At 39.7% G+C, this 94,283-nt stretch carries 86 protein-coding genes, 1 tRNA gene, 1 pseudogene and 1 riboswitch (1 of these 89 only partly in view); of the genes and pseudogenes, 44 read left to right on the plus strand and 44 right to left on the minus strand.

Annotated features, from left to right (window positions below; translation table 11 throughout):
• The 3 genes in view from HR060_RS04185 to purM are tightly spaced (at most 3 nt apart) and all read right to left on the minus strand, a layout consistent with a single transcriptional unit that may run on beyond the window.
• Window positions 1-453 carry the 5' portion of a DUF3108 domain-containing protein gene (locus tag HR060_RS04185; RefSeq protein WP_174199022.1) on the minus strand. 339 nt of this gene lie to the left of the window's left edge, so 453 of the gene's 792 nt are visible here — the first part of the coding sequence; the start codon lies at window positions 451-453; its stop codon lies off the left edge, out of view.
• On the minus strand, window positions 413-1,057 hold the full coding sequence (gene purN / locus HR060_RS04190; protein WP_174199023.1) for a phosphoribosylglycinamide formyltransferase: 645 nt from the start codon (window positions 1,055-1,057) through the stop codon (window positions 413-415). The genes HR060_RS04185 and purN overlap by 41 nt, the downstream gene beginning before the upstream one ends.
• Window positions 1,058-1,060: 3 nt before the next feature.
• On the minus strand, window positions 1,061-2,101 hold the full coding sequence (purM, locus tag HR060_RS04195) for a phosphoribosylformylglycinamidine cyclo-ligase (RefSeq protein ID WP_174199024.1): 1,041 nt from the start codon (window positions 2,099-2,101) through the stop codon (window positions 1,061-1,063).
• Window positions 2,102-2,250: 149 nt separating this feature from the next.
• Between purM and HR060_RS04200 the strand changes: the two genes are divergently transcribed.
• From HR060_RS04200 to rluF, 11 genes are all read left to right on the plus strand, one after another.
• Window positions 2,251-3,462, plus strand: a complete 1,212-nt coding sequence (locus tag HR060_RS04200) for a DUF2066 domain-containing protein (protein ID WP_174199025.1) — start codon at window positions 2,251-2,253, stop codon at window positions 3,460-3,462.
• Window positions 3,463-3,493: 31 nt separating this feature from the next.
• On the plus strand, window positions 3,494-4,201 hold the full coding sequence (hda, locus tag HR060_RS04205; RefSeq protein ID WP_174199026.1) for a DnaA regulatory inactivator Hda: 708 nt from the start codon (window positions 3,494-3,496) through the stop codon (window positions 4,199-4,201).
• Between the two features lie 123 nt (window positions 4,202-4,324).
• A complete protein-coding gene (locus HR060_RS04210; RefSeq protein WP_174199027.1) occupies window positions 4,325-4,792 on the plus strand; it encodes a GAF domain-containing protein in 468 nt (155 codons plus the stop codon).
• A 12-nt stretch (window positions 4,793-4,804) separates the two neighbouring features.
• Window positions 4,805-5,074 (plus strand): hypothetical protein, encoded by a 270-nt coding sequence (locus HR060_RS04215; RefSeq protein WP_174199028.1) that lies wholly within the window; start codon window positions 4,805-4,807, stop codon window positions 5,072-5,074.
• A gap of 18 nt (window positions 5,075-5,092) precedes the next feature.
• A complete protein-coding gene (gene proQ / locus HR060_RS04220) occupies window positions 5,093-5,773 on the plus strand; it encodes an RNA chaperone ProQ (protein ID WP_174199029.1) in 681 nt (226 codons plus the stop codon).
• Between the two features lie 17 nt (window positions 5,774-5,790).
• Window positions 5,791-7,815: a carboxy terminal-processing peptidase gene (gene prc, locus HR060_RS04225; protein WP_174199030.1), complete on the plus strand. Its 2,025-nt coding sequence runs from the start codon at window positions 5,791-5,793 to the stop codon at window positions 7,813-7,815.
• Window positions 7,816-7,835: 20 nt separating this feature from the next.
• Window positions 7,836-9,206 carry a sodium-dependent transporter gene (locus tag HR060_RS04230; RefSeq protein ID WP_174199031.1) on the plus strand — a complete coding sequence of 457 codons (1,371 nt, stop codon included), beginning with the start codon at window positions 7,836-7,838 and terminating at the stop codon, window positions 9,204-9,206.
• A 105-nt stretch (window positions 9,207-9,311) separates the two neighbouring features.
• Window positions 9,312-10,772, plus strand: a complete 1,461-nt coding sequence (gene nhaC, locus HR060_RS04235; RefSeq protein WP_174199032.1) for a Na+/H+ antiporter NhaC — start codon at window positions 9,312-9,314, stop codon at window positions 10,770-10,772.
• Between the two features lie 77 nt (window positions 10,773-10,849).
• Window positions 10,850-13,471: an aminopeptidase N gene (gene pepN, locus HR060_RS04240; RefSeq protein WP_217434864.1), complete on the plus strand. Its 2,622-nt coding sequence runs from the start codon at window positions 10,850-10,852 to the stop codon at window positions 13,469-13,471.
• A 12-nt stretch (window positions 13,472-13,483) separates the two neighbouring features.
• Window positions 13,484-13,705, plus strand: a complete 222-nt coding sequence (locus HR060_RS04245) for a DUF2835 family protein (protein WP_174199034.1) — start codon at window positions 13,484-13,486, stop codon at window positions 13,703-13,705.
• Window positions 13,705-14,550, plus strand: coding sequence for a 23S rRNA pseudouridine(2604) synthase RluF (rluF, locus tag HR060_RS04250; RefSeq protein ID WP_174199035.1), 846 nt, complete (start codon window positions 13,705-13,707; stop codon window positions 14,548-14,550). The genes HR060_RS04245 and rluF overlap by 1 nt, the downstream gene beginning before the upstream one ends.
• Before the next feature lie 52 nt (window positions 14,551-14,602).
• Here rluF and HR060_RS04255 read toward each other — a convergent pair whose 3' ends face one another.
• The 5 genes from HR060_RS04255 to HR060_RS04275 all read right to left on the minus strand — a co-directional run bounded on the left by HR060_RS04255 (window position 14,603) and on the right by HR060_RS04275 (window position 18,601).
• Window positions 14,603-15,235: a nucleoside-binding protein gene (locus HR060_RS04255; protein WP_246283076.1), complete on the minus strand. Its 633-nt coding sequence runs from the start codon at window positions 15,233-15,235 to the stop codon at window positions 14,603-14,605.
• 106 nt (window positions 15,236-15,341) lie between these two features.
• Window positions 15,342-16,631 carry an ATP-binding protein gene (locus HR060_RS04260; RefSeq protein WP_174199036.1) on the minus strand — a complete coding sequence of 430 codons (1,290 nt, stop codon included), beginning with the start codon at window positions 16,629-16,631 and terminating at the stop codon, window positions 15,342-15,344.
• A 9-nt stretch (window positions 16,632-16,640) separates the two neighbouring features.
• Window positions 16,641-17,336 carry a response regulator gene (locus HR060_RS04265; protein WP_174199037.1) on the minus strand — a complete coding sequence of 232 codons (696 nt, stop codon included), beginning with the start codon at window positions 17,334-17,336 and terminating at the stop codon, window positions 16,641-16,643.
• On the minus strand, window positions 17,336-17,731 hold the full coding sequence (locus HR060_RS04270; protein ID WP_174199038.1) for a DUF3019 domain-containing protein: 396 nt from the start codon (window positions 17,729-17,731) through the stop codon (window positions 17,336-17,338). Before HR060_RS04270 ends, HR060_RS04265 begins: the two co-directional genes overlap by 1 nt.
• 9 nt (window positions 17,732-17,740) lie before the next feature.
• Window positions 17,741-18,601: a MipA/OmpV family protein gene (locus tag HR060_RS04275; RefSeq protein ID WP_174199039.1), complete on the minus strand. Its 861-nt coding sequence runs from the start codon at window positions 18,599-18,601 to the stop codon at window positions 17,741-17,743.
• Between the two features lie 357 nt (window positions 18,602-18,958).
• Here HR060_RS04275 and hemH point away from each other — a divergent pair, with 357 nt between their 5' ends.
• Window positions 18,959-19,978 carry a ferrochelatase gene (hemH, locus tag HR060_RS04280; RefSeq protein ID WP_174199040.1) on the plus strand — a complete coding sequence of 340 codons (1,020 nt, stop codon included), beginning with the start codon at window positions 18,959-18,961 and terminating at the stop codon, window positions 19,976-19,978.
• On the opposite strand, the gene HR060_RS04285 is transcribed toward hemH, so the two are convergent.
• Entirely contained in the window at window positions 19,975-20,994 is a 1,020-nt protein-coding gene (locus tag HR060_RS04285; protein ID WP_174199041.1) for a sterol desaturase family protein, read from the minus strand. The two genes, hemH and HR060_RS04285, sit on opposite strands and share 4 nt — an antisense overlap.
• A gap of 6 nt (window positions 20,995-21,000) precedes the next feature.
• The gene (queC, locus tag HR060_RS04290; protein WP_174199042.1) at window positions 21,001-21,672 is read right to left on the minus strand and encodes a 7-cyano-7-deazaguanine synthase QueC; all 672 of its coding nucleotides are present in this window, start codon (window positions 21,670-21,672) and stop codon (window positions 21,001-21,003) included.
• Window positions 21,673-21,745: 73 nt separating this feature from the next.
• Here queC and queE point away from each other — a divergent pair, with 73 nt between their 5' ends.
• Window positions 21,746-22,426 carry a 7-carboxy-7-deazaguanine synthase QueE gene (gene queE, locus HR060_RS04295; protein WP_174199043.1) on the plus strand — a complete coding sequence of 227 codons (681 nt, stop codon included), beginning with the start codon at window positions 21,746-21,748 and terminating at the stop codon, window positions 22,424-22,426.
• Here the strand turns inward: queE and HR060_RS04300 are convergent.
• The 3 genes from HR060_RS04300 to HR060_RS04310 are packed head-to-tail and all read right to left on the minus strand — an operon-like array spanning window position 22,423 to window position 26,579.
• On the minus strand, window positions 22,423-22,818 hold the full coding sequence (locus HR060_RS04300) for a response regulator (protein WP_174199044.1): 396 nt from the start codon (window positions 22,816-22,818) through the stop codon (window positions 22,423-22,425). The genes queE and HR060_RS04300 overlap by 4 nt on opposite strands.
• A gap of 11 nt (window positions 22,819-22,829) precedes the next feature.
• Window positions 22,830-25,496 carry a hybrid sensor histidine kinase/response regulator gene (locus tag HR060_RS04305; protein WP_174199045.1) on the minus strand — a complete coding sequence of 889 codons (2,667 nt, stop codon included), beginning with the start codon at window positions 25,494-25,496 and terminating at the stop codon, window positions 22,830-22,832.
• Window positions 25,497-25,505: 9 nt separating this feature from the next.
• Window positions 25,506-26,579 carry a polyamine ABC transporter substrate-binding protein gene (locus HR060_RS04310; RefSeq protein WP_174199046.1) on the minus strand — a complete coding sequence of 358 codons (1,074 nt, stop codon included), beginning with the start codon at window positions 26,577-26,579 and terminating at the stop codon, window positions 25,506-25,508.
• Window positions 26,580-26,770: 191 nt separating this feature from the next.
• Here HR060_RS04310 and HR060_RS04315 point away from each other — a divergent pair, with 191 nt between their 5' ends.
• From HR060_RS04315 to nagZ, 4 genes are all read left to right on the plus strand, one after another.
• Complete coding sequence (locus HR060_RS04315; protein WP_174199047.1) at window positions 26,771-27,400, plus strand: TetR family transcriptional regulator; 630 nt, start codon at window positions 26,771-26,773, stop codon at window positions 27,398-27,400.
• Between the two features lie 4 nt (window positions 27,401-27,404).
• Window positions 27,405-29,702 (plus strand): acyl-CoA dehydrogenase, encoded by a 2,298-nt coding sequence (locus HR060_RS04320; RefSeq protein WP_174199048.1) that lies wholly within the window; start codon window positions 27,405-27,407, stop codon window positions 29,700-29,702.
• Window positions 29,703-29,830: 128 nt separating this feature from the next.
• Window positions 29,831-31,432: a response regulator gene (locus HR060_RS04325; protein ID WP_174199049.1), complete on the plus strand. Its 1,602-nt coding sequence runs from the start codon at window positions 29,831-29,833 to the stop codon at window positions 31,430-31,432.
• Between the two features lie 19 nt (window positions 31,433-31,451).
• Entirely contained in the window at window positions 31,452-32,453 is a 1,002-nt protein-coding gene (gene nagZ, locus HR060_RS04330) for a beta-N-acetylhexosaminidase (RefSeq protein ID WP_174199050.1), read from the plus strand.
• Window positions 32,454-32,462: 9 nt separating this feature from the next.
• On the opposite strand, the gene HR060_RS04335 is transcribed toward nagZ, so the two are convergent.
• The gene (locus HR060_RS04335) at window positions 32,463-33,134 is read right to left on the minus strand and encodes a TIGR01621 family pseudouridine synthase (protein WP_174199051.1); all 672 of its coding nucleotides are present in this window, start codon (window positions 33,132-33,134) and stop codon (window positions 32,463-32,465) included.
• A 99-nt stretch (window positions 33,135-33,233) separates the two neighbouring features.
• Here HR060_RS04335 and HR060_RS04340 point away from each other — a divergent pair, with 99 nt between their 5' ends.
• The 4 genes from HR060_RS04340 to HR060_RS04355 all read left to right on the plus strand — a co-directional run bounded on the left by HR060_RS04340 (window position 33,234) and on the right by HR060_RS04355 (window position 37,516).
• Window positions 33,234-33,617 carry a hypothetical protein gene (locus tag HR060_RS04340; RefSeq protein WP_174199052.1) on the plus strand — a complete coding sequence of 128 codons (384 nt, stop codon included), beginning with the start codon at window positions 33,234-33,236 and terminating at the stop codon, window positions 33,615-33,617.
• Window positions 33,618-33,677: 60 nt separating this feature from the next.
• Window positions 33,678-34,661: a succinylglutamate desuccinylase gene (locus HR060_RS04345; RefSeq protein WP_174199053.1), complete on the plus strand. Its 984-nt coding sequence runs from the start codon at window positions 33,678-33,680 to the stop codon at window positions 34,659-34,661.
• Between the two features lie 151 nt (window positions 34,662-34,812).
• A complete protein-coding gene (locus HR060_RS04350; RefSeq protein ID WP_174199054.1) occupies window positions 34,813-36,582 on the plus strand; it encodes a TonB family protein in 1,770 nt (589 codons plus the stop codon).
• A 190-nt stretch (window positions 36,583-36,772) separates the two neighbouring features.
• Window positions 36,773-37,516: a DUF6279 family lipoprotein gene (locus HR060_RS04355; protein WP_174199055.1), complete on the plus strand. Its 744-nt coding sequence runs from the start codon at window positions 36,773-36,775 to the stop codon at window positions 37,514-37,516.
• 47 nt (window positions 37,517-37,563) lie between these two features.
• On the opposite strand, the gene HR060_RS04360 is transcribed toward HR060_RS04355, so the two are convergent.
• A complete protein-coding gene (locus tag HR060_RS04360) occupies window positions 37,564-38,457 on the minus strand; it encodes a GGDEF domain-containing protein (RefSeq protein ID WP_174199056.1) in 894 nt (297 codons plus the stop codon).
• Between the two features lie 177 nt (window positions 38,458-38,634).
• Between HR060_RS04360 and HR060_RS04365 the strand changes: the two genes are divergently transcribed.
• From HR060_RS04365 to HR060_RS04390, 6 genes are all read left to right on the plus strand, one after another.
• A complete protein-coding gene (locus HR060_RS04365; RefSeq protein ID WP_174199057.1) occupies window positions 38,635-40,602 on the plus strand; it encodes a monovalent cation:proton antiporter family protein in 1,968 nt (655 codons plus the stop codon).
• 136 nt (window positions 40,603-40,738) lie between these two features.
• Window positions 40,739-42,961, plus strand: coding sequence for a S9 family peptidase (locus tag HR060_RS04370; RefSeq protein WP_174199058.1), 2,223 nt, complete (start codon window positions 40,739-40,741; stop codon window positions 42,959-42,961).
• A gap of 314 nt (window positions 42,962-43,275) precedes the next feature.
• On the plus strand, window positions 43,276-45,723 hold the full coding sequence (locus HR060_RS04375) for a TonB-dependent receptor (protein ID WP_174199059.1): 2,448 nt from the start codon (window positions 43,276-43,278) through the stop codon (window positions 45,721-45,723).
• Between the two features lie 167 nt (window positions 45,724-45,890).
• Window positions 45,891-46,595 (plus strand): aquaporin Z, encoded by a 705-nt coding sequence (aqpZ, locus tag HR060_RS04380; protein WP_174199060.1) that lies wholly within the window; start codon window positions 45,891-45,893, stop codon window positions 46,593-46,595.
• 73 nt (window positions 46,596-46,668) lie between these two features.
• On the plus strand, window positions 46,669-47,619 hold the full coding sequence (gene rlmF, locus HR060_RS04385; protein WP_174199061.1) for a 23S rRNA (adenine(1618)-N(6))-methyltransferase RlmF: 951 nt from the start codon (window positions 46,669-46,671) through the stop codon (window positions 47,617-47,619).
• An 8-nt stretch (window positions 47,620-47,627) separates the two neighbouring features.
• On the plus strand, window positions 47,628-48,368 hold the full coding sequence (locus HR060_RS04390; RefSeq protein WP_174199062.1) for a lipoprotein intramolecular transacylase Lit: 741 nt from the start codon (window positions 47,628-47,630) through the stop codon (window positions 48,366-48,368).
• Between the two features lie 54 nt (window positions 48,369-48,422).
• On the opposite strand, the gene HR060_RS04395 is transcribed toward HR060_RS04390, so the two are convergent.
• From HR060_RS04395 to HR060_RS04415, 5 genes are all read right to left on the minus strand, one after another.
• Complete coding sequence (locus HR060_RS04395; RefSeq protein ID WP_174199063.1) at window positions 48,423-50,240, minus strand: CsiV family protein; 1,818 nt, start codon at window positions 50,238-50,240, stop codon at window positions 48,423-48,425.
• A 16-nt stretch (window positions 50,241-50,256) separates the two neighbouring features.
• Window positions 50,257-53,721, minus strand: coding sequence for a transcription-repair coupling factor (mfd, locus tag HR060_RS04400; RefSeq protein WP_174199064.1), 3,465 nt, complete (start codon window positions 53,719-53,721; stop codon window positions 50,257-50,259).
• Window positions 53,722-53,804: 83 nt separating this feature from the next.
• The gene (locus tag HR060_RS04405; protein ID WP_174199065.1) at window positions 53,805-54,767 is read right to left on the minus strand and encodes an ABC transporter substrate-binding protein; all 963 of its coding nucleotides are present in this window, start codon (window positions 54,765-54,767) and stop codon (window positions 53,805-53,807) included.
• 159 nt (window positions 54,768-54,926) lie between these two features.
• Entirely contained in the window at window positions 54,927-55,961 is a 1,035-nt protein-coding gene (locus HR060_RS04410) for a Glu/Leu/Phe/Val dehydrogenase (protein WP_174199066.1), read from the minus strand.
• A gap of 139 nt (window positions 55,962-56,100) precedes the next feature.
• Window positions 56,101-57,027 (minus strand): LysR family transcriptional regulator, encoded by a 927-nt coding sequence (locus HR060_RS04415; protein WP_174199067.1) that lies wholly within the window; start codon window positions 57,025-57,027, stop codon window positions 56,101-56,103.
• Between the two features lie 128 nt (window positions 57,028-57,155).
• Between HR060_RS04415 and HR060_RS04420 the strand changes: the two genes are divergently transcribed.
• From HR060_RS04420 to ppc, 3 genes are read left to right on the plus strand one after another with little or no spacing between them, the layout of a single operon-like run.
• On the plus strand, window positions 57,156-57,332 hold the full coding sequence (locus HR060_RS04420; RefSeq protein ID WP_174199068.1) for a hypothetical protein: 177 nt from the start codon (window positions 57,156-57,158) through the stop codon (window positions 57,330-57,332).
• Window positions 57,333-57,334: 2 nt separating this feature from the next.
• Window positions 57,335-58,273 (plus strand): sodium-dependent bicarbonate transport family permease, encoded by a 939-nt coding sequence (locus HR060_RS04425; protein WP_174199069.1) that lies wholly within the window; start codon window positions 57,335-57,337, stop codon window positions 58,271-58,273.
• Between the two features lie 26 nt (window positions 58,274-58,299).
• On the plus strand, window positions 58,300-60,861 hold the full coding sequence (gene ppc, locus HR060_RS04430) for a phosphoenolpyruvate carboxylase (RefSeq protein ID WP_174199070.1): 2,562 nt from the start codon (window positions 58,300-58,302) through the stop codon (window positions 60,859-60,861).
• 117 nt (window positions 60,862-60,978) lie between these two features.
• Here the strand turns inward: ppc and HR060_RS04435 are convergent, their stop codons facing one another.
• On the minus strand, window positions 60,979-61,659 hold the full coding sequence (locus tag HR060_RS04435; RefSeq protein WP_174199071.1) for an SDR family oxidoreductase: 681 nt from the start codon (window positions 61,657-61,659) through the stop codon (window positions 60,979-60,981).
• A 105-nt stretch (window positions 61,660-61,764) separates the two neighbouring features.
• Between HR060_RS04435 and HR060_RS04440 the strand changes: the two genes are divergently transcribed.
• Complete coding sequence (locus tag HR060_RS04440) at window positions 61,765-62,382, plus strand: TetR/AcrR family transcriptional regulator (protein WP_174199072.1); 618 nt, start codon at window positions 61,765-61,767, stop codon at window positions 62,380-62,382.
• Between the two features lie 8 nt (window positions 62,383-62,390).
• Here HR060_RS04440 and HR060_RS04445 read toward each other — a convergent pair whose 3' ends face one another.
• From HR060_RS04445 to HR060_RS04455, 3 genes are all read right to left on the minus strand, one after another.
• Complete coding sequence (locus tag HR060_RS04445) at window positions 62,391-62,684, minus strand: hypothetical protein (RefSeq protein WP_174199073.1); 294 nt, start codon at window positions 62,682-62,684, stop codon at window positions 62,391-62,393.
• Window positions 62,685-62,830: 146 nt separating this feature from the next.
• The gene (locus HR060_RS04450; RefSeq protein ID WP_174199074.1) at window positions 62,831-63,637 is read right to left on the minus strand and encodes a Cof-type HAD-IIB family hydrolase; all 807 of its coding nucleotides are present in this window, start codon (window positions 63,635-63,637) and stop codon (window positions 62,831-62,833) included.
• A 22-nt stretch (window positions 63,638-63,659) separates the two neighbouring features.
• The gene (locus HR060_RS04455; RefSeq protein ID WP_217434867.1) at window positions 63,660-64,109 is read right to left on the minus strand and encodes a GNAT family N-acetyltransferase; all 450 of its coding nucleotides are present in this window, start codon (window positions 64,107-64,109) and stop codon (window positions 63,660-63,662) included.
• Window positions 64,110-64,305: 196 nt separating this feature from the next.
• Between HR060_RS04455 and HR060_RS04460 the strand changes: the two genes are divergently transcribed.
• Window positions 64,306-64,905, plus strand: coding sequence for a hypothetical protein (locus HR060_RS04460; RefSeq protein ID WP_174199075.1), 600 nt, complete (start codon window positions 64,306-64,308; stop codon window positions 64,903-64,905).
• A 116-nt stretch (window positions 64,906-65,021) separates the two neighbouring features.
• On the opposite strand, the gene HR060_RS04465 is transcribed toward HR060_RS04460, so the two are convergent.
• The 5 genes from HR060_RS04465 to HR060_RS04485 form a co-directional block, all read right to left on the minus strand.
• Entirely contained in the window at window positions 65,022-65,537 is a 516-nt protein-coding gene (locus HR060_RS04465; protein WP_174199076.1) for a P-loop NTPase family protein, read from the minus strand.
• A 248-nt stretch (window positions 65,538-65,785) separates the two neighbouring features.
• Window positions 65,786-66,328, minus strand: a complete 543-nt coding sequence (locus HR060_RS04470) for a GlyGly-CTERM sorting domain-containing protein (RefSeq protein WP_174199077.1) — start codon at window positions 66,326-66,328, stop codon at window positions 65,786-65,788.
• The gene (locus HR060_RS04475) at window positions 66,261-67,823 is read right to left on the minus strand and encodes a thrombospondin type 3 repeat-containing protein (RefSeq protein WP_174199078.1); all 1,563 of its coding nucleotides are present in this window, start codon (window positions 67,821-67,823) and stop codon (window positions 66,261-66,263) included. The genes HR060_RS04470 and HR060_RS04475 overlap by 68 nt, the downstream gene beginning before the upstream one ends.
• 207 nt (window positions 67,824-68,030) lie before the next feature.
• Window positions 68,031-69,011 (minus strand): serine hydrolase domain-containing protein, encoded by a 981-nt coding sequence (locus tag HR060_RS04480; RefSeq protein ID WP_174199079.1) that lies wholly within the window; start codon window positions 69,009-69,011, stop codon window positions 68,031-68,033.
• Between the two features lie 93 nt (window positions 69,012-69,104).
• Window positions 69,105-69,635 carry a hypothetical protein gene (locus HR060_RS04485; RefSeq protein WP_174199080.1) on the minus strand — a complete coding sequence of 177 codons (531 nt, stop codon included), beginning with the start codon at window positions 69,633-69,635 and terminating at the stop codon, window positions 69,105-69,107.
• Window positions 69,636-69,844: 209 nt separating this feature from the next.
• Between HR060_RS04485 and HR060_RS04490 the strand changes: the two genes are divergently transcribed.
• Window positions 69,845-70,285 (plus strand): hypothetical protein, encoded by a 441-nt coding sequence (locus tag HR060_RS04490; RefSeq protein ID WP_174199081.1) that lies wholly within the window; start codon window positions 69,845-69,847, stop codon window positions 70,283-70,285.
• A gap of 69 nt (window positions 70,286-70,354) precedes the next feature.
• Here HR060_RS04490 and HR060_RS04495 read toward each other — a convergent pair whose 3' ends face one another.
• The 7 genes from HR060_RS04495 to HR060_RS04525 are packed head-to-tail and all read right to left on the minus strand — an operon-like array spanning window position 70,355 to window position 77,394.
• Window positions 70,355-70,654 carry a YciI family protein gene (locus HR060_RS04495; protein ID WP_174199082.1) on the minus strand — a complete coding sequence of 100 codons (300 nt, stop codon included), beginning with the start codon at window positions 70,652-70,654 and terminating at the stop codon, window positions 70,355-70,357.
• Window positions 70,655-70,690: 36 nt separating this feature from the next.
• Entirely contained in the window at window positions 70,691-71,500 is an 810-nt protein-coding gene (gene trpA, locus HR060_RS04500) for a tryptophan synthase subunit alpha (RefSeq protein ID WP_174199083.1), read from the minus strand.
• A complete protein-coding gene (gene trpB / locus HR060_RS04505; protein ID WP_174199084.1) occupies window positions 71,500-72,711 on the minus strand; it encodes a tryptophan synthase subunit beta in 1,212 nt (403 codons plus the stop codon). The genes trpA and trpB overlap by 1 nt, the downstream gene beginning before the upstream one ends.
• Before the next feature lie 35 nt (window positions 72,712-72,746).
• Window positions 72,747-74,117: a bifunctional indole-3-glycerol-phosphate synthase TrpC/phosphoribosylanthranilate isomerase TrpF gene (trpCF, locus tag HR060_RS04510; RefSeq protein ID WP_174199085.1), complete on the minus strand. Its 1,371-nt coding sequence runs from the start codon at window positions 74,115-74,117 to the stop codon at window positions 72,747-72,749.
• On the minus strand, window positions 74,110-75,117 hold the full coding sequence (gene trpD, locus HR060_RS04515; protein WP_174199086.1) for an anthranilate phosphoribosyltransferase: 1,008 nt from the start codon (window positions 75,115-75,117) through the stop codon (window positions 74,110-74,112). The genes trpCF and trpD overlap by 8 nt, the downstream gene beginning before the upstream one ends.
• Window positions 75,118-75,154: 37 nt before the next feature.
• Complete coding sequence (locus HR060_RS04520; RefSeq protein WP_217434868.1) at window positions 75,155-75,790, minus strand: aminodeoxychorismate/anthranilate synthase component II; 636 nt, start codon at window positions 75,788-75,790, stop codon at window positions 75,155-75,157.
• On the minus strand, window positions 75,790-77,394 hold the full coding sequence (locus HR060_RS04525) for an anthranilate synthase component 1 (protein ID WP_174199087.1): 1,605 nt from the start codon (window positions 77,392-77,394) through the stop codon (window positions 75,790-75,792). The genes HR060_RS04520 and HR060_RS04525 overlap by 1 nt, the downstream gene beginning before the upstream one ends.
• A 592-nt stretch (window positions 77,395-77,986) precedes the next feature.
• Here HR060_RS04525 and rnm point away from each other — a divergent pair.
• The 7 genes from rnm to msrA are packed head-to-tail and all read left to right on the plus strand — an operon-like array spanning window position 77,987 to window position 82,790.
• Window positions 77,987-78,835 carry an RNase RNM gene (rnm, locus tag HR060_RS04530; RefSeq protein WP_174199088.1) on the plus strand — a complete coding sequence of 283 codons (849 nt, stop codon included), beginning with the start codon at window positions 77,987-77,989 and terminating at the stop codon, window positions 78,833-78,835.
• Window positions 78,832-79,452: an L-threonylcarbamoyladenylate synthase gene (locus HR060_RS04535; protein ID WP_174199089.1), complete on the plus strand. Its 621-nt coding sequence runs from the start codon at window positions 78,832-78,834 to the stop codon at window positions 79,450-79,452. The genes rnm and HR060_RS04535 overlap by 4 nt, the downstream gene beginning before the upstream one ends.
• Window positions 79,452-80,303, plus strand: a complete 852-nt coding sequence (locus HR060_RS04540) for a segregation and condensation protein A (protein WP_174199090.1) — start codon at window positions 79,452-79,454, stop codon at window positions 80,301-80,303. Before HR060_RS04535 ends, HR060_RS04540 begins: the two co-directional genes overlap by 1 nt.
• Before the next feature lie 9 nt (window positions 80,304-80,312).
• A complete protein-coding gene (gene scpB, locus HR060_RS04545) occupies window positions 80,313-80,972 on the plus strand; it encodes an SMC-Scp complex subunit ScpB (protein WP_425487449.1) in 660 nt (219 codons plus the stop codon).
• The gene (gene rluB, locus HR060_RS04550) at window positions 80,932-81,807 is read left to right on the plus strand and encodes a 23S rRNA pseudouridine(2605) synthase RluB (RefSeq protein ID WP_174199092.1); all 876 of its coding nucleotides are present in this window, start codon (window positions 80,932-80,934) and stop codon (window positions 81,805-81,807) included. Before scpB ends, rluB begins: the two co-directional genes overlap by 41 nt.
• Before the next feature lie 23 nt (window positions 81,808-81,830).
• A complete protein-coding gene (locus HR060_RS04555; protein WP_174199093.1) occupies window positions 81,831-82,238 on the plus strand; it encodes a VOC family protein in 408 nt (135 codons plus the stop codon).
• Window positions 82,239-82,253: 15 nt separating this feature from the next.
• Window positions 82,254-82,790 carry a peptide-methionine (S)-S-oxide reductase MsrA gene (gene msrA, locus HR060_RS04560; RefSeq protein WP_174199094.1) on the plus strand — a complete coding sequence of 179 codons (537 nt, stop codon included), beginning with the start codon at window positions 82,254-82,256 and terminating at the stop codon, window positions 82,788-82,790.
• Here msrA and HR060_RS04565 read toward each other — a convergent pair.
• The 4 genes from HR060_RS04565 to HR060_RS04580 form a co-directional block, all read right to left on the minus strand.
• Window positions 82,787-83,101, minus strand: a complete 315-nt coding sequence (locus HR060_RS04565) for a hypothetical protein (protein WP_174199095.1) — start codon at window positions 83,099-83,101, stop codon at window positions 82,787-82,789. The genes msrA and HR060_RS04565 overlap by 4 nt on opposite strands.
• Window positions 83,102-83,136: 35 nt before the next feature.
• A complete protein-coding gene (locus HR060_RS04570; protein WP_246283077.1) occupies window positions 83,137-84,126 on the minus strand; it encodes an ion channel in 990 nt (329 codons plus the stop codon).
• A 75-nt stretch (window positions 84,127-84,201) separates the two neighbouring features.
• Window positions 84,202-85,833, minus strand: a complete 1,632-nt coding sequence (locus tag HR060_RS04575) for a tetratricopeptide repeat-containing response regulator (protein WP_174199096.1) — start codon at window positions 85,831-85,833, stop codon at window positions 84,202-84,204.
• Between the two features lie 124 nt (window positions 85,834-85,957).
• A tRNA-Tyr gene (locus HR060_RS04580) sits at window positions 85,958-86,042 on the minus strand.
• Between the two features lie 122 nt (window positions 86,043-86,164).
• On the opposite strand from HR060_RS04580, the gene HR060_RS04585 reads away from it, so the two are divergent.
• Window positions 86,165-86,656 (plus strand): VC2046/SO_2500 family protein, encoded by a 492-nt coding sequence (locus HR060_RS04585; RefSeq protein ID WP_174199097.1) that lies wholly within the window; start codon window positions 86,165-86,167, stop codon window positions 86,654-86,656.
• Between the two features lie 9 nt (window positions 86,657-86,665).
• On the opposite strand, the gene HR060_RS04590 is transcribed toward HR060_RS04585, so the two are convergent.
• The 3 genes from HR060_RS04590 to HR060_RS04600 all read right to left on the minus strand — a co-directional run bounded on the left by HR060_RS04590 (window position 86,666) and on the right by HR060_RS04600 (window position 89,295).
• A complete protein-coding gene (locus tag HR060_RS04590) occupies window positions 86,666-87,157 on the minus strand; it encodes a YchJ family protein (protein WP_174199098.1) in 492 nt (163 codons plus the stop codon).
• 120 nt (window positions 87,158-87,277) lie between these two features.
• Entirely contained in the window at window positions 87,278-87,685 is a 408-nt protein-coding gene (locus tag HR060_RS04595; protein ID WP_174199099.1) for a SulA-like leucine-rich domain-containing protein, read from the minus strand.
• 167 nt (window positions 87,686-87,852) lie between these two features.
• Window positions 87,853-89,295 carry a tetratricopeptide repeat protein gene (locus tag HR060_RS04600; RefSeq protein WP_174199100.1) on the minus strand — a complete coding sequence of 481 codons (1,443 nt, stop codon included), beginning with the start codon at window positions 89,293-89,295 and terminating at the stop codon, window positions 87,853-87,855.
• Window positions 89,296-89,571: 276 nt separating this feature from the next.
• A riboswitch (Lysine riboswitch) is annotated at window positions 89,572-89,745 on the plus strand.
• 92 nt (window positions 89,746-89,837) lie between these two features.
• On the opposite strand from HR060_RS04600, the gene lysC reads away from it, so the two are divergent.
• Window positions 89,838-91,187 carry a lysine-sensitive aspartokinase 3 gene (gene lysC / locus HR060_RS04605; protein WP_174199101.1) on the plus strand — a complete coding sequence of 450 codons (1,350 nt, stop codon included), beginning with the start codon at window positions 89,838-89,840 and terminating at the stop codon, window positions 91,185-91,187.
• A gap of 378 nt (window positions 91,188-91,565) precedes the next feature.
• Here the strand turns inward: lysC and HR060_RS04610 are convergent, their stop codons facing one another.
• On the minus strand, window positions 91,566-92,753 hold the full coding sequence (locus tag HR060_RS04610) for a class I SAM-dependent rRNA methyltransferase (RefSeq protein ID WP_174199102.1): 1,188 nt from the start codon (window positions 92,751-92,753) through the stop codon (window positions 91,566-91,568).
• Between the two features lie 127 nt (window positions 92,754-92,880).
• Here HR060_RS04610 and HR060_RS04615 point away from each other — a divergent pair, with 127 nt between their 5' ends.
• Both HR060_RS04615 and HR060_RS04620 read left to right on the plus strand, forming a co-directional pair.
• Entirely contained in the window at window positions 92,881-93,771 is an 891-nt protein-coding gene (locus tag HR060_RS04615) for a hypothetical protein (protein WP_174199103.1), read from the plus strand.
• 96 nt (window positions 93,772-93,867) lie between these two features.
• A pseudogene (locus HR060_RS04620) lies at window positions 93,868-94,254 on the plus strand (IS3 family transposase); the annotation flags it as partial.
• Between the last annotated feature and the right edge of the window lie 29 nt (window positions 94,255-94,283).

The raw sequence follows: 94,283 nt of genomic DNA on the forward strand, positions 1-94,283 counted from the left end.
CTCTCTATTTAAATTAACGTCTTTAACTTTTCCTGTTTGTGGGTCAAATTCTAAGATCGTTTGTGTATTACTACCTGTACCTTCGCGTTTAAAGCGATATTTTAGCGGTTGTACTAATTTATCGTCAGATATTTTTAATTGTGAGGTTTCAGCTCTTTCATCACTTAATATTAAAAAAGAAAGGTCCGATGCATAGGAGAAGACATATTCGTCGTCTTTTATTTGGCTAAGTTGTCTTTTGGCCGTTCCAAGACTTAAGCTGCCTCTGCTAACTTTGTATTTAGCAATGAAAGGAGTCGTACTTGTTGGTGCGTTATTGCTGAGTTGAATTTTATTATTATTAGTTGTCGGAGCAGCTGTTGCGTTATTGCAAGCAAATACAATAACGCAAGCAGATAAGTAGCTTTTGAACTTAAAGCGTTTTTGCGCCGTTTTCAGGTAATTGTTTTTCATCGAGTACAGCATAACCTTCATTCATCTGTAAACGACCCTGACAAAACCATTGAACAACTTGAGGATAAATGATGTGCTCCTGCACATGAACCTTTTGCGCTAAGGTTTCAGCAGTGTCGTCTGCTTCAATTTGAACCTTAGCCTGCAATATAACAGGACCACCGTCAAGTTCTTCTGTAACAAAGTGTACGCTGACGCCATGTTCACAATCACCTGCATCAATGGCTCTTTGATGTGTATAAAGACCTTGATACTTAGGTAATAGAGAAGGGTGGATGTTTAGCATCTTACCCTTGTAATGACGCACAAAGTCGGCTGTCAAAATGCGCATGAAACCAGCTAAAACAACAAGGTCTGGTTGGTATTCATCTATAGTCTGAGCAAGTGCTTCGTCATAAGCTTCACGTGTTTCAAACGCTTTATGATTAACAACTTGCGTAGCAATGTTTGCTTTTGCAGCACGCTCTAACCCAAATGCCGATTCAACATTTGAGATAACGGCTTTAATTTCACCCTGTATATTTTCTGCATTGCAGGCATCAATGATTGCCTGCAAATTAGAGCCACTACCGGATATTAAAACTACAATAGACGGCGTAGACATGGTTTACACCATTTCTACTTGTTCTTCACCGTCTTGTGCTTGAGTTATTTCACCCACTACCCAAGCGTTTTCACCGCAGTTATTTAAAATTTCAACGGCTTTATCTGCGTTATCTGCATCTAGTGCAATCACTAAACCTACACCACAGTTGAAGGTGCGTAACATTTCGTGCTCAGTGACGTTACCTTTTTCTTGCAACCAGTTGAAAATTTCAGGCCATTGCCAACTTGATTTATTGATAACTGCTTTTGCATCACTTGGAAGTACACGAGGGATATTTTCCCAGAAACCACCTCCGGTGATATGAGAGATAGCGTGAACATCAATCGTCTCTAACAGTTTTAAAACTGATTTAACATAGATGCGAGTCGGTTCTAATAAGTGATCAGAAAGTGCTTTTCCGTTTAATTCTACAGAAAGATCTGCTTGGCTAACTTCAATGATTTTTCTAATTAAAGAATAACCGTTTGAGTGTGGACCTGATGATGCAAGTGCGATTAACTTATCACCAGATTTTACTTTGGTGCCGTCAATAACATCATCTTCTTCAACTACACCTACACAGAAACCAGCGATATCATAATCATCGCCTTCGTACATGCCTGGCATTTCAGCTGTCTCACCACCAATAAGTGAGCAGTTAGATAATTTACAGCCTTCGCCAATACCTGTTACTACAGATGCAGCGATATCTACAGATAATTTACCCGTTGCATAATAGTCTAAGAAGAATAGTGGCTCTGCACCTTGAACGATAAGGTCGTTTACACACATAGCAACAAGGTCGATACCGACAGTGTCGTGTTTGGCTAAATCAATGGCTAAACGTAATTTTGTACCTACACCATCAGTACCAGAAACTAAAAGTGGTTTTTTATAGTTAGTAGGAAGACGGCATAATGCACCAAAACCACCAAGGCCACCCATTACTTCTGGACGACGAGTTGATTTTGAGACATGTTTGATGCGTTCTACTAATGCATTACCTGCATCAATGTCTACGCCAGCGTCTTTATAACTGAGAGAGGTATTTTGTTCGGCCACGACGGCTCCTTGAGTCAATTAGATTTAAGAAACGCCGCTATTGTACCAAGGCATTGATGGGAAGAAAAATGCTTTATTCAACGATAAGGGCTTTATGTTAGATTTTGCCTTCGTTAATATGGTGCAATAAATGGATTAAATGAGTTGATATGTTTACAAAATACTCAATTATCGTTTGGCTTTGTTGTTTGTTATCTCCTTTTATGGCCAACGCGATAGAAATTAAAGGTCTATACCAAGATTCAGTCACAGTAAGTGATCAGTCTTTGGCATCAAGAAAAGTTGCCTATAAAGAAGCGCTATCTAATGTACTAATTCGCGTGTCGGGTTCGCTGGATATAATAAAAAGCCCTGCAATCAAGAAGGTTTTAAGCAAATCGACTAAGTACCTGTCGCGTTATCAATACGTCACTAGAGATGGAATCGAGTTGATTGAAGTCTACTTCAATGCCAATGCCATCAATCAAGTACTGAGAGACAATGGTTATGCGATATGGGGCGCAAGAAGGCCATTAATTTCGACGTGGATTGCTGTCCAAAGGGGTGGGGATAGACAAATCTTATCAGAACAACACAGTCTTAATTATACCGATATCCAGCCATTAGCAAAAAAACGCGGCCTGCCAGTATTACTGCCTTTGATGGACTTTGAAGATGCCAATAATTTAAGTGTTTCTGATATTTGGGGGGGATTTGATGATGTTATGTGGCAAGCCAGTCAACGATATCAGCCTGACCTTGTCGCTTACATTAAATTGCAACAAGTCGATCCTGCTGAAGTGAGTCTTAGAATGAATGAAGACGTTTCAGATGTCACTCGTTACACTAATGATGAGTTCTTTTTTCAAGATGAAACTCTGCTAGATGAAAATTCAGAACAAGTTGAAGAGACTCATTTTAACGATGCGTTAGGTGAAGAGCCAGTTGTGGAGAAAAAGTGGTACATTCAAATGAGCGTCATCGGTGGTGATAAAGTACATTCTTTTGAACAAGCGGATGCCAGTGATATGCCAACCGCGATAGCACAAGGCATCAACTGGTTAGGTGACTTACTAGCAAAACAGTATGCCGTTGCAGCGAATAGTATCAGTATTGATGATCAGCAACTTGAAGTCACATTTGCAAACACGCATGCAATTTCGACAATAATCCAGATTGAATCGTTTTTACAATCGTTATCTGCAGTCTCTAGCGTACAAATAAAGCAAAAAGACCAAGACGGTGTTAGCTATCAGATCAAGTTAATTGGTGAAGCAATCGATTTATTAAATGCTTTAGAGTTGGATGAGCGAGTAGAAAAAATTAAATTTGAATTTGCTGAAGACTCACCTAAGCCTTACTATTTTTCTTGGAAAGGCTAAGTGTTAGAATTGCTTTTAATGAAGAATATAGGTGAATAGTTTGCAGTTAACGATGGATTTTGCGCTCGACAAAGAAACGAGCCTTGCAAATTACTATACCTTCGGTAATGAGGACTTGCTCAATCAGCTAAAGGCTTTTGTTAAGGAGCCTGCTGAAAAGCCTGCTGACGCATTACTTTTTTTACACAGCCCGACTGGCTGCGGTAAAAGCCACCTGCTGCAAGCCCTATGTCAGTACGCTTATGAGATCGGCATCAGTAATCAATATTTGCCACTACACGTTTTCAGTCATTATGAAGTTGAAGCAACGATGGGAATGGAACAATTCCCCTTGCTACTCATTGATGATATCGATGCATTGAAGCACAACCCTGCCTGGCAAGAAGCCATTTTTGATTTAATTAACCGCGTACTAGAAAAGCAAGGCAAGATTATTTTTGCCGCTGATAACACGGTTGAAAACTTGGGGCTTTCTCTACCTGATCTGATATCAAGACTGCAATGGGGCCAAACTTGGGCGCTGACTCCTCTTGATGATGAATACCAAATTGAAATGATGATATTTAGAGCAAAATGTAAAGGCATGACATTAAGTGATGAAGTTGCTCAGTACATACATACTCGTTTAAGTCGTGACCCTAAGAGTATTATTCGCTGCTTAGAAAAGTTAGACAAAGCATCATTAGAAGAGCAAAGACGTTTAACAATACCTTTTATCAAGCAACTTATGCGATGGTAATTGACTAAAAAATAACTGATTAACACGATAAATGCCGTTTTACAGGCTCAAAAAGCTAAAACTTGTTTCAATTGAAAGCAATAAAGTCTAAATTAGGCGCTTTATTTTCGAAAAGGTTTACTGATGACGGCCGTTTTGTCACAGCAATATCAAGCTTGGGATGCAGAGTTAAACGCTATTTTGGAGAGCGAAGAAGATTTCATCGCCAATTTAGCCAATATTTCTGCATGGCTAAATATGAAGTTATCACAAATAAACTGGGTAGGCTTTTACTTACTCAAAGGTGAAAATTTGGTGTTGGGCCCTTTCCAAGGGAACCTTGCTTGTACACGTATCCCTTTGGGGAGAGGTGTGTGTGGAACAGCTGCTGTGACAGATAGCATTATGCGTATCAAAGATGTTCATCAATTTGACGGACATATTGCGTGTGATACAGCAAGCAACGCCGAGATCGTTTTACCCATTCATCGCAATGGGGAAGTGGTTGCGGTTTTGGACATTGATAGTCCTGTCTTTGAGCGCTTCAGCGAAGAAGATGAAAAAGGCTTAGCCCAATTAGTGAGCACAATTGAAAAACATGTATTTATCTGAAGGCAGATACAAATGAAAGAGTTTGTTGAGATCCATGACTTTTTAGCATCACCGTCTTCACTGAGTGATTGGCACGAAGATGCAGAGTTAGCAGCAGACAATTTAAATATCGCTTTGCACTTTATCTACGAGCGCAGCGATGAAAATATAGACGCTAATCGATTAGCCGAGTTATTAGAGAATGCATTTGTTTTGCTTTCTCAAAATGAATATTTATCCGAATTTGAAAACACAGACGAAATTTCTGATTGGGTTGAACAGTATTTAAATGATCAACTCTAATTAGATATTGGTGAAATTATGCAACAAAATGATCAAGAACAAGCTGCTGAAGTAGCAGCTGAAGACAACAAAATTAAAGACTTAAATTTAGTAATTAACTATCTAGCAGAGCAATTCCCAGAGTGTTTCACTGAAAAAGGTGATGCTAAGCCTCTGAAAATTGGTATTTTTAAAGATTTAGTTGAGCGTTTGAATGACGATGAGAAGGTTTCTCGTACGGTATTGCGTTCTGCTTTACGTCGTTATACCTCAAGCTGGCGTTATCTTGAATCGATCAAAGAAGGCGCTTCGCGCGTAGACTTAGATGGTAATGCGGTTGCTGAGCTTGAAAAAGAGCACATTGAACATGCTCAAGAAGAGTTAGCAAAAAGCAAACAAGCTGCTGCTGAGCGTCGCAAGCAACAAAATGCTAAAAAGCGTCCTGCGGCTAAAAAGCCAGTTGGTGATAAGGGCGATAAAAAAGCTAAATCAAACTTTAAAAAACCGGCTAAAAAATCTGCGTCATCTGCTTCTGTTAAAGTCAAGAAGCGCAGAAACATTGATGTAGGTTTATATGAAGGCAAGCTTGTAAAAGTACAAGCAGATGATGCTACTGCACCTGTTGCTGCTACTGTTAAAGAAATCAATGATGATCAGGTTGTTTTGCAAACGTTTGGTGGCGTTGTAATGACGACGGAGAAGAAGAACATTATCGAATAATTAAGGATTAAATGCAGATGATCAAACTCAAACGCATTGTATGGGGATTAAGCTTAGGTTTAGTATCCGCAACATGTTTAGCGCTTGATGCTAAAATTGCTGTTGATGAAATACCTCAGCTATCACAGGAGCCACAACACGATACGGCTACTAAGCGAATTGTGAGTTACTTCACTCGCTCCCATTACAAGAAAATTAAGTTAGATGATGCATTATCCGAAAAAATATTCGATCGCTACATTCGTCAACTTGACTACAATAAACAATTTTTTACTCAAGCTGATGTTGATAAATTAGCCAAAAATAAACGTCTATATGATGATGCTTTGTACCAAAGCGAGCTAACGCCTTTTTACAAAGCTTTTTATCTTAATCAAGTAAGACGATACGAGCGTTACCAATACGCGTTAACTTTACTTGATAAAGAGATGAAGTTTGATGTAGCAGGCGAAAAGTATTTTTATGATCGCCAAGATTTACCCTGGGCAAAAGATAGCAAAGAACTCGATGAGCTCTGGTATCAAAGGGTAAAATACGACATATTGAATTTGAAGGTAGCTGGTAAAGAGTGGCCTAAAATTCAAGAGCTGTTGTCAAAACGCTACAACGCTGCCATTAGACGTTTAACGCAAAGCCAAAGCGAAGATGTCTTCCAGCTAGCTATGAATGGTTTTGCTCGTTCAATTGAAGCACACACTAGCTATCTTTCACCTAGAAATGCTGAACGTTTCCAAATGGATATGAAATTATCCTTGGAAGGCATTGGTGCCGTGCTTTTTATCGAAGATGATTACACCATTATTCGCTCACTTGTCCCGGGTGGTCCAGCCGATAAAACAGGTAAAATTAAACCAGAAGACAAAATTATTGCAGTTGCACAAGAAGATGAAGATTTTGTTGATGTAATTGGCTGGCGTTTAGATGATGTAGTCGATTTAATTAAAGGACCAAAAGGTACTGAAGTTCGATTACAAATCGTTAAAGGTGATAGTGCCAGTAATCAACCCAAAGAAGTGACGATTATCCGCGATAAAATTAAGCTGGAAGATCGCGCTGCTACCTCTGAAATTTATACACCTAAGGCCGGCGAGTATGCTAACCGAAAGCTAGGCGTTATCAGTATTCCTAGTTTCTACCACAATCTTTCTGCTGATGTTAAAAAAGAGTTAGAAACGCTAAAAGACGAAGATATTGAAGGCTTAATCATTGACTTGCGAGGCAATGGTGGTGGCTCGTTAACCGAATCAATCTACTTAACAGGCTTATTCATCGAACGCGGCCCTGTTGTTCAGGTGCGCAATCAAACGAACAAAATTGATGTTCATAAAGATACAGATCGCAAAGTCCAGTATAAAGGCCCGATTGTTGTAATGGTTGATCGCTACAGTGCTTCAGCTTCAGAAATTTTCTCTGCTGCGCTTCAAGATTATGGACGCGCTGTAATAGTCGGTGAAAACACTTTCGGTAAAGGAACGGTTCAACAGCACAAGTCTCTCAGTAAATACCATGATTTACACCCCAAACCGCTTGGGCATATCCAATATACTTTTGCGAAGTTCTACCGCATTAACGGTGGTAGTACTCAAAATAAAGGGGTGACACCTGACATATTATTCCCAACGCCGATTGATGCCGCAGATTGGGGTGAGTCGAAAGAAGAAAATGCACTTCCTTGGGATAGCATTGCAAAAGCTAAATACAAAACAATTGGAAGTGTGACAGCTGAAGTTGAAAAGTTAACGCTAGCACATCATAAGCGTATTAAGACCGACCCAGAGTTTGCTTATATTTTTGAAGATATCCAAGAGTATCAAAAATACAAAGATAAGAATTATGAAACGCTTGTTGAAGCAGAGCGTCAAGCTCGCCGCGATGAATTACAAGCGTTGAGATTGAAACGAGCAAACGAGCGACTTGCCCGAATGGGTAAAGAAGCGGTGAAAGATTTAGAGGACTTGCCAGAAGAATTGAGCGAGTTAGACCCTATCTTAGATGAAACGGCTCTCATTACATTTGATTATATTCAGTTGTTAAAAAAATAATAAAAATCCAGGTTAGTTAAATGTCTAGTAACAAAGCCTCAGTGCATGGCCAATGGTCAAGCCGTTTAGCTTATATTTTAGCGGCAACCGGTGCTGCTGTTGGTTTAGGTAATATTTGGAAGTTTCCATATATAGTAGGTGAGAACGGCGGCGGTGCGTTTGTTCTCGTATACTTAGTTTGTATATTACTTATCGGTATTCCTGTCATGATGGCTGAAGTCATGATAGGTAAGCGCGGTCGAAAAAGTCCTAGTAATGCCGTCAGAGCATTAATTGCAGAAGCAAAAGCTAAACCATTTTGGCGGCTTACAGCATGGATGGGTGTAACTGCTGGTTTCTTGATCCTTTCATTTTATGCTGTTATCGCAGGCTGGGCATTTGCTTATATCTTCAAAGCTGGCAGCGGAGAGTTTGTCGGTAAAGATGCCGCACAAATCGGTGAAATGTTTGGAAATTTCATCAGTAACCCACATGAGTTAATGTTTTGGTCATTTTTGATATTAGCGATGACTGGTGTGGTAGTTGCCAAAGGTGTTCAAAAAGGTATTGAAAAAGCGGTTGGTTATGCCATGCCCGCTATGTTTATTTTACTTATCGTTATTGCTATATATGCGGCAAAATATGGTGACTTTGCTCAAGCGTTTAACTTCATGTTTGCGCCTGACTTTTCAAAGCTAACCATCAACGGTGTTTTAGAAGCACTAGGTCATGCTTTTTTCACTTTGAGCTTAGCTTCTGGTGTAATGATGATGTACGGCGCTTATTTACCAAAAGAGACGTCTATTTTTAAAAGCTCTATCTGGATTGCAATTGCAGATACTGTTGTTGCACTGATCGCTGGTTTAGCTATCTTCCCGATTGTTTTCGGTAATAATATGGAAGCTGGTGCGGGTCCTGGTTTAATTTTCCAAACCTTGCCGATCGCTTTTGGTCAAATGCCGATGGGGATCCTATTTGGTACCGTCTTCTTTGTTATGCTGGTATTTGCTGCGTTTACTTCTGCTATAGCGTTAATTGAATCATCGGTTGCTTGGTTAGTTGAGCGTTATTCATTCAGACGTTGGCAAGCTGCTATGATTTCAACCACTGTCCTGTGGTTGTTAGGTGTAGGTACTATTTACAGCTTTACAGAAGCAAGTTGGACTCAATTTACTATCTTCCCAGAGCAAAAGACTTTCTTTGATAACCTTGACTACTTAACTTCTAAACTATTATTACCATTAGGCGGTTTGATGATTGCTGTGTTTGTTGGATGGGTAGTGGATAAAAAAGTTGCCAAAGAAGAGATTGATTTGAACGAAAAAGCCTTCAAATTATGGCACTTTGTGCTGAGCTACGTCGCGCCAATCGCTATAATTTATGTATTTTTACACTTAATCGGTTTAGCTTAACAATCAAGTAAAGTGAATACTTTTACTTGCTTGGCATAATTAAGCCATTGAGCAATTTACAAAACGAACAAAAAAGCTCGGGTAACCGAGCTTTTTCTTATTGATATGACAGAAACAAGTTCTATTCGACCTGCCACTTTAAAAGATGCGCTAGTTCCACTTATTAGTTTATTTATTTTATTGGCTTCATCCGTTATCTTATTTAGTGATGACTCTTCTTATGGGCCAAACCAAATTGCACTGATTCTGAGTGCTTTTATCGCTTCGTTAATGGCGCTAAAAAATGGGTTTAAATGGAAAGATATTGAACAAGCCATGATAAAAGGGATCTCACTATCGATGGGCGCTATCCTTATCTTATTGGCAGTAGGTGCTTTAATTGGTACTTGGATTGTTTCAGGCACAGTGCCAACTCTTATCTACTTTGGTTTATCTTTGTTATCTCCGGCTTTTTTCTATACCGCAGCTTGTATAATTTGTGCGGTTGTCGCCATCAGTATTGGTAGTTCCTGGACGGTAGCTGCAACTATAGGTGTGGCACTAATGGGTGTAGCACAAGGCTTAGGTATGGATCAGGCAATTACCGCAGGTGCTGTGATTTCAGGTGCCTATTTTGGCGATAAAATGTCACCTTTTTCTGATACGACTAACCTAGCGCCTGCCGTTGCAGGCTCGGAGCTTTTTTCTCATATTCGCTACATGGCTTGGACGAGTATTCCTAGTTTAGTGATCAGTTTAATTTTGTTCACTGTCATTGGCTTTTTCTCTGAAGGTGGAGTTGAACCTGAGCAAATTGGCCAAATGAAAGCATCTTTATCAGCAAGCTTTAATATTGGCGTGGCTATGTTAGCGCCATTAGGTGTGCTGTTATTCTTGGCTTTCAAAAAAATGCCTGCCTTTCCTGCTGTATTTTTAGGTGCATTAATTGGCTGTGTTTGGGCTGTTATCTTTCAACCACAAGCGCTTAGTACACTTACAGGTAGCGATGCCGCGCTTGAGCAATTTAAAACCCTGTGGGCTATCTTGTTTGATGGTGTCGTAATTGAAACTGATAGCGCTGATCTTAATGACTTGCTAAGCGGCGGAGGCATGTCGAGCATGCTTAATACGGTCTGGCTAATCATTTCAGCCATGATATTTGGTGCTGTTATGGAAAAAGCCGGTTTTTTACAAGTTGTCATTCAAGCTATTGTAAGTCGTGTCAAAACAATTGGTGGTCTTGTCAGCTCAACAGTAGCAACATGTGTAGGTTCTAACTTAGTCACTGCTGATCAGTATATTTCGATCGTGATGCCTGGTCGCATGTATAAAGAAGAATATGAAAAACAAGAGTTAGATAATTTAAATCTATCAAGAACACTTGAAGATGCAGGCACTTTGTCTTCTCCGCTTATTCCTTGGAATACTTGTGGGGCATATATGCATAGTGTTCTTTTAGTCCATCCTTTTGAGTATCTATTCTTCTGTTTCTTTAACTTATTAAACCCAATTTTAGCTATCATCTATGCTTATGTAGGTTTTAAAATTTTACGTATTAAGCCTAAAAATCAGGCCGCGAGCGCTTAACCTGAAAATAACACTAAGCGATTGTCCAAATTTATGGGTTAACAACACGTTAACCCGACTAATTTAAAATGAGTACTATGAGTAATTCTTCACTTCCTTCAGCCCAATATTTAAAAGATTATCAAGCGCCTGTTTTTGGTGTAGATACGATAGAGTTAACGGTATTTTTAGATGATCACAAAACAAAAGTGATATCTAAAGTTCGCTATCTAAAGCAACTTGAAGGTGAACAAGTTTTAAGGTTAAACGGCGAACAGCAAACTTTACTTGAAGTGAAACTTGCTGGTGTGACGCTTAATGCCGAGCAATACCAATTAACGGATGAAGAGCTTGTTATTACTACCCATTTATCCGAGTTCGAATTAGAAATTACCACTGAAATTGATCCGGCTAATAATTCATCATTGGAAGGCTTATATAAGTCAGGTGGTGCTTTTTGTACACAGTGCGAAGCGCAAGGATTTAGGAAAATTACTTATTACTTAGACAGACCTGATGTACTGGCTAAATATACTACGCATATTATAGGTAATAAGAGTATTTACCCACATATGCTATCAAATGGCAACAAGATTGAAGAGGTCGCATTAGACGATGGTTTAACCAAGGTCACATGGCAAGACCCATATCCAAAGCCTAGTTATTTATTTGCACTAGTGGCTGGAGATTTTGATGTACTAGAAGATAACTTTACGACGGCTTCAGGCAGAAAGGTTGATTTAGCTCTGTTTGTTGATAAAGGAAATTTGAGTCGTGCACCATTTGCTATGGAATCATTGAAAAAGTCTATGGCTTGGGATGAATCTCGCTTCGGACTCGAATATGACCTTGATATATATATGATTGTTGCGGTTGATTTCTTCAATATGGGCGCGATGGAAAACAAAGGACTTAATGTCTTTAATTCAAAGTGTGTGTTAGCAGATAGTAAATCGGCGACAGATGCTGATTACCTTATGATTGAATCTATTGTCGGGCATGAGTACTTTCACAACTGGACAGGAAACCGCATTACTTGCCGTGATTGGTTTCAACTGAGCCTGAAAGAGGGGTTAACGGTATTCAGAGACCAAGAGTTCAGTATGGATCTTGGTTCGAGAGCTCATAACCGAATTGAACAAGTAAAAGTGATGCGTTCACATCAATTTGCTGAAGATGCAGGGCCGATGTCACATCCTATTCGTCCTGAATCCGTCATTGAGATGAACAACTTTTATACCGTTACGGTTTACGACAAAGGTGCTGAAGTCATTCGTATGTTACATAGCATTCTTGGTGAACAAGGCTTTCAAGCAGGGATGAAGCTGTATGTTGAGCGTCACGATGGCCATGCTGTAACTTGTGACGATTTTGTTGCTGCTATGCAAGACGCAAATACTGAACACGATTTAACGTTATTCAAGTTATGGTATAGCCAAAGCGGTACACCAAATGTCAATGCTAATATGCACTATGACAAAGCGAATAAAAAATTAACGATTAAGTTATCACAAGTGACAGCGCCAACTGCTGACCAAGTGGATAAAAAAGCTTTACATATTCCAGTTAATACTGCTTTTTTTGATCAAAGTGGCCAGCCGATGAACCTAGGCGGTCAATATCAACACGTATTAAATTTAACTGCAAATGAGCAGACGTTCGAATTTGAAAGTGTTGAGGAACAACCATTGGTTTCTTTCTTAAGGGATTTTTCTGCACCTGTTCAATTTAGTTTTGATTACAGTGATGAAGAGTTGACTAAGTTGATTATTGCTGAAACCAGTGATTACACACGCTGGGAGTTAGCTCAACAGCTTTATATAAAACACATTAAGTTGGCAGTGAGTAATAATGATTATGTATTCCCTACTGCTATTCTAACTTGCATCGAACAAGTGATAGGCAAAGACTCGGCCGATCCTCAAATTACAGCGGAATTACTAAAAGTTCCGGGTTTTTCGACGTTATTAGCAGAATACAAACATGCTGATGTTGACGCTATCTTAGCTGCTCAAGACAAATTCACTCGTTTTTTAGCTAATGGCTTAGCAAATAAACTAACGAAAGTAATTGCTGAAAATGCACCAAGCGAATATATATTTAACGCAACTGCGATGGCTAAGCGTGCATTTAGAAATGCGGCATTAAACTTACTAAGCTACAGTGATGACAAGCAGGTAGCAGATTTAATATCTAACCAATATTATCACTCTGATAATATGACTGATAGTTTAGCTGCGTTAAAAGCCGGTTCAACTAAAGATGACAGCCTGTTTAAAACGTTGATGGCTGATTTTGAGAATAAATGGACAGGCGATCCACTTGTCATGGATAAATGGTTAGCACTTTGTGCCAGCCATGAGCACCAAGACGTACTTGCTAATATTCTCGAGCTTGAATCACATCGTGATTTTACTTTGGATAATCCAAATCGTGTTAGAGCGCTATACGGTAATTTTGCGATGAACAACCCAGCACAATTTCACCGAAAAGACGGTGCTGGCTATCGCTTTTTGACGGATAAGTTAATTCAATTAAATGAGATTAACCCACAGGTTGCCGCGCGATTGATCACCCCTTTAATTCAAGTGGGAAATTTAGACGGTGCGAGAAAACTTGTAGTTAAAAAAGAACTCACACGTTTGAATAACACGCCTAACTTATCTAAAGACTTATTTGAAAAAGTCACCAAGTGTTTGGAAACAACACTCGCCGGATAGTATTAGATGTCGATGCGAGAGTTTTTTTTCAGCTTAGATATATCCGTCATGGACTGTGAATTGTTATACACAGGCCAGATACAAAACGTAAATGCGGTTGCCCATAACGGGCTAACCGTTCGTTTACCAGCTGCTAATTTAAGGCCTTTTGTCACTCAAATTGGGATCAAAGGGGTATTTAGAATGTTGGTTGATGAAAACAATAAAATCCAATCTTTTATACAAGTGAAATAATGGAACAAGGCAAACGATTAAATAAGTTTATCAGTGAGACAGGGTTCTGCTCTCGTCGTGAAGCCGATAAATACATTGAGCAAGGTCGCGTTAAATTAAATGGTTCAATACCCGAGGTAGGGACAAAAGTTCAACCTAAAGATGTCGTTACTATTGATGATAAGCCATTAAAAGCCAAACCAAAATTTGTATATCTTGCCTATAACAAGCCCGTTGGGATCACTTGCACCACTGAATCAAAAGTTAAGGGCAATATCGTTGAGGCCGTTGGCTTTCCTGAGCGTATTTTTCCAATTGGTCGGTTAGATAAACCTTCTGAGGGACTCATTTTTTTGACCAATGAAGGGGATATTGTTAACAAGATTTTGAGAGCAGGGAACAATCACGAAAAAGAATACGTGGTCAGCGTCGATAAACCTATTGATGATAGTTTTATTCGCAAAATGTCACGAGGTGTACCTATTTTAGATACGGTTACTCAGCCGTGTAAGGTGAAAAAGTTAGCAGCAAAACGTTTTAATATTGTTCTTACTCAGGGTTTGAATCGTCAAATTCGACGCATGTGTGAATATCTTGGCTATGAAGTGACCAAATTAAAACGCGTTCGCATTATGAATGTAAAACTGGCTGATTTGAAACCGGGTCAATGGCGTCACTTATCTGAACAAGAAATGCATCAAATTACCCATGCTGTCGAATCGTCTGGTAATACAGAAGAACACTCGAAGTTTCCTCAACAAAAAGTAAATAGTAAACCAAAGCGGATAGATAAAAAGAAATCAACTAAGAAGTCATTTTCTCAATCTGTGAAAGCATCAGGTAAAACGTTAAGTTTAAAACGTTAAACTAAATCAAAGCAATGCAAACGTCAGTTCAATCATGACGTTTGCAAGGCATTTAGAAATGATACTTGATTAATAAGTTAGCATTTTTTTCATCTACCCCATCAATTCCAAATTTGTTTTGCCAATACACATACTCCACCCCTAAGTACAATTTTGAACTCAAACCTAAATGTGGCGCTACATTATATTTTAGCTGTGACGTTAGATTCATACTCGATTCAGCATTAGCTGTTGATGTGGTGTAATCCATAAATCCATCGTAATAAAGTGGGCCTACAGGTACGCCCCAAGATAAGGTCAACTGCTCATTGTTATTTGAATTATCGTTGTTTCGAGCGAACACACTGACTTTAAAAAAATCAAAGTGACTGATGTTAATATCGGTACTGAGGCCAAATAAATAATGAGTAAAACCGTCGCCGATTTCAGCAGACGGCGCCAAATATAAGTTTTGAATAAAACTTAATTGGGCAGAAGATATTTTTAGTCTAGGTGCCCATTCTGCATAGGTTTCTGTATCGTCATTGTCTGATTCAAGCCTGTCCATAAAGAAGAAACTATCTCCCCAATTGGTAGCTGCAGCATGTTCAAACGTGATGACTTGGCGATCAGGATCACCAACTTCATAATGGCTACCTTTTAGGTAGGTAATACTAAAATCTGACCAAATGGTTTTTGCAAGCATGTTAGGGCTGAAGCATATCAGCCCCAAAATCAGGCTTAATTTAATCATAGTAAGCGACTGTTAATTAGTAGGTTTTAACAGTATAGGAAAAGATTTCTTAACTAGCTTATTGTTTTTGGTATGGAAAAATTAAACTGAAAGAGGCGCCTGATAAATCCTTTGATGCACCAATTGATAATTGAGCTTGATGCCAACTCGCAATACGTTCAACAATCGCTAGCCCCATGCCGTGCCCTTTGTAGTTAGAACGACTGTGATCGCCTCTGTAAAAAGGTTTCGTTAATTGACTGGTATCAATATCGGCAAAACCTTTACCATCATCCTCAATTTGCCAAACTGCACCGTCTATCGTTTGTTCAACACTAATTTTGATGTGCTTTGATGCGTGATTAATGGCATTTGAAATTAGGTTAGACAATTGCATCGATAAGTAATTAGCATCTGCTGATATTTCAACTATGGGCGTTTTTTTAAGTAATTCGATAGTAATAGCGGTTTGTTGTTTATCGATTAATCCTTGGGTTAAATCAATCAGATTGGTCTGCTCTAAATTCAGTTTGATATCAGAGCTGTCTAATCGGGCAAACTGTAACAGTGTCTCAATGAGTGCCTCCATATCGGCCAAATCATGGCTTAGTCTTTGGTGGTAGGTTTCTTTTAGGGCTTCATCCTGACAATCCGCTAACATATCTACACCAAAATTTAATCGCGCCAGTGGTGTTTTTAAGTCATGAGAAACGGCTCTACTAAGTAGTTTATTATCCGCAATCAAGGACTCAATTTTATCAGCCATTCGATTAAATTCTTGTTCAATCGCTTGGATATATGACCATGAATGTGACTTGATTCGTTGGTTAAGATCGCCTTTGCCAAAAGCTTTAGTAACTTGGTTAAGTGTCATCAAGCGTCGAATGAGTGGGTAAATCCACACCATCAGCACCAAAACGATGCCGAAATAGAAAGTAGCAGTGAGTAAGTAATTGATAAGTTTGTCACTTGATTCGTGTTCAAGCGGTAAGGTTAAACTCAGCAGTAATTGGTAATTTGGAATATTTAGGTAAATAGAGACATCATCTTCACTAGCCAGTAAAACGGGTTGGCCTGAAAGAATTTGTTCTTGAAGTGTGGCTGGAAGCGGTAGCGTATTAAAATCTTGTAATTGCAGCGTGTATTTAGTGTGCGTCGGCCAATTCTCAATTAAATGCTCAAGCTCTGACTTTTTGTGTAAATTGTTTAAGCTGTAGGCTAAATCGGTAGCTAGCGATTGGTAGATAGCAATATCATCGGGTAGCGCCTGCTCGTTATCTAAAGTTAGATAAATTTGACTGATTAACCAACCTAAGCAGAATATGCTGGTAATAACAACAACGATTAAAGAGCCAATTAGCTTTTTCATTAATTTGTATTACCAAGCACTAGGTGTGAACAAATAGCCTTTGCCGCGAACGGTTTTAATTTTGGGGTTTTCGGCAACGTTATCTTGAAGTTTTTTTCTCAATCGAGAAATGCGAATATCAATCGAGCGGTCAAAACCGTCATACTCGAACCCTCTAAAGTGGCTTAATAAATCATCGCGACTAACTACTTTGCCTGCATTTTCAGCTAAGTACCACAACACCTCAAACTCGTTAACAGTAAGGTTCACCATCTCGTTTTGGTACTGAACTGTTTTATTATCCGCATCTATAAGTAAGCTTCCAAAAGACTTGGTATTACTGTCTTGTACTTCTGATTCACTGCGTCTTAACAAGGACTTAATTCTAGCCAGTAACACTCTTGGCCTTATCGGCTTGGTGAGATAATCATCTGCGCCAAGCTCTAGTCCTAGAACTTCGTCAGTTTCCTCACTACACGCTGTCATCATAAGGATTGGATTGGTGAATGTACTTCTTACGGTTTTACATATATCAAACCCATTGACAACGGGAAGCATAATATCCAACAAAACCAAATCCGGATTATCTGACTCAATTAACTCAAGAGCGGTATCACCCTGACTTGCCAAGCTGACCGTAAAATTCTGTTGAATTAAATAATCACAAATCCATTGAGATAACGAAGGGTCATCTTCAACAACAAGTATATGCGCTGGTGTGTTCATTAAAATAGCCTCCATCCGCTTGCACTTTTACGTTTTGACTTATAAACCCAAGCAACGGTCACTTTAGATTCTGCTAGCGTTTGGCCTGATACTTTATGTCTTAGTTCAAACATTTGGCTCTGTGTCGCTTCGAACTCAAACTCAAACTGATGCTGCCTTGCATGCCAGCAGCTGATTTCTTGGTTATTTTGAAAAATGCAGTACTCTTCATTACTCGGAACAAGCGCTTCAATCGACAGTGTTTGATAACAAGTTTGACCTTGGTGAAGGGCAATACACTTTTGTGGCTTTATTTTTAACAGGCTGCGATCACTGGCAGCAAAAACCGATGAGGTTAAAAAATACAGCATGACGGTTAGCAATAGCTTCGTTTGGATAGTTAACTTTCTCTTCATGCTCAACACCTAAAAAACATAAGTTATTGAGTTGATGACGACAAATTCGTAATCGTCATCAATCAGAGGGCTATTACTTATCGTGCTATCAAGCCACTTGTAACGGGCAAAACTACGATATACCCAATTTTCATTGATTGGGTATGAGACACCAACTTCAGCAGATACATTAAAGCTATCTTTTGCTTCATAAGGGGTATATTGAAGTACTGCTTCGTCCTGTGAAATACCGTACCAATAGTTATTGGTTTTTTCACTGGTGTACTCAAGGCTGAAAATTCCGTGATAATTCCAATTGCGATATTGCCAGTTTCTACCGAATCTAATGGTGCTGACTACACCATTACTTTCGTATATGTCGGTCACTAAACGATATTGCATGACAAAGTTATTGAAGTAACCCGTCAGTCGAATTCCAGCACCGGCAAATAAAGTGTCACGTTCGTCTAGATACTCTAATTTTTCTTCGTCTGTGGGGAATTCTTTTTTTTCAAATTCATCGGTAAATTCAGTATCTACCTTGCCAATCACACTGCCAGCTAATAAGTCTATGGTCCAATTATCAATATTGGCTAATGTGTAACCTAAATTTAAACCGTCTGAGGTATTGTGATCGGCTTCGATAAAAAATCCGTTGTAACGATAATCACCGGACATGATAAGCCCTGCGACAAACCCGTCATCGTAATCATCGCTCGAGAGGATTCTTGGGTTTGAATAATAACCGGCACTGGCACCGAGCTCGAAAAAACCGCCATTTTCATCAACCGAATTTTGGCCTGCACGTACATCACTGGCAATGTCGCCTGCATGCACGATATGTGAGAGGGAGAGTAGTAGCGATAGCCCGCTAAACAAAAACTTTTTCATTATTATAATCTGAGGAAATCCGTGCCTATTCAGCTAGATAGTGTAGCTAAGATACTGACTCGGTTTATGTAACCTTTTGTATCTATGGTCTAAAAATACTGCAAGTAATGCAATCTTGATACGATAAAGTTAGCAATAAAAAAGGTATAAAACACTTAAAATATGTCATCAATACTTTCCCACTAAGGATAGTGACTTTGATTACCAATATTTATTGTCTTTAAATCCATAATCCTCTTTTAATTAATTGTTTCTTTGACCTTTATTAAGAAACAGAAAATTATCTATTAAACAAAGATCGGCTAACGTTATAATAACGTAAGTATGCAGGTTTGAATTAATTATAAAGAGATAATCATGTCACGTTACCGAGGACAAACAGAAGCAATCCATAAACAATCGGCAAAAACAGGTGTTCTATTAACGAACTTAGGTACGCCTGACTCTCCAACTGCCCCCGCGTTACGTCGATACTTAAAACAGTTTTTATCGGACCCCCGTGTGGTTGAGATTCCAAGATTGGTTTGGATGATCATTTTGCACGGTATTATATTACGCGTCAGACCCAAAAAGTCAGCCAAGCTTTATGAAAGTATATGGACAGAAGAAGGCTCACCACTGGCTGTAATTAGCAACAAGCAGAAAGAAAAGCTAGCCACACAAGTTAAAGCTAAATACGGTGAAGATATCGTCATTGACCATGCTATGCGTTATGGTGAACCCGCAATAGGCACTGCTTTAAGTAAGATGCAAGCGCAAGGGGTTAACAAGGTCATTGTACTTCCACTTTACCCGCAGTATGCAGGCCCAACTACGGCATCAAGTTTCGATGCAGTTACACAAGAAATTAAAACTTGGCGATGGATACCATCTCTGCATTTTATTAACACATACCATGACAACCCAAAGTATATTGATGCAATGGCTAGCTCTATTCAGGAGCATTTCGATAAACATGGTAAACCTGAAAAACTCGTACTTTCGTATCACGGCATGCCAAAAGCATTTCTAGAGTGGGGGGATCCATATTATTGTTTTTGCCACAAAACAACACGTCTGATTGCTGAGAAACTCTCTTTAAACGAAGAAGATTTTGTTATGACTTTTCAGTCTAGATTCGGTAAGGCCGAGTGGTTAAAGCCATACACAGATGAGACTTTAGAATCTTTAGCAAAAGCAGGTACAAAAAAATTAGCGATTGTTAGCCCAGCTTTTAGTGCAGATTGTCTAGAAACATTAGAAGAGTTAATCAGTGAAAACAAAGAAGTCTTTATCGAAGCTGGTGGTGAAGAGTATCACTATATTCCTGCTCTCAATGATAGAGACGACCACATCGACATGATGTTATCGCTTGTTGAACCGCACTTAAAATCTTAATTTTCTTGTTTCATTACTTTCGATAAACGCGCAATGCGTTTATCGAAAATACTTTTTATACACCTTGCACTATCCGCAAACGGCTGCCAATAAAGCTTAAAGATACTGGCGTGTAGATCGTCACTAGCACCTGCCACGCCCAAACGTAAGTTTTTTGGCTTAGCTACGGTGTTAGATTTAATTAAACTGCCTACCCATTTATCCCAGATTGCTAACGCGGTGCCAAAGTTTGCGTCAAAGTGCTTAGGATCTGAACTGTGATGTATTTGATGTTGAGCTGGACTAATCAGCCAACTTTCAAGCCAGCTTGGCCAAGTGAACCAGATATGTGAATGTCTTAAGTTGGAACCCAACACGTTAAAAACAAAAATAAATAAATTCGCGCCTAAAATATCCACCATTTTCAATGTGGGGCCAAATAAGTAGTAACACAGCCCAACAGCCAATCCTTGGGCAACAGTCATTCTTAATGCATATAAGAGATTCTCAATTGGGTGACTTCGATAAATGGTCATGGGGGTGAGTACTTTTGCAGAGTGATGAACTTGATGAAATGACCACAAAAATGGAATTTTGTGTAATAAGAAATGCAGTAAAAAACGACTAAAGTCATCAAACAAAAATAAAACGAGCGTAAAGGTAAGTGCTACTGTTGTGGCAGATGTAGAAATAAAGCCATGAAAACCAAAAGTATTTTCAAGTATGTCTGAAAAGCCAATTGCGATGGGTGTCATGCTAATCAGCAAAGGTGCGATCAGTAAGCTTTTGATGAATTTATTAGAAAAAAACAGGATATAGTCCTGCTTTGCAGTCTTTGCTAACCAAACGCGCTTAGGGAAGAGAAATTTAAGAAAGTTAGCAGATGGCTTGGTTTTATAAAAAACATAAAAAGCCATCAGTACCGCACTGATTAAATAAACGGAATAGATACGTTTATTGGCATCGAATAAATAACTGGATAAGTCAGTTAAATTGCTATTTAAAAACGTGACTACCACTAACCAGATATCTTGCATTGAATTTTAGCTCTCGTAAGGAATTGGGTCCGTTGCTTGGTTTTCTGCAAATGCTTCTAATCTTTCCTGGCAAGCACCACATTGGCCACACGCTTTCTCTCGGCCGTTATAGCATGTCCAAGTCAGTGAATAATCTAGTCCCATTTTTAATCCATCGGTCAGAATATCGATCTTACTGTCATTTAAATACGGTGTTACGATGTCAACTGCTTCATAGTTTGCAATTTGGCAAACATCTTTCATTTTTTGAACAAATTCTGGTCGGCAGTCTGGGTAAATAGCGTGGTCGCCAGAGTGGGCACCATAATAAACCTTGGTTGCTTCTAACGATACTGCATAACCTACGGCTAAAGAGAGCAAGATCATATTTCGATTAGGCACTACAGTAGACTTCATGGATTCTTCTTCGTAGTGACCTTCGGGGATATCAATATCGTCAGTTAATGAAGAACCTGCAAGTAGCTGATTGATAGCGCTGATATCAATGATTTTATGTTTTACCCCAAGTTTCTGACAAGCTAATTGAGCGTAATCCAATTCTTTTAAATGACGTTGACCGTAATTAAACGATAGGGCATATGCTTCGTAGCCCTGATTAATGGCTTTGTTGAGAACCGTAAAAGAGTCCATGCCGCCAGAATAAATGACGACAACTTTTTCAGAAGATGAGGCTGACATAGTTTAATTATCTTGCATTAGGTATAATAGCTAAATTGTACGCTAAGTTTAAATTCAGTAAAACGGTTTTGATATGACTGCAGTAAGCTACCCTGTAAACGAAATTTTTGAAACAATCCAAGGTGAAGGCCAATTTACCGGTGTGCCATCTTTATTTGTTCGATTACAGGTGTGTCCTGTTGGTTGTTCTTGGTGTGATACTCAACACACCTGGTACAAAAATGATGAGCAGAAAATTGATATTACCGATTTGACCACCAAAACCGAAGACAGTCCTACTTGGGCTGAAATGACTTCTTTTGAAATTCTCGATTTTTTCAAAAAGCAGGGTTATACCGCTAAACATGTCGTTATTACAGGCGGTGAACCTTGCATGTATGATTTAGTTCCATTTACCAAGTTGCTCGAAGCAAATGGTTATCAATGCCAAATTGAAACAAGTGGAACATTTGAAGTGAAAACATCAACGGATACCTTTGTGACTGTTTCACCGAAAGTCGGGATGAAAGGTGGCTACGATGTATTACAATCAGCATTGCTCAGAGCAAATGAAATCAAACACCCAATTGCTAAACAAAGCCATATAGATGAGTTAGATACATTATTAGCTGATTTACCGGCTAGTTATCAAGCTAAGGTGTGTTTACAGCCAATTAGCCAAAAACCTAGAGCAACAGAGCTGGCTATTGAAACCTGTATTAAACGCAACTGGCGCTTATCGATTCAAACTCATAAGTATTTAGATATTAGCTAGAAAATCTCTATACCTAAATTCTTAATGGTAGAAACCAGTTTCTTTGGTTTATATGGCTTTACAATAAAACCTTTAGCACCAAGCTCCATCGCTTTTTTTACATTGGTGATGGTGCTATGCGCACTGACAATGGCCACCTTAGCTTCAGCATCGAGTTTTTTTAAGTCGACCAGTACATCTAAACCATTTTCTGTTTCCAATTCAATGTCTAGGAATACGATATCCGGTTTGTCACTTTGGTATTGATTTAACGTCTCGGCAGCGGTTTCTGCTTCTGTGAAATTATCAAAACCTAGCTCATTGAGCATGTTTTTGAGAAAATCGCGCATTAGCTTTGCGTCATCAACGATGAGAATTTTTTCCTTTCTAGAAACTACATTTTCAGTTTGCACAATCGTCCTTCCTATCTGCATTCTTTATTGATGTTATCGACACTTTGGGCAATCTTGTCAAGTTGATGAAGAATAACAGTGTCGTTTGATTCTTTAGCTAAACGTTCTAAATCGGTTGCTAAGAGGGTAAGCTCCGGAAACCCCATACTCGTAGCCGAACCTTTAATTTTGTGAGCTTCACTGGCTATCTTATGCCAATTTTGATGATCCGCTAACTGATAAAGATCAGTCACTAGTTTGGGTAAACTATGTTTAAATTCTAAACTGAGATTTTGATATTGGTCACTGGATTTGAGTTTTTGCTCATATTCCGATAACTGATTGGCAATTACGGCATCAGGTGATAAGTATTTTTGTATCGTTTGATACAGCTTTTCGGTATCTATGGGTTTAGCTAAACTATCATCACAACCAATGGCCTGATACTTACTGATGTCCGATTTCATAAAGTTAGCAGTTAAAGCAATGATAGGTTGATCAAAGCCTGTACTTCTTAACATTTCAGTCGCTTCAATACCTGACATTTGCGGCATCTGCATATCCATCAAAATTAAGTCATAATCTTCTGCTAGAGCTGATTCTACGGCTAATAAACCGTTTTCGACTACATCAATATGAATATTCAACGGTTCGAGTAACAGTAGGATAAGCGCTTGGTTATCAGGATTATCCTCGGCAACCAAGATTGATTTATCACTTAAATCTATTTCCGTTTGGCAAAGAGATTGCTGAATTTGTACTAAATCTGGTTTGGTGAATATTGGCTCGGCACTAGAATCCACATGATTTATTTTTAAGGTAAAAGTACTACCTCTAAATTTTTCGCTCTCTAATGTCAGCTCATAACCAAGTGAATCGGCCAAATGCTTACTGATGGCCAAACCTAAACCTGTACCACCGTAATTTCTTGTGGTAGATGAGTCTGCTTGAGTAAAAGGGTTAAATAACTCTTGCTGCTCAAGGTGACTTATTCCAATCCCAGTATCAACGACATCTATCTGTAACTGACTTTGCTGAGTTAACCAACTTACACAAATAGTCACACTGCCTTTTTCAGTGAACTTGATGGCATTTGAGGCAAGATTAAATAATATTTGTTTTAGTCGAGTAGGGTCCGTTTTGATTAATTTTGGCAGTGGGAATTGATATTCAAATTTGAAGTCTAGCCATTTAACTTCAGCTTTACTGCGGCAGTCATTTTCAATATCTTGCAGTAATTCAAACACTGATGTGTCGATGTTTTCGAAGGCAATTTTACCTGCTTCAATTTTAGATAGATCTAAAATATCGTTTATTAACGTTAACAAGTGCTGACTGTTTTTCAATACGCGATTCATGGAAGATTGCGCTAATTCTGGCTGCTTTTCCTGTTTTATTGCTTGTTCTGTAAAGCCTATGATTGCGGTGAGCGGTGTTCTAATTTCATGACTCATGTTAGCCAAAAAGCGCGATTTTAATTTGTTGGCTTGCTCGGCATTTTTGGTCGCCGTCATTAAGTCTTGGTTGGCTTGTTGTAATTCAGTGGTCCGTGATTCTACTTTCTCTTCAAGGTGGTTTTTGTAGTGCTCAAGCGACTTTTTACTCGTTAAAATCGAACTGACCATTTTGTTAAACGACAAAAATAGCGAGCCGATTTCATCTTCTTTTTTCACTTTTAAACGAATGGATAAATTACCATCTGCAACATCTCTACTTGCTTGGCTCAATTTAGATATAGGGGAGAGTAAGTAGCGATTGATCATGTTAAAGGTCAGAATACCCGCTAGCATGATCATTAATACTGATAAGAAAATGGTAGCCATTGAAAGTTGGCGACTGTCTTTGTAAATGACGTCTTTAATACTGCCTGACACCAAGTAGTAATTAAATGGTAAGGCTTTAGCCTGAAACAGTCGCAATTGATTGTTATAGCTTATTTCTATTAGCTCATTTTCTTTAGACGAACTAATGAGTTTATTGAGTAAAAACTTAGGAATTGAGTGAAGTAATCGTTCTTGTTCTCGGTTGAAATAGACTAAGCCGTCTTTGTTGATAATAAGGTTACTGCCGCCTTCATCAGTCGTTTCCATTACCACTTTTTTAATGACTGACGGGTCAATGGTGATGACTAAATATCCCCATAGCTCTCCTTGCAGTTGCCTACCTGAAGGTGAGATCTTAAGTAGTTTTTTTACGGCATAAAGCGCTGTTTTATCATTATCTAGGTTTTTATCTAACGTTAAAAATTCATCTTTATCCGATAATACCGCTTTTTTGAACCACATGGTGTTTGATTCATTTTCAGTAGTGTTATTAAGCAAGTTGGCAGTAAATCGCGCATCTTCTGTGCCGTTAGCTTTGACCAGTCGAATCTCATAGAAATGTTGGAATGCAGAGCTGTAATCGGCAAAAAGGTTTAACAGAGGACCTAAAGCTATCGAGTATCGTTCTGATTGCTGATCTATCCTTAAATAGTGCTCTAAGGTATCTGATTTAGAGAGTAACGTCAGTGTTGAAAGCGTTTCTACAAAATGGTTTTTGATGGCTTGAGTTTGTTGAGAAAGTTGGTTATCGATTCGAGATTTAGCCTGTGCTTGAGCACTGATAGTTGTTAAATAATAAGCAAAGCCACCTAGTAATGACATAGGTAAAACGATCATCGTCAAAACAAATATAAGGATTTTTTGCTTTAATTTCATCTGGCTAAGTTAATCTCTACTACGAATATCTAATTGATAAAGGATTTGACTATACACGGTTTGGAACATTTTTAGTGCCTCTGTGGGCAGTTGCTGATTAAACTCTGATTGTGCAACTGTTTCATCAGGCAAATAAATTGAGGTATTGTGTAAGATTTCCGGTTTAATAAATGCTTTTGCTGCTTTATTTGGCGTCGCGTAAAAGAGTTGCTCAGAAATTATTGCGGCGACTTTGGGTTGATTGATGTAGTTAATAAACTCGAAAACAGCCTGCTTGTTTACAGATGATTTCATCACTGCAAGGCAGTCTAACCAAAGCAATGAGCCTTCATCAGGAACCACATACTCTAGGCGATTATCTAAATTCTTCAAAAAGATAGCGTCACCGTTATAACTCATCGCAAGCGCCACATCACCTGATATCAGCTCAGAATTAGCTGACAGCTCTAGCGCACCGTAGCTGCTAACACTTGGGAGTTGGCGATAAAGTAAATTACCCGCTTGTTTAATATGCTCTGGATCGTTGTCATTGACTGAACGGCCAAGGGAAAGAAGGGCAGAGCCAAGTAGGTCGCGAGAGTCTTTTAGAAGCTTAGTTTTTATATTCGGGTTGGGGTTGGGTAAAAAGAATTCACGCCAGCTAGTAGGAGGAGTACTGACTAAGTCTTTTCGATAAATAATGACCACTGAACCCCACAGGTAAGGTACGCACTGGTGTTGAGTTTGTTGAGCGATTTTTGCCCATCGTGTATCAAGGTATTGAAGGTTTGCAGCTTGTTTTTGTGAAACGGTTTCTAGCCAACCACGTGAAGCGTAATTCTCTAATCTGAATAAACTCGTCAAGACAATATCAAATTGTTTGCCAGCTGTTGAGTTGAGTAAAGCCTCTTTGGTTTCGTCTGTTTCAAAGTAATGTTGCTTTACTTGAATACCAGAGAGTTTTTCAAAATCTGTAACAACTGATTCAGGCAGGTATTCAGGCCAAGTCAATAGCGTAATGCGCTTGTTGGCTTGAGCAAATACTGAACTCGACTGGACTAAAATGATGAATAAAACTAATTTTAGGAACAGAGTAAACTGCATTTTTTTGAACCTAATCCTTAGTCTAGAAAAATTAATTTTTTTCAATTGTATAACATTAAGTTAAATAAAACAGGCTTTTGCAAACAAAAATCCCCTAATTGTCCATTTCTTTGTACAGTACAAAAATTGACTAATAAAAATTTAAAACATACATTTAAAACGCTTGTTTGAATTTTTATTGAGAGTAATAAGTGAGCCAAACGAAAGATAAAATCATTCTGTCAGCGCAAAAGCAGTTTGCGGAGTTGGGGTTTGAAGCCAGCTCACTTCGCCTTATTACAAAAAATGCTGGAGTGAATTTAGCTGCTGTGAATTACCATTTTGGTAGTAAGAAAATGTTAATTCAGTCGGTGATGGACAGATCGATTAGGCAATTTGCGCCATATCTCAAAGAGAAGCTTGAACAGTTAATACTAAAAGAAAATGTAAAAACTGCAGACATTGTTGAAGTGTTTATCGATGCGCTTAAACAGCTTGATGAACAATCTGACGAGCAAAGCATGGTTTTTATTAAGTTAATCGGTAGAAGCTACGCCGAATCGCAAGGGCATTTGAAAAGGTACTTTGTTGAAAATTATCCCGAAGCTTTAGACGCACTTTTGCGTTTAATGCGTCAGTTAATGCCTAGTCTGGACGATGAAGCCATTTTTTGGCGTTTGCATTGTGCATTAGGCAGTCTGGTGTTTTTAAGCACCAGTGCCGATGCATTGATTGAAATGGCTGAAGCGGAGTTTAACAGCCATGTTAATAAACAGCATATTTTAGATGTAATGCCAGGGTTTCTCGAATCGGCATTAACCGCTAATAACAACGAGAGGTGAAACTATGGTTTTGTTAATTCTAATTTTGGTTACGGTCGCAGCTATTTTGCTCGTCAAATCAGTCAGGAAAACACTGATTACTCAACCTGTTTTTAGTTTGTTTAAACGTTTACTGCCGCCACTATCTACCACTGAAAAAGAAGCCATGGACGCAGGGGATATATGGTGGGATGGGGAATTGTTTTCAGGCAAACCTAATTGGCAAAAGCTACATGGGTTTCAAGATGCGACACTGAGCCCAGAAGAGCAGTCATTTATTGATAACGAGCTTGAGACACTGATGGCAATGCTCGATGATTATCAAATCAGTTTAGACAGAGACTTACCTAAACCTGTATGGGAATATATTAAGTCTAACGGCTTTTTCTCCATGATTATTCCCAAGCAGTATGGTGGCTTGGCTTTTTCAGCGGCTGCCAATTCGCATATTGTTACGCGAATTGCGACTAAAAGCCTAAGTGCTGCTGTCACTGTGATGGTGCCCAACTCTTTAGGACCAGGTGAGCTTTTGATGCATTACGGTACCGATGAGCAAAAAGATAAATGGTTACCCGGTTTAGCATCAGGTGAACATATCCCTTGTTTTGCACTGACTGGCCCAGAAGCTGGCTCTGATGCAGGTGCTATTCCTGATAAAGGTATCGTATGCAAAAGAGAAGTTGACGGTGAAGAAGTGCTGGGGATCAGTCTTACTTGGAACAAACGTTACATTACATTAGCACCTGTTGCCACTGTATTAGGTTTAGCCTTTAAACTTTACGATCCTGACAATTTATTAGGTGATGAAAAAGAACTCGGTATCACATGTGCCCTTATTCCAGCAGACCATCCAGGTGTAAATATTGGCGATCGTCACAATCCGATGCATTTAGCCTTTATGAATGGGACAACTTCAGGCGAGGATGTGTTTATTCCTATCGATTGGATAATTGGTGGGCCAGAATATGCAGGTCGAGGCTGGCGTATGCTTGTCGAATGTTTGTCTGCAGGGCGAGGAATTTCATTACCCGCTTTAGCAACTGCTCTTGCACATCTATCTAGTAGAACGACCAGTGCTTACAGTTATGTTCGCAAGCAGTTTGGTTTATCTATCGGACGTTTTGAAGGTGTACAAGAGGCTTTAGCGCGCATAGGCGGTAACAGCTATAAACTAGAAGCGACTCGAAAATTTACCGTCAGTGCACTTGATATGGGGTACAGCCCGTCAGTTGTGACTGCTATATCTAAATACCATATGACTGAAATTGGTCGTAATGTTCTCAATGATGCAATGGATATTCACGCTGGTAAAGCCATTCAAGCCGGTCCTAACAATTACTTCTCTAACACCTACATGGGTGTGCCAATTGCTATTACGGTAGAAGGGGCCAACATCCTAACTCGTAATTTAATGATATTTGGCCAAGGTGCCACTCGTTGTCACCCCTATGTGTATAAAGAAATGTTAGCCGCTTCTGAGCCAGATAAAGAAAAAGGTTTAGAAGAGTTTGATAGTTTGCTTTGTAAGCACGCTCGCTTTACTACAGGTAACTTTATCTCTAGCTTGTTCTGTGGTCTGACGGCAGGCCAGTTTATTGAAAGCCCGATAGCAGGAGAGACGGCTAAATATTATAAACAGCTTACTCGAATGAGTACGGCAATGGCACTTGTAACCGATATGGCCTTATTAATATTAGGCGGTGCACTTAAAAGAAAAGAGATGTTGTCCGCTCGCTTGGGCGATGTTTTAGGTCAACTTTATATGGCTTCAGCTGTACTTAAGCGTTATGAAACTGACGGTCGTCAGATGGCTGATTTGCCCTATGTTCACTATGCGATGCAAGAATCCTTGCACAAAGCTGGTGTTGCTCTTGATGAGTTTCTTCAAAACTTCAGACCGTGTTGGCTCGCAAGGTTATTAAAATTTGTGATTTTCCCTTATGGCCAGCCTTACCAAAAACCGGGTGATATTTTAAGCCGTAAACTATGTAAAAGCATGCTTAAGCCAGGCATTAGTCGTGAGCGTATTTCTTATCTTTGTGATTTAGGCAGTGATGAGAAACCGACTGCCGCTGGCATTGTAGAAAAAGCATTTTTAGCCATGCTTGAATGTCGCGATATTGAAAAGAAAATTCACGCTGCTCAGAAATCGGGACAATTACCTAAACGGTTACCTATGGACCAGCTGATAGATCAAGCATTGGAAAAAGGATTTATCGACCAATCTGATGCCGATAAGATTCATCACGCCGATGAGCTTCGCAAACAAGCTGTTGCGGTTGATAGCTTCAAAGCCAGCCAATTTCCGCAACAAGCAAATTAACCCTCCTTTAAATATTCACATTTACTTTTAGTAAATGTGAATATTTTCATTAGCTTACTGAATTTTGCCACGCAACTGCTATATTTTTTTGATAAGCATTCAAATCAACGATCGGTACAGCGTGAAACATGAACCAACCCAAAGCTAGGTTATCAGATATAAGAAAATACGGCGCGATGAGTGCACTTGTTGTCGATGATATTGAATCTATGTGCAAAGCCATCACACAAATGCTGTCATTACTTGGGTTCAAAAACGTTTACCAAGCCAAAGATGGCAAAGATGCATTGCGGATAATGCAGGATGTCAGAGTCGATTTGATCGTTTCTGATTGGAATATGCCTAAAATGACAGGATTTGAGTTACTGCAATCGATAAGGCGCAAAGAACTTCGCAGTAACCATATCCCTTTTATCATGGTGACAGGTAATTTAGAACAAGATCACGTTGTGAAAGCTATTAGTAGTGGAGTGTCTGAATACCTCGTAAAACCTTTTTCTCAGCAAATGTTAAAAGAGCGAGTCAAAAGGGCTTTTCAAAACCCAGCTCCAGGCCTTAAACGAGAAGCGCTGGAGGAGCGTTACAGCTCAACACAAGTTAAAGAAACGCAAGCCGTTGAGTTGCCGGAAAAAATAAAAACTATCTTATTGGTAGATGATGAACCTGATAATTTGCATGTTCTTGCTGGGCTTTTAAAGAAATATTACAAAATCAAAGCATGTCGTTCTGGGCAAGCTGCAATTGACATTTGCTTGGGTAAGAGTCCACCTGATTTGATTTTACTCGACATTATGATGCCTGGAATGAATGGATTACAGGTATGTAAAGCACTTAAAAATAACCCTAAAAGTGAGCACATCCCTATTATTTTTGTCAGTGCATTAGCAGAAACTAAAGATGTCGTTAGAGGGTTAGAATTAGGAGCCGTTGACTACATAACTAAGCCTATTACGCCAGCGATTGTTTTAGCGCGGGTAAAAACGCACATGCGTTTGATTGATCAACAAATAGCGATGACCAATCAAGTTGATACATTACTTGAGAATTTAAAACTACAAGAAGAAATGGAGCGAATATTTCAACACGATTTGAAAAATCCATTGATGGCTATTATGTCAGCTAGTACCACTTTAGAGCGCAATACTACTTATAAGACTAAAGCGTCGGTCGAAATGGTCAAAGAGTCGGCTGAGTTGATGACTCAGATGATTGATAATATTCTGACTTTATATCAACTTGAAACGGGTCTTTACCAGCTCGAAGCTAAACCTGTTGCGGTTTATGATTTGATCACCAGAGTGGTCGATGGTTTTAAAGATCTCAGCCAACAAAAAGATATTAAAGTTAGAACAGTACTTGCTCAGAACGATCATTTTTTAGGAGAGTACCTGCTCAGTTACACCATGTTTGCTAACTTGGTTAAAAATGCAATTGAAGCAGCACCACGTGGTACTGAGGTTATGATAACCAGTCGAGCCAATGATAGTCGATTAATTATTTCTATCGTCAATCAAGGCGTTATTCATATTGCGATCAGGACTCGCTTTTTCGAAAAATTTGTTTCACACGGTAAAAAGAATGGTAACGGTATAGGCACGTATTCAGCTAAGCTAACCGCCCAGGCACAAGGAGGCGATATTGAATTTGAAACCTCCGAGGAAGAAGGAACCGAAATCATGGTAGAGTTAGAGCGTATAAGCCAAGAACAAGAAGATAATTTATTACTTTAAAATGACCACAGCCAATTTAATGTTAGATGTTCAGGGTTATGAACTTAACCCCGAAGAAAAAGAAATGATCGCTCACCCTTTCAGTGGTGGGTTAATTTTATTTGCACGAAATTTTCATGATGTAAAACAGTTGCAAGAATTGACAAGGCAGATCCGCGAGGCGAGCCCAGAGCCTATTTTAATAGCCGTTGATCAAGAAGGTGGAAGAGTCCAGCGCTTCTTAGAGGGCTTTGTCAAAATTCCGCCGATGGCTAGTTTTGAGAAAGCATACAGCGATGAAGCACAACAGTTAAAAGCGGCGTCTGATATAGCCTGGTTAATGGCAACCGAAGTAATGGCATGTGACATTGATATCAGTTTTGCTCCCGTGCTTGATTTGAATCGAATTTCCAAAGTTATTGGTCACCGAAGCTTTTCGGCTGAGCCAGAAACAGCCCTGCGATTAGCACAAGCATTTATCCGCGGTTTAAAACAAGCGGGTATGAAAGCTACAGGTAAACATTTTCCTGGACATGGCAGTGTAGGTGCAGACTCCCATATCGCAATGCCAATAGATGATCGCTCTTTTGAAGAAATTAGTCAGGTGGATATGTCGATTTTTACCAGCCTTATTGCTGATAACCACCTAGATGCGATCATGCCTGCTCATGTTATTTATTCCCAAATTGATAAAAAACCTGCTGGCTTTTCGTCAAAGTGGTTGCAACAAATTCTCCGAAAACAACTTGGTTTCAACGGCGTGATTTTTAGCGATGACTTGTCAATGGAGGCTGCCAACTATGCAGGAGGTTACGTAGCTAAGGCTGAAGCTGCATTGCATGCGGGCTGTGACATGGTATTAGTTTGTAACGAGCCTAAAGGTGCTGCACAAGTACTCGATGCTTACCAGCAACTCAAGCCTCTTGTCGCTAAAGATGCTCGCAGTATGGTTAAGCATCAATTATATCGTTTTGATGAACTAAAGAGCAGCGCTAAGTGGCAGCAAGCTCAGCAATTGGCCGATAAGTTAAATCAGCTCTAATGCTAATATCTATTTAGTTTTGGGCCAACTTAGATACCAAGGTTCAGATAGCTCATTGCTGATCTTGGCTAAAACGGCTTCATCAAAAAGTGTTGATGGGGCCGGTGGTTGTTTAAATTCAAAGTTTTTCTGACCTAGGCTAAATTTCAGCGCATAGGCATGCAGATAAACTCTATCTGCACTCTGGCCTTTATATAATTCATCCCCGTATATTGGGCTGCCTAAAGACTTGAGTGCCACACGTAATTGATGTGTTTTTCCTGATAACGGTCTTAATAAATACAGTCTTTGTTTTGGTGCAATGCCATAGCTAAAAAATTGTGTCGTGGCTGGATTGTGGTTTGTTTTTAGCAACTTGAAACTTGAGTTTCTGCTTTTTGCCATGTCTCCTTTAATGGTGCCTTGTTTTTTTTTGCCTTTCTCTGCGATTGCTAAGTAGTATTTCTCAATATCGTGTTTTACAAACAACTTGTTGAAGTTTTGCTCTGCAGCTAGGTTTTTTGCCATGATAAGTAAACCTGAGGTGACTTTATCGAGGCGATGAACAGGGTAGAGTTCTTTTTGATTCAAGCGCGTTTTCATTTGATTAAAAAAGCCAATTTGGCCATTATTATCATGAAAATCGACGTTGTGAGGCTTATTACAGACAATAAAGTCTTCGTTTTCAAAGATTAAACTCATAAAAGCGATATTCTTCTAAGTATTACTAACTAGCACGTTAAGCTAAGATTATATGTTAATAGGTATCTTAAACCTACAGGCATATTCCATAGGGGACTTATGATTTGCAGATTTAGACAATTAGCCCTGATAACATTCGTTCTTTTTTTATCTGCTTGTAGTGAGCACGTTGACGAGTATGCGCAAAGACCGACATTGAAAAAAGTCGACAAAGTGCTTGCACCGCAGTTTGTTTCAGGGGAATGGCGTTATAGAGGCGCTAGAGCGATAGAAAAAGGCATTGCGGCATATATTCAAATACCTGATCGTATTGAGTTATCTGATAATCAGCAAAGAGAGTACATTCAAATGACTATCTGTCCCAAAATTGAAGAAATGGCTTTTTGGGAGAGTATTTTGCCTTATAAATTGTACATCCGTACATACAATTACGTGGATCGTAATTATGTAGAGACATATTGTCCTTCACCATTTCACAACTAATATTGAAATGCGCTTAACAAGAGCGCATGCTTGGTGAAAGTCAGCTTTATTAGTGCCCATATGATACTAGAACAAGTCCTAACCGCACAGTCTTCCATTTCAGACCAACTTAACTTTTCAAATGCCCCACACTGGGCACCGGGCGTTTTTTATTTCGCCCCAGAGCAAATAGATGAACATGTACCAATTGCCATCTTATCAGCGGGTATTCATGGAAATGAAACTGCACCCATTGAGTTGTTAGCCAATAAAATTGAACAAATTCAGGCTGGGAAGATAAAGTTAAAAACGCCCGTTTTATTTATATTTGGAAATGTAGATTCGATGAAAGTAGCAGAGCGTTTTGTTGAAACTAATCTCAATCGTTTATTCCATTTTCCAGAACAATCACCTCAGCCAAAAAACAAAGAGCAACACCGTGCATTGCTGATACAAGATGCAGTAAAAGCTTTTCGCGAACGTTACCCAGTTCAAAAATGCTGGCATTTAGATTTACACACGGCCATCAGAGCTTCTCAGCATGAAAAATTTGCTATCATGCCATACGATTATCAGACTGAGTCAGCTGTTGATGATCCTATCTTTACTTCACTGCTTGTTCGCTCTGGTGTCGAAGTACAACTTAAAAGTGACAATCCGACATCTACATTTAGCTTCTACACGGTAAATGCGTTAGGTGCACAATCTGCAACTGTTGAGTTAGGGCAAGTCAAACCTTTTGGTCAAAATGACCTAACTAAATTAGCGGCTTTATCAGACGTCTTAACTAATTGGCTTGAAGGTAATACAGAGGATGGGGGTCTAGCCGCAACTAACTTTCAGAGTTGTCAAACAATTCACAAAACATCCGAGCACTTTTCTTTATCATTTGATAATCAATTAGCAAATTTTACCGAATTTAAAAAAGGAGATTTGCTTGCCACTGATAATAAAAGAGAGTATCGAGCAATGTATGATGGCGAAGCGATTGTTTTTCCAAATGCAAACGTCGAGATAGGCCACAGGGCCTTACTTACTGTTATCAGAACAAAAATTGAAAATTGACCCTTTAATTAAATTAACTTTTGTTCAATTTTTTGTAAAAAAAACTTGGTATGCAATGGACAATTATTGAATTTTAGGATTATTATGAAATATGAGAACTTAGCTCAAACACTAAACAACGTATAAATATAATAAGACGTAGTGGCCATATATGAATAAAGCTAAAAAAGCACTGACTAAATTAATCACTCTGTCGTCTTTGTTGATTGCCGCTTTCACTGCAAGTGCAAGCATTGAGTCAGCAAAAAGGGATTACGAAAATAGGGAATATAAAGCAGCTTTCAAAGAATTCATGAAGTATGCTAGGATAGGCAATCCGCAAGCTCAATATTATATTGGTATGATGTATTACCAAGGCAAAGGTGTTTCCTCTGACATCTACGAAGCCAATGCTTGGTTTGGACTGTCACGTCAAGGCGGATTCAGAAACTCCATCGACATGATGCAAAGACTAAGAAGAGAATTGCCTTCTAAACGCGAAGCGAAAGTTGTCGCGCAAGAATTAGAAAGCCTTTACAGTCAAGACATCCTTACTCAATCTCTATTCCCAAATTTCACACTTGACGATGCACCTGATAAGCAACTAACACCGTTGCAGATTAAAAACCCTAACTCGACTTCTGATTCGAGTGGTTGGGCACTTGTCTCGGTTACTATTGATGAAAATGGTAACGTGAGCAATGAAAAGATCTTTAACTCATACCCTGAAGGCGTTTTTGATCGAGCTTCGCTCAATGCGGCTAAAGGCTGGAAGTTCAAGCCACAAATGCGCGGTGATGAAATGGTTCAAGTTGATGATTACATTATCAAATTTGAATTTCGCTCATCAAACGTCATGGCACACCAAAGTTATTTAAGAAGCTTGTCTAAATACAGTGACTCCCTTGCTTCAAGAGCGCGTTCTGGCGATGCTGAAGCTCAATATTTACTGGCTAGACTTCACGGCCAAGGCATTATTCGCCCGCGTATGTCGGATAAAATTCGCTCCGCTTCTGCCTGGTTACTAGAAGCAGCCAAGTCAGGCCATCCAGCTGCGCGTTATGATATTGCTGAAAGACTGTTGGAAGGGCGTGGTGTTGTTGCTGACCCTGTGAAAGCTTATAAATGGCTGAAAATGTCAGCTGAAGAAGGGTACGCACCAGCTCAATACGCCTATGCTAAAGAAGTGATTCGTTCTAACGCAGGCAAAGATGAATATGCTCAAGCCGTTAAATACCTAATCAGCGCTGCCGATGCTGGAAATGGCAATGCCGAGCAAGAATTAGCAATAGTTTATTCAACGTCTATACATTACGAATACTTCTTACCTTTTAAATCAAGTTTAATCGGTAAAGATGGTCTTAACGAAGATAAAAATCACCCTGATTATTTAATGATCTTAGGTGCTGCTTATTCAGCACAGGGTTCAAATGAAAAAGCAGGTGAATTCTTATCTAATGCTTATTCAAATGCTATATCTCGTGGTTGGCCTACTGCTCGTATTATGAGTGTTGCTCAACAGTTGGGGGTTGATATCTCTGCTCAAGGCTATACGCCTAATAGTGCTATTGCTGCAGCACCTGCTCAAACACAGCCTAATACGCAACAACAGGTTCAAACGCCAGCGCCACAAGTGGCAAAAACTGAACCTACTAACAAAAAATTCAAACGCCCTAATCCGATTGATAGAATCGGCCCAATTTATCCAGTTGGTGCTGAAGAAGATGGGATTGAAGGTTGGGTTAAACTCAGCTACTCAGTCAATCGTAATGGCTTAGTAGAAGATATTTTGGTCATAAGCTCAGAGCCTGAAGAAATTTTTGACCAAGCGGCTATTGATGCACTTAAACAATGGCGCTACGAACCTATTATCGAAAACGGTACAACCGTTAAACGAACAGGATTTAAAGTTAAACTCGCTTTTAACTTAGACCAAGAGTAGATAGTATTTTCAAATCACAAAGCCCGTTTTATACGGGCTTTTTTATTGGTCTTTCAAGGAACTGGCTTAAATGAGGGATATCCGCTTACTTTTTAATAAGAAGATCTGGCTAATTGTTACTTGCCTATTTCTCACCGCATGCAGCACAAAATTTTACTATAACAATATTAGTTGGTTGCTACCTTGGTACATGGATGATTACGTTGACTTAAACACCGAGCAAGAAGAGGCTTTCGAGCCCCTGTTAACTAAGTTTATGGATTGGCATCGCCATACTCAATTAGCCCGCTATAAACAAACGATAGCCGCTACTCAAGTTAGTTTGAGTAAAGGGGATATTTCTGAGCAAGAGTTAGAGCAATTATTTATCGAGTTACGTAGCTTTTGGGAAGACTTTAGACTAGAGATAACCCCATTACTTGTCGATGTTGCCAAGCTAATGTCGAAAGAGCAGGTTGATGCACTTTTTGCCAAGCTTGATGAAGATAATCAAGAGCTTGCTGATAAAATCCTTGAGTTAAAAAAAGATGATCAATATCAGGCTGAAAAAATAAAAAATCGCTTATCTGGTATCGAAAATTGGACGGGTAAATTATCGAAGCAGCAAAAAAACTGGTTAAAAACCGAGTTAATTCGATACAAAACTGTCTCTCCTACAAATTTGGCTTACAGAAAGGCATGGCAAGCAAAGGCTAAAGGTATGATAGAGCAAAAACAATGGGCAGAGTTAGGCTCACATATTCAGCTACCATACCAATCTGAAAAAGCTAAAACACTAATTGAAATTCGTCGTTATAACCAAGCTATCTCAACGGAGCTTTACCCTCAAATTTGGCAGAAATTGACTGCCAAACAGAAGAAAAAAGTTATTAGTAAGCTAGGTGAATATGTTGAAGATTTTGAATCGCTAATCGGTAGTCAAAACAAGGAGTAAATCGGGAGGCAATCCTTTGCGGGGCTTTACATTATCAATGTCGTGAATTAAGCGTATCTTAAGCAGTTTCTTCCTTCATTTTTGGCTTGGTATAAAGCGCCATCTGCTCGATTGAAAAAGCTTGATGCAGTGTCAGTTGTTTGCCAGCAAGTATAACCAATCGATGTAGAGACCTGAGCTTTTTTAATTTGCTCATTGGATGCGATGTTGGCTTTAATTTGTTTGGCTACACGACGTGCTACTAATTCATTGGCACCTTCTAATATAATTGCGAATTCATCGCCACCAAATCTAAATGCAAAGTCTGTATTGCGTATCGCATGATTAATTTCATTGGCAAACTCAATTAAGACTTTGTCACCTTCACTATGACCAAACGTATCGTTTGCTCGCTTAAAGTTATCTAAATCAAGCAATAAAATGGTTAAATCTTGGTTGTTGCGCAAGGTACGGCTAATCGCTTTTTCCAAAATATCATCAAAGTGAGCTCGATTACCTAATTGCGTCAAATGATCTTTAAGTGCTTGCTTTTGTAACTGTAAGACGACTAATGCATTTTTTAATGGGTAAAAGAGTTTTTGCTGTAGTGTTTTTAATATTTGAATATCTGCGGTGCTAAAAACTGTATTACTGTGGTACGTAATATAACCTAAGTCGTGATGGTCTTGATTTAGGTCACTAAAATATTGGGTGCTGCCATTAGTATATTCGCTATTGGTATAGCTATTTTCGTCACTTTGAAATTGAATACCAGTAAGACGGACAAACTTTGCCGCTTCATCGGCAAATATCTGCAAAATATGTGGTATTTTTAAACTGGTTTGTAACTGTTCTACTAAATGATTGAAATTTGGCTGAAAATCGCCAGTCAGCCTTGCTACACTTAAATTAGGTTTAGTGCTACTTGGCTCTATAAAATTATAACAATGTAAATTATCCATCGAACTACCTCTAGTCAGTTTGCTGACACTTGTAGTTAATGCGAATAACGTACCAACTTTTATAAATACAGATAAAACATGGTCTTGATGTAGTTTTTACGTCTTTTTGACGCTACATTGTTAATAGTCATATTGTTAACGACAATTTTTGTTTCCATTCGAGTATAAGGTAAATAAATGGAATTAGGCATTTTTGAAGGTCTTGTCTTATTACTAGCTACATCGGTACTGATGATTGCTATTTTTAGACGTTTTAACATTACGCCTATTTTGGCTTACCTATTGGCAGGTATTATTGCGGGTCCTTCTGGGTTCTCTTGGATAAGCGATTTGCACGATGTGCACTTTGTTGCTGAGCTCGGTATTGTCTTTTTACTTTTCTCCTTAGGTCTAGAATTCTCATTTCCCAAACTTATTGCCATGCGCAAAATGGTGTTTGGAACGGGCACATTACAGGTTATTTTAACGTTAACCGTGATAATGGTTATTTGCTTATCGCTCGGTTTTAGTTGGCAGGGCGCATTTGCTATTGGTTGTATTTTAGCGCTTTCTTCCACCGCTATTGTTATCAAGCTGCTATCTGAATCAGGTAAGTTACAAAACCGAAAAAGCCAGCTCGCAGTTTCAGTCTTATTATTCCAAGACATTGCCGTAGTGCCTATGCTGATTGTTTTCCCAATCTTATCCCTTGGTGAAGGTGCCGCATTTGGCAGCGCTTTACTGGAAGCATCACTTAAAGGTATCGCTGTATTTGCATTACTCATAGGGGCTGGTAAGTGGATCTTACCTCGAGTATTTGACGAGATTGCACAAGCTCGAAGTAATGAGTTATTCGTTTTAACCACGTTACTCGTTGCATTGGTTGCTGGTGGTGTTACGCATTTGTTCGGTCTGTCTATGGCATTAGGCGCATTTTTGGCTGGTATGATGTTAGGTGAAAGTCAGTACAAACATCAATTAGAAGCGGATATTCGTCCATTTAGAGATATATTAATGGGATTATTCTTCTCTATGGTGGGTATGTATTTAAACATCGTCACCATTTGGGAGTCTATTCATTGGTTAATTCTTGCCTGCGTTGCCACATTATTAATTAAAATATTAGTTATTTTTGCGACTGCAAAATTAATGAAAGAGAAAACCAATGATGCACTCGCCGTTTCGATAAAACTATGTCAGATGGGTGAATTTGGTTTTGTCTTAGCTGCCTTAGCATCCGAAAACAAACTTATTAGTCCTGAAGTGACATCTATTCTGATCGGTGTTGGTGTATTGAGCATGGCTGTAACACCATACTTAATTAATAATGCACAAAAAATTACTAATCTCATATTGATGGGGGATTTGGTTAATAGTGAAGATAAAATGCCCGGCTTTAAATCTGAACTCAAAGACCATGTGGTGATTTGTGGTTTCGGTCGTGTGGGGCAAACGGTTGCTCGTTTTTTAAGAACTGAAGCAATTCCTTATATTGCAGTAGACTTTGATCCTATGCGTGTGCAAGAAGCGCAACAAGCTGGAGAAAAAGTACATTTTGGTGACGCCAACAACCCAGATATTTTAAAAGCGGTGAATGCGCTTGAAGCGCAATTAGTGATTGTCACCTTAGATGAGCCAGTCAAAGCAACACAGGTCGTGCATCAAGTTAGAATTTTATCACCTGATATTAAAGTAATTGTAAGAACCACAGATGATGAGCATTTACAAAGTCTTAAATCTGCAGGAGCGGACGAAGTTGTACCTGAAAAATTGGAAGGTAGCTTGATGCTGGTGTTACACGTACTGTTTCGCTCTGGTGTGCCGGTGAGAAGAATCTTTAGCCGTATACGAAGAGAAAGGCGCTCTCAATACAATTTTATGCACGGTTTCTTCCCTGGCGAAAATGTGGATATTGGCGGTGAGAAACGCGACCAGCTTGAATTTTTACATGCCATACCGTTACCCCTTGGTGCACATGCTGTCGGTAAATCAATTGCAGAGCTCGGCTTAAGCGATATGAAAATTGATGTCGTTGGTTTGAGACGAAACTCTCAAGAGATTGAATGGCCAAGTGACTCCATGCGTATACGTGAAGATGACATTATGGTCATTAGAGCCAAGCCACATCGCGTCGAAAAGGCGGAGCGCTACCTACTTGAAGGCTAGGTGATAAGTGCTGGCTGTAGTTACGTAAAAAATACTGGACGTATTAAATCGTTCTCGCAGATAAAAAGCGTTAACTTGTTTGCAGGTTAGCGCTTTTATTTTTAGCATAGCCCGATCGTTTACAAAGGATAATAAAATGACTTTACGTACTTTAAATGCTTGGCTTACCGCATGTTTGTTGTGGTTTAGCGGCATTACCCATGCTGAGCCGTGGACTATAGAGCGCATTGCTTCAGAGCCTAGTTTATCGGGTGACTCACTTAGAAAAGTTCAGTATGCACCTGATGGTAGCCGTATTACTTACCTGAAAAATAGAACGGATGAACAATACAAGTTTGATCTATGGCAATTTGATGTCAAAACTAACAAACACAGTCGTTTAGTTAATGCCGATGATTTACTTCAAGGTAAAGAAGTTTTATCGGATGAAGAAAAAGCGCGCCGTGAACGTTTGCGTTTATATGGTCAGGGCATCGTCTCATACAGCTGGTCTGCGGATGCATCAGCCTTGTTATTCCCGTTAAACGGTGATGTTTTCTATTATCAGCTCAATACGAAGCAATCTCGCAACATCACAAAATCTAGTGGCTTTGAAACGGATGTTAAATTTTCTCCAAATGGCCAGTACATTTCCTATATACGTGAACAAAATTTATATTATTTTGATTTAAAAGCGGGCAAAGAAGTTGCCGTGACAAGTGTAGGTGGTGGCACCATCAAATTCGGTATGGCTGAGTTTGTAGCGCAAGAAGAAATGACTCGTATGACAGGTTACTGGTGGTCACCTGACAGCCAAAAGTTAGCGTTAACTAAAACCGATGAACAAGATGTCGACATTGCAGTAAGAAATGAAATTTATGCCGACGAAATTAAACTATTTGAGCAGCGCTATCCTTTTACAGGTACGGCTAATGCTGCAATTGAATTAGGTATATACCAACTTAGTAACCAATCAACGACTTGGCTTGATTTAGGCCAAGATAAAGATATTTACTTAGCTCGAGTTAATTGGCAACAAAATAGCCAAGTACTGAGTTATCAATGGCAAAATCGAACTCAACAAAAGTTAGAACTTAGATTTTTTGATCTAGCAACTGCTAAGCAAGAAGTGGCGCTAACTGAAACCAGTAATACTTGGGTTAACTTGCATAAGTCTCTTGCTTTTTTAAAAGACAAAAAACGTTTTATTTGGGCATCTGAACGAGATGGCTACAAGCACCTTTACCTTTACCGTATAAACGAATTAAACAAGCCTGTGCAGTTAACTAAGGGTGAGTGGGTTGTTGATAAACTTGAATACGTTGATGAAAAACGAGGCGATGTTTACTTTACGGGAAGAAAAAATACACCACTAGAGAAGCATTTGTACAAAGTTAATTGGCATGAACCTGGCGTAATCAAAAAAATATCTAAGCGAGCGGGTTACCACAATGTTGTTTTTGCTAAAGATGGATCTGGTTATATCGATAACTTTTCTACTGCCAATAGCCCAGAGCAGGTGAGTATCCATGATAAAACGGGTAAACAGTCTGGTTGGTTAGTCGAAAATGCATTAGATAAAAACCACCCTCTGCACGCTTTTCTTGATAATTGGGTTGAGCCTAGATTCGGTACATTAACTGCTGAAGATGGGCAAACGCTACACTATAGCATTTATAAACCCAATAAAATTAACCCATATATAGCACACCCAGCCATTGTTAAAGTGTATGGTGGACCTCATGTGCAAAGAGTGACGAATCGTTGGAGCCACCGCAATTTGTGGAATCAGTACATGGCCCAACAGGGCTATGTTATTTTTGCCCTAGATAATCGAGGTAGCTATTATCGCGGTAAGGCATTTGAGGCACCGATATATCGTCACTTGGCAGACCCTGAAATCAATGATCAAATTTTGGGTGCTAAATACTTAGCCTCTTTAGATTATGTTGATGGCAAAAAAATTGGCATTTTCGGCCATAGCTACGGTGGCTACATGTCGTTAATGGCGATGTTTAAAGCTGGCGATTATTTTAGTGCAGGTGTATCTGGTGCGCCTGTAACAGACTGGTTACTTTACGATACGCACTACACAGAACGCTATTTAGGTCACCCAGAAGAAAATGCGGCTGGTTACACGGCAAGCTCTGTCTTTCCGTACGCTAAAGATCTCAAGGGCCGATTATTAATTTATCATGGAATGGCCGATGACAATGTGCTGTTTACTCACAGTACCAAGTTATACAGTGAGCTACAAAAACAAGGTAAGCTATTTGAAATTTTAGATTACCCTGGCAGTAAACACAGTATGCGAGGCAAAGCGGTTCAAATACACCTTAACCGCTCAATAAGTGACTTTTTTGACCGTCATTTAAAGTAAAACATTCAAAAGCTGGGTAGGTTATTACCCAGCTTTTTTCCTGCCTTTCTAAGTAAAACAATCCATATCCTTTTTTAATTGAAGTCCACTTTTTAAAGTTGTGTTAAGTGACTGACAAAACCGCATGAAAACCAAGCGACAGTTACGATAATTAATCTCTTTATATTATTAAGCTGTTGAAATTAAAGGTTAAATTTAATTGATGATACTTAACATTTCTTGAATGTGGTGATGGAACTTTCCTCTATATGATTTTAGCCAGATGGAACTGCAGACGCGTTCTAATCATAAAAATTATATGAAAGAGGAATATCATGAAAAAGACACTTTTATCAGTCGCTATTGCTTCTAGTTTTTCTAGTATCCCCAGTTTTGCTCAAGCTAATGAAGGTGAAGAGCTAGAAGTAATATCTATCACTGGTTCTCGAATTAATCGTGCCGATATGGAGACAGCATCGCCTGTAACTGTCATCAGTGCAGGGGACATTGCTGCACAAGGTTATACTTCGGTTGAAGCGATATTATCAGACCAACCTGCTATTGCAGGTATAAATTTGGGTTCAAATTCCAATAATGGCTCGGGTGGTTCAGCTACGGTTAACTTAAGAGGAATGGGCGAACAACGTACTTTGGTATTACTTAATGGTCGCAGAATGGTAGCTTCTGGTATTGGTGCAGATAGTTCTGTTGATTTAAATACCATCCCTGTGGGCATGATCCAATCGATTGAGATTTTAAAAGATGGAGCCAGTGCGGTATATGGTTCTGATGCTATTGCTGGTGTCGTGAACATTATCACTAAGAAAGACTATGAAGGTACTGAAATTAACTTAACTGGTGGTATGTCTGGTGAGGGTGATGGTGAAACACTCGGTTTGAGTATCTTACATGGCTTGGATGGTGATGATTATAATTTAGTACTTGGTGCTTCTTATGATGAGCGAAAAGAAGTCAAACAAGGTGATAGAGATTATATCCCTGAAGGTTGCTCTTCGTTCATACCAGAAGGCTCATTAGATGGATGGGTACCCGATGGCAATGGTGGTTTTAAAGAGCGAGATTCATGTTATGACTATGCTGCTGAATCTTTAGCCCAAACCCCCAATGAAATTTACAATGTGTTTTCGGCATTGCAAATGGATTTGGGCAGTGATGTCTACTGGGATACGGATATCATGTATACCTTTAGAAAATCTAATCAAGAAATGGCCCCACAACCAGCAGCAATCGATTTATCTGTTTGCCAAAGCTATGAACAAGGTAACTGTTTAGATATGGGCGATGTGTTAATTCCTGAATTGGATGAATTGGAATACAAGCGCCGCATGACAGATGCAGGTAATCGTATTTATCAGCAAGAGACAGAAACGTATCGCATCAGCAGTGAATTAAATGGTGAATTGGCTTCAGGCGATACTTGGAATGCTTCAATTACCTATGCAAAAAATGAATCTAAAGATTGGGTTCACAACTCCATTAATGCGGTCAAAATGGAGCAATCTATTTATGAACACCAACAGGAGTGGCTCTCAGGTCAGCCTTTATCCGATGAAATTATCGATGATGTAACTTACCTAGAGCACAACGAAGGCGGAAATGAACAATTTGTTATCGCGTTAGGTTATGCCGGTGAAACGGATAGTGAAATTGGTTATGCTGTTGGCGTTGAAAGCCGCTATGAAGAAGGCTATTACACACCCGATCAAGTCGTACAAGATGGAGAAAGTACTGCGGCGCAACAAGATCCCACATCTGGTGATTATCACGTGAAAAGTATTTATGGTGAAGTAGCAGTGCCTGTCACCGATGCATGGAATATCGAAGGTGCAGTGCGTTACGACCATTACAGTACGTTTGGCGGTGAAGCTACGTGGAAGCTTGGAACAACTTATGAAATTAATGATAACTGGATGCTTCGCGGTGTAGCTGCAACAGGGTATCGCGCACCTAATGTCTCTGAGCTTTATGGTGGGAATACCGGTTCATATGATTATCTATCAGACCCTTGGGGTAGAACGGAAGATGCACAAATTTTAGTTTTTTATACTTCTGATCCCGATCTTCAGCCAGAAAAATCAAAATCTTTAACCGCGGGAATTGTTTGGGATGCGACAGATAATTTAAGCGCGACAATCGATTATTGGTCATTTGATGTTGACGACGCTATTGCACGCGTTGATGTGCAAAATGAACTAAACAAATGTTTCTCAGGTGATTTGAGTGCATGTGAATTAATTAATGTATCACCTGATGGCGATTTAGATAACTTAACTGCATCTTTAACCAATGTAGGTAATCAAAAGACCAGTGGTTTAGATTTAAACGTGCAGTATAAATTTGATGCTTTTGGCCGGGCAAGCCGTTTTAGTTTCGATACAACATACTTACTTGAATTTGAAGAGGACGGGGTTGATTACACTGGTACCATTGGCGGTATGACAGGGGCCTATGCTGAACTCAAAGCTAATGCCATGTTGCAATCTAATATTACGGATAACTTTGATTTAACGTATCAGGCTCAATATATTCAAGGGATGGATGGTGAATACTACGGTGAAACATTCAGCACTTCATCAGTGGTTTATCACAATATGTCTGATACCTATACTCTCTCAGATCAAATGACGCTGACAGCGGGTATTAATAACCTCTTTGATAAAGAGCCAGAAGAAGTCATGGGGGGCAATGATATGGGTACTGTTCCTGAGGTTTATGATGTGATTGGTCGGACTTTCTTCGCTGGGTTAAATTATAAGTTTTAATCGTTCAAGATAGATAAATAAAAGGCAACATTTGTTGCCTTTTTTGTTTGTCTGATGAATATAAAATATTGGTAAAGCTAGTTATCTCAACTAAGGTTATTAGCGCAAGGCGTTAATCATTATGCTGTTGATTAACAATATAAAAATAAACAAAAGGATGTATTTTTATGGCGTTATCAAAAAAATTAATAGCCGAATTTATCGGCACGTTTTGGCTGGTTTTAGGGGGTTGTGGTTCGGCTGTTTTAGCTGCAGGTTTTCCTGACGTCGGTATTGGTTTACTAGGTGTTTCCTTAGCTTTTGGTTTAACCGTGTTGACGATGGCTTATGCAATTGGTCATATTTCTGGTTGTCATCTTAACCCTGCTGTTTCAATTGGTTTAATGTTAGGTGGTCGTTTTGATGCAAAAGAACTCCCTCCTTATTTAGTTGCTCAAGTATTAGGTGCTATTGCAGCCGGAGCAGTGCTTTACACTATCGCTTCTGGAACCGGTGATTTTTCACTGGCATCTGGATTTGCTTCAAATGGATACGGCGAACACTCGCCTGGCGGTTACAGCTTAACAGCCGTACTGATTTGTGAAGTAGTCATGACATTTATGTTTTTGATGATTATCTTAGGTGCAACAGATGGCCGGGCTCCAGCCGGTTTTGCCCCGATTGCAATTGGTCTGGCATTAACACTTATCCATTTAATTAGTATTCCTGTATCTAATACATCTGTTAATCCAGCTAGAAGTACGGGGGTAGCAGTATTTGTCGGTGATTGGGCCGTTTCACAGCTCTGGTTGTTCTGGGTAGCTCCTATTGTCGGTGCGGCTATTGCTGGTATTGTATATAAAAGTTTGTTTTCAGAAGACAGTACGAATTAAGCGGTAAAAGCAGTGACTCACATCGGGGGCTATGGGACAATAGCCCCGTTTTTTACTCGTACAAAATACAACTATGCCGTCCCAACCTTTATTGCACAAAAATAACCGTCACCAAGCTAGGTATGATTTACCTGCTTTATGCCAAACCTTGCCTGAGCTCAAGCAACACTTGATAGAAGCCCATGGCAATCAAACGATAGACTTTAGTAACGATGCCGCAGTTAAAGCACTTAACCAAGCATTGTTAATGCATTTTTATAATATTCAGTTCTGGCAAATTCCCGATGGCTTTTTATGCCCAGCTATTCCTGGTCGTGCAGATTATATCCATCATTTATCTGATTTAATTCAATCTACATTATCCGAACCTTTTAATAAGGGTAAAAAAGTCAAAGTACTAGATATCGGTGTTGGGGCTAACTGTGTTTATCCGATTATTGGAATTCACGAATATGGCTGGCAATTTGTCGGTTCCGATATCAATCCCGTATCAGTTAAAACTGCACAAACGATAGCAAGAACCAACCCTGCAATTGCACGGCATCTAAAAATAAAGCAACAAAAAGGGCAGGGAATTTTAGAAGGAATAATTGGTAAGAAGGAATTTTTTACTGCCACCATTTGTAACCCTCCTTTTCACAATTCAATTGAAGCTGCAAATAAGGGTACGCAGCGCAAATTGAGCAATCTTGAAAAAAATAAGCAAAAGCGCGGTAGTACTGACATAAAAGCGAAATCTTCAGATCTTAATTTTGCAGGCCAAGGCAGTGAACTTTGGTGTCCTGGTGGTGAGCTTAGCTTTATTCAACAATACATCAAAGAAAGCCATGTATTCGCAGGCCAGTGTGCTTGGTTTTCGTGTTTAGTATCTAAAAAAGACAATTTAGACAAACTTAAAAAGTCGCTTAAACAACAAGGCGTCGAACAAGTTAAACAATTTGATATGGCTCAAGGCAACAAGCAAAGTCGCTTTATCGCCTGGAGTTATTTCCAACAACAAGAATTAAAAGAGATTATTTTGTAAGGAAACCAATGCGCGTATTAGGGACAACATGTGTTTTATTCTTCTCTTTAGCATTTGCTTTTTTAGCTGGTTGGAAGATAACAGCAGCCTTTGAGTTTGCTTACCCACTTTGGTATCAGGTGATGGATATTGAGCAAGCTATTGCCAAATTTGCTCCGCAGAACATTTACAAACAAGATTTTGCATTAACGGACCCTCAGCAACATATACTACTTTTTAAACAAATAGCAGACAGCATCGAATTACCGTTAGCAGACGTAAAGTCTGCTTTAGCTTCGATTGAATACACAAACCGCGAACACACAGTAATTGATACGCTGTTGCACAACAGTGAAATACAGCACTTATACGATGTGGCTGTATTACTCAACACCATTAATACGTTCTGCTTTGGGGTGATTATCTTAACCGCATCGCTATTATTTGGTATGTACCAATTCAGTCAAAATACAAAAACGAGTATCAATATTAAGATAACGGATGTTTACCTTTCGATGCTAGCACTGTTGTCGGTAGGTTTGATCATCATTGCGGTTATTGGCTTTAGACCAGTATTTTACCAACTCCACAAATGGGTTTTTCCAGAAAACAGTCAGTGGTTTTTTTACTATCAAGAATCATTGATGACGACCTTGATGCAAGCGCCTTATTTGTTCGCTTACATAGGTGGTTTATTGTTATTTGTCATACTAGCAATTCAGCTTGTGACGACATTTACCATCCAACGTTTGTTAATAAAAAAAAGCTAAACCGCAAGACTGGGTTTAGCTTTTAAATAAGGCCGTATTGTCGTTTTAAATGGGTTAAAGATCGAATCGTATGCTGTTGGCAATTGATTGATTCGTGTTAATTCGCCAGTCAACTACTGGAGCGAGTTCTTTATTTTCAGAATAGAACTCGGCAGGGTAATCAAGCTCGGTGAAAGTACCGATTTCACTCGATTCTGGTGGTGTTACGTTTATGTCCTGTAAACCACTTTCATCGTCAACGACTACTGATACCTCTAACGTTTCGCTTTCTTCAACCAGGTTTTGTTCAGGCTTTTTGGGCAAATCATATCGACGCACTTGCAGAACAATCCCCATCATTGGATGATCAAAATAGTGGATTTCGGTTGAACGAATTCTTCTGTTTTGTTTGAAATGATAAGAATATAGATACTGTTTGTCTGCTTTGGGTTCAATGGTATCTGCTTGTTCAATAACAACGCCATCAGTATTCATCAGTGGTAGTGATTCAACAGCCGGTTGCGTGATTTCATCCTGTTGTTGAGTTAACGCTAACTGCTCTGGATGGATATCGGGTTTTCGTATATTAAATTCGGTCTCAATAAATAAATAATGGCGTAGGTATATTTTAAAGAGTCCATCTAATTGCCACACTTGTTCAGGCGTGCCTTTGATACTCGCTTGTTGCTGCCAAGCTTGTTGGTCTTTATCAAGTTGAGCCGTTTCTGCTCGCCATTCTCCTGAGTTGATTTTATCCATGAGCTTTTGCACATTATCCATCACTTTTTGATGTCTAAGTCTATTCTCATCACCTGCTAAAATATCACTTTGTTGATGTGGCTCGATGGTTGTATCGATTGAATCCTGTTCAAGTTGTTCGATTGGCTCACCTAGGTAATCGAACTCTTTTGAGTAATTTTTACCGGCAAAAATGCGCCAAGGTTTTTCTCTTTTTCTGCTTTTTATAGGCTGTCGCCAGCCTAAATGCGCAAGGGGCGTCATGTCTTTACGATAAATGAGCTTTTGTACCTCTTTTGAGAACACTAAACTCGACTTAGCTAACATATGAGGTTTATCGTTGTAAGCAATTTCTTTTATTGGGAAATAAAGCGGGGTATTGGCAATAAATAGATCATTTCTAGCCTGCTTTAATTGTTTGACCTCGTCACTGATACCATTAGGTAAAAGAGGCTCACATAAAGTAAATGCCTGCTGCCAAGCTGGTACTGGCCACAGCGAAGTTTGACTAAATAAACTAGGCATTTCTGGTTGTTCAAGCTCATATGCTAATTCATGCCTAAGTCCGTCTAACCTGACAAATTCAGCTACTTCATTTATCGTTTGATTAACAGGCTCTGATTGATTATCGCGATAAATAGGGCTGGAAGCCGAGTCATAAAATTGCCCTTGGTCTGAGGCTTGTTCATTCTCATTAGTATCGTTTAATTCAGTGTGTTCCGGTGCGATATTTGGCTCGCTGTCTAGCGTACTCTCGGTTAATGTTTCTGTTGTCAGTTGGCTTGGTTCAAAACCAGGTGCAAGCTCAGGAAAAACATCAAATAAATGTAAGTCCGTTTGTTCAATCGATTGCTCTAGATGACAATCTGATTTTAATTGCGCTAAATGCTTGGCATTTTTAGGGATGTGTTTATCAAGCAATGGTCTTGCTCGATTGACTTTTATCGGTTCAATCAATGGCGAGAAATTTTCCTCTAAATCTGCGCGTTCAGTGTTGCGCGCAAAGATTATCATTTCTACCTCAAACCAGCGATCGGCAGATTGCTTTGCATATGCTCCGGCTGAAAAACTGACAGATGCAGCTAAAGAAAAAGCACAAGCTAGCGTTATACTGCGTCTAACTACCGCTGGTTTTTTGAAGCCATTTTTTTTCATAGAGTAAGTCAATCCGTTAGCTTAACAGCTTAAATAATTGTTCAATAAAATCGAGTTTTTCTTGGGCTTCTGCCGCTTCTAAATTGAACCTCAATTTATCTTGTCCGGCTAAACCGAATGTAGTTGGTGCGCTTTGAATCAAGTTGATGATCTTAGTCGGATCGGTAACCGCCCCTTCTTTAAATTCTACTATACCACCTTTGATACCTGCATCTAATTTCTTAATGCCTAATTTTGCTGCTTGCAGCTTTAATTGACTTTGTTTGACAAGGTTTTTTGCAGGTTGTGGTAATAAACCAAAGCGGTCTATTAACTCAATTTGAACGTCATCTAATTTATCTTGAGTATCACAACTGGCGATCTTTTTGTACATGGATAATCGCGTATTCACATCAGGGATATAATCATCGGGTAGTAAAGCCGGAATACGTAGCTCTAGTTCTGTGCTCACTGCAAATGCATCGGTTAGTGCGGGCTCTCGGCCTTCTTTTAAAGCCTTTACTGCTTGTTCAAGCATTTCCATGTATAAGGTAAAACCAATACTGGTAATTTGACCGCTCTGATCGTCACCGAGTAATTCACCTGCACCGCGAATTTCAAGATCGTGCGTTGCAAGTGCAAAACCTGCACCTAAGTCTTCTAAATTAGCGATGGCTTCAAGACGCTTTTGAGCATCTTTTGTCATACGCTTTGGATGCGGTGTCAGCATGTAGGCATAAGCTTGGTGATGCGAGCGACCCACACGACCACGTAACTGGTGAAGCTGTGCTAAACCAAAATGATCGGCTTGATCGATAATAATGGTATTGGCACTTGGGACATCAATACCCGTTTCGATAATAGTGGTACAAACCAAGACATTGTATTTTTGATGATAAAAATCAGACATCACGCGTTCTAGTTCACGTTCGCGCATTTGACCATGACCAATTATCGGCCGTGCCTCTGGTACGATCTCTTGAATTAACTCAGCTGTTTTATCAATCGTCTCTACCGAATTGTGTAGAAAATATACTTGACCACCACGCATAATTTCACGACTGATGGCTTCTTTGATTAATGCTTTATCGAATTGGCGCACGAATGTTTTAACGGCAAGTCGCTTAGCAGGTGGTGTTGCGATAATAGATAAATCACGCATCCCACTCATGGCCATGTTTAAAGTACGCGGGATAGGCGTTGCAGTAAGGGTCAGTATGTCTACATCTGCGCGTTGTTTTTTAATCAGCTCTTTTTGGCGGACGCCAAATCTATGCTCTTCATCGACGATTAATAACCCTAAATCTTGATATTTAACATCACTTGAAAGTAGCTTATGCGTACCGATGATGACATCTACTTGGCCCTCAGCTAGCTGATTAAGCACTTCTTTTTGTTGTTTAGCGGTTTTAAAGCGCGATAATACTTCGACTTTGATTGGCCAGTCGGCAAACCTATCTTGGAAGTTTTCATAGTGTTGTTGGGCAAGGAGTGTTGTTGGTACCAACACGGCGACTTGTTTGCTCTCATTAACAGCCGCAAAGGCAGCACGCATTGCCACTTCGGTTTTACCAAAGCCAACATCACCACAAACCAGACGGTCCATACATTGGCTAGATTGCATATCGCGCAATACGGCGTTAATGGCTTGTTCCTGATCTAAGGTTTCTTCAAACTTAAACCCAGCACTAAATTGGGCATAATCATCGTTGTTAATTTTAAAAGCAAAGCCGGGTTTTGATTCGCGTTTGGCGTATACATCGAGTAATTCAGCGGCCACATCTCTGACTTTTTCGGCTGCTTTTTTCTTGGCTTTTTCCCAAGCATCACTGGAAAGTTTGTGAAGTGGTGCATGGTCGATATCACCACCTAAATAGCGTGAGATAAGGTGTAAATTGGCAACGGGTACATAAAGCTTTGAATCTGCATATTCAAGTGTCAAAAACTCGGTTGGCATACCACCGGCATCAAGGGTTTGTAAGCCTTGGTAACGGCCGACACCGTGATCTAGATGCACAACAGGCTGGCCAATACTCAGTTCGGCCAAATTTTTTATAACGGAATCGGTTGTTGAAACCTCATCTTTTTTACCGCGTCGCCTTCTTGCTTGTTTGACTGGGTTACCTAGCAGCTCAGCTTCTGTTACTAATGCCAGTTGCTGGTCATTAATATTGCCAATAAAGCCGTATTCCAGTTCTAAAATACATAAAGCTAAATCGACCGGCTTTTTCAAAAACTGTGTTAAGTTATCAAGTGATTTAGGTTTGATCCCCGCTTTTTTCAGCATTTCGAGCAAGGTTTCACGTCGACCTTGTGTTTCAGATAAGATCAACACTTGCCCATCAAAGTTGGCAACAAATTCATTAAACGCTTTAAACGGTTCTTTCAGTTGAGCATTGACTGCAATATTAGGCAATGCCTGGCAATCGAAGTTAAATCGACCTGCTTTTTCTTCAAGCTTTGCTTTGCCAAATTCAATACGACCAAATTGGTTAAGTGCTTGGTAGAATTGATCAAGTTTTAGATAGAGATCGGCTGGCTTGAGTAATGGCCTATTTTTGTCATAACGCCTATCTTCATAGCGATTTTCAACCTCTGTTAAAAACCGTTCAACTTGATTTTGTATGCCATCTTCAAACAGTACATTGGCATTACCTGGTAAATAATCAAACAAGGTTGCCGTTTGTTGGAAAAATAGCGGTAAATAGTACTCAATGCCTGCAGGCATAATGCCTTTGGATACTTGATAGTAAACTGACTCTTTGTTGGTATTCGGTTCGAAATATTCACGGTAGTTGACTCTAAAGGTTTCAATTGCTTTATCGTCTATGGGAAATTCATGCGCGGGTAAAAGTTCAATCTTATCTAGGGTTTCTGCAGATCGTTGGTTCTCGGGATCAAATTGACGGATACTATCTATTTCATCGTCAAAAAAATCGAGTCTAAACGGGGTATGACTACCCATAGGGTAGAGGTCCAAAATGGATCCTCTTAGTGCGAACTCACCGTGTTCCATGACTTGATCGACTGCGCGATAACCAGCACGTTCTAGTCTCAACCTAAATTCATTAATATCGAGTGTCTGACCTTTATTGATCAGTAAGGTGTAATGATTGAGAAAATCAATAGGTGCAAGTTTGACCAGTGCAGTTGTGGCTGGTACCACAAAAATGGCACGCTCATTCGCTTGTAATTTTGCTAATGTTTCTAATCGTTGTGAAATGATATCTTGGTGCGGTGAAAAGTTGTCATATGGCAACGTTTCCCAATCAGGGAAATAATACGTATTGAGCTTTTTATCGTCTTTTGTCAGTGCTTCGAGCTCAGCCACAAGTTTCAATGCCGATGGTGTATCAGCTGTAATAACTAAAATGGCGCCTTTATTTTGATTGGCTAACGCATGAGTGGCTATTGATAAACTACTGCCAGCTAAATTGCCCCAGCGAATGTGATCGCCTGCTTTTTTAGGCGAGCTCGGTTGTGTTACAGAAATCTTGCTCATTGAATAAACTAACTCGATACCAAAGTGCGCTCATTCTAAAACAATTGCCGGGCTAAAGCACTGTTTTTAATTACAGTTTTTTATTAATCATCCTTACTCGCAAGATGGATTAATGTACTCGGAATATGGACGTTTGAATCGGCAATCAGCCCTTTATTTTGACTTAACTTAAAGTGTTTACTTTTTTGAATCTTAATATCAACAGGGCGGGTACCTTGTAAAATAGCGAGGGTGGCTCTTGCTGCCCAAGCGCCTTGCTCTTGGGGTAAGTTATCATAGGTAAAGTGGGTATAGGTTCGGTGCATTGAAGATAAATTAACCGTCAATTGTTTCGCATTTTTGGCAATGAAATCATGTGCTTTTTGGGCATCGAAGTTATTTACTGATGCAATGTTATCCATAATGATGATATAGCCTTTATCGGTTAAATCAGTCACGACAAACTGCCATTGCTCAAAAGAGTTGACGACCTCAAAATGGATATCAGCGTAGATATTTTGGTAGTACTTCAGCTTTTTTTGACTCGTTGTAGTGTTGGTAAAAAGTACTGCGTATTGGCTGTTCTTTGGCAGTGTTTTTGTTAATGCCTTAAGTAACGGGGGTAATACTGCCGATTCAACTAACCCTGTGGCATTTTCATAAGGGTAGCCATAGACATAAGCATCTAGATTGACGCCAACAAAAACCACGGGAATTTTATGGTTCTTAAAGTACTTTTGAATCACATATTTTGACGCATTATCATCACTGGCAATGATAAGGTCTGGTTTGATCTCTTCGATAAAGGCCACACTTTTTACGGTAATTAAATCTAAATACTCATTGTCGAAATTACGCTTAGTATCCATGTGAAATGGATAAACTCGACCATTGAATTTTGCCACTTTGCGCCGATAGGTTTTAAGAATTTTATCACTCCAACTAAAACCATTGTGGTAGGAATTTAAAAAGACGATTTTAGGTGATGCCGTTTCTGTACGAGCAAAAGCATGATGAGAAAAAAAACAGAAGAAAATGAGCAATCCAATTGCAAAGGTTTTTGGCATGGTAAAGTGGTTGACAAGTACAAAGAATGTACAACTAGAATATAAGAAAAACCGCCTAAATGTTAGTTAATAAACGTTAATTAATCACAAGAATTATTAAAAATAAATAAAAGTTAAAGTAGTTAAGTAATTGAACTACTTTAACTTTTTTAAATAGAGTTACTTGATTAACTCTCTAGCCATAATATCGGCTACTTCTGCAGGTGTTTTACCTGATGTTTTGGCTCGTTCAAATAAAGTATCTAATGTAGTGTAGATGGCTTCAACTTTTGCCGAGATAGCCGTTTCATCATAGTTGTCTTTATCGCCCACTTCTAAAGCGACATTAATGATACCACCGGCATTAATCACATAATCCGGCGTGTATAAAATACCGCGTTCTTGTAAGCGCAACCCATCTTCAGCTGTTGCTAACTGGTTATTTGCACAACCTGCAACTATCTCTGCTTTTAACATAGGGATAGTAAATTCGTTCAGCGTAGCACCTAATGCACAAGGTGCGTAAATGTCACAGTCCTGATGATAAATGTCTTCGGTCGCAACTATGGTTGCGCTAAACTCTTGTTCAACGCGTTGTAGTGCTTGTTCATCAATATCGGTAACGATGAGCTTTGCTCCCGACTCGTGTAAATGTTTACACAAGTAGTAACCAACATGACCAACACCTTGTACTGCAACAATCTTACCGGTTAAATCTTCAGAACCAAATTGGTGTTTGGCTGCGACTTTGATACCTAAGAATGTACCTAATGCAGTATGTGGAGATGGATCACCGCTTGAATCTTTTGTTCCTGAAACAAACTCGGTTTCAGAGTGAATGAGCTCGATGTCATCTGGGGTAATACCGACGTCTTCGGCAACGATATAACTACCACCTAAGTTATTTAAAAAACGGCCAAATGCTTTGAATAAAGCGGGCGACTTATCTTTTTTAGGATCGCCAATGATCACTGCTTTACCACCACCTAGTGGTAAACCCGCGACAGCACTTTTATACGTCATACCTTTTGATAAACGAAGTACATCCGTTAATGCTTCCTCGTCATTGTCATAAGGCCACATACGACAACCTCCACAACCAGGGCCTAATTTGGTGTTGTGAACAGCAACAATCGCTTTTAAGCCTGAAGCTTTATCGTGAAAAAAGACCACTTGTTCATGGTCATCAAAGTGCGGGTTAGAAAAAGTAGGCACTTGGTTTATTCCTTCAAATAGATTAAACAAATCCACTTCATCTTAGCCGAATTGTTCTGCCCGAGACACGTCTTAAATCAAATACATAACAGGGCGTTTGTAAATAAATAGAGACGAGTATGTAAGGCCTGATAGCCAGTTAACCTTGGTAGTTGCTCGATAGTAAGTTCTCAATGCCTTGCTCTTGCATGAATTGTTCAAAGGCTCGGGCTAGTCGGCTTGTTTGCCGATCTTTTCTTTGTACTAAATGCCATTGATTTTTTATTGGGAAACCTTTTACTTTTAGTTTCACTAAACCCGGGACATGACCGTAATCGAGCGTATGGCGACTGAGAATGGATAACCCAAGTCCCGCAGCGACTGTGTATTTTATTGCTTCATTACTTTCTATTGTCATTTTTTCGGACAATTTAATCTTATGGCTATCCAAAAACTGAGTGATGCTTTGCCTTGTGCCTGAGCCATGTTCTCTTAGGATAAAAGGGTAGTGAGAAAGCCTCGCCAGACTGATATTGTCCATGCCGACTAATTCATGGCGTTTAGGTGCGACGACCACCAGCTCATTGTCCAAAAAGGGTTTAGCAATGATGTCGGCTCGCTCAGGGCAATGACTGAAGATATAAAAATCATCAAGGTTAGCATTGAGTCTTTCCATTACCTGCTGGCGGTTACCTATCTGTAAATTGACATCTATTTTGGGGTGTTTTTTACAGAATGGTCCGAGAATTAACGGCAAAAAATACTTTGCTGTCGATACCACACAAATTTTTAGTGAACCCGATTGCAAGCCTTTTAAATCATCTAACGCCACTTGCATATTGGTTAAACTGGAAAAAATCTCATCAGCGGTGCGCAACAATTGTTGTCCCGCATCGGTTAACTCAATTTGTTTGCCACGCGAATGGTAAATTGGCAATTCAACTAATTCACTTAGGTTTTTTAACTGAATAGAAACTGAAGGCTGAGAGATATGTAGCTTTTCAGCGACTGCTGAAATGTTCTTATATTGAGCCAGTGCTCGTATGAGCTGTAATTGGCGAAAAGTAGGTTGGCGATTACTCAGCATAACTCAATTTAGCCATTAGTTTGTATTTTCATATAAATAAAAATCTATAGTTGATGTTGTAAATATATATTGGTTTTTATTTTTGTCTAGTTTTAGACTCACTGCCAATTATTTTTAGGAGTTCAACAATGCAGCTAGTTTTCGTTTGTTTAACTTTTATTTTTCTTGCTCTGATTGCTTTAATTGCCAAAACCACAGGTATGGCAATGGGTAGCTTTACTACATTGTTGATTGCGATGGCATGTTACATTTTGTTTTGTTTGTATCTTAAAACACAAAACAAGTCACTGGCACAATCGAGTTAAAGATGGCGAGCTTTTTACCAGATATCTTAGCGCTATTTTTCTTAATGGCTTTAGTGTGTCAGCGACTAGGCGTCAATTTGCAACTACCCAATGATGCTTATCAGCTACTTACCTACGTTTTATTAATCACAATCGGGTTAAAAGGTGGCCAAGCGCTCGCCTATAGTGCGAACTGGGCTTTATTAGGGCAGAGTATATCCGTTATCATGCTCGGCGTTTTGGTAACGCTGGTAGCCATGTTGTTGATTGGTACTTTTTCCAAGCTTAATACAATAGATAAAACAACACTCGCTGCACATTATGGCTCCGTTAGTGTTGGTACTTATGCAGTGGCGATCAGTTTCTTACAATTAAGAGAAATTGAATTTGAACCACAAATTGCATTATTTGTCGCACTATTAGAACTACCCGCAATTATATTTGGTTTGGCTTATTTAAGTCGTAAACAAGGCCAAAAAGGCTTTGATTTACGTACCATCTTCGCGCACAAAAGCTTAGCCCTGATTGTAATAGGCATGCTGATTGGTGCTCTTTATGGCGAAGTAGCCGAACCTATGGTGAAAAACTTGAAACCCATTTTCGCCGTTATGCTTGCTTTATATTTAATTCATATGGGGGCATTGGCTGGTCAACGCTTATCTGACCTGTCGAGCAATCATATGTTTATTATTAGTTTTGGCATCACGATGCCTGTATTGGGTGCCATAATGGGCCTTACTTTGGGGTATTGGTTGGGTTTAAGTGTGGGTGGATTAACCTTACTTGCAACCTTAGCGGCCAGTGCGTCCTATATTGCTGTACCTGCTGTATTTGAGCAGGCTCAGCCTAAAGCCAACATCGCCCAAGCGTTAGTTGCGTCTTTAGCCATAACTTTTAGCTTTAACGTAATCTGGGGGATCCCACTTTACGCTCATGCGGCAGACATCATCAGTCGCTTATAAATAATAAAGAGATGAGAGAAAAACTTATGTTAGAAACAATCTCAAATAATGTCCGTGAACTTGGCACTATCTTAGGTAAAACTATTGCTGATGATAAAGGTGCCAGTTGGATTGATAATATTGAAGCTGTTCGTCTTTTAGGTAAAGACGTTGCTGCAGGTGATGAACAAGCCGTTGAACAGTTACAACGCATTTTTTCACAAAGCTCTGAAGATGATCTTCTCATTCACGCCAGTGCTTTCAGTCAGTTTTTAAACTTGGCAAATATTGCTGAACAACAACACACAGCGAGCGAACAAGGTCTAGCTGAATTAGATTTACCTCACCCATTAGAATCACTCGCTGCAAAATTAGGTGATTTAGATGCTAAGCGCTTCAACGAAGCAGTAGCTAAATTACATATTGAGCTCGTTCTTACTGCTCACCCAACAGAAGTTAATCGTCGTACTTTTATTCACAAATATCACCAAATTGCTGAAGAACTAGGCCAAGCTGATGGTCAATTAAGTGGCCGTATCGAAGAATTAATTGAGCAAGCTTGGCACACGCATGAAATTCGTAACAAACGTCCATCGCCACTTGATGAGTCCCGTTGGGGATTAAACGCGATTGCCGATAGTTTATGGCATGCGGTACCTCAATTTGTCCGTGAATTGGATGAATTGTCAATTAAAGTAACGGGCCTGCCTTTGGCAGAAGATATCGTACCCGTAACGATGGCAAGCTGGATGGCGGGTGATCGTGATGGTAACCCGTTTGTTACAGCTAAACTAAGTAAACAAGCGATTATGCAAGCGCGCTTAATGGCAGCAGAACTTTACTTACAAGACTTCGAACGTTTATCACTTGAATTGTCTATGAGCAAAGCAACGGATGAATTATTAGAAGCCGATGTTAATCACTTAGGCCCATATCGCTGTGCATTAAAAACGGCTATTGATAAGTTGAAAGTCAGTGTCGCCTTATTACAAGAAGGGCAAAGTGCAGGTGCTATCGCATCATCTGATGAACTAATTGCACCACTTAAAGCTTGTCGTGAGAGCTTACTGGCCGTTGGTTTGACGCGCGTGGCTAACTCACATGTATTAGATCTTATCCGTAAAGTTCAGTGTTTTGGTATCTCACTCGTTAAGCTCGATTTTCGTCAACACAGTGAGCGTCATGACGAGACCGTTGCTGATATCGTTAAAGCGCTTCACTTAGGTGACTTTAATCATTGGACAGAACAGCAAAAGATTGAATTCTTATTAAACGAATTGAAAAATCCACGCCCATTGCTACCTCAAGCTCAGTGGAGTGAAGACACCCAAGAAGTACTGGATACTTTTGCACTGATCGCAGAGCAACCAAGCGAAGTGTTAGGTATCTACATCATTTCGATGGCAAGTAAAGTAAGTGACGTATTAGTGGTCAATTTACTGATGAAAGCGGCTGGAATGAGCTGGCACATGCCTATTGCGCCGTTGTTCGAAACGTTAGACGATTTAAATGATGCGGCTAGTGTGATGAATAAACTACTCGCTGTAGATGAATACCGCAATAAATGTGCGGGTGAGCACTATGTGATGATAGGCTACTCTGATTCATCTAAAGATGCGGGTGTACTAGCGGCTACTTGGGGTCAGTATCAAGCGCAAGAAGCATTGGTTAAAGTGTTTAAAGAGCACGACACCATCTTAAAATTATTCCACGGTCGTGGTGGCACTATCGGTCGCGGTGGCGGTCCAGCTCATGCGGCTATTGCCTCTCAACCACCTGGTACGTTAGACGGTGGTTTACGTGTAACTGAGCAGGGTGAAACAATTAGGTACAAGTTCGGTTTACCTAACTTAGCCGTGCGCAGTTTACATTTATATGCCAGCGCTATCTTAGAAAGTCTGATCACGCCTCCACCAGAGCCAGAGCAAGAGTGGCGTGAATTAATGGACAAAATGGCAGATGTTAGCTGTGATATCTATCGCAGTTATATTCGCGAAGAAGCAAACTTTGTTCGTTATTTCCGTCAAGCAACACCAGAGCAGGAACTTTCATCACTACCTTTGGGGTCGCGTCCAAGCAAACGTAAAGTAGACGGTGGTATTGAATCACTTCGTGCTATCCCTTGGATTTTTGCATGGAGCCAAAACCGTTTAGTTGTGCCAAGTTGGTTAGGTTTAGGCCAAGCAATTGAGCAGTTTGTTCAAGACAACAATGATACGATGCAAGCGATGTTAAAAGCGTGGCCTTATTTCAAAGCCCGTATTTCGTTAACTGAAATGGTTTACTTAAAATCAGATCGTCAAATATCGGCACTTTATGATGCAGCATTGGTTGAAAAAGAACTACAGCCGTTGGGTGAACAAATTCGTTCTCAATTAGCCAAAGACGAGCAAACGGTTATGCGTTTGTTAAATCAAAAAGAAGCAATGGAAAGCGATCCTTGGAACCAAAGCTCGTTTAAATTACGTCAGCCTTACCTGGTACCATTGCACTTAATGCAAGTAGAAGCACTTAAGCGCTTAAGAGAAAAACCAGAGCACCCTCAATGTGAACAATTATTGATGGTGACGATGGCGGGTATTGCAACAGGTATGCGCAATACCGGTTAATTAACCCCGTAATGAATTAAAAGAAAACCCGCTTTAAAGCGGGTTTTTTATTTATTCTTCAGCAATCATTTCTGCTTGAACCACATCTTGGTAAAAGCTTTGGTAGCCTTGGCCAAATTATTTAGCTATCTCATCAGGGAAAGATAAAAATACATTGTTTTCTAGCACATCGATAATGTCATCGGCGACAACGCTTGAAGGTTCACCTATATCTTTGACGCCGGCTTGCTCTGACATATCCGTTGCGATAGGTCCAGGGTGAACACTGTGAACTTGAATGCCTTTTTGCTCAAATTCATTTTTAACCGAAAGCGTAAATGAATAAGAAGCGGCTTTAGAGGCAGAGTACGTGGCGACTGAATCAAAACTTTTAAACGATACAATTGAATTTAACTGAATAAATGTGCTTGTTTTATTGGCTTCAAGTACGGGAGCAAAAGCACGTGCCATTCTCAGCAGTCCCAGCGTATTGACATTGAGCTCCTGTTCAAAACTATCAAATACGTTATCGTCAAATACGCCTGATGGCGCTAAAACGGCCGCGTTGTTGATGACAATATTGACATCTTGCGCGCTTGCTGCGAGTGCTTGTACTGAATTTGGGTTGGTTACATCGACTTCTAGTGCTTCAAACTGACCTGGGTAGTCGTTAACTAGATCGTTAACGCTGGCTCTATTTCTCACCGCTAAATAAACTTTTTCCGCTCCTTGATTTAAAAATGCAATGGCGATATCTCGCCCAATACCTCTATTTGCGCCGGTGACAAGTGCGGTTTTACCTTTAACAATAATCGACATGATTTATTCCTTAATTCAATTAACTGATTTGTACCGATTGGTATGATTGATATTTTATTTACCGATCGGTACAATTGAGTCAAGCATTTATTTTTTGGATTTTTCATGTCGGGTAGAAAACGCAACTTTGATACGGAAACGGCATTAAGAGCAGCCACTTTAGTTTTTTGGCAAAATGGGTATGCGGGTACTTCGCTAGCTGATTTGACCAAAGCGATGGGCATCAATAAACCCAGCATGTACTCAGCCTTTGGCAATAAAGAGGCTTTGTTTATTCAAACGATTGATTATTATCGCCAGGTATTTGCAGCTCCTGTTTTTGAAACCCTAATTGACAATAATTTATCAACTAAAGATAAGCTAACTAATTGCCTTAGGGCTTTTGTTGAATTTCAAACTGAGCCGTCTTTGCCAAGAGGTTGTTTTGTCAGTATGTGTACTGGAGAGTCAACCAGTGCCGCATTACCTGATTCGGCACAAACGGCGCTAGCACAAGCAGATGAATCGTCCTACGCATTATTACTCGAATTCTTCCACAAAGAGCAAACTGCATTGCGTCTAGATAAATCACTTAATGCCAATGAGTTGGTCGACTTTTTACTGACCTTTACTCATGGTTTGGCGGTACAGGCAAAAGCGGGTAAAAGCAGAGAAGCTTTGTTGAATTTAGTGGATGCCAGTATCAAGTTTTTGCCACTTCATATACCTAACAGTGTTAGCTAATTGATAAATTAGCCCTGCTCAAACAGTTTATTTGCAGATTTTTTGAGCTCGGCTTGCGGTAAGTACTGATCGGTTATAACCAAAATTGCGTTGAGGTTATTACGTAAGTGTTCAAGGTTTAAATCATCAGGCCCTAGTGACGTTTGCAATAAATGAATGGCCATATCAGCTAACAACAAGCGCTGTTTTTCTGGCCATTCTATATCGCCTTTACGCGCAGGGTGATCCAAATAGGCTTTTTCAATCTGGCTGTGTAGTTGCCATGTCGTTTTAATTAAGTCTTCTCGTTCGATGTCTTGCACAATTTTTGACTCCAATAACTGCAGTTTTAAATTGGTAAAATGTTTGTGTGAGTCACATTAGGTTATTATATTCACTGATTAATTAACCAATAATTTAACCGTAATCATCTGCAATCTAACTTTTTATTGGTGTGCCACTTAATGCTTTAACCGGGCTCCTCATTTAGCACTTGGCTACGAATAGTTTTAATTACACCGTTTTCTTGGTTACTAGGCGCGATATGGCGTGCCACTTTTTTTATATCAGGATGCGCATTAGCCATTGCGTAGCTGTGATAGGTGGCTGTTAGCATTTCTTTATCGTTTAGATAATCTCCAAAGCTCATACTTTGCTCATAAGTGAAATCAAATATCTCCCTTAACTGACAAATAGCTTGGCCTTTAGATGCGCTCGGATGCATGATATCAAGCCATATATAAGCGCTGATAACGACTTGATGCGTTGTTTCAAAGTGGGGGGCAAGATGAGGGTAAACATGTTTTTCAGTACCGTTAAAATCTAGAATAGCGACTTTGATAAACTCATCATTGACTTGTTTTAAGTCATCAACAATTTCTAGCTGGTGGTAATACTTTCGTATCTCTGCTAGCGCTTGTTGATTTTTAGTTTCAACATAAGCTGACTTTTTGCCACAAACGACAATAAAAGCAGATTTTATCTGACGTGTTTTTTCGATAATTTGACTAACGACTATCGGGCTGATGCTTTGGCTAAATAGGACTTTATCTTGATAAACGACGAGTGTGCCGTTTTCAGCAATAAATAACATTTTGTTTTTTATGCCTGCAAATTGTTTAGCTAAGCTTTGGTATTGTCGACCAGATGCTGCGGCAAAAACGATGTTCTTTTTTGACAGTTGTTCAAATACTGCAAAAAAATCAGTTGGTAAACACTTATTGTCATCTAATAACGTACCATCCATATCGACGGCAATAAATTTAATGGATGTCATATAGTCTCTTTTTTAGCCAATATTAATCAGGTTTAATGACAAAACCTCGTTCAATGCCATCCTTTAAACCGACTGAACGATAAAGTTGATGTGCACCTTTAAGTTGCTCTCCTGAGAGTAACATGACTTTGTAACAACCTTTTTGCCAAGCGAGCTTAATTGCAGAATCAATCACCTTTTGACTCAAACCTTGACGACGAAAATCAGCAGAGGTAACAACATGTTCTATCATCGCAAAAGGTTTTGCACCATTAGTCAGGGTTAAATTCAGCGTTAGTGAACAAGTTGAAGCAAGTTTCCCGTCCATATCGGCGACAATGATATCCGTTCTGTCATCATGGAGCATATTTTGCCAAGTGGTTTGAGCTTGCTCGGGCGTTAATAATGGATCATTCGGTCTTAATTCATCATAAAGTTGTAGTATTTGTGCTAAGTCATCTTTTTTAGCCGTTCTTATCTGCATAATTGGCATATTTCCCTATGTCATTGAGCCTTAGGTAAACTAAGTTAGCAAAAAAGTTAAATGAAAATATAGATTAAAAACAGTTTGTTAGTCTGCTTTGTATACCAAACTAACGCTTTTGCCTTTAGGTTCCATAATCTTTGCACATTTGATGGGTATATTATGCAGCAGTTAGGTAGTTATGTAGTCAGCTTAGAGGTAATTAATGGAAAAAATGATCAAAAAGCTTTTAGTGGTAAATATGTTACTGATGTTAGTTTGGGCAAGCCGAGCAAAAGCTGCACTCATTGTGTATACAGATAGAGCGGCATTTGAAACGGCTGTGAATGCACCACTGAGTTTTGAAGGCTTTAATGATAACACACAAACTCATGTAGATGTTTCAGGCTTTAAAGCGTATCGCATGACGACAAGTTTAGTTAGTGAAGGTGACAAAGCCCTGTCAGTTCGAGAAAGTAATACTTTGACTGTCAGTTTTGATCACGATGTGTTTGCTATAGGTTTTGATGTGAACGAACTTAATGCGAATAACCTGACGTACTCTGATGATGCTGGTCATGAAATCATCAATGCGCTGATGGTGACGCAAGTTTGGAATGAAAGTTCATTTTTTGGCGTGATCAGCGACGTTGCCATTAATTCGTTTAGCTTATCAGGGCAGGGTGGCACAACGACTGCTTTTTATGGCTCCGATGCATTGAGTTATACCGCACCTGTAGAAGTGAGTGCGCCCTCTAACACCTCTGTGTTATTACTTGCCGGTTGCGCAATTGCACTATTGCGAATAAAGCGACAGTCCGCTTAGTTAAGTTCCTATAAAACGTGTGAAAGCGTTTGCCAAAAGTTTAGTGAGTTGCGACTAAACTTTTGACTTTTTAAACAAGTAAGATTGGTTTCTACTGCCTTCATCTTAGCAATTTTCTAAAGATTATTGGTAAACCCCTTTAACTGGTCCAACTGTTTTATATGGTAAAAGTGCTTATTTTGTTTTTTGGCCAGTGTTTTTAGCTGATTGACAAGTTCATCATTCCAAAATGCTTTACTCAGCGTTAAATAACGATAGCTTTGCAAAGTACCTCTCAAAACTGAGCTGCCTTTAGGCCAACCTTTAGGTGATTGGAATAAGCTTTTCATGAGTCGCTTGGTCACTAAGTAATAAGCAGTGCTATAGGGAAGATCGACATAAATTAAGGTATCGGCAGATTGTACTCTTTGCTCAAAACTACTGAGCGTCCCTAAGCCATCAATCAACCACCTTTCTTTAGTTAAGATTTCATCGTGTGCATGATGAAAAACCTCTTTACTTACCGCTTCTCCATTGGGTTTAAATTGTATCGCATCTAAGTGAAATAATGGCATATTAAGCTGGGTTGAAAGTTGATGGCTAAGTGTAGACTTTCCACTGCCGGGTTTTCCGAATATGGCGACTTTTTTCATATGACCTCCGTTTACTAAATTGTACCTAGAGGCAGATAAAACAAACCCGCCTCGTAGGCGGGTTTTGAAATTAAAATACAGTTAAACCCACCATTCCACATGGAATGATGATAATTTGAAATACTTGGGTTAAAACTGAATGTATTTTGTTGATAACACAAGCTTGCTGGCTTTTTTCTTTACTGTCAATACTCTGTTCTTAAAAAGATAAGCTAGCACTTTATTAGCTAGCTTATGTCTATTTAACGTTATGATTGCCTTTTTCTAAACCAAGCAAGTGAGAATAATGACAGTATACCAAATGACAAACTACCACCGCCGCCACCGCCACTTGAGCTGGTGTTTGAAGCTGTGCCTGTTCGGTTATTAGTCGCAGTTGCCGTATCACTGGTATCTGTTGTATCACTTGAATCATTAGTGCCATTATCTACAGCGTTATCATCAGTGCTGTTATCAGTATCAGTAGTGTCATCAACCGTATCATTATTATCCGTACTGTCATTGTCATCAGTATCGTCAATGGGTAGACCAGAGTAATAAGTTAAGTTTGACGCTTGATCGAAGTTTTCAACAATTCTTACTAAACCAATATCCTCTGCAAAATGTAGTTTTGCCATGTAGTAAAGTGAAACCGTATTTCCGTCAATGTCGGCATCTGCCCATAAATGGAACTCACTGGCTAATGTGTCAAACTCACCCACAGGTGTTGTAATCGTTTCGTGTTTATAGCTTACATTGCTGCTCCAACTGACATTTCGAAGGCCATATAGGGTCGATATCAACTCGTCCAATGCCTGAATTGCCCCCTTGATGAGTTAAATCAAACCCTTGGCTAAGTTCAATATCAACGTCGTAAGCTTGGTTGTTGATATTTAATCCAGGTATATACAAACCATTAAATACAAGGGAATCCTCCTGTGCACTTAAGTACATTTGTGAGCCCGAACTAAAGCTAATTGGTGTAATGCTTTGACCGTATATTTGTTTGTTGTTTGCTAAGTTTACCGTTAAACCTGAATCGTATTGCCATGTGCTACCTGAGGTTAATGGTAAGAAATCAGTTGCATTTAGTACTATGCGTGTTGCATCTTCTGGAAACGCATCGTTTTCATCAAGCACGCCATCGTTATCATCATCTGTGTCGAGGTTATTTCCGATACCATCGTTGTCACTATCTTTTGATTCAGAGTAATCAAATGGAAAGTCATCTTGCGTATCAGGAACACCGTCATTATCGTCATCTAAATCGGCATTATCACCCGTGCCATCAAAATCAGCATCTTGGCTTTCTGTTGCATCTTTAGGGAAGATGTCAACCTCATCAATAACACCATCGTTATCAAAGTCATTTTCAACAAATTGATAAGTAGTTAATTGGGGAATACCAGTATCACTCAAAGAGACCACTAATAAACTGTTATTACTAATAGGTTCAAGTGCTACGGGTTTAGCTGCTAGTTCAAATGAGTCTGTTTCGTTAAGAGTAAAATCGGCATTGTAGCGATTGATATGACTGATTGTGTTATCTTCGTTACCACTTAGTGTAATTATGTTTCCCGCAACCCACTCTACATCGGTAAACTCTGCTTCATTTGGGCTTAAGTTCGTTAATTCCACCATATAAGTGCCGCTGACGACTCGGCCACTACCCAGTGCTATTTGGTGCCCAGATTCGGATGGTTTGATATTGTGACTCCAACCCTCTGAATCGTGATATGAGCTATCTTGTGCGTAACCAAGGTAATTGGTATCTGCATTAAATACCATCCAGTTAAGGTCGGCAGGCGAGAAGTTTGATAGGTAGTAAACACGCTCTTTGATAGGGTGATACAAGTAATCTTGAGTGGGCTCTATTTGATCGGATAACAACGTTTCAGCTCCATTGATATCATATGCTGATAAACGGCCCCAAGAGCTTGTGCTTTGTCTAACAAAAAGGCTATCACTGACGCTACTTAACGTAGAGACAAAAAACTCAGTGGTAAGGAAAGGTTTCACACTATCATCACTAATGTCTATGTAATCTATTTGCTGAGTATTATCACGTTGCAGTAAATAAATTCTGTCATGTGCTGCTGAGTAGGCTAATTTAGCTTGTGTTTGCTCAAGTGAAATGGTGTCTAAATAGCGCTTTTCAGTAATCGACCAACGGAATATGCTGTTGTTATCTTGGCTACTGAGATAAACCGTATCATTGTTTTTATCTATAAAAACGTCATCGGGCGTATAGGCTAACCCCGTAGGGTCAATATTCGCTTGTGAGCCGAAAGAGGCCGCAATTAGCATACTTAAGACCCTGGGCTTGAAATGCTTCATTCTTAATCCTTAAGATTTATTATTATAATAATGCACTTTTTATCGCATTTTGGGGTTGAATAGGGGTTGCTAAGATTAACTAACAAGGCTTTAGGTTCAAAAATTTATAGTGCTTACGAAACTTGTTGTTTTTCTTGTTTATCTTGTTGATTTTAAATTGATACTCTTATTTTAATTTTAACTTAAGTTGAGTTCTGTAAGGTTTTTAATCAAACTTAATCTATTATCTGCGCGGGGTTTGAATGATGAAGTTACCGATACCACTAATTCATCTGATTGATTAATGTATAGCGCATTTCCGCTATCACCCAATGCGGCATAACAACCCTTGGACTTGTCTATTACCCACCAGAGGTAGCCATAATCGGCATACGATGAAGTAGAGTGTGTTGATGTACTGAGCTGAATCCAACTTTCATCAACAATTTGCTCGTTGTGCCAACGCCCTTTGTTTAGATAAAGTAAACCCAGTTTGAGTAAATCATTGGCATTGATGGCCAAACCCCAACCTGTTGAGACATCACCTACAGGATCGCAGGCCCAACCATTGACTTGTTTTGCCTTAACTAGATTAAAGTAACTCGCTTTATCTGTGATGGCTATTTTTGTTTTTGCTGCAATACCAAGTGGTTGGAACAAGTGCTGATTAGCAAAGTTAATTAACGGATGACCGCATGCGTTGCGCATTAAACCTGATAGTAAATGCAAGCCAACGGTGGTGTATTTAAATACGCCTAGATTTTGCTTGCCGCCTAATAAATCCAAACAACTTTTTGTCCAATCATGGCTCGAATACACTTTTGTATAGGGTTCGTATTTAAATTTATATGGCGCAGTCATAGATAAAATATCTTTAATTTTAACGCTAGGGAGTATCTTCTCTCCTCTTTTGAGTCGATAATCTGGAAAGTAATCTAAAACCTTATCTTCAATACTTTTTATTTGCCCTTTTTTAAGTGCAATACCAACCAATATAGAAACAACACTCTTAGTCACAGATGCAACGTGTATATTGTGATGAGCTAAGTGTGGTTGATACGAAACGATTGTTTTCCCTTTTTTATTGGCTATTAAACTGATGATGTTGCCGTGATGCGATGTAATGTATTTATTAGTTTGCTGTGCATTGTCAGCTTTTGTTGTGTTTAGTCTGTCCATAAGGCCTCTCCCATAAAAATTGGGATCAGCCTAATAAAATGATTTTAAAAAATATAACTAAATTTTAAAAAATAAATGCAATAACAGGGCTAGCTAGTCAGTGTACCGGTCACAAAAGCGCAGTGCTTTATCAAAACCAAAGCTTTGCATATGCGCCTTTAAAGCTGCTTGAATTTGGGGGGATTTTCGTTTGCTGTTCGGATTTTGCATGATATCGACATAATAAGTGAGATAAGGTTGATAGCGATTAAATGGGATCAAGCCTTGTTCAATATGCGTCTCAAGTACTTCTAGTGAATCAAAAAAGTGATCAAAGCAATCTCGAACAAATTTTTGTTCAATGGTGTAGCTCTGTTGGCCTTTGATTGGACCTAAACCTTTCAATATATCATCGTCATTAATACTGATGACCTTTGGTTGCCCTTCTTCAAAAAGCTCTGGGTGCAAATATTTAGCACTGTTCCAATCTAACATTTTCATTGCTGCTTGATTGCGAATATCACTTTTGAAATGTCTCATTTCTTGCCCAACAAACTCTAGTTTTTTCCATTTCTGGTTAATGACAAAGCTGGAAAGCGCCACGAGTAAAGAAACAATTGAGATAATAAGTGCAGAATAATCCATGGAATCTTCCTTATAGGTTTGATGTGCTAATTAGCTTAGTTCATTCGATTTGACTCAGTATTAAATTTTAAGCTAGTTAAAAATAGCGTTTTTTTAACCATTGTGATTCATCAATACTTCATTTTTTCTGAATAAAAAATAAACAATAAAAAAGCAGGCTTGTTTAAGTAAGACACTAAGGTCTTATTTAAACAATCTAGAAAGGAATAATGATGAAACTTAAAATGGCTATATTTACTGCGCTTTTTGCTACAACGTTATCAGCATCTGCCAATGCTCCCGATCAATTTTGCTACTATGAATATCAACCTGTAGATGTGATCACGATTGAATGTGAATACGAAGCTAGTTTTGATTATTACGGTTTACCTCACTATTACGTTCCACCACAAACGTCTTGCCCATCATGGGCGACTCGAAAAGTCAGCTTTGAAAAAGATATTACTAAAGTTGAAACTAAAGTGGGTGTTGGCTATGTACCTTCGTGTGGTTCTAAGTGGATTTCTTATGACTGGAATGGCAGCCACACTGTGAATGGTCGTAAATGCGATTATTGGTGGAGAGAGGGCGCAAATATTACAGGTTATGAAGATAAGCGCACGGTACGCACAGAAACTCGTCGTGTTCGTGTGTGTGAAGATTTGCGTTAATTATCAATGATATAAAAAAAGCCGTATTAAACAATACGGCTTTTTAACTCGTCTCAATTGGTGAGATCGTTAAGGTAGCACTTTTTTAAATGGTTTAACGATAACACTTTGATATACACCTGCTTCAATGTAAGGGTCGGCGTCTGCCCAAGTTTGAGCTTGTTCGAGTGAATCGAATTCAGCAATGACAGTTGAGCCAGTAAACCCTGCTTCACCTGGATCTTCAGCATCAATTGCTGGATTAGGTCCCGCTACTAATAAACGGCCTTGATGTTTTAACTCGTTTAAACGAGCAAGGTGTTGCTCGCGCACTTGTTTGCGAAGCGGCAAGCTATTTTCAACATCTTGACTAAAAATTACATACCACATGGTGATGTCCTTTTAATATTATTCTTTATCGTTCGACTACTTTTGGGTAGCCGCTTTCATGTCTTTTGCAAATGCGGTTAGTTGCTCCAACATTTGCGGCACATTATCTAAGTTCGCTTCGATGATCTTAACCACGGCTGAACCTGAAATTGCGCCAGCAGCACCTGCGTTAATCGCTTCTTTTACCTGTTCAGGTGTTGAGATACCAAAACCCAGTAAAGGCGGAGCAGCATTGTATTCTTTTAGTTTATCAAGTAAGTGACCAATCGGCTTACCGGCTTTAGTTTCCGTTCCTGTTACACCTGCACGGCTTAATAAGTACGTATAGCCTTCGCCAAACTCAGCTACTTTTTTTAATGTCTCATCACTGCCGTTTGGCGGTGCAATAAAAATGCTCTGTAAACCTTTTTCTTTAGCCGCTGCTCTAAAAGGTGCTGATTCATTAATCGGCGCATCGGCAACGAGCACAGAGTCGACGCCTGCGTTCACTAATTTATCGTAAAAAGCTTCGATGCCTGTTGAATAGACAAGGTTGGCATAAAGTAATAAGCCTACAGGTGTATCTGGATGCTTTTCACGAACCTTAGCTAACATATCTAAGCAATCCGGAGGTGTAACTTTAGCGTTTAACGCTCGAACATTAGCACCTTGAATCGTTGGGCCATCGGCAACAGGATCTGAAAATGGGATCCCCAATTCCAGCGCATCAGCACCACCTGCAACTAAGGCATCGATTACTTGAAGCGATACTTCAATTGATGGGTCGCCTAAAGTAACAAAAGGGACAAATGCCGCTTGATTTTTTTCATCGAGTTGTTGAAATAAGTCCTGATAACGATTTGTCATTACAAGCTTCCTCTTTGCTCAAAAATATCAGCAACAGTGAAGATATCTTTATCTCCACGACCCGATAAGTTAACCACTAAAATTTGTTCTTTATTAGGATCTTGCTTAGCTAACTTAATGGCATAAGCAAGGGCATGAGATGACTCCAACGCAGGAATGATACCTTCTTCTTTAGCAAGTGCTTGGAAGGCATCTAGTGCTTCTTCATCAGTTGCTGATTCATAATCTGCTCGGCCAATAGCATTTAAGTGTGCGTGTTGCGGGCCGACAGAAGGGAAATCAAGACCAGCTGAAATAGAATAAGACTCTTCAATTTGGCCATAGTCGTCTTGCATTAATAAAGAATGCATACCGAAGAACATACCTTTTCGGCCGTGTTTCAGTGGTGCACCGTGTTGGTCTGTATCAATACCTTTACCTGCTGGCTCGACACCGATAAGTTTAACGTCTTCTTCTTTGATGAAATCGGCAAACATACCGATGGCATTTGAGCCACCACCCACACAAGCGATGACCGCATCAGGTAAACGACCTTCGATTTCTAAAATTTGTTGTTTTGCTTCTTCACCAATCATTTTCTGGAATTCACGCACTATAGTTGGGAATGGGTGAGGACCAGCAGCTGTGCCTAAAAGGTAGTGGGCGGTATCATAGTTAGCAGCCCAATCGCGAAGCGCTTCGTTACATGCATCTTTTAGTGTTGATGAGCCTGAATGTACAGGGATCACTTCAGCCCCCATCAAACGCATTCTAAATACATTGGGTTTTTGGCGTTCACAGTCTATGGCGCCCATGTATACACGACACTTTAAGCCCAGTAATGCACAAGCAAGTGCAGATGCGACACCGTGTTGGCCAGCACCCGTTTCGGCAATGATTTCATTTTTTCCCATACGCTTGGCGAGTAACGCTTGACCTAAAACTTGGTTGGTTTTATGCGCGCCGCCGTGAAGTAAATCTTCGCGTTTGAGGTAAATTTTTGTTTTAGTATCGCGGCACAAGTTACGACATAGCGTTAGTGGTGTAGGGCGACCTGCATACTCACTCAGTAATGCAGAGAATTCTTTTGCAAATTCAGGATCTTCTTGTGCTTTGATGAACTCGTCTTCAAGTTGATCAAGAGCCGGTACTAAAATTTCTGGTACAAACTGACCACCGAATTCACCAAAGTAGGGGTCGAGCTTGCGTTTTGTTTCTTTAATATCTGTCATGGGGCTAATGCCTATATATCTTTGTTTGCACTTGCTTAGTACAAACGAATTTGTTCAAACGCTTGGTTAATCTTTTCGCTATCTTTAACACCAGGTTGAGCTTCAACACCTGAGTTTAAATCTAATCCAACAGCACCTAATTTATTGGCTTCTCGAATGTTGGCTGGTGTCAAACCACCTGCAAGCATGAATGGAATATCAAACTGGGTGTCTTGGATCAGTGACCAATCAAATGTATGGCCTGTGCCACCAGCTTTGTCTTTTGTTGAAGAATCGAGCAGCCATTTGTCGATATTGTTCAGCTTGGGCAATGCAGATTTTGCAATATTATGCGCTTTCCAAATTTCGATACCTTCATCTAAATCACGGCGAACGCGATCGATGTAGGTTTGGTCTTCACTACCGTGTAGCTGGACGACTTTTAGGCCAAGTGAACGAGCTGTCTCAACCACTTCATATTCTGGTGCATCAACAAATACTCCAACGTAATCAAGTGGCGCTGCAGCTTTAATTTGGGCTGCTTGGTCGATATTTACACATCTAGGAGACTTATCTGCAAAGATTAAACCGCCGTAAACGGCACCAGCAGCAAAAACGGCTTTGGCATCTTCAGCTCGAGTTAATCCGCAAACCTTGTTTTCACCTAGCACTAACTTTTTCACCGCGGTGTTTAAGTCTTGTTGGGCCATCAATGAACTGCCCACTAAATAACCGTCAGCGTATTGGTGCAATTCAACAACTTGGTCATGGGTATAAATACCTGACTCTGAGATCACTAGTCGGCCTTTAGGAATCAATTTGGCTAGATCGCGTGTCGTTTGTAAATCAGTCGATAAATCACGCAAATTACGATTATTTATACCAATAATCTGAGCATTTAAATCGATAGCACGTTGCGTCTCTTCTTCATTTGATACTTCAGTTAAAATATCTAAATCGTACTTTGCGGCAATATCAGCCATTTCGCGATACTCATCATCAGTTAATACTGACAGCATTAACAGAATGGCATCTGCTCCGTGATAGCGGGCTAAATGGACTTGGTAAGGTTTTACAAAGAAGTCTTTATTTAATACAGGCTGCGAAACACGTTCGCGAACATAGCCTACATACGCATAATTACCTTGGAAGTATTTGCTTTCTGTTAATACAGAAATACCACTTGCAAACGGCGCATAGGCTGTGACGATTTCATCTAAATCAAACTGTTCGCGAATTAAGCCTTTTGAAGGGCTGGCTTTTTTACATTCTAAAATAAAGCCAGCTTCAGGTTTGGCTAACGCTTCATATAGACTGCGATCAGACTTAGTTAAATCACCAATGAAAGTTTCAACAGGTAATGATGCTTCGAGTGATTCTATTTCTGCGCGTTTATCGTCGCAAATACGTTCTAGTACGTTAGCCATTTGAGTGCTCCGCAAAAGCTTCTAGGGTTTGCATAGCTTTGCCTGTTTTCATTGCTTCAACTGCTAAGCTTATGCCTTGTTTTAAGTCTGTTGCGATCCCTGCAAGATAGAGTAAGGCTGCTACGTTAACGGCAACCGCATCTTGATGAGCCTGAACGCCTTCACCATTTAATAACGCTTTGGTAAATGCTGCATTTTCATCTGGTGTACCACCTTTGATGGCTTCTAAGCTCACTTCAGTGATATCAAAATCACTTGGTGAAAGTGTATATTCATATAATTCACCATTGTTGATTTCGCAAACTTGGGTAGTACCGTGAATTGCTATCTCGTCAAGGCCAGAACCGTATACCACCATTGCACGTTTTACACCCAATAGATTCAGTGTCTCAGCAATGGGGCGAACCAGTTCAGGTGAATAAACACCCATTAATTGCACTTCTGGTGCGGCTGGATTGGTCAAAGGACCGAGGATATTAAAAATGGTACGAGTTGCTAATGTCTTTCGAACTGGCATTGCGTGTTTGATACCAGCGTGGTACTGCGGAGCAAAGAAAAAGCAAATGCCTGCTTTATCTAGACACGCTCTGGCTTGCTCAGGACTTGGGGTTAAATTAACACCAAAACTCTCAAGTAAATCGGCTGAGCCTGATTTACTTGAGACACTACGGTTACCGTGCTTAGTCATCTTTAAACCGCACGCTGCAGCGACAATTGCTGCTGTTGTTGAGATGTTGATCGTATTTGCACCGTCGCCACCTGTTCCACAGCTATCAGCAATGATTTGTTCTGGACGAGAGAAGGCTAGTGCATTGGCTCGCATCGCACTGGCTGCACCCGCGATTTCATCAGGTGTTTCACCTTTTACTTTCAAAGCGCCTAAAACGGCCGCTAAAACGATCGGGTCAATCTCACCTTGAATAACTTGATTAAAAAAATCTAAGCTTTGCTCTTTGGTCGAATCAAGACCCGCTAAGGCATTTTGATAAAAATCAGTCATGAAAATATATCCTCTTTATTCGCTTTATCTTCCGTGGTTAGGCTTGTACTAAATAATCTAAGCTTTGTTGTAATAGCTTAGAACCGTATGTGGTTAAAATGCTTTCCGGGTGGAATTGGAAACCTAACATACGGTCAGTTTTGTGTAACACGGCCATTGGCATGCTACTTGGAATGTGTTCACCTTGAATGACAGGTTTGTGTGACGCTATGACATCTAAACACTCTGGAACTTGTGTTGCCATCAGTGAGTGATAACGAGCGACATACAAAGGGTTACTTAAACCATTAAATACGCTGTGGTCATTATGATCGATCAGTGACGTTTTACCGTGCATGATTTCACCTGCACTGCCAATGACGCCACCAGCTTGTTCCACAATTGCTTGATGCCCAAGGCAAATACCTAAAATAGGGAAGTGGCCACGGCACAAACCGATCAGTTCTAACATGCAGCCTGCTTGGCTAGGGTTGCCAGGGCCGGGTGAAAGTAACAGTAATACTTGCTTACCGCTACTTTCCGCTTGTTTCATTTTTTCAAATAAATCAAGGGCTTCAATATCGTTGCGATAAACAATGAGGTCATAACCAAGTGACTTTATTTCATCAACAAGGTTGTATGTAAATGAATCGAAGTTATCAAGCAAAAATATTTGCGTATTAGCGATAGTCATTATGCTTGCTCCTGTGAACGAAATTCATTGAGTAATGCATCATCAACTTGCTGAGAAGCAATAATGGCGTTTAATACGGCTTGTGCTTTAGCACGTGTTTCGTCTGCTTCACTTTGTGGATCAGAGTCATAAACCACACCTGCACCCGCTTGAACGTGAGCTACGTCATTTTTGACAAAAGCTGAACGAATAACAATACAGGTATCCATATCACCGTTTGCAGCCAGATAACCGACTGCACCACCGTAACTGCCACGGCCTTTCTTTTCAGTTTGTCTGATTAGTTGCGCTGCTTTTACTTTAGGGGCACCAACGAGTGTACCCATGTTTAAACAGGCTTGGTAGGCGTGAAGGGCATCTAAATCTTCTCTTAATTCACCCTTAACACGAGAAACTAAGTGCATAACAAATGAGTAACGGTCGACTTTTTGTAAATCACTGACATAACGCGTACCAGCTTTAGCAACGCGGGCAATATCATTACGTGCTAAATCAACCAGCATCATGTGCTCAGATAATTCTTTCGTATCGCTTCTGAGTTCTTGTTCGATACGGCTGTCTAAGTCTAAGTTAATTGAACCATCAGTATTAAACCCGCGGCGTCGTGTGCCAGCAATTGGGTAGACTTCAATCTCATTATTACTGTCTGTGTATTTCACTGCTGATTCTGGCGATGCACCAAACAATTGAAAGTCATGATCTTTGATAAAGAACATATAAGGGCTTGGATTTTGCTTTTTTAATTCGCGGTAGGCAGCGATAGGGTTTTGACAAGGCAGGCTAAAAGTACGAGATGGAACAACTTGGAAAATATTACCGATTTGAATATGGTGTTTAAGATCCAACACGTCTTGTTTAAATTCAGCATCGTCTTTATCGGTTTGTATGTCCGTTTGCGCTAAATTTGGTTGTACCTTGGTGTTATGATTCGCAAAGGGCTGGTTAATTTTATCTGCTATTTGAGCCAGTTTCTGATCAGCATGTGTCGCTGAATAATCAGACTCTGTTTCACTAAAGGAATTGTGAATTAGCTCAGCTGTTTGATTTTGGTGATCGCTTACTAATAATGTTTCAGCTAAATAAAACATATAATCAGGGCAATCGTTTTGCCCATTTGGTACATCAGGTAATTGTTCAACCACACCTATGAGGTCATACCCGAGTACGCCCCCTAAGAAGGTTGCGAAATGGTGTTGTCCCTTTGCTTTACCTAGTTCGTCTATTTCTCGCAAAACAACAAAAGGGTTATCTGCTTTTAATCTTTCATCTTCACTTAAGCCTTTTGCAGGACGTTCGAAGATAAATTCAACGGTATCTTGAGTTTGCTGGCTAATATAATTGGCAAGTTGATGTTTTAAGTAATTTAATACGGCTTGTCCGCTTTTGTTAAAGCTGACGATGGCAACGGCTTGTCCTCGACACTCAAGACGAAGAGAGGCGTCGATTAGCATTAAGCTTTTGAGGTTATCTTTGCTGTCGATTTCAGCAGATTCCAACAGTAGAGTATTGTGGTGGTCATCCGCTAAAGCTTCAAATACAGCTAAAGGCTCGTTTATATAAGGAACAGTCAGTTCTGTTGTATTGATTAGCATATTCTGTCGCATATGGCGCTCTTATCATTATTGTTAAAGTATTAATTGAGAAAAGTTGTCATTAATACTATTGCCATCGGAATGAGCTTAAATTTTTAAAACGAAAAGCCATTATCTTTTCCTATTTTCGCATTGCATTTTAGCATAAATTACCCCGCTCAAATTGGGCTGATTAAATGGCTAAGTGGAAGCGAAATAAAAAGCCCGCAATGTGCGGGCTTTAAATTCTTATAGTTGAATCAAATCACACCCGCTATTATGTCGAGTGCCACCACCAGTTGTTAGCTTGGATTTGTGTAATTTGCATTTGATTCATCTCTTTGTTCTGTTTGGTAACGCTAATTGGCTGTTTTTAAGTAAAAATATCAAATAGTGATAACACCGATTTGCGAAAAAAGGTAAACTTTTCAGCAACAGCCAATAGGATAAAACCTATGTGCTAATAAAAACGAATATTGGCATCAAAGTCAAGGTAAAAACTTTTAGTGAATATGCGTTTTTTAGCTTAGATATGTATTTTTATAGCTGATAGTGTTTTTCTTTGACTAATACACGCGACCTGCACCCAGTATTTTTCATTCTCAGTGAGTTTTAATTGATACCAATGAAAATTGATTTACACAGCCATACTAATTGCTCAGATGGCGAGCTAACACCCAAAGAATTGGTTCATCGTGCAAATAACCTGCAAGTAGATGTTCTTGCGATCACGGATCATGATTCTGTTGAAGGCTTGAACCTAGCGCATCAGGCTATCGCACAAGATAACTTGAAAGTTAAGTTAATTAATGGTGTCGAAATATCTACAGCATGGCACAGTTTTGAAGTTCATATTGTCGGTTTGAATATTGATAAAGATTGCCCGCAACTACAAAGCCGTTTAGCGAGTCAATTGGCGACTCGTCGAAATAGAGCAGAGCGTATTGCAGCTAAGTTAGCTAAAGTGGGTGTAGAGGGTGCACTTGAAGGTGCTAAAAAGTTAGCAAAAGGCCAGTCTCTCTCTAGAGTTCACTTTGCTAAATACCTGATAAATAAAGGAGTGGTAAGTGATTTTGATGCTGCTTTTAAGAAGTACTTAGCCAGAAAGGCAAAAGCATACGTTGCACCGGGTTGGATCACTATCGAACAAGCCGTTCAATGGATAGATGAAGCGGGCGGTCAAGCCGTGTTAGCCCACCCCAGTCGTTATGATTTATCGAACAAATGGATCAGGAAATTGATCGATGAGTTTAAAGCAGCAGGCGGGAAGGGTATTGAAGTATCTCTACCTAGGCAATCGCCTAACGAAAGGCAACAGCTAGCAAAATATGCTATAGATAATCAATTACTTGCGTCTCAAGGCTCAGACTTCCACCGCATCAGTCGCTTTTCTGAGTTAGGTCGTAATATCCAGTTACCCGAAAAAGTTACGCCTATATGGCATGACTGGGCGCTAAATGAGGACATGGTATGAGCCAGTTTTTTTATGTTCACCCTGATAACCCACAAAAACGTTTAATCAATCAAGCTGTTGAAATTATTAAACAAGGTGGGGTGATTATTTACCCAACAGATTCGGGTTATGCCATAGGTTGTCACATTGGCGACAAAGACGCGCTAGAGCGCATTTGCCGTATTCGCCAAATAGAAATGGATCACGATTTTACTTTAGTTTGTCGTGACGTTTCTGAGCTGTCTAAATATGCAAAAGTAGGCAATGTTGCTTTTCGCGCGCTCAAAAATAATACACCAGGTGCTTATACGTTTATTTTTAAAGCGACAAAAGAAGTACCTCGCCGCTTAATGAATCCTAAAAAGAAAACAATCGGGTTACGAATTCCTGATAATCAGATTGCATTGGATTTGTTAGAGGCACTAGGTGAGCCAATCATGAGTTCGAGCTTATTACTACCAGGGCAAGACTTTACAGAAAGTGACCCTGAGGAAATTCGTGATAAATTGGAACACGCAGTCGATTTAATCATTCACGGTGGTTACCTAGGTGAAACACCGACTACTGTTGTCGATTTTACCGAAGATGAGCCTCAGCTAGTGCGCACAGGTAATGGTGATACATCACCGTTTGAATAATGAACGCCGAGGTTGACGCTAAAATCGAGGACCGCCAGGTTATAACCAAAGAGCCTGAGCAAATACCGCTCGCTTTCATTAGAGGTGAGGCGGTATTAGAGCAACCAGAAGATTTATTCATCCCGCCTGAGGCGCTTGAGGTTATTCTAGAAGCCTTTGAAGGCCCACTGGATTTACTGCTTTATCTTATCCGCAAACAAAAATTCGATATTCTTGATTTACCCATCAATCAGATAACCGCGCAGTACATGGAGTATGTTGAGATCATGAAAGATCTCAACCTAGAACTAGCCGCTGAATATTTGGTGATGGCAGCTATCTTAGCTGAAATTAAATCGCGTTTATTACTACCAAAAATAAAAGTAGATGAAGGGGAAGATGAAGATCCTCGAGCTGAGTTGATACGACGCCTTCAAGAATACGAAGTATTTAAAAAAGCGGCGGAGAATCTCGACGAAGTGCCAAGAGACGAGCGAGATTTTTATCACGAACCGATCGATATCGCTGAAAATTGTCAGCCTAAAATTATATTGCCTGATGTGGATTTGCAGGAGTTAGTCAGTGCGTTTTCTCAGGTATTAAAACGCGTGGATAACTTTAAGCACCACCAAATTAGCGCTGAAGTTTTATCAACACGAGAGCGCATGACTAAAATACTTGAACAGCTTGAAGGGGATACTTTTTTACCTTTCTCGACTTTTTTTGATTTTAGTGAAGGTAAGCAAGGTGTGGTGGTAACCTTCCTCGCTATTTTAGAACTGGCTAAAGAAAAACTAATTCAAATTCAACAAAACCTTGCGCTGGCTGATATTCATATTAGGCGAGCGCCGCTTTTAGAAAGCAGTGAGTAAGAGTAAATAATCGTGGCGCAATCAAATAAAAATAAACACTATTGCCAAATTATTGAAGCGGCTATTTTTGCTGCCGGTAAGCCTTTATCAATTGACGATTTAAAAGCGTCGGTGCTATCTGAATTTAAGTTATCGCTAAGCGCAATCAGAAATTTAGTTAGAGAAGTCCAACAATCGTATGAAGGGCGAGGCATTGAGTTAGTTACACTGGCATCGGGCTACCGTTTTCAAACAATTGCTGATGTGAGCCCTTGGTTATCACACCTTTGGACAGAAAAAGCACCTCGCTACTCACGTGCGATGCTTGAAACCCTTTCTTTGATTGCCTATAAACAACCCATCACAAGAGGGGAAATAGAGCAGGTTAGAGGCGTAGCTGTCAGTTCAAATATCATCCGAGCTATGCAAGAACGAGGCTGGATAAAAGTTGTTGGCCACAAAGAAATTCCTGGTCGGCCAGCTTTATTTGCCACAACACCTGCGTTTTTAGACTATTTTGGGTTAGAATCGCTGGATCAATTACCGCAACTTGAAACAGTTGCACCTACAACCTTTGAACTGGGTGTCCAGCAGCCTGAAAACCAGGCTGAGAAAGAGACTACCCCCCAATCCGATTCGGGAGAATCTGATGTCCGAGAAACTTCAAAAAGTATTAGCGAGAGCAGGTAAAGGCTCTCGTCGTGAAATGGAAAGAGCGATTGCTGATGGCCGTGTTAGCGTCAATGGCACCGTCGCTGAGTTAGGTATTCGCGTTAGCGAAGGTGATGTCATCAAATACGATGGTTTTGCCGTTAAATTTACAGCGGCAGAAAACATTCCTTGTCGCGTACTTATCTATAACAAACCTGAAGGTGAAATCTGTTCGAGAAATGATCCTGATCACGACAAAACGGTTTTTGATCGCTTACCAAAATTAGAAAATGGTCGCTGGGTTGCAATTGGTCGTCTTGATATCAATACCTGTGGTTTGTTGCTATTTACAACAGATGGCGAATTGGCAAATCGCTTAATGCACCCATCTCATGAAGTTGAACGTGAATATGCTGTAAGGGTTTTTGGTGAAGTAACAGATGGTATTGTTCAAAAACTACGTACCGGTGTACAGCTAGAAGATGGCCCTGCTAAATTCAGTAAACTTAAACGCCAGCCAGGTGAAGGTTTAAATCGTTGGTTCCATGTGACCTTGTCAGAAGGTAGAAACCGTGAAGTGAGACGTATGTGGGAATCATTTGATTTACAAGTAAGTCGTTTACAGCGTATCCGTTACGGTAATATAACCTTACCTCGAGTATTACCACTTGGTGGCTGGGCTGAGCTTGAAGTAGAAGATATCAATTACCTTCGTAAAATGGTGAGCCTAGAGCCGATTGAAATGAAAAAACAGGTGGCACGTAATAATCAAATTAAGCGTTTGAAAAGTCACAGCATTCGAAAAGCAATCAAGCGCGCTAATCAAAGAAAAGCGGGTAACTTTAAACCCAAATCTGTGCGCAAACGTAAATAACATTTATTTTTTGAGATATTGCAATGATTAAACCGCTGGGCATCGACCATCTAGTATTAAGAACTGAGCAACCTCAGCGGTTGATTGATTTTTACTGTGACCACCTAGCTTGCCAAATTGAAAGAACTCAAGCACAAGGTATCGGGCTGATTCAGCTTAGAGCTGGTGCTGCGTTGATAGATATCGTAGAGGTCGATAGTCAATTAGGCCGCCTTGGCGGTAACACTTTAAATAAGCAAGGACATAACCTCGATCATTTTTGTTTGCAGTTACAAGTTCCCTCTATGGCGAGTCTTATTCGTTATCTCAATCAGCACAACATTCAATTCCAGCGCCCAGCTAACCGTTATGGAGCGACTGGCTTTTCTTTATCTGTTTATATCAAAGACCCTGACGGGAATGTAATTGAACTCAAACCCGTTAAGACATAATTTTTTGAGGTTTATATGGCAACACAATTCGCGACATTAGGTGGTGGTTGTTTTTGGTGTATTGAAGCGGCATTTAATACGGTCAAAGGTGTTATCAAAGCGACATCTGGCTACACTGGTGGTGAGCCTGAAACGGCAGATTATAAAACTGTGTGTTCAGGTACAACGGGTCATGTGGAAGTTGTACAAATTGAGTTTGATCCAGAACTAATAAGCTATGAGCAGTTACTTGTCATGTTTTTTAAATTACACGACCCAACACAGCTCAACAAACAAGGCAATGATCTAGGTACTCAATACCGAGGTGCTATTTTTTATCACAATGATGAGCAGCAGTTGCAAGCAAAAGCAATGATTGACTTGTTAAAGGAGCAGCAGGTGTTTGAACAGGAAATAGTGACTGCTGTTGAACCTTTAACTGAGTTTTACCCCGCAGAGGATTACCATCAAGGCTACTTCTTAGAGAACCCAGATCAAGCTTATTGCGCTATGGTGGTTTCACCTAAATACGAAAAGTTTAGGGCGCTATTCAGTGAGCAGCTAAAAAGCTAACAGGTTTTAAGTACATGTGCTTGGTTTTTTAGTAATCGGTGTATACCGTAGTAAAGCATTAACCAAGCACCTGAACTGATGATAATTGCTAACGGCCCGTTATCCAACCAAACGTATAAAAAGCATGCCCACATAATGAGAACAAAAAACTGGATAATGAGCAATTCATCCCAATTTGATTTTGCTTGGCATTTCACCACATGATGAGAGTGGCACAGAGGGCAAGATGGAGTCTCTTCTTCATCGTGTAGATCGAGCTCAGAAGCTTCACTTTCAATGAAGCTTTGACAAGATTCACAGTAATAACTCATACATCATCCTTGATAGTTAAAGTCAGTTTTAACGTTTAACGCGTCATTTTCTTAACAAAAACAACCACGAACAGCGCGATTGTAAAGTTGCCAGCAAAGGCCTCAAATGCTGATATCAGCCGAGCAAATCCCACAGGCGTAATATCTCCGTAGCCTAAAGTGGTAAAGGTAACAACACTAAAGTACAACGCGCTGAAAAAATTCATTAAGTTGTCGCTAAAGCTTAACTCAGTATCTAACTTAATGATATCGCCACCGTAATTTATTCCTAAAGTGAAATAACCCAAAGAGCAAATAAATATTAACACCATTGAAAACAAAATAACGTTGATAGGGCGTTCACCATAGCCACAGAATAAATCAACTAACTTTGAGAAAACGCGACGGCCTGAAAATTTTGGCATGCGCATTCGGCGCATAGTGAGCTCTTTGTGCATGCACTTACCCGCAAGTTCGAATAAACCTGAATATTCAGCGGCTTTTCGAATATCACGATAAATCTCTTCCGCTTGCTCGTAATTGTCTAAGGCGAGTGGTAAGTCATGGTCGACCTCTGCTTTTTTTGCATCTTGTTCTTGCAGCAGGTATTTACCGATTTCTAAGTTATCGATTTTAGCCTTGTGAAGTTTAATACCGAGTAAATTGGTATTTTCAAGTTTGGCACAGTGTAAGTTGGCTTCACGAAGGTCAGCTTTCATCAAAGAGCCGTTTCGTATTTGTATGTTGAATAGATGGGCATGAGACAGGTTACAACGATAAAAATCAGAACCTGAGAAATCGTAGCCAAGTAAACTGTCACGATTGACTAGGTTGATACCACTAAGGTTTGCTCTTTTTAGTTGCAGGCCTTGGGTTAAGCCCCCTGAGCGAGCATAGCGCTCAAGTTTGTCGGCTAAATCCATGCCTGATTTATCAAAGTTAGGGTCATGCCAAAAACAATAGCCGTTCCCCATATCCACTTCTTTACAATAACTGCCGTCTTCTGAATGGTACTTGCAGCATCCGAACTTTTCTGTTGAACTCATCTCACTCTTTTTTCTTCTTGCCCAGATAGTATAAATCTAACGCAAGCTGAAAAAAATGCGAGTTTTCAGGCGCTTTTAATGCAGTTCGTCATCCATTTGTGGTTTGAGCTCGAGGTATCTTTCCAAGTGATTGGGTGGCAGTTTGACGCCTTCTAGGATACGTTTGGTGGAGTTGAGCACCATGCGATAGCTCGAATGCTGACCGCTTTTATCTTCCAATAATTTCAAAATTGATTGGATCAAGTTTAAAGCACAGCCAGAATTCATCGGTGCCTGTTTCAATGCATTCGTAAACGCATCAGCCGCTTGTTTGTATTGGCCCTGTTTGTATTGTTCAATACCTTGTTTGTGTAGTTCAAAGAAGGACTCTTTCTTTTCTTTGGTTTCAATGTGAATTTCTTTTACCGAAGACAAAACAAAGTCATTATTTTCAAAGTGTTTACTTATTGGCTTAACAAGCTCATCGGCCTCATCAAATTCACCTATTTTACACAATACGGCAAATAGATCGGGGTATAGGTCTGCCGGTAAATCAGTCAATGCTTGGTTTTCGCCTGAGTAACAATCGTATAATTGTTTTTTAGCGAGTAATAGTCGGCCCTGTATGACTTCTATTCTTGCATTACAAACGGCGCTAAATGCATCAAAATCAAAGTCTTCTATGTTAGCTAGTTCTGTTTTACCGCGCTGAAGTGCTAGAGAAGCCTCCTGCTGATACTTGTGCAGTTGATGTTTTGACTCTGCTTTTTCAGCCGCTTCAATACTCGAGCGTATGTAGTTGAGTAGGTAATCAGCGCTTTTATCGACCGAGCGCCTGCTTAGCATCCATATAGCGTTGCAACAGGACTGCATTAATTCATAGTCACCACATTCTCTAGCAATATGAGAAACCATTTGCTGACGTTTAATCGAATAGGGCGATAGTTCAATTACCTTTCGCGCTGTAGCTAGTGCTTGATCGTTTAAGGTCAGTGCAAGCTGAGATTGTGCCAAAATATCATAAGCTTGTGTCATTAGTGGAGATTCGACCAAAACTTCACCTAACAAGGTAATCGCTTTTTGATATTTATCTTGTAAAAAGTAAACATAAGCGAGCTGTAACACACACCATGTTTGACGATTATTGTCTAACTCATCCGTTAGCAGTGTTTCGGCTTGTTGAAATTTATTAACGCGGCAATAAAATTCAGAAAGCAGCTTTTTTTGGTATTTACTATAACGAGAAGGGAAGCTCAATAAGTCTTCACACTCTTGGATAGCTGTTTTTACATCATCATCCATTAGCGCTTGGAATATCTTTTTGTGCACTTGCTTTTTTTGTACTGCTTTTTCTAGTCTGCGTTTTAAAACATTCTGCGAAAAAGGTTTCATTAAGTAATCATCAGGCTGGTTCTCAATGGCACCGAGCACCATAGGACGATTACTTTCACCCGTCACCATAATAAATACACTATCGGCATGCATCAGCTTTCGTGTTTTAAGCTCTTCAAGCATTTGTCGCCCGTTTCGCCTTTCAGCACCCAGGTTGTAATCGATAAAGAAAAAATCAAATGTTCTTTCTTTGCATATCTTAAGTGCGTCTTCGCCTGATGAAACTAAGGTAATTGATTGTGCGCCTAAACCGGTGAGGATGCCTTTGAGCATAATTTGAAAAGGGCGCTGATCATCGATAATTAAAATATTTTTATCGGCTAGATTAATGCTCAACTAATTGATCCGTATTGATAAACTGATGAATAAAATAGTAAGTGATTTATCTTATTAAGCAAGTAGCACAGCTAAATAGGAAGGTTGATATTTTTTAATGTTTGTCTGGAATAGACAAAGGAAGTGGTGGAGGGGGCTGGATTCGAACCAGCGAAGGTAGAACCGTCAGATTTACAGTCTGATCCCTTTGGCCACTCGGGAACCCCTCCTCAAGTGCGGGTGCATAATACAATATTATATTTTGCTGTAAACACTTATTTTAAAAAAAACTTAACTTTTTTGACTGTTTGCCGATAAAAACAGCATAACGCTTTAAAAATGTACATTTAACATGAAAACTGAGTCCTTAGTCCATGAATTACAGTTGGACAACAAGCTCAATCAATCAATCCAGCAAAAGCATAGAGCCGATTTTTCTTTGATGCTTGCCATGCTTTCAGCTGATGCAAAAGAGTTTTCGCAATTTCAGTTACCTGCCGAATCTCTTGAAGATAGTCGTTTAGACGAAAACCAATTAAAAAAAGAGCTCGGTGTACACCCAGAAGTTAGGCTTGATGCAGATGAAAGCTACTATCAAATTGCAAATTATTTTTCACAAAGCTTAGCTTCAGGAGGCTTAGCAGGGAGTAAGCTAAGTATTTACCTTTACCGGGATACTCTCGCTGAACACAATGATGCTAAAAAAGTGGATGAAGCAACATTAGCTAACTGTTCAAGTCATACTCAAAGGCATATCAAAGAAGGGATATATAGAGAGTCTAAAGAGGCTGATATTACCCAAATGCTTGAAGTCGTGGAATCAGCCAAAGCTTATACAGCTTAATCAATTCATTTATTTACCACAGCATTTTTTGTATTTCTTACCAGAACCACAGATACATGGCTGATTACGCTCAAGCTTGATAGGGGTGTCATAGCCATAAACATCACCGTCTTGATAATACCAATTACCATCAATTAACTGAAATCGTGAACGCTCATGTTGGCAGTAATACTGTTTATCTGTGTCTTGATACCATGCTTTGAACTCAACCACACCCTGTGTTGGTTTATCAGGGTTTACAACTGGCGCATCAACAATGTCTAGTTTGACGAATTTTATCTGTTTCGTGTACTCAATTAATTCTTGACGCATAGCAGTACTGCGTTTTGCGGGTAATAGAGTTTCAATGATGTAGTCAATCTCAGCTGTTGCATATGCAGAATACCTTGAGCGCATCAATTGCTCTGGGGAAGAAGCTTTATTTACTTTTGTATGCAGCAATTGGCAACACGCTTGGTATTGTTTGTCAGGGTTGCAAGGGCAGGCCTTGGGTGAGCTCATATCAGATCAACTTAGAAAAAAAGCTAATTTTAACGTTTTATGCGTAAATTTAAAAACAATTACCCAGATTGAAACTAAAAAGGGGGCTTTCGCCCCCACAGGTTTCACAGAGAAGCTGGATTAAGCAGCGTGTTTTAACAATTGTTCTTTGGCTTGTTTAACAAGGATCTGATGAGAATTTCCTTGTTTACACGCTTCGCTGAGTTTGGCTTGTTCATCTACGCTGAAGTTATGACACCAAGTTACAACAGTTGCACATTTACCATTGTTCAATGCATTAAGGCTTGATTGAATTCTAGCTTTATTATCATTGGCGTGGACAATTAACATTCGGTCTAAATTTATCCCTGCTGCTTTTAATAACGTTTTATTAGGGAGTTGAGATGGACTAATTAAACACAACCAGCGGTTTTCTTGCTGAGTTTTTGCAATACCTTGCCAAAAGCGCATTTCAAATTCTTCAGATTGGTTATTTGTTGAAAACCATTGCACCTGTTGTGAAGCTGAGCAGCTGATATATGTAGTCATTGTGTTCATCATCATCACCAAAAATTTAGATAGTGTTGTTTTATACAGTGTTTAAATAAACAGTATACTGTATAAAACAACAGGTCAAGTTTTTTGTTCGAAAAAAGTACAAAAAAAATCCCCCAGTAAAAACTGGAGGATTTTTTTGTTCTAAACAGGGTTGGGGTTTATTGTTCGTTAGAGAAGATCAACTCTTGTCTATCAGCTGCAAGTCTCATTGCAAAATGAATTTCATGAGCGGTTAGATATTTTTCAAGTGCTTGGCGTGCAGCCGTCGCTTCGCTATTGCCATACAAAATGGCTAAAGTCAGCCACACATAGCTGTGCATCACACTCTTTGGCAACCCTTTTCCTTGTGAGTACATCACGCCTAAGTAAAACATGGCTTTGTTGTGACCCAGTAATGCAGCCTTTCTAAATTGTTTTGCAGCGGCTAGCTGGTCATTTTCTTTAGCTAGATAAACACCGGTGGCAAATAACTTAGCGGCATCGGGTAATTCGGTCTCTGTTTGCTGTTGTTCTTGAGCATTAATGATCGAATGCTGTTGCTCTGATAGTGCATTAATAGAAAGGGATAGGGCCTGAATTTCTTCTGATAATCGCTGTTGTTGTTCAAGAAGCGACTCGTAGACTTTGCTGTGCTCTTCGGTTAGCGATTGGAGTAATTCAATACTCTGGTTTGAATCGGCAGATGTCACCTGCTCAGTCTCTGCTTTTTCTTCCTCAAGTTCGTCCATCGTAAACTTGAAGTCATCGGGTACAGTCAATGCTTCGGATTGGACACTAGGCGCGCGATTGACTTCGCCATCGTCACTTAAGGTAAGTTCGATATCAACAAGGGCTTCATCACTGTCATCAAATTCACTGGCCTCGAACTCTGCAACTTCTGCAAATTTGGTTTCGGAATCTTCTAAAACGGGATCTGATTCGGTTTCAGTTGTTGCTGCTTCATCTAGCTCAAGCGAATTAAAATCAAAATCAGCGATCACATCTGTATTTTCTAACGATTGATTATCGACATCTTCCATTAACTGTTCGAAGGCATCGTCTACAGGGTCTGATTCAACTGATAGGTCAGAGTTGACTTGTTGGGGTGATGTTTCGTCTATTTCGAGTTCATCAATCTCTAAGTCATCGAAATCTGTACTGGCGAGAATATCTTGTGCATTTGCAGCTTGTTCATCTACCTCACCCATAAGCTCATCAAATAATTCATCGGCTAAATCGACTTTTACATCAGAATTAGCGTCATTGGTACTTTGAGCGGATAATGTTAACTCATCCAGATCGACATCCACTAACACTGAGGTTTCAGTTTCAGTCTGCTCGTCGACCTCAGTCATTAAGTTTTCGAAAAGGGCTTGGGTATCGGCATCAGCCAATGACGATTGACTATCGTTTATTTCATCTAACGCAAAATCTTGATCATTAAGGATTGCGTTCTCGCTATGGGTTTGTTCATTTACTTCTGCCATTAACGAGGCAGTAAGTTCTTCAATATTTTCTAATTCCATCTCGGTATCATGATCAGCAAAATCATCTTCAGGTAAGGCATCATTTAAATCAAATTCATCAGTTTGATTTGTAGCTTGTTCTGGCTTCTTGTTCATTAAGCGTTATTCAACCTGTCTTGTCTCTTTATAGAATGCGTGCAGATGCAATAAAAGACTGAGACTTTTGTATCTGCCTATAAAACGAAAACTTTAGTGCTATCAATAAATTGTCTGTTAAAGACAATAACTTTATTAACTGAATAATAGCACACCCTAGCATGCTCTGCGGTTGATTACCTGCTTGATCTTTAAGGAGGAATTCGGTATTGTCTGCGCCACTTTATTACAGCTTGTTACAAGTTGGATAAAATGTTTGCATTATTTAAAGATAATGCAACCGGAAGAGGTGCATCACTTAGGTATTAAATAGTAGAGGGCTAAGCCTCGATGACTATTTAAGAGGGGAGTCGATGCCGAGGAGTAATTTTCTTAGCGGTAATTACTTCGGTCGTGTTGTGGTTGAATCCCCGCGATTGTCACCGTAATGGGTGGAGCGCTTTCGGCATTTGATAGAAGTCACAGTGTCTAACCGTCGTTAACACTTCCTTTTGGCAAACGCCCGCGTTCCCTTGATGAGTTTTATTAAATCGGGGAAATATATGAATAATCTTACCGTTGCAAAATTTGGTGGAACGAGTGTCGCTAATTTTGAATCAATGAGTCTTTGTGCCAATATCGTTATTGGTGACGAAAATATCCGAGTCGTTGCTGTTTCAGCTCAATCAGGTGTGACCAACAAGCTTGTCCGTTTAAGCCAAGCTGGTGTTGAGCAAGTAGAGCGCGATCAATTACTGAATGAAATCAGGGATATTGAGTACTCAATTTTAACTGATCTAGGTTCACCTGAATCAATCAAAGTTGCACTAGACAATTTATTAAATGAATTAAAAGAGACGGCTAACAAGCCTGAACTTGCTCAATCTATGCCTTTAAAAGATCACATTGTTTCTTTTGGTGAGCAAATGTCTTCTTTGTTATTTGCCGAAGTACTTCGTCAGCGTCAATGCCATGCTATTAACTTTGACATTCGTCAGGTCTTAAAAACAGATAGCCACTTTGGTAAAGCTGAGCCTCAAGTTGAGTTAATTCGCACCCAAGCACAAAACTTGATCACACCTGATTTAGAGAAATCAGTGGTTGTGACACAAGGGTTTATCGGTTCAGATAATCAAGGTAATACCACGACTTTAGGTCGTGGCGGTAGTGATTATAGTGCTGCTTTAATTGCTGAGGCAGTCGATGCGCAAGTGTTACAAATTTGGACAGATGTTACAGGTATCTACACAACTGACCCTCGTTTGACTGATGCAGCTCGACCAATCGCCGAAATTAGCTTTGATGAAGCGGCAGAAGCGGCAACATTCGGCGCTAAAATATTACACCCTGCAACTTTGATCCCTGCAATTCGCGCAGGTACTAAAGTATTTGTGGGTTCGAGTAAAGCGCCAGAAGCAGGTGGTACTTGGATTGTTAATAAATCAGAATCTCGTCCATCATATCGAGCTATTGCACTGAGGAAAGACCAAGTTTTAGTGACGGTTAAAAGCCCTAAAATGCTTCATGCTACAGGCTTTTTAGCCAAAGTATTCGGTATCTTAGCCGATCACAAAATCAGTATTGACTTGATCACAACGTCTGAAATTTCAGTAGCGTTAACATTAGACAATCCACCTAATGCCACAAAGTTTGGTGGCTTACCACAAGAAGCGATTGATGAGTTACAAGCCTTTTGTGAAGTAACGATTGAAGATAACTTATCACTGGTTGCCGTTATTGGCAACCACCTTGAATCAGGCAGTGCTGTGGGCGGTAAACTATTTAACGCACTTGAGAAATTCAATTTACGTATGATTTGCCAAGGTGCTAGCCCTCATAACCTATGTTTCTTGACTCCAACAGACAAAGCCAATGATGTCGTTGCACAATTACACAGCGAATTATTTGATTAAGTAAAATAGCGCAGATACAAAAAAGCGGATTCAATAATGAATCCGCTTTTTTTGCCTCTTAATCAAGTATTTATTTTGTTTCAGCTTAGTAACTTTGCTGGTGAGTTCTCGCTAGGCATTGATAATTGTTGCGTGTGTTAATAGTTATCAATGAAAGATGAAGTTTTTTATTGGCAGTATTTTTATTACTTTGCTGTTTATATCAACGGGGTTGTATCTGCAGTTTATCAATATGCCTGCAAACATATTGATATCTTCAGGTATCAATAAATATAAGCTGATTTGGTTTGGCGCTATATTTATGCCTTTATTATGTTGCGCTTGGGCGAGTCATAAAATTTTCACTCGCCCTATAAAGCATAAAAATTCGGACCCTAGCTAAACTAGTTTGACCGCTAAGCCTTTTAAGTAGAAACCCTCTGGATAATTAAGGCCTATAGGGTGACATTTGGCTTGGCTGAGTTTTTCTACAATTACCCCATTTTTCCCAGCATCTAATGCGGCATCGGCAATGATTTTTTGGAACAAACTTTCTTCCATCAACCCTGAACAAGAGAAAGTTAATAATGTGCCACCCTCATTAAGCAGCTCAAATGCCAACATATTTATATCTTTGTAGCCTCTACAAGCACCTTGTAGTTGATTTTTATTTTCTACAAATTTAGGTGGGTCCATTACGATAGTATCGAATTTAACACCTTGCTCTTTGTATTCTCTAAGCTTTTTGAATACATCTGCTTTAACAAATTCGACCTTATCTGCTTGTAACAAGTCATTGAGTTTATGGTTTTTTTCAGCTTGTTTTAGGGCATTAGCTGAAATGTCCATATTGGTGACTTTGGTTGCACCTGCTTTTAACGCGTGCAAGCTAAAGGCCCCTGTGTAGCAAAAGCAATTAAGTACAGATTTACCTTGACTGTACTGTCCACTGATATGACGGCTATCTCTTTGATCGAGATAAAAACCCGTTTTATGACCTTTATTGATATCGAGTTGAATGTCGATACCGTGTTCGGTAATAGTGGTTTGGGTATTAGCTTGCTCATTCGCTAGCCAGCCTTTTTGCTGAGGCAGGCCTTCTTTACTTCTGACATCGACATCTGAGCGTTCAAAGATAGGCGCATTTGGAAATACTGCTAATAGCGCTTGAAGGATGTTATCTCTTTGGTATTCGGCACCTGCCGAAAGTAACTGTACGACTAAGGTACCATTGTAAAAGTCTATGGTTACACCCGGCAGCCCATCTGACTCTGCTGCAATAAGGCGAAAACCATTGGTATCAGCAGCGACTTCTTGTTCTCGCAGGTTTCGTGCTTTTTGAATTTTTTTAACAAAAAAGTCTTGGTTAATTTTTTCGTCTTGTTCAAAAGACCAAACACGTGCGCGGATTTGAGATTTTGGAGAGAATGCTGCTTGGCAAATAAATTGGCCTTTGTGATTAACAACTTCAACGGTTTGACCAAGTTCAAGATCACCTTCAACTTTTGCAATAGCTCGAGAAAAAATCCATGGGTGTTTTCTCAATAATGACTTTTCTCGACCTGGGTTTAACGTTAGGCGTGCCATAACAATATTCTCTTAATAAACTTGGGGGCGCGATTGTAAGCTTAGTTCATACTAAGCGCAATTTGTTGATACGATTTTGTTTTGCTATGGTGAGATTAATAATAAAAACAATTAGGTAGGATGTGCCTTGTTAACGTATCAAGAATGTGTAGAAAAGACCGAAGCGCTTTGTCAGCGAATTAAAGATGATCCCGAAGCGAAAAAACAAACGCGGATCGATTTTTATAAAAAGTATGGTTATAAGCACCTGGATCTCAATTTTGGTGACTCAGAACTCGCTTTTTTAAAATGGGAAATTAGAAGAGGGGTGTTAAATCCGCTAAGCGATCCTGTTCAGCCGGGCAGTCCTTGGTGGCGGAATGTCAATTTACACTTTATCTACCTATCAGAACTAGCGGGTTTAATGGTAGAAAATGAAGTCGACGCAAGTCTTGCACCCATGCCGACTCAAAAGTGGTTTGATTACATTAATCAGCCCAGTGCTGAAACTTGGTATCGTGCCCACAACAGCTCTATTTTAGATGGTTTTAACAAATACCAAGAAGATGGTGCTCGAGAAAACAAAGTAGAGCAAATTTTCCTTAACATTATTTTATACCGTTTGATGTTTGCTCAGGCTTTAGTTGAAGATGCGACTATATTTGGGGAACTTGGCCATATTGCCGCTGATCCAAGAGGCTTTGCGGTAGACTTAATCGTTCATATGAGCAACTTCTATCCTACCAAATACCCATTGGCATTAAAGGATAAAAAGCATATTTTAGGCGATGGTTGGTCGATTAAAGACTTTGAAGTTCACGTTATGGATGATGAGATTATTTTGCCAAATTTATCAAAGCTTTATGATAAATGTGCACATTGGGATGACTCACCATTTTTGACCGGTTTTGTCCAAGACAATGAGCCAGCATACATCAATCTAAAAAAAGCATTTGCTGAAACAACGCTCGCCGAGATATGTTGGGATACTATCTGTAATTTTTTCAAACGGTTATTAGGTTTAAAGCCCGTTTTATAAAAAAATAAAAAAGCGCGATATAAGATCGCGCTTTTTGTTTCTCTGACCCGTCCTGAATAAGGTTGACACTTTTCCAACTTCAATTTGGAGAAGATAATGAAACCAATAACTAAGCGTACACAAAAAGATTATTCACTTGCCTTTAAATTATCCGTCGTTGATAAAGTAGAAAAAGGCGAATGTACTTACAAACAAGCGCAAGACCACTACGGTATTCAAGGTGCTTCAACCGTTTTAACTTGGCTTCGCCGATATGGTCAACTAGATTGGAGTAAAGGTACTCCCAATCATATGAATGAGCTTCCCCTTATGTCTAAACCCAATGATTTAACACCTGAGCAAAAAATCAAAGCCCTCGAAAAAGAGCTAGAAGATACCAAGATAAAAGCACAATTCTTTGAAACGATAGTCGATGTACTTGATAAAGATTTTGGAGTACGTATCACAAAAAAGCAACGCAACGCGTTATTGAAGAAAAAAACATAACCAAGCTATCTGTCAGTAGAGCTTGT

This window comes from Marinifaba aquimaris (assembly GCF_013328345.1).
GTDB classification, from domain to species: domain Bacteria; phylum Pseudomonadota; class Gammaproteobacteria; order Enterobacterales; family Alteromonadaceae; genus Marinifaba; species Marinifaba aquimaris.

Excerpts from the sequence above, each read along its gene's own strand:
- purN (WP_174199023.1), bottom strand. The coding sequence starts at position 1,057 with ATGTCTACGCCGTCTATTGTAGTTTTAATATCCGGTAGTGGCTCTAAT.
- HR060_RS04200 (WP_174199025.1), top strand. The coding sequence starts at position 2,251 with ATGTTTACAAAATACTCAATTATCGTTTGGCTTTGTTGTTTGTTATCT.
- HR060_RS04210 (WP_174199027.1), top strand. The coding sequence starts at position 4,325 with ATGACGGCCGTTTTGTCACAGCAATATCAAGCTTGGGATGCAGAGTTA.
- HR060_RS04215 (WP_174199028.1), top strand. The coding sequence starts at position 4,805 with ATGAAAGAGTTTGTTGAGATCCATGACTTTTTAGCATCACCGTCTTCA.
- proQ (WP_174199029.1), top strand. The coding sequence starts at position 5,093 with ATGCAACAAAATGATCAAGAACAAGCTGCTGAAGTAGCAGCTGAAGAC.
- prc (WP_174199030.1), top strand. The coding sequence starts at position 5,791 with ATGATCAAACTCAAACGCATTGTATGGGGATTAAGCTTAGGTTTAGTA.
- HR060_RS04230 (WP_174199031.1), top strand. The coding sequence starts at position 7,836 with ATGTCTAGTAACAAAGCCTCAGTGCATGGCCAATGGTCAAGCCGTTTA.
- nhaC (WP_174199032.1), top strand. The coding sequence starts at position 9,312 with ATGACAGAAACAAGTTCTATTCGACCTGCCACTTTAAAAGATGCGCTA.
- pepN (WP_217434864.1), top strand. The coding sequence starts at position 10,850 with ATGAGTAATTCTTCACTTCCTTCAGCCCAATATTTAAAAGATTATCAA.
- HR060_RS04245 (WP_174199034.1), top strand. The coding sequence starts at position 13,484 with ATGCGAGAGTTTTTTTTCAGCTTAGATATATCCGTCATGGACTGTGAA.
- rluF (WP_174199035.1), top strand. The coding sequence starts at position 13,705 with ATGGAACAAGGCAAACGATTAAATAAGTTTATCAGTGAGACAGGGTTC.
- HR060_RS04255 (WP_246283076.1), bottom strand. The coding sequence starts at position 15,235 with ATGCTTGCAAAAACCATTTGGTCAGATTTTAGTATTACCTACCTAAAA.
- HR060_RS04260 (WP_174199036.1), bottom strand. The coding sequence starts at position 16,631 with ATGAAAAAGCTAATTGGCTCTTTAATCGTTGTTGTTATTACCAGCATA.
- HR060_RS04265 (WP_174199037.1), bottom strand. The coding sequence starts at position 17,336 with ATGAACACACCAGCGCATATACTTGTTGTTGAAGATGACCCTTCGTTA.
- HR060_RS04270 (WP_174199038.1), bottom strand. The coding sequence starts at position 17,731 with ATGAAGAGAAAGTTAACTATCCAAACGAAGCTATTGCTAACCGTCATG.
- HR060_RS04275 (WP_174199039.1), bottom strand. The coding sequence starts at position 18,601 with ATGAAAAAGTTTTTGTTTAGCGGGCTATCGCTACTACTCTCCCTCTCA.
- hemH (WP_174199040.1), top strand. The coding sequence starts at position 18,959 with ATGTCACGTTACCGAGGACAAACAGAAGCAATCCATAAACAATCGGCA.
- HR060_RS04285 (WP_174199041.1), bottom strand. The coding sequence starts at position 20,994 with ATGCAAGATATCTGGTTAGTGGTAGTCACGTTTTTAAATAGCAATTTA.
- queC (WP_174199042.1), bottom strand. The coding sequence starts at position 21,672 with ATGTCAGCCTCATCTTCTGAAAAAGTTGTCGTCATTTATTCTGGCGGC.
- queE (WP_174199043.1), top strand. The coding sequence starts at position 21,746 with ATGACTGCAGTAAGCTACCCTGTAAACGAAATTTTTGAAACAATCCAA.
- HR060_RS04305 (WP_174199045.1), bottom strand. The coding sequence starts at position 25,496 with ATGAAATTAAAGCAAAAAATCCTTATATTTGTTTTGACGATGATCGTT.
- HR060_RS04310 (WP_174199046.1), bottom strand. The coding sequence starts at position 26,579 with ATGCAGTTTACTCTGTTCCTAAAATTAGTTTTATTCATCATTTTAGTC.
- HR060_RS04320 (WP_174199048.1), top strand. The coding sequence starts at position 27,405 with ATGGTTTTGTTAATTCTAATTTTGGTTACGGTCGCAGCTATTTTGCTC.
- HR060_RS04325 (WP_174199049.1), top strand. The coding sequence starts at position 29,831 with ATGAACCAACCCAAAGCTAGGTTATCAGATATAAGAAAATACGGCGCG.
- nagZ (WP_174199050.1), top strand. The coding sequence starts at position 31,452 with ATGTTAGATGTTCAGGGTTATGAACTTAACCCCGAAGAAAAAGAAATG.
- HR060_RS04335 (WP_174199051.1), bottom strand. The coding sequence starts at position 33,134 with ATGAGTTTAATCTTTGAAAACGAAGACTTTATTGTCTGTAATAAGCCT.
- HR060_RS04340 (WP_174199052.1), top strand. The coding sequence starts at position 33,234 with ATGATTTGCAGATTTAGACAATTAGCCCTGATAACATTCGTTCTTTTT.
- HR060_RS04345 (WP_174199053.1), top strand. The coding sequence starts at position 33,678 with ATGATACTAGAACAAGTCCTAACCGCACAGTCTTCCATTTCAGACCAA.
- HR060_RS04350 (WP_174199054.1), top strand. The coding sequence starts at position 34,813 with ATGAATAAAGCTAAAAAAGCACTGACTAAATTAATCACTCTGTCGTCT.
- HR060_RS04355 (WP_174199055.1), top strand. The coding sequence starts at position 36,773 with ATGGATGATTACGTTGACTTAAACACCGAGCAAGAAGAGGCTTTCGAG.
- HR060_RS04360 (WP_174199056.1), bottom strand. The coding sequence starts at position 38,457 with ATGGATAATTTACATTGTTATAATTTTATAGAGCCAAGTAGCACTAAA.
- HR060_RS04365 (WP_174199057.1), top strand. The coding sequence starts at position 38,635 with ATGGAATTAGGCATTTTTGAAGGTCTTGTCTTATTACTAGCTACATCG.
- HR060_RS04370 (WP_174199058.1), top strand. The coding sequence starts at position 40,739 with ATGACTTTACGTACTTTAAATGCTTGGCTTACCGCATGTTTGTTGTGG.
- HR060_RS04375 (WP_174199059.1), top strand. The coding sequence starts at position 43,276 with ATGAAAAAGACACTTTTATCAGTCGCTATTGCTTCTAGTTTTTCTAGT.
- aqpZ (WP_174199060.1), top strand. The coding sequence starts at position 45,891 with ATGGCGTTATCAAAAAAATTAATAGCCGAATTTATCGGCACGTTTTGG.
- rlmF (WP_174199061.1), top strand. The coding sequence starts at position 46,669 with ATGCCGTCCCAACCTTTATTGCACAAAAATAACCGTCACCAAGCTAGG.
- HR060_RS04390 (WP_174199062.1), top strand. The coding sequence starts at position 47,628 with ATGCGCGTATTAGGGACAACATGTGTTTTATTCTTCTCTTTAGCATTT.
- HR060_RS04395 (WP_174199063.1), bottom strand. The coding sequence starts at position 50,240 with ATGAAAAAAAATGGCTTCAAAAAACCAGCGGTAGTTAGACGCAGTATA.
- mfd (WP_174199064.1), bottom strand. The coding sequence starts at position 53,721 with ATGAGCAAGATTTCTGTAACACAACCGAGCTCGCCTAAAAAAGCAGGC.
- HR060_RS04405 (WP_174199065.1), bottom strand. The coding sequence starts at position 54,767 with ATGCCAAAAACCTTTGCAATTGGATTGCTCATTTTCTTCTGTTTTTTT.
- HR060_RS04415 (WP_174199067.1), bottom strand. The coding sequence starts at position 57,027 with ATGCTGAGTAATCGCCAACCTACTTTTCGCCAATTACAGCTCATACGA.
- HR060_RS04420 (WP_174199068.1), top strand. The coding sequence starts at position 57,156 with ATGCAGCTAGTTTTCGTTTGTTTAACTTTTATTTTTCTTGCTCTGATT.
- HR060_RS04425 (WP_174199069.1), top strand. The coding sequence starts at position 57,335 with ATGGCGAGCTTTTTACCAGATATCTTAGCGCTATTTTTCTTAATGGCT.
- ppc (WP_174199070.1), top strand. The coding sequence starts at position 58,300 with ATGTTAGAAACAATCTCAAATAATGTCCGTGAACTTGGCACTATCTTA.
- HR060_RS04435 (WP_174199071.1), bottom strand. The coding sequence starts at position 61,659 with ATGTCGATTATTGTTAAAGGTAAAACCGCACTTGTCACCGGCGCAAAT.
- HR060_RS04440 (WP_174199072.1), top strand. The coding sequence starts at position 61,765 with ATGTCGGGTAGAAAACGCAACTTTGATACGGAAACGGCATTAAGAGCA.
- HR060_RS04450 (WP_174199074.1), bottom strand. The coding sequence starts at position 63,637 with ATGACATCCATTAAATTTATTGCCGTCGATATGGATGGTACGTTATTA.
- HR060_RS04455 (WP_217434867.1), bottom strand. The coding sequence starts at position 64,109 with ATGCCAATTATGCAGATAAGAACGGCTAAAAAAGATGACTTAGCACAA.
- HR060_RS04460 (WP_174199075.1), top strand. The coding sequence starts at position 64,306 with ATGGAAAAAATGATCAAAAAGCTTTTAGTGGTAAATATGTTACTGATG.
- HR060_RS04465 (WP_174199076.1), bottom strand. The coding sequence starts at position 65,537 with ATGAAAAAAGTCGCCATATTCGGAAAACCCGGCAGTGGAAAGTCTACA.
- HR060_RS04475 (WP_174199078.1), bottom strand. The coding sequence starts at position 67,823 with ATGCTAATTGCGGCCTCTTTCGGCTCACAAGCGAATATTGACCCTACG.
- HR060_RS04480 (WP_174199079.1), bottom strand. The coding sequence starts at position 69,011 with ATGGACAGACTAAACACAACAAAAGCTGACAATGCACAGCAAACTAAT.
- HR060_RS04485 (WP_174199080.1), bottom strand. The coding sequence starts at position 69,635 with ATGGATTATTCTGCACTTATTATCTCAATTGTTTCTTTACTCGTGGCG.
- HR060_RS04490 (WP_174199081.1), top strand. The coding sequence starts at position 69,845 with ATGATGAAACTTAAAATGGCTATATTTACTGCGCTTTTTGCTACAACG.
- HR060_RS04495 (WP_174199082.1), bottom strand. The coding sequence starts at position 70,654 with ATGTGGTATGTAATTTTTAGTCAAGATGTTGAAAATAGCTTGCCGCTT.
- trpA (WP_174199083.1), bottom strand. The coding sequence starts at position 71,500 with ATGACAAATCGTTATCAGGACTTATTTCAACAACTCGATGAAAAAAAT.
- trpB (WP_174199084.1), bottom strand. The coding sequence starts at position 72,711 with ATGACAGATATTAAAGAAACAAAACGCAAGCTCGACCCCTACTTTGGT.
- trpCF (WP_174199085.1), bottom strand. The coding sequence starts at position 74,117 with ATGGCTAACGTACTAGAACGTATTTGCGACGATAAACGCGCAGAAATA.
- trpD (WP_174199086.1), bottom strand. The coding sequence starts at position 75,117 with ATGACTGATTTTTATCAAAATGCCTTAGCGGGTCTTGATTCGACCAAA.
- HR060_RS04520 (WP_217434868.1), bottom strand. The coding sequence starts at position 75,790 with ATGACTATCGCTAATACGCAAATATTTTTGCTTGATAACTTCGATTCA.
- HR060_RS04525 (WP_174199087.1), bottom strand. The coding sequence starts at position 77,394 with ATGCGACAGAATATGCTAATCAATACAACAGAACTGACTGTTCCTTAT.
- rnm (WP_174199088.1), top strand. The coding sequence starts at position 77,987 with ATGAAAATTGATTTACACAGCCATACTAATTGCTCAGATGGCGAGCTA.
- HR060_RS04535 (WP_174199089.1), top strand. The coding sequence starts at position 78,832 with ATGAGCCAGTTTTTTTATGTTCACCCTGATAACCCACAAAAACGTTTA.
- HR060_RS04540 (WP_174199090.1), top strand. The coding sequence starts at position 79,452 with ATGAACGCCGAGGTTGACGCTAAAATCGAGGACCGCCAGGTTATAACC.
- rluB (WP_174199092.1), top strand. The coding sequence starts at position 80,932 with ATGTCCGAGAAACTTCAAAAAGTATTAGCGAGAGCAGGTAAAGGCTCT.
- HR060_RS04555 (WP_174199093.1), top strand. The coding sequence starts at position 81,831 with ATGATTAAACCGCTGGGCATCGACCATCTAGTATTAAGAACTGAGCAA.
- msrA (WP_174199094.1), top strand. The coding sequence starts at position 82,254 with ATGGCAACACAATTCGCGACATTAGGTGGTGGTTGTTTTTGGTGTATT.
- HR060_RS04565 (WP_174199095.1), bottom strand. The coding sequence starts at position 83,101 with ATGAGTTATTACTGTGAATCTTGTCAAAGCTTCATTGAAAGTGAAGCT.
- HR060_RS04570 (WP_246283077.1), bottom strand. The coding sequence starts at position 84,126 with ATGAGTTCAACAGAAAAGTTCGGATGCTGCAAGTACCATTCAGAAGAC.
- HR060_RS04585 (WP_174199097.1), top strand. The coding sequence starts at position 86,165 with ATGAAAACTGAGTCCTTAGTCCATGAATTACAGTTGGACAACAAGCTC.
- HR060_RS04590 (WP_174199098.1), bottom strand. The coding sequence starts at position 87,157 with ATGAGCTCACCCAAGGCCTGCCCTTGCAACCCTGACAAACAATACCAA.
- HR060_RS04595 (WP_174199099.1), bottom strand. The coding sequence starts at position 87,685 with ATGACTACATATATCAGCTGCTCAGCTTCACAACAGGTGCAATGGTTT.
- HR060_RS04600 (WP_174199100.1), bottom strand. The coding sequence starts at position 89,295 with ATGAACAAGAAGCCAGAACAAGCTACAAATCAAACTGATGAATTTGAT.
- lysC (WP_174199101.1), top strand. The coding sequence starts at position 89,838 with ATGAATAATCTTACCGTTGCAAAATTTGGTGGAACGAGTGTCGCTAAT.
- HR060_RS04610 (WP_174199102.1), bottom strand. The coding sequence starts at position 92,753 with ATGGCACGCCTAACGTTAAACCCAGGTCGAGAAAAGTCATTATTGAGA.